This is a genomic window from Hephaestia mangrovi (assembly GCF_019880555.1).
In the GTDB taxonomy this organism is placed as follows: Bacteria; Pseudomonadota; Alphaproteobacteria; order Sphingomonadales; family Sphingomonadaceae; genus Sphingomonas; species Sphingomonas mangrovi.
In genome coordinates this window covers 240,001-352,908 of sequence record NZ_JAINVU010000003.1, presented here as the reverse complement: position 1 = coordinate 352,908, position 112,908 = coordinate 240,001, and the positions used below count along the sequence as shown (strand labels likewise).

The window sequence follows — 112,908 nt, the reverse complement described above, 5'->3', positions numbered from 1 at the left end:
GGGGTGGCTATCTGCCGCCGTTCGACTGGGCGCCGCTGTATTTCGTGCCCGGCATCATCTGGCTGCTCGCCAAGATGCTGTTCTTCTTCTTCGTGTTCTCGTGGGTGAAGGCCACGGTGCCGAGGTACCGCTACGACCAGCTGATGCGGCTGGGCTGGAAGGTGTTCCTGCCGCTGTCGCTGTTCTGGGTGTTCCTGGTGTCCGGCTTCCTGATGCTGACCCGCGTGGGAGTTCCGTCATGAGCGTTGCTCAATATGTCAAAGCCTTCACCCTGTGGGAGTTCATCGGCGCGCACCTGAAGACGCTGCGCTACTTCTTCAAGGCCAAGGCGACGATCAACTATCCGTACGAGAAGAACCCGATCTCGCCGCGGTTCCGGGGCGAGCATGCGCTGCGCCGCTATCCCAACGGCGAGGAGCGGTGTATCGCGTGCAAATTGTGCGAGGCGATCTGCCCGGCGCAGGCGATCACGATCGAGGCGGAACCGCGCGACGACGGCTCGCGCCGCACGACGCGCTACGACATCGACATGACCAAATGCATCTATTGCGGGCTGTGCGCCGAGGCGTGCCCGGTCGATGCCGTGGTCGAGGGGCCGAATTTCGAATTTTCGACCGAAACGCGCGAGGAGCTGATCTACGACAAGGCCAAGCTGCTCGATAACGGCGATCGCTGGGAGCGCGCGATCGCCGCGAACCTTGCCGCCGACGCACCCTACCGTTAAGCGCCAACCGACTTTCAGGGGCTCGCCGATTCCGTGATCCAAGCAATCGCCTTTTACATCTTCGCGGTCGTGATGATCGCGTCGGCTGCGTTGACGATATCGTCGCGCAACCCGGTCCACTCGGTGCTGTGGCTGATCCTCGCCTTCTTCAACGCGGCGGGGCTGATGGTGCTCGCGGGGGCCGAGTTCATCGCGATGCTGCTCGTCATCGTCTATGTCGGCGCGGTCGCGGTGCTGTTCCTGTTCGTCGTGATGATGCTCGATATCGATTTCAGTGAGCTGCGCGCCGGGTTCGTTCGCTACCTGCCGCTCGGCCTCGCGCTGGCGGTTGCCCTGCTGGCCGAGGTCATCATCGGCGTTGGGGCATGGTCGGTCGGCGGAGTGAACTTGTCGAAGCGCATCGCGCCGATTGCCGAGCAGACGCCGAATATCCAGGCGATCGGCGACCTGCTCTACACGCGCTATCTGTTCGTGTTCGAAGCGGCCGGGCTGGTGCTGCTGGTGGCGATGATCGGCGCGATCGTGCTGACGCACCGCAAGCGCGCCGGCGTTCGGCCGCAGATCATTTCGCGTCAGGTCGCTCGCCGGCCGCAGGACGCGACCCGCAACGTCAAGCCGGCCGTGGGCCAGGGGGTGGAGCTGTGATCGGCCTCACGCATTATATCGTCGTCGCGGCGATCCTGTTCGTAATGGGGGTGCTCGGCATCTTCCTCAACCGCAAGAACATCATCGTCATCCTGATGGCGATCGAGCTGATCCTGCTTGCGGTGAACCTCAACCTCGTCGCCTTCTCGGCGGCGCTGCACGATCTCGTCGGCCAGGTGTTCGCGATGTTCGTGTTGACGGTCGCGGCCGGCGAGGCGGCGATCGGTCTGGCGATCCTGGTGATTTATTTCCGTGGCCGCGGCACGATCGCGGTCGATGACGTCAACCGGATGAAGGGGTGATCGTTCGGTGACTTCCATTCTTTTCCTCGTTTTCCTGCCGCTGCTGGCGGCGGCAATCGCCGGGTTCGGCAACCGCATGATCGGCAATGTCGTCGCCAAATCGGTGACGACCGGCGCGCTGTTCATTTCCTGCGTGCTCGCCTGGCCGATCTTCATCGAATATCTCGCCGGCACGATGGGGCCGGTTGTCACGCCGGTGTTCGACTGGATCAATGTCGGCGGGATGCACGTCGAATGGGCGCTGCGGGTTGATTCGTTGACGGCGGTGATGCTCGTCGTCGTCACCAGCGTGTCGTTCCTCGTCCATCTGTATAGCTGGGGCTATATGGCCGAGGATCCGGATCAGCCGCGCTTCTTCGCCTATCTGTCGCTGTTCACCTTCGCGATGCTGATGCTGGTGACCGCCGACAATCTGGTCCAGATGTTCTTCGGCTGGGAAGGCGTCGGCCTCGCCAGCTACCTGCTGATCGGCTTCTGGTTCTACAAGCCCAGCGCCAATGCCGCGGCGATCAAGGCGTTCGTTGTCAACCGCGTCGGCGATCTCGGCTTCATGCTCGGTATCTTCGGGACGTATCTGGTGTTCCACACCATCTCGATCCCGGAGATTCTGGCCGCGGCGCCCTCGATGGCGCATTCGACGATCGGCTTCCTGTGGTTCCGCGCCGACACGATGACGGTGCTGTGCATCCTGTTGTTCATCGGCGCGATGGGCAAATCGGCGCAGCTTGGCCTGCACACCTGGTTGCCCGACGCGATGGAAGGCCCGACTCCGGTCTCGGCACTGATCCATGCGGCGACGATGGTGACGGCGGGCGTGTTCATGGTGTGCCGATTGTCGCCGATGTTCGAGACCAGCCCGACAGCGCTCGGCTTCGTCACCTTCATCGGGGCCGCGACCTGCCTGTTCGCCGCGACGATCGGCTGCGTGCAGACCGACATCAAGCGCGTCATCGCTTATTCGACCTGCTCGCAGCTCGGCTACATGTTCTTCGCCGCCGGCGTCGGTGCGTTCGGCGGGGCGATGTTCCACCTGTTCACGCACGCCTTCTTCAAGGCACTGCTGTTCCTGTGCGCCGGCTCGGTGATCCACGCGATGCACCACGAGCAGGACATGCGCTATTACGGCGGCCTGCGGAAGAAGATCCCGCTCACCTTCTGGGCGATGGTCGCCGGCACGCTGGCGATCACCGGCGTCGGCCTTCCCGGTATCGGGGGCTTGCCGCAGATCGGTTTCGCCGGCTTCCATTCGAAGGACGGCATCCTCGAGGCGGCCTATGCCTCGGGCGGCGGCGGCGAGATCGCCTGGTGGGTCGGCACGATCGCCGCGCTGCTCACCAGCTTCTATTCGTGGCGCCTGATCTTCATGACCTTTTTCGGCGCGCCGCGCTGGGCGGGCTCCGAGCATATCCAGCATGCCGTGCACGATGCGCATGGCCATCGGCACCATCAGGAGAGCGGGCACGAGGCGCATCCGGCGGGTGAGGATGCCGGCGACGAGCCGCACGTCCACGGCGCCGGCCAGCACGAGGTGCCGCACGGCACCGGCGGCTATCATCCGCACGAAAGCCCGCTCAACATGCTGATCCCGCTGATCCTGCTGTCGGTCGGCGCGGTCGCGGCGGGCTTCATCTTCCAGCACTTCTTCATCAGCCCCGAAGCCGGCGAAAACTATTGGCACGGCGCGGTGTGGTTCTCGCCGCACCTGATGGAGGCGATGGAGGCGATCCCGGTGTGGGTGAAGCTCGGGCCGACGGTGGTGATGCTGATCGGCCTCGCGGTCGCCTGGTATGCCTACATCCGCAAGACCGACGTCCCGGCGCGCGCCGCCAGCACGTTCGAGGTGCTGTACCGCTTCCTGCTCAACAAATGGTATTTTGACGAGCTCTACAATTTCATCTTCGTCCGCCCCGCTTTCGCGATCGGCCGGTTCTTCTGGCGTCGCGGTGACGAGAAGACGATCGACCGTTTCGGGCCGAACGGCGCGGCGTGGGTCGTGGCCGGCACCAGCCGCGTCGCCGGTCGCCTGCAGAGCGGATATATCTACACTTATGCCTTTGTGATGCTGATCGGGCTGACCGCCGCGGTCACCTGGGCGATGGCAAGCTGAGCGCGGGGGACATGAACGGCTTTCCTATCCTTTCGGTAATGCTCGCGATTCCCGCCGTGGCGGCGGTCGCGTGCCTGTTCCTCAGCGCCAATGCGGCGCGCTGGCTGGCGCTGATCGCGACGCTGGTCGATCTCGTGCTCGGCATCGTGCTGTGGGCGCATTTCGACATCGGCGGCGCGCAGTGGCAGTTCCAGGAGAACGTGCCGCTGTTCGGCAGCTTCGGCTGGGCGCTCGGTATCGACGGTTTCGCGCTCATGTTGATCATGCTCAGCGTATTCCTGATGCCGATCTGCATCGGCGCAAGCTGGCAGGCGATCCAGACGCGTGTGCCCGAATATATGTCGGCGTTCCTGTTCACCGAATTGCTGATGATCGGCACCTTCGCCGCGCAGGATCTGTTCCTGTTCTACATCTTCTTCGAAGGCGGCCTGATTCCGATGTTCCTGATCATCGGTATCTGGGGCGGGCCGAACCGGATTTACGCGAGCTACAAGTTCTTCCTCTACACGCTGCTCGGCTCGGTGCTGATGTTCATCGCCATGCTGTGGATGGCGATCCACGCCGGCACGACGAGCATCCCGGTGCTGCTCAATTACGATTTCCCGGTCCACGCGCAGATGTGGCTGTGGCTCGCTTTCTTCGCTTCGTTCGCGGTGAAGATGCCGATGTGGCCGGTCCATACCTGGTTGCCCGACGCGCACGTGCAGGCGCCGACCGCGGGGTCGGTGATCCTGGCGGGTGTGTTGCTGAAGCTCGGCGGATACGGCTTCCTGCGCTTCTCGCTGCCGATGTTCCCGGAGGCGAGCCACCAATTCATCTGGCTGGTGTTCGGGCTGTCGGCGGTGGCGGTGATCTACACGTCGCTGGTCGCGCTGGTGCAGCAGGACATGAAGAAGCTGATCGCTTATTCGTCGGTCGCGCACATGGCGATCGTGACGATCGGTCTGTTCGCGTTCAACGTCTACGGCATTCAGGGCGCGATGATCGTGATGCTGAGCCACGGCCTCGTCTCGGGCGCGCTGTTCCTGTGCGTCGGCGTGATCTACGATCGACTGCACACCCGCGAGATCAGCCGCTATGGCGGGGTCGCGTTCGTGATGCCCAAATATGCGGTGCTGTTCATGCTGTTCACGATGGCCTCGATCGGGCTGCCGGCGACCAGCGGGTTCGTCGGCGAATTCCTGTCGCTGATGGGCACTTATCAGGTCTCGACCTGGACGGCGCTGCTCTGCACGACCGGGATCATCCTCGGCGCGGCGTATATGCTCTATCTCTACTGGCGCATCTGCTTCGGTGAGGTGAAGCATGACGACGTCAAGCTGATGCCCGATCTCAGCTTGCGCGAAGTCGCGCTGCTCGCGCCGATTGCGGCGGTGGTGCTGTGGATGGGCGTCTATCCGGAGAGCTTCCTCGCGCCGATGCGCAAGGATGCCGATATCCTGATGGCGCGGATCGAGCGCGCCAAGCCGGCGGGCGACTCGCACCTGATGACGACCAAGGCGGCGCCCGCGCCTGCCACCCAGGCGGAGGCCGAATAATGGATTATCTGGCTTCCGTGCGCATGGCGCTGCCCGAAGACATTCTGTCGCTCGGCGCGCTGGTGCTGATGCTGGTCGCGGCGTGGGGCGGGCAGCGCTCGACCCGCGCGGTATCGTGGTGCTCGGTCGCGGTGCTGCTCGGTGCGGGAATCGCGTTGTTCGCGACGCCGCAGGGCGCGGCGTTCGACGGGCTGCTGCTGGTCGATGCGTTCGCGACCTTTGCCAAGGTGCTGATCTACGTTGCCGCCGCGATTGCGATCGTGATGGCGCCCAACTTCTTCCAGCGCACCTCGGGCGACGATCTGCGCCCCGAATATCCGGTGTTGATCCTGCTTTCGGCGGTCGGCATGGGGATCATGGTGTCGGCGGGCGATCTCCTCAGCCTCTACGTCGGGCTCGAGTTGCAGAGCTTGGCCGCCTATGTGCTGGCGAGCTTCATGCGCCGCGATACGCGTTCGGCCGAGGCGGGCCTGAAGTATTTCGTGCTCGGCGCGCTCGCTTCGGGCTTGCTGCTCTACGGCATCTCGCTGGTTTACGGGTTCAGCGGCACGACGTTGTTCAGCGCGATTGCGTCGAGCTACGGCTCGGGGCATTCGCTGGGGCTGATGTTCGGGCTGGTGTTCGTGTTCGCAGGCCTCGCGTTCAAGATGTCGGCGGTGCCGTTCCACATGTGGACGCCGGACGTCTACGAAGGCGCGCCGACCCCGGTCACCGCGTTCTTCGCGTCGGCGCCCAAGGTGGCCGCGCTTGGCCTTGCGGTGCGCGTCGCGGTCGATGCGATGGGCCCGGCGGTCGATCAATGGCGGCAGGTGGTGATCTTCGCCGCACTCGCCTCGATCATCCTCGGCGCGGTCGCGGCGATCGGGCAGCGCAACATCAAGCGGCTGCTCGCTTATTCGTCGATCAACAATATCGGCTTCGCGCTGATCGGCCTCGCCGCCGGCACGCAGGAAGGCGTCGCCTCGGTGCTGATGTACCTGACCATCTATCTGGCGATGACGCTCGGCTCGTTCCTCGTCGTCCTGCAGATGCGCGATGCCGACGGCCAGCCGGTCGAGACGATCGACAGCCTGTCGGGCATGTCGACGACGCGCCCCGGCCTCGCCTGGGCGCTGGCGACCTTCATGTTCAGCCTTGCCGGCATCCCGCCGCTGTTCGGCTTCTACGCCAAGTTCGCGGTGTTCCACGCCGCCGTCGCGGCCGGGCTGTTCCCGCTCGCCGTATTCGGTATCGCCGCCTCGGTAATCGGCGCTTATTATTACCTGCGCATCGTCAAGACGATGTTCTTCGATGAGGCGGCACCCGCCTTCCCGAAGAACGAAGGCGTGGTCGAGGGCGGGCTGATCGCGATCACCGCGTTGTTCGTCTCGCCGCTCGGCTATCTGCTGATCCCGCTGATCGGCGGCTGGTCGATGGTCGCCGCCAAGGCGCTGTTCTGACGGTCACGATCCGGACGGTCGCCGAAACCGGCTCGACCAACGCTGATGTGCTGGCGCTGGCTCGCGATGGCGCGGCCGGGGGCCTGTGGCTGCGCGCCGAGCGCCAGCTCGCCGGGCGGGGCCGGCAAGGCCGGGCATGGGTGTCGCCGACCGGCAATCTCTACGCGAGCACGATCGCACGGCTGCACCCCGCCGATCCGCCGGCGGCAACGCTGGCGCTGGTCGCAGCGGTAGCGCTGGAGGAGACGGTTCGCCAGTTCCTACGGTACCCTGCGCCGATCCTGAAATGGCCCAACGACCTGCTGCTCGATGGCGCCAAGCTCTCCGGCATCCTGCTCGAGCGCGCGGAGGATGCGGTGGTGATCGGCTTCGGCGTCAATCTGGCGCATTATCCGACCGATACCGATCGCGTCGCCACCAGCCTCTCGGCGCACGGCGTGGCGGTCGAGCCCGGCGCGTTTCTCGAGATTCTCGCCGAAACCTTCGCACGCTGGCTCTCGCGCTGGCGCAGCGAGGGCGTCGTCGTCGTCCGCGATCGCTGGGTCGAACGCGCGCACCCCGCGGGCACCGCGCTCACCGCGCGACTGCCCGACGGGAGCAGCATCGACGGCCTGTTCGAACGGCTCGATGCGGACGGTGCGCTGATCCTGCGCTTGGCGGACGGCACCAGGCGTGTCATTCACGCTGGCGACGTGTTCCTGATCTGAAGAGGATTGCCATGCTGCTCGCGCTCGATGTCGGCAATACCAACGTCGTGTTCGCGCTGGTGGAGGGCGAGGCGATCAAGGCGCGCTGGCGGATCGCCACCGATCCGCGCCGCACTGCCGATGAATATGCGGTGTGGCTCAACCAGCTCCTCCAACTCGAAGGTCATAGCCGTGACGACATCCAGGCTGTGATCATCTCCACCGTCGTCCCGCGTGCTCTCCACAACCTCGAAGTGCTCGCCGAGAAATATTTCGGCGTCACGCCGCTCGTCGCCGGACGCGCTCCGGTCGAATGGGGCATGGCGCTCGACGTCGACGAGCCGCAGAATCTCGGCGCCGATCGGGCGGTCAACGCGATTGCGGCGCACGCGCTGCATGAAGGGGATCTGATCATCATCGATTTCGGCACCGCGACGACTTTCGACGTGGTCGATTATCGCGGCGCGTACAAAGGCGGGATCATCGCACCGGGGATCAACCTGTCGCTTGACGCCTTGGTGTCGGCGGCGGCGCAATTGCCGCGCATCGCGATCGCGGCCCCGGAAAACAAGTCGGTGATCGGCCGCAACACCAAGGACCAGATGACCGTCGGCATCTACTGGGGCTATATCGCCATGATCGAGGGGCTGGCGGCGCGGTTGAAAGCGGAGATCGGACGCCCGGTGAAAGTGATCAGCACCGGCGGACTCGCGGTGTTGTTCGAGCGGCATACCGACGTGTTCGACGCCATCGAACCCGATCTCACCATTCAAGGGCTGGCGATGATGTACGCGCGGGCCCATATATCGTCCTGAACGACGCTCGCGCCGGTCTGGCCTGCGGGCGCTTCTCACGAATTTTCACGAAAGACTTGAATGACCCCCAATAACGAATTGCTCTTTTGCGCGCTCGGCGGCTCGGGCGAGATCGGCATGAACGTCAATCTCTACGGCTGCGACGGCCAGTGGATGATGGTCGATTGCGGCGTGACCTTCGCCGATCCCTATTATCCCGGCATCGACGTGATCCTGCCCGATCTCGGCTTCATCGAGGACCAGCTCGACGGCCTCACCGGGATCGTCCTGACCCATGGTCACGAGGATCATATCGGTGCGCTTCCCTATCTCGCGCTCGATCTCGGCGTGCCGCTCTATGCCTCAGCGTTCACCGCGGGGCTGATCCGCGGCAAGCTCGACGAGGAAGGCATTGCCGACAAGGTCGATCTGCGCATCGTCGAACCCGGCGAGCGTTTCGAGATGGGGCCGTTCGGCGTGACCTTCGTGCCCGTCTCGCACTCGATCCCCGAAGGCAATGCGATGCTGATCGAGACGCCTTATGGGCGCGTGCTCCACACCGGCGACTGGAAGCTCGACGATGCGCCGGTGCTCGGCGATCCGGCCAATGCCGAAACGCTGAGCGCGATCGGTGACCAGGGCGTGCTCGCGCTGGTGTGCGATTCGACCAACGTGTTCAACGCCGAAGCCTCGGGCTCCGAAGAGAGCGTCAAGGCGGGGCTGCACGAGGTCGTGGCGGCGGCGCGGGGCAGGGTGCTCGTCACCACTTTCGCATCGAATGCGTCGCGGCTGCACACGCTGGGCGAGGTCGCCAAGGCGACCGGGCGCAAGCTGTGCCTTGCCGGCCGCTCGCTCGATCGCATCCTGCGGGTGGCGCAGGCGACCGGCTACCTCAAGAAATTCCCCAAGCTGGTCGATTTCGATGCCGCGATGGCGCTGCCGCGCAATGAGGTGATGATCGTCGCCACTGGCGGCCAGGGCGAGGCGCGCGCCGCGCTGGCGCGGATCGCCGACGGCACGCATCCGATCAAGCTCGAGGAAGGCGACCGCGTCGTTTTCTCCTCGAAGCAGATCCCCGGCAACGAGCTGGCGATCGGGCGGATCATGAACCAGCTCGCCGCGCAGGGCGTCGAGACGATCACCGAGCGGCAGGCGCATATCCACGTTTCGGGGCACCCCGGGCGCCCGGAACTCGCACAGATGTACAAGTGGATCCGGCCGGAGCTGCTGGTGCCGGTCCATGGCGAGATGCGGCATCTGAAGGAACACGCACGCTTCGGCCTGGCGCAAGGCATCCCACAAGCGCTGGTGCAGACCGATGGCGACATCGTCCGCCTCGCACCCGGTATGCCGGAGAAGGTCGGACACGCCCCGATCGGGCGACTGGTGCTCGATGGCGACGTCATCCTGCCCGCCGACGGCTCGACGATCAACGAGCGGCGCAAGCTCGGCATGAACGGGCAGATCTCGGTCGCGGTGGCGTTGAGCAACGGCAAGCTGTTCGGCGAACCGCAAATCCGCCTGCAGGGGGTGCCGATCGAAGAGGATCGCGAGCCCTTCCTCGACGAGGCGATCGAGGCCGTCGAACGAGCGGTGCGCGAGGGCAAGCGCCCCGGTGAGGGATTGCGCGAGGGCGTTCGGCTGGCTGTTCGCCATGTCGCGACGCGCTGGACGGGCAAGAAGCCGATCGTCGACGTGTTGATCGTCGAGGGCTGAGCGCGGTGGGCGTCGTCGGGCTGATCTCGGTCTACGTCTCCTTGTGGATGCTGGCGCTGCTGCTGGTGCTGCCCTTTGCCTATAGCAGGGACGAGGATGAGCCGATCGTGCCGGGCCAGGCCGACAGCGCGCCGTCGCGCTTCGACGGCAAGGCGACGGTAATCCGCGCGACGCTGCTCGGCACCGCGATGTTCGCGCTGCTGCTGCTCGATCAGCATTTCGGCTGGATCACCTGGCAGATGCTGGACGTCACCGGCGGCGCGTAGAGTTTGCCTGAAAGCGGCGCTGGAACGGCGCCGCGTATCAGGTCCGCAGCCGCTCGATCGCCTGGGCCAGCGCGACGTAGAGCTTGCCCATGTCCGACGACAACAATGTCACGCCCAGCGGTGATCCGTCGCGTTCGGTCAGCACGCCGCGCAGCATCGCTTCGAAATCGTGGATGTAGCGATTGACCTGATCGCGGAAGCGCTCGTCCTCGTCATATCGCCCGGCGATGGCATGCGCGTCGCTATTGTCGAGCAGGCGAACCGCGCGACGCGTGAAGACGCCCCGATCGCCCTTGAGATAGGCTGCCCAGGCACTGTCGGTGACTTCCGCCGAGAAGCTCTTGGTGATGTCGATCGCGCCTGAATTGAGCGCTTCGATCAGCAGCGAGGCGCGGCGGGCGAAATTGTCGCGCTCGGCGTCTTCGCGTTCGCTGCGCGCGGTCTCGATGCGGGAGTCGATCGTCGCGGTCGCCGCCTCGATCGCCTGAAGCTGCGCGGAGAGGCGCTCCGACGCCCGGCCCGCGGCATCGACCGCGGATTGCGTCGCCTCGGTGATCGCGGCGACATGCTGGCCGACGCTGGCGTCGGTCGCGCGGCGCATCGCCTCGGCGCTGGCGGTTTCGAGCGACTTGGCCGCTTCCGGAATCACGGCGTCGAGCGTCTCACGGGCCCGGTCCGCCGCGTTGCTGGCGGTTTCGCGAACACGGATCAGCGCCTCGACCAGGCGCGGCGCGGCATCCTGTGCGAAATTCTGCGTGCGGCCGATCGTCTCGTCCATCATCTTGCCGAGCGCATCGGCCTTTTCGCGGCCCGAATCGAGCGTCGCGGCCATGGTCTGCGAAAGCTGGTCGAGCGTCGAACGCTGGCCGGCGATGACCTCGGCGATCGCTTCGATCGCGTCATGGGTGCTTTCCGCCGCGGTAACCAGCGAGAGCAATTCGGGCTTGGCGGCGCCGACCACCTCGCGGCTGGCGCCGATCCGCTGATCGAGCCGGGCAAGCGCGTCGGGCAAGGTTTCGTCGATCTCGCGCGCGGAAGCGTCGAGGGCAACGAGCAATTGCTCGGCCGTGGCGATCACCTCGCGCGCGACCGTGTCGCCCGCGCGCAGCGATTCGGTCATCGCGTCGGCCGATCCGCCCAGCGCGCTCAACGTCGCGGCAAGTTCCTGGATGCGCGTCGTGCCGTCGTGATGCAGCGTGCCGAGCCGCGTATCGATCTGCGTCACGCCCTGGTCGAGATCGGCGAACAGCGTGCTCGCCGCTTCATGTTGCTCGCCGAGCCGCCCGGACAAGCGATCGATCACTTGCTCGACCGCCGTGATCCGCTCCGCCAGCGCCTCGACCGAATCGCGCGTCGCCCGATCGAGCGCGGCCTGGTTGGTCTCGAGCATCGCCAGCATCGCTTCGCCCTGCGCGGTGATGCCCTTGCGCGCTTCGTCGACCGCGCCTGCAGTGCGATCGAGCAGCCCGTCGACCGCGGCGGACATTTCCCCCGTTACCGATTCGAGCCGCGCGCCGGCAGCGTCGCTGGTCGCTTCCATCCGCTGGATATGCGCGGCGAGCTTCTGCGCGGCGCCGCCCGCGACGGCATCGGCCTCGCGCCCGCGCTCGGCCAGCGCGACGAGCTGCGCGTCGAGCGCGGCGGCGTGCTCGCTGGCGGTGAGACCGGTCGAGGCCAGCGTCTTGGCCATCTCGGCCGTTTCGCTGTGCGCGCGCGGGAGCGACGACAGCAACACGCCGAGGCTCGATTGCGCGGCGTTGGTCGCGTCGGTCAGGCGGCGCGCCTGCATGTCGGCGCGCGCAACCTCGTCGGCCATCGATTCACGCACGGCGGCAAGCCGTTCGGCGGCGGTGTCGCCCATCGCCATCAGCGTCGTTGTCTGGTCGGCGAGCTTCTCGCGATTGTCGTCGAGATGCGTCGAAAGCACCGCGATGGTGCGCTCGAGACTGGCGGCTTCCGCCCGCATCGCCGCGGCGGTGCGGCCGAAACGATGTGCCTCGGCGGTGCTGGTCCTGAGCACAAGCAGCCAGACGATGCCGATCAGCACCGGCGGCACGCAGAGCGCCGCAATGAACTCGGCGAGCTGGATCGGCTCAACGCCGGCCTGAAGGCTGGGGGCCGCGAGCCACAGCATGGACCCGAGCCAGGCCAGGCAAACGACAGTCGCAAGAACGATCGGCCAGCGCGGTGAGCGACCCAGGTCGTCGCCCTCGTCCTCGTCGTTGAAGATCGGTTGCGGTGCCGGCTCCTCAGGGAGCGCGGCTTCCTCCTCGATCTCGATCGCGGGTTCGGCCGTATCGGCCGGCGGATCGACCGCGTCGCGGCTGGCGCGCAGGTCGTAGATGCGTGAGCCCCCAGTCATCCGCGAACTCTACCACGAAACCGCCACGGGCAAAGCAAATAGCTTAACGATGCTTTAACCTGTTCCAGATTAGCGTTGAACGCATGGCTTATGATCCCGGAGCGATCGATGCGACCCTGGCGGCAGCCGTCGGTGATGACCCGGCGCTGATCGCCGAATTGCGCGACGCGTTTCTCGACAGTGCGACGCGCGTCGTCGAAACACTCGAAGCGGCGGATGACGATGATGGCTGGCGCAGCGCCGCCTGGCGGCTCAAGGGGCTTGCCGCCAGCTTCGGCGCGGTGCGGCTGATGGGGCTGGCGACCGATGCCAGCCAGGCGCAGCCGGGTGACATCCTTACGATCAATCGCATCCGGCGCGCGATCGAACGGCTGTAAACCGCGATTGCCGCTTTGCCTTGTGCGGCATGACCGACTAACAGCCTGTGGATGCTTGCGGGGCTGCTGTTCGCCAATCATGACGCTGATGACCGTCCGAACCTTCTGGCGGCGACCTTGCCGTTCGCCGGCGGCACGCTGATCGAATATCAGGCGCGCTTGCTGATCGGCGCCGGCGCGGCGCAGATTCTGGTCGCCGTGACCCGTGCGACGCCCGAGCTGGTCGGCGCGGTCAATCGTATCCGCAAGGCCGGCGTCCCGGTCGATGTCGTGCGCACCGCCGCCGAAGCATTGGAAAAGACGCATCCGCTGGCGACGCTGATCGCCATCGCCGACGGTTTGATCGCCGGCGAAGAAACCGTCCGGCAGATGACCGACGGCGAAGGCGATGCTCTGCTGGTGGTCGAGGATTCAGCCGGCCTGCCGGGCTTGGAACGGCTCGATGCCACCTTGCTCTGGGCGGGCATCGCGCGGGCCGGGCCGCGACGACTGGCGGATGCGGCGCGCCTGCCCGAGGAATATGATCTGCAGTCGACGCTCCTGCGCGTCGTCGCGCAGGGGCAGCCCGAGGTCGTCGAGCTCGATCCCGCGGCGGTTCGCGCCGGGCATGGTATCGAGCGTGACTCGCGTGCGCTGGCGCAGCGTGGGCGGCGCGCGCTTGGTGCGCGGCTGGCGCAACGGCGCCCATGGATCGACCGGTTCGTGCTGACGCCGCTCGCCCGGCTCGTGCTGCCGCCGCTGGTCGATCGCGGCGTGGCCTGGCCCTGGGCGACGGGCGGCGGCGGGCTGCTTGGGCTGGTCGGCGCCGCGCTGATCGTCGCGCGCTGGCCAGGCGCCGGCATGGTGCTCGCCACGCTTGGCGCGGTTTTCCTGAGTTTCGGGCAGGGTATCGCCTGGCTCGGCGGTGTCGATCGCGCGGCGCGGCGGCACGATTGGGTGATCGGCGGGCTTGCTGCCGTGGCGGTGGTGCTGCTCGGCGGCGTACTCAGTCACGATAGCGGCACGGCGAGCGGCTGGCTGGCAGCGGCGGCGTTGCTCGTCGCCGGCGCGCTGACCGAGCGCGCGGCGCCCGATCGCGCGCGGCCGCATTGGTGGGGCAGCCCGATCGCCTATCTTGTTGTCGTCATGGTGTTGACGTTGTGCGGGCTGCCGCTGGCCGGGTTGATCGCCGGCGCCGGTTACGCCGCGGCCGGCCTCGCTGCGGCGATCGAGCGTCTGCGCGAGCGCGGCCGGCGCTCAACCGGCAACAGGTAACGCCACGCGGCCGTCTCGTTCTCGTTCCAGCGGGCCGTAAGCGATTACGGTTTCTAGCAGCAGCGGCCCGCCGTAGAGGTGCGGAAACAGCGCGCCGCCGCGCGATTCCTCCCACCGCACATCATCCTGCGCGGCGAGATCGACCGCGGCGACCCACAGGTCCGTTTGCCCGGCGAAATGCTTGTCGACCGTCTCGGTCAGCTGATCGGCGGTCGAGAGGTGGATATAGCCGTCCACCACGTCGATCGGCGCGCCGTTGAAGGAGCCGGTCTCGAGCTCCTTCATCTGGTCGTCGGTCAACACCTTGTAGGCGAGGTTGGGCGTCACGCCTCGTCCTCGTCGCCGCTCTCGTCGACCTGCTCGTCCATAGTCTGCGGGCCGGTGCCGTCATCGAGCTGGATGGCGTCCTTCGGCCCCTCGCCGGCGTGGCGCGCCCGATCCTCGGCGACCAGCGCTTCGGCCTCGTTCTCCGGCTCTTCCTCCTCGTCGATCTTGGCGGCAGACACGACGTGCTCGCCGTTCGCGACACGGAAGATCGTCACGCCCTGCGTGTTGCGGCCGGCGATGCGGATGTCGCCAACGGTGGTGCGAATCAGCTTAGCCTGATCGGTGACGAGCATGAGCTGCTCGCCGTTATGCGCCGGGAAGCTGGCGACGACCGGGCCGTTGCGATCGGACATCACGATGTTGGTGATGCCCTGGCCACCGCGGCCGGTGCGGCGATATTCATAAGCCGAGGTGCGCTTGCCATAGCCATTGGCGGTGACGGTGAGCAGAAATTCCTCGTCCGCCTCGAACTCCGCCATGCGCTCGGGGCTCAGTGTCACCTCGCGCTCGCCTTCCTTCCACGGTGCCGCGCGCAGGTAGGCGTCGCGTTCCTCAGTCGTCGCCTCGAAGCCGCGCAGGATCGATAGCGAAATCACCTGATCGCCGTCCTTCAGCGTGATGCCGCGCACACCCGTCGAGGTGCGGCTCTGGAATTCGCGCACCGCGGTCGCTTCGAAGCGGATCGCGCGACCCTGCCGGGTGGCCAGCAGCACGTCATCGGTTTCGGTCAGCAGCGCGACGCCGATCAGCCGATCGTCGCTGTCATCATCGAAGCGCATCGCGATCTTGCCGTTCGACGGCACGTTGGTGAACGCGTCCATCGAGTTGCGCCGCACGGTGCCGTTGGCGGTGGCGAACATGACGTGGAGCTTGCCCCATTCCGCCTCATCCTCGGGCAGCGGCAACACCGTCGAGATCGTCTCGCCAGCCGCAAGCGGTAGCAAATTGACCATCGGCCGTCCGCGCGTCGCGGGCCCGCCCTCGGGCAGCTTCCACACCTTCAGGCGATAGACCTTGCCGGCGGTGGAGAAGAACAAGACCGGCGTGTGCGTCGAGGTGACGAACAATTCGGTGACGACGTCCTCGTCCTTGGTCGCCATGCCAGCGCGGCCCTTGCCGCCGCGCTTCTGCGCGCGGAAGGTGTCGAGCGGGGTGCGCTTGATATACCCCTCCATGGTCACGGTGACGACCATGTCCTCGCGCTCGATCAGATCCTCGTCCTCGATGCCATCGGCGGCGGCGGCGATCTCGGTCCGCCTCGGCGTGGCGAATTCGTCGCGGATCGCGGTGAGCTCGCCGCGCATCACCTCGTACAGCTTCACGCGATTGGAGAGGATTTCGAGCAATTCGGTGATCGAATCGGCGAGTTGCTTGAGCTCGTCGCCGATTTCGTCGCGACCAAGTGCCGTCAGACGATGCAGGCGCAAGTCGAGGATCGCGCGGACTTGCGTTTCGGAGAGTTTGTAGGTGTCGCCCTCAATTTCGGTTTCGACGGCTTCGACCAGGCGGATATATTGCGCGATTTCGGCGATCGGCCATTCGCGGGCGAGCAATGCGGCACGCGCCTCGGCCGGCGAGGCGGACCCGCGGATGATCCGCACGACTTCGTCGAGATTGGTGACGGCGATGACGAGGCCGAGCAAGATGTGCGCCCGCTCGCGGGCCTTGAGCAGCTCGAACTTGGCGCGCCGCGTGATGACCTCTTCGCGGAACTTGACGAACGCCTCGATGATGTCGCGCAGGTTGAGCGTCTCGGGCCGGCCGCCGCGGATCGCCAGCATGTTGGCCGGGAAGCTGCCTTGCGCCGGCGTATGCCGCCACAATTGGTTGACCACCACCTCGGGCGTTGCGTCGCGCTTCAGGTCGATGACGATGCGCACGCCTTCGCGGTTCGATTCGTCGCGAATGTCGCTGACGCCCTCGATGCGCTTGTCCTTTACCGCCTCGGCGATCTTCTCGACCAGCGCGTTCTTGCCCTGCTGGTACGGGATTTCGGTGAGCACGATCGAGCGCCGGTCGCCGCGCCCTTCCTCGACCGTGTGCCGCGAGCGCACGATGATCGAGCCGCGCCCGGTCTGATAGGCCGAGCGTGCGCCCGACCGGCCGAGGATCAGCGCGCCGGTCGGGAAATCCGGCCCCGGCACGATCTCCATCAGTTCCTCGATGCTGATCGCACCATTGTCGATATACGCGAGGCACGCGTCGATCACTTCGCCAAGGTTATGCGGCGGAATGTTGGTCGCCATGCCGACCGCGATCCCGCCCGCGCCGTTGACCAGCAGGTTGGGGAAGGCCGCGGGGAGCACCTGCGGCTCACTTTCGCTGCCGTCGTAATTGGGCTGGAAGTCGACCGTATCCTTGTCGAGATCGGTCAACAGCGCGCCCGCCACCTTGGCGAGGCGCGCTTCGGTGTAGCGCATCGCCGCGGGCGGATCGGGGTCCATCGAGCCGAAATTGCCCTGGCCGTCGATCAACGGCACGCGCATCGACCAGTCCTGCGTCATCCGCGCCAATGCGTCGTAGATCGCGGTATCGCCGTGCGGGTGATATTTACCGATCACGTCACCGACGATGCGCGCCGATTTGCGGTAGGGCCGGTTGTAATAGAAGCCGCTTTCGCCCGCCGAGAACAGGATGCGGCGATGCACCGGCTTCAGGCCGTCACGCACGTCGGGCAAGGCGCGCGCCACGATCACGCTCATCGCGTAATCGAGGTAGGAGGTCTTCATTTCCTCGACGATGGAGATCGGGGTAATGTCCGAGGGGTCGGCGAGGATGGTCTCGTCGGTCAAGATTTCACGCTTTCGGATGTGTGTTTCAGTTGTATGGCGGTTCTAGCCGGTCCGACCGCTCATGTCCACGCGTGCGCGCGTACGCGCGCGAGGGGATCAGGGCTCGATCTTGCTGCCGTCCCAGGCAAACAATTTGCCGCTGTCGGCGGGTTTGAGGCCGTCGATCACGTCGAGCAATTGCATCGCCGCGCGATCGGGCGCGAGGAGCTGGCCGGGGCGGACATTGCCCTGGAACGGCTTCGACAAGGCGGTATCGACCGTGCCGGGATGCAGGCCGACGATGATCGAGCGCTCGTAATGCCGCCGCTGCTCGACCGCGAGCGTGGCGATCAACTGGTTGAGCGCCGCCTTGGCCGCGCGATAGCCATACCAGCCGCCCAGCCGATTGTCCGAAATGCTGCCGACCCGCGCCGACAGCGCAGCGAAGACGGGCGTGCCGGTCTTCGCCATGATCGGCAGGAAATGCTTGGCGACCAGCGCGGGGCCGACGGCGTTGATCGCGAACTGACGCGCGAGCCAAGCGGGATCGAGCTGGCGCATCGCTTTTTCAGGGCCGCGGCTTTCGTCGTGCAGCAGCCCGGTCGCGACGATCACCAGCGATGGGGATTCGACCGTCGCCACGCGCTCAGCCGCCGCCGCAATGCTCGCCTCGTCATCGAGATCGAGGCGATCGTCGCCAACAAACGAGCGAGCGAAACGCCAGACATGATCGTACGCACCCTCGTCCTCGATCGCGTCGGCCAGGGCACCGCCGATCCCGCCCGAGGCGCCGATGATCACGACGCTGGTCATGCCCGAGCGAACCGCCAGTGATCGGCGCTGCTCTCGTCGGCGTCGAAGGCATAGCCGGCGCTGTCGAAGCCCTTCATCGCCTCGATGTCGGTGATACGATGCTCGCACAGCCAGCGTGCCATCATCCCGCGCGCCTTCTTGGCGTGGAAGCTGACGAAGCGCGGGCCGTCGGGGCCGGGCTCGCGGAAATCGACCTCAACCATGCGAATGCCGCTGGGCAGCCGCCCGTCGACCGCATGCCAATATTCCTGGCTGGCGAGGTTGAGCACCACGCCCGACCCTTCCGCCGCCACGTCCTCGGCTAGCGCGTCGGCGATGCGATCGCCCCACCAGTCATACAGCGTCTTCTTCCGCGGGGCCCAGCGCGTGCCCATCTCGAGCCGATACGGCCGGATCGCGTCGAGCGGGCGGAGCAGGCCGTAGAGCCCGGAAAGCAGCCGCAAGTGATCCTGCGCGAAGTCGATCGCCGGCGCCTCGAGCGTGCGCGCCTCGAACCCGGTATAGACGTCGCCGGCGAAGGCGTAGAGCGCCGGCCGGGTCGGCTGCTCGGCGAAGGTCTTGAACCGCGTATCGTTGAGCGTGGCGAGCTTGTCGGAAATCCTCATCAGCCCGGCCAGGCGCTTGTTCCCGAGTTTCGCCGCAGCGGCGGCAAGGTTCGTCGCATCCGCGGCGAAGCGCGGCGATGTCGGCTGGACTGACGGGAACGGGCTTGCATAGTCGAGCGTCTTGGCAGGAGAGAGCACGGCGATCATGCGTCGTGCGCCTAACCGTCCGCCAGGCGCTGGTCAAAGCCGGAGAGGATATTTGCCCGTTCAAATCCGGTTCAGCGCTCCGGGTCCAATTCGTAAGGCCGCCGCCGCTTGAACCGCGCTGGCGCGCTCGGTAGAGCGAGCCTCGCTCGCGGCGACCGCCCGCAACAGGAGAGACTATCCGATGACGAAGATTTCGAAGGCTGCGCTGGCTGCGCTTCTGCTCGCTGGGTCGAGCGCGCTGGCAGCGTCGCCTGCTGTCGCCAAGGACAAGCAGGATCAGAAGCAGCAGCTGCAGCTCAGCAAGGAATTCCGTGCCGCCGCGGCGCCCGCTCAAAAAGCGTTGGAATCGGGCGATCTCGCTGCCGCTGAAACCGGCATCACGGCGACGGAAGCTGCCGCCAAGACCGATGATGAGAAATATATCGCTGCTGAGCTGCGCTTGCAGCTGCTCGCCAAGCAGAATGCCGCGGGGGCGACCGATGCGGCATCGATGGCCAAGGCCGACGCGGCGTACAAGGCGCCGCTCGATGAGCTGCTGAACAATCCCAAGACGCCCGCCGAACAGCGCGGCAAGCTTGCCAATGCCCGCGGCCAGATCGCCTTCAACGAGAAGGATTATGCTGGCGCGATCAAATATTACACGATGGCGCAGCAGGCCGGCTATGACAATCCCGACATGACGCTGGCCATCGCCAAGGCGAAAATGCAGACCGGCGACATCAACGGCGGCATCGCCGCGATCGATCAGGTCGTGAAGGCGGACGAGGCCAAGGGCCAGAAGCCGCCCGAAGACGTGTACAAATATGCTGTTGCCAATCTCTACAAGACCAACGATCGCGCCACGACGCTTGATTGGGTCAAGCGCTGGCTTGCCGCTTATCCGTCGACCGAGAATTGGCGCAACGCGATCATCGTGTTCGGCTTCCAGGGGCCGACCGCCGCGCAGCTCAAGAAGGCCGACAAGGTCGATCTCTACCGGCTGATGAGCGCGACCGGATCGCTGGCCGATCGCGGCGACTATATCGAATATGCGCAATATGCCAACGATCTCGGCCTGCCCGATGAAGCCAAGACGGTGATCGCCAAGGGCAAGGCGGCGGGCAAGATCCCGGCCAGCGACAGCGATGCGAATTCGATCAGTGCAACGGCCTCAAAGGGGATCGCCAACGAAGGTTCGTTGAGCTCGCTGGCGACCAAGGCCGCATCGTCGGCGAAGGGCGATCTCGCGCAGCAGACCGCCGACGCTTATCTCGGTCAGGGCAATTACGCCAAGGCGATCGAGCTCTACAAGCTGGCGCTGCAAAAGGGCGTGACCAACAAGGACGAGACCAACCTGCACCTCGGCATTGCCGAGGCGATGTCGGGCGACAAGGCGTCGGCGCAGACCAGCTTCGCCGCGGTGCAGAATGCTCCGGCGAAGGACGTTGCCAGCCTGTGGACAGCGTACGTTTCCGGTGCCGGCCAGGCTGCAGCCGCCCCGGCGGCAGCGGCGAACTGAGTCCACGCCGTTCCGACGACGAAGGGCGCTCCCGGCCGGGGCGCCCTTTTCGTTGGTGGGAAGGATGGGTTAGCTGGCGCCGACCGGAATGCCCGGTTGATGTTTCGACGTCCGGATCGTCAGCGACGTCTTGACGCTGGCGACGTTGGGCGCCGGCGTCAGGTGCGTGGTCAGGATTTCCTGGAACGACTTCAGATCGGCGGCGACGATCTTCAGGATGAAATCGATCTCGCCATTGAGCATGTGGCATTCGCGGATTTCGGGAATCGAGGCGACGTGGTGTTCGAAATCGGCAAGGTCGCGTTCGGCCTGGCTCTTGAGGCTGACCATCGCGAACACGGTGATCGGATAGCCGAGTGTCGCCGCGTCGAGTTCGGCGTGGTAACCCCGGATCGCGCCGGCCTCCTCGAGCGCGCGCACACGGCGCAGGCAGGGCGGCGCCGTCAGCCCGACGCGTTCGGCGAGTTCGACGTTGGTCATCCGCCCGTCTTCCTGGAGAAGGTCGAGAATCTGCCGGTCGATTCGGTCAAAAGTCATGCCACTCCCCAGAAATCCGACGTTTTCAAACGTCTTCGTCGCGGCGAACATAAGATAATTTCTTTGTAACGCAATTGTCCCACATTGCGACGTGGCAATTTCAGCAGTTCACGCCGCCGCCGCTAAGGTCTAGTGTTCACCATCGCCGGCATGGGGCCGGCCGCTCGGGAAGGTTCGCGTTGCGTTTCGACGACAGTCTCGACACGGTGCTGGCCGCCGACATCGATACGCCGCTCGGTGCCGAGGTGGCGTGGCGGCAGCTGGTCGATCTGGCTGGCCGCCGGCGCGTTCCCGTTGCTGCGGCGCTGCCCCGCCTCGATATGCTGCGCGGCAAGGTATCCGCGCAGATCCGCGCGTCGAGCGCGCGTACGCTCGAACATGCTACGCCACCGGCAGAGCTCGTCCGCTTCTTCGCTGCCGACGAGGCGGATATCGCGGCCCCCGTCTTGCGTGGCGCGCGCCTTTCGGATGACGAATGGGTCGCGCTGCTGCCCGCGCTGACGCCGCGCACGCGGGCGGTGTTGCGGCACCGGCGCGATCTCAGCGACACGGTGACGCGCGCGCTCGACGGGTTCGGCCGTGCCGATTTCGTGCTGGGCGGTGATGCGGCACAGGCGGCAGCGCCGGCACCACCACCCAATGCGCCGCTCGCGCCCGATTCGTTCGTTTCGCTCGGCGAAGCCGCGCGGCGCAGCCTGTCCGCCGCCGAACCCGAAGCGGCGCCGGCCACCAAGCCGTCAGGTCCGTTTCAGATTGCTGATCTGGTTGCGCGGATCGCCGCCTATCAGCAGAAGCGGGAGCATGAGCCCGTGGCGTCGCCGTCATCCTCGGTGCGCCACGGCTTCCATTTCGAGACCGACGCGGCGGGCGTCGTGCGCTGGGTGGAGGGCGTCAATCGCGGGCCGTTGATCGGCCTGTCGCTCGATCTCGCCTCGTCGCAGACCGGTTCCGGTTCGCGTGTAGACGGCGTCGCGGCCGGGGCATTCCGCCGCCGTGCCGCCTTTGCCAGCGCGAGGCTGATCGTCGAGAGCGATTCGGATGCGGGCGGCGACTGGCGGATCGACGGCTTCCCGATGTTCGACCCCGACAGCGGCCGCTTCATCGGCTATCGGGGCACGGCGCGGCGGCCGCGTAGCGACGAGCAGGCGGCGCCTGTGGAGCGCACCGGCATGCCGCCCGATGCGCTGCGTCAGCTGGTTCACGAGCTGCGCACGCCGACCAACGCGATCGCGGGCTTTGCCGAGATGATCGAGACGCAGCTGCTCGGCCCGGTCGCCTCGCCCTATCGCGCGCGCGCGGCGACGATTCGCGATCAGGCGCGCGAGCTGCTGGCGGCGATCGATGACCTCGATCTCGCAGCGCGGATCGAGAGCAAGGCCCTCGATCTGCGCGTGGGCCGGGTCGCGCTCGCACCGCTGCTCGATCGCGTCGCCGCCGATCTGGCGCCGCTGGCCGAATTGCGCGGCACGCGTGTGGCGCTCGATCGCGACGCGCCGACGCTGGAGATCGCGGGCGACGAGCGGGCGATCGAGCGGCTGATCGGCCGGTTGCTTGCCGCGTTGGTCGCCGCCGGCGGGCGCGACGAGGCGATCGGCGTCACCGCGTCGCGCGATCGGAGCGAAATCGTATGCGTCTTCGATCGCCCGGCAGCACTCGTGGTGCGCGGCGACGACGGCCTGTTGGCGATCGACGATGGCGAGGCGCATGGCGACGGCGCGCCGTTGCTCGGCACCGGCTTCGCGCTGCGGCTGGTCCGTAACCTTGCCGGCGAGCTTGGCGGCAACCTGACGATCGACGAGCGGCGCTTGACTTTGCGGCTGCCGGCAGCCGAGACAGCGACGATGGAGCAGGTTTCGATCAACTGACGTGCCGAGCGACGCGATCCCGAGGCCGTTCCGGCCCGCGCCGCCCACGTCTGCTGCGCTGATCGACTGGCCGGCGGACTTCGGACAGCGGTTCATCATCACCGTCGACACCGAAGAGGAATTCGACTGGCAGGCGCCGCTCGCGCGCGAAGGCCATGCCACGGCAACGATCGCGGCGCTGCCCGACGCCCATCGCCGCCTGCGCGAGGCCGGCGCCGAGCTTGCCTATATGGTCGATTGGCCGGTCGCGGCATCGGATGCCGCTGCCGAGACGCTGCGGGCGATGGCGGCCGATCAAGGGGCCGGTATCGGCACCCAGCTTCATCCCTGGGTCAATCCGCCATTCGACGAGCCCCTTTCAGAGGCGAACAGCTTTCCCGGCAACCTGCCCCCGGCGCTCGAGGCTGCCAAGCTCGATCGCCTGACCGCGCTGATCGCCGATCGCATCGGCGTCCGTCCGATGGCCTATCGCGCCGGGCGCTACGGCATCGGCCCGGCGACATTCGCCCTTCTTGCGTCGCGGGGGTATCGGCTCGATAGCTCGATGCGCGCGCGATATGATTACAGCAAGGCAGCAGGCCCCGATTTCACCGAGATCGGCAGCCATGCCTTCCGCGCCGGCCCCGACGGGGCGATCGTCGAATTGCCCCTGACGACGGTATTCACGGGCCGGGCGCGCCGCGCCGGCGCCGCGCTCGACCGTTGGCTTGCCAGGCTGCCCCATGGTCGCGGCGTGTTCGCGCGAAGCGGTCTGCTCGCCCGCGTCGCGCTGACGCCGGAGGACATGCCGGTGGCGGACGCGATGGAGGCCGTGCGCATCGCGCTTGGCGAAGGGGTGGCGATCCTCAATTTCGCATTCCATTCGCCGTCGGTCGCGCCTGGCCACACGCCTTACGTGCGCGATGCCGCCGATCTGCGCATCTTCTACGATTGGTGGGATCGCGTGCTCGGCTTGCTTGCGCAACGCGGCGCGCGGGCGATCATGCTCGATGGCATCGTGGCCGCGGCCGACGCGGTGCTTGCCTCGCGCGAAGCCGCCGCCTAACGCTGTCGCCCGCGTGGGCCTGTAGCTCAATGGTTAGAGCTGGCCGCTCATAACGGCTAGGTTGCGGGTTCGAGTCCTGCCGGGCCCACCATTTTCCCGCGCGGATCGAATCGTGCGTACTTGCATGGCACCGCGCCCGATCATAAGAAATCCTGCATGACAGATTCGATCTTGGGGGGCGTTCTGGATCGCACGACGATCGCCTATCTGCTGCTTGCCGGGTTGATCGGCGCGGGCGCGATAGCATGGGTGCGTAGCATCAAGGCCAGCCGTCTCGAAACGCGCCGCCGTGCCGGCGCAGGCCCGCGCTCGCAGTTCGAGAAGAAGCGCCGCCGGCGATAGCGGGGTGCATCGCGGCTGCTGGCGGTTGGCGCTGCCGTAATAGTCCGGTGCGCTATTGGCTATTGCCCTTTCGCCCGTCGCTATCATAAGGCCGTGGCCGGATCGGGGAGTAGCGCAGCCTGGTAGCGCATCTGCTTTGGGAGCAGAGGGTCGCAGGTTCGAATCCTGTCTCCCCGACCAATTTTCTTGCCCTGATCCTGTTATATCCACCGCCATACGCCCGCGGCCCACCCGGCCAGCGGGATGTGCGCCCAGGTTGCGGCCAGCCAGATGACGATCGCGCCGGCCCAATCGTGCGGCCGGAAGCCGCCCAAACGCGCCCGGCCGCCGGCGATCGCGGCGAATGGCCAGAAGCTCGTCTTCGCTTCCCAGTCCCGCCACGCCACGGGCTGCAGCCGTTCCTTCTTCCTGTCCTGCAATGCCGCGCCGGCGAGTGACAAAATGATGATGCCGGCGGCGACGACGATATTGGCCGCCATCGGGAAGATCGCGATGTGGCACACGCCCCATAAGGCGAACGCCCATAACATCGGATGCCGGGTGATCGCGAACACGCCGCGCGCTTCACCGGGCACCCTGGGTTTGCCGCCGGGATCGGGCAGCGCCGGATTGCCGATCAGCGATCCCATCAGCAGCAGGCTGGCGATCAGCATGACGATCGTCACGATCGCCCAGAGCACATCGCCGACCGGCCAGAGCAATGGTGTCGTCGGCGCCGCGCGATATGCCAGCACGATCCACGCCAGCGTCGCGATCGAAACGAGCGAATAGACGCCTGCGAAACCGCGCTCGCCGAGCGTCGATACCAGCGGCGCTCGCAGCGGATGCGACAGGATGAAATGCGTCCCCACGAAGGCGGCCGTTGCCACCACAACCATCGTCACCGTGCCCATGAAAAAGCTCCCCGGTCTTGCGGCCGGGGAGCTTGTATCACATCGCCGCTGCCGGCGGCAGGCTCAGGTGACGCCGTGCATCAGCTTCTTCAGCCACGGCGAAATCACCAGCAGCACCACGCCGGCGCCGATCGTCAGCTCGCCGCCAGTCATGAAGGTGTGCATATAGGTGTGCAGCGCCAGCTCGGGGTTGGTCACCTGGCCCCCCACCGTCTCGACCGAGGCGGCCTGCGCGGCGGCGCCGGCGAGATACTCGCCGACCGAGATCGACAGGAACCACACCCCCATCATCATGCCGACGACGCGCGCGATGGCGAGCTTGGTAATCATGCTCAGGCCCACCGGAGAGATGCACAATTCGGCGATCGAGTGGAGGAAATAGGTCAGCACCAGCCACCAAAGCGACACGCGGAACGCCTCGTTGGCGGTGGTGCCGGACCAGGACAGCACGACGAAACCCAGCCCGACCAGCATCAGCGCCAGCGCGAACTTGACCTGGATCGACGGTTCCCAGCCGCGCTTGGCCAGCCATAGCCACAGATAGCTCATCACCGGTGCGAACAGCACCACGACGATCGGGTTGAACTGCTGCGTCGTCGCGGCGTTCATCGAGAAGCCGAACAGCTCCAGCGTCGTGTTGCGGTCCGCGAACAGCGTCAGCGAGGAGGCGGCCTGTTCGAACAGCGCCCAGAAGGTGACGTTGAAGATGACGAGGATGATCGCCGCGAGCATCATCTGGAATTCGACGGTATCGCCGACCTTCCATGACCAGATCGGGATGCCGATCACCGCCGCCAGGAAGATCACCAGCAGCGCCTTGCCGAGCAGCGGGGTGGCGACGATATAGCCCCAGATGCCGCTACCCGCGGCCGCCTCTGGCGTGGTCATCACGTTGCGGAAGATCAGCCAGAACACGACCACCGAGACGATCGACAGCACGTAGATCAGAAGCGCCCGGTCCGGCCCCTCGTGCGTCGGCGGCTCGCCATAGCCGTCGAGCCGGCCGCCGTCGAAATGCGCGGTCGCCCAGCCCACCAGCAGCACCACCGAGACGCACAGGAAGCCGGCCCACCAGCCGAAATGGTTGGCCAGGAATGGGCAGGCGATCTGGCCGAGGATCGAGCCGATGTTGATCCCGGCGTAGAAGATCGTGAACCCGGCATCGCGGCGCTTGTCGCCGGGCGCGTAGAGCGCGCCGACAATGGTCGAGATATTGGGTTTGAAGAAGCCGTTGCCGATCACGATCAGGCCCAGCGCGAACAGCAGCAGCGTGGTGTTGAACGGCGAGCGATCGGCGCCGGCGACGAACTGGTCGGCGCTCAGCGTCCGCGTGACTTGTCCGTTCGGCGCGAGCAGCTCGACCGATCCGTCCGGTAGGCCATGAATGGTCAGCGTCTCGCCGTTGACGGCGATCGTCTGCGGCGCGGTGTTGGGGGTCAGCGTTGTTGCCGCGGGGGCCTGCGACACCTCATATCGGGTGCCGTCGATCGTCGCATAGGGCTTGGCTTGCTGGCCGCCGAAACACAGCATGAAATAGCCGATCGCCATGACGATCGCGCCCCATTTCACCGCGCGTTTCGAACCGAGATAGCGATCGGCGAGCAATCCGCCGACCACCGGGGTCAGATAGACGAGGCTGAGGTAGCCGCCGACCAGGCCGTTCGCTTCATGGTCCTGGAACAGGAAGTGCTTGGTCAGATAGAGCACCAGCAGCGCGCGCATGCCGTAGAAGCCGAACCGCTCCCACATCTCGATCGAGAACAGCCGCGCAAGCTGCTTCGGATGGCCCATCCAGGTCTTTTCGGACATCGGATTGACGTGGCTGATATCCGGCTCGGCCGGACTGTCGGCCGTCGGGGTTTCCACCATACAAGCACTCCCTGAAAGTCGTGTCGCCGTCGAATGCGGCGTGATGGCGCGCGAGACTAACGGCAAAAGGCGGGGTGTAAATCCCGCGGCACCGCGCCTATCTGCGCGGCCTATGTTCAATGACCGTTCGACCCCACTTGCCGCTCTCGCCACCCGCCGTTCGGGCAAGCCCCGCGATCTCGTCGCGCCGGGCCCCGATGCCGATCAGCTCCGCCAGATCCTCGATATCGCGATGCGGACTCCCGATCATGGCAAGATCGCGCCGTGGCGCTTCGTGGTGATCGACGATCGCGAGGCTTTCGCCGCGCTGCTCGGGCGGGCGTTCCGGGCGGAGCGGCCCGAAACCCGCGACGCCGATCTCACGGTGGTCGAGCAGTTCGCGCATCAGGCGCCGGTGCTGGTCGTCGCGATGTCGTCTCCCAAGAAGGACAGCCCGATTCCCCTGTGGGAGCAGGAACTGTCCGCCGGCGCCGCGTGCATGAACCTGCTCCACGCCACGCACGCGCTGGGCTTCGCCGGCGGCTGGCTGACCGGCTGGGCGGCCTATTCGGATGTCGTGCGCGATGCGCTGGGCACAGCGCCCGAGCGGATCGCCGGGTTCCTGTTCCTCGGCACGCCCGCCAACGCGCTCAGCGAGCGGCCGCGTCCCGATCCGGCGCAGATCGTGGCCCATTGGCCGGAATCGCGCTAAGGGGTTGATCCACTTGTGTGGAGAGGACCGGCGCCGAGCCGATTCAGCTACGCCGAATCCAACGCTAGCCAGAAGGCGTCAGGTGGTGTATTAAGTCGGCATGACGGTCCTTAGCGAAGACAGCCCGGTCTATCTCCGCCTGCGTGCGATCATCGCGGAGGCGATCCTGCGCGGTGATTATCGCGCTGGCGACCAGCTTCCCTCGGTGCGCGCTTTCGCTGCCGAGCATGGCGCCAATCCGCTGACCGTCGCCAAGGCGTATCAGAGCTTCCAGGACGACGGCTATGTCGAGGTCCGTCGCGGCGTCGGCATGTTCGTGCTGCCCGGCGCGGTCGAGCGCCTGAAAGTGGCCGAGCGCGATGATTTCGTCGCCAATGTCTGGCCACGGGTGAAGGCGCATATCGATCTGCTCGGGCTCGCCGCCGCCGACCTGCTCGAAGCCGAACGCGCCTGACGGCTCGGACATCCGCCGCACACCCTAAACGACGCGATATGGCACCACTGCGCGAATAGCCGGATCGACCTCGATCGCGCGGTCGGCGGGCGGGAAGGCGCGCTGGTCGCAATCGGCCCGTGGGCACAGCCGACAGGAAATGCCGATCGGCGTCGGTGGCGCGGCGCGATCGATCGCATCGGCATAAACGAAGTCGCCCGCCTGATCCGCTTCGCAGCCCAGCGCGACGGCATAACGGCGCGGATTGCGGGTGAAGCTGCCCGACGGCTTCACCAGCCCCTTCGCCATCGACACATAGCGGACGCCATCGGGCGTCTCGGCATGCTGAACGAGGATGCGGTCGGGGATCGCCACCGCCTCGTGCACCATCCACAGCGGGCAGGCGCCGCCGAAACGGGCGAATTGCAGGCGGGTGGCGGAATGGCGCTTGGTGATGTTGCCCGCCATGTCGACGCGGCAGAAATAGAAGGGCACGCCCTCGGCGCCCGGCCGTTGCAGCGTCGAGAGGCGATGGCATGCCTGCTCGAAGCTGACGCCGAAGCGGCGCGATAACCGGTCGATATCGTGGCGCAGCCCCCGCGCGGCGGCGCGAAAGCGGGCATAGGGCATCATCAGCGCGCCGGCCGCGTAATTGGCGAGGCCAATGCCGAGCAACGTCCGGCCGGCGTCGCCGCCCACCTCGGCGCCCGCGACGATCGCGGCGATGCGGCCAGCAAAGGCGGTCGCGGTCAATTGATGCGCGAGCAGGAAGCGACGGCTTTCGGGCGGCAACGCGCTGTTGATCGTCAGCAGCCCGCGCGCGGCATCGAAACGGCGCATCGGCGCGGCCTCGTCGGCGCTGTCGGCGATCGCGATGCCCTCTGCGGCGAGGCGGCGGATCAGCGCGGCGTCGCTTACCGCCACGTCGCCGGCGATCTCGCCCGCCAGCGCCTCGGCAGCGCGGTCCAGCGGATCGACGTAATTGCCCGCCGCGTGGAACCAGTCGCGCACCGCCTCCCACGGCATCCGCGCGCCGGTGCCGGAAACCAGCACCTCCTCCATCATCTGCAGCCGCGCGTCGGCGTCGCGCATCGCCTCGTGCAGCGCGATCACCCGGTCGGCAACGTCGGGGCGCTCGCCGGCAAGGCGCTGGATCGCGTCGGGATCGAGCGGCGCGGCGAGCACCGGATCGGTCAGCGCGTCGGCGAGCGCGCCCATCCGTTGCGCCGGGGCTTCGCCCTCGATCGCCGCCATCACCGCCGGATGGTGCCGCCGCAGCGTCGCGATCACCGTTGCCGTCAGCGGGCGGGTATCGGTTTCGATCTGCGAGAGATAGCTGATCGAGATGCCCAGTTGCTTCGCCATCGCCGCCTGGTTGAGCCCCAGTCCGTGGCGCAGCGCGCGCAGCCGGCGGCCGGCGTAGAGGCGGGTTTGCGGCATAAGCACATCATATTTCGCAACCGGCGCATTCGCAACTTCGCAAGTTCACATTTGCAATCGGCGCGGCGAGACGAAAGAGAGGGGCGGCCGCGCGAAGGAGAAATGGATGTCGTCGACGATGCAGGAACTCGAACGCCGCCGTGCCGATGCGCGCGCCGGCGGCGGCCAGCGCCGCGTCGACGCGCAGCATGCCAAGGGCAAGCTCACCGCGCGCGAGCGGCTCGACGTGCTGCTCGATGAAGGCAGTTTCGAAGAATACGACATGTTCGTCGAGCACAATTGCGTCGATTTCGGCATGGAGGAACAGGTCGTTCCCGGCGATGGCGTCGTCACCGGATCGGGCACGATCAACGGCCGGCTGGTGTTCGTGTTCAGCCAGGATTTCACCGTGTTCGGCGGCTCGCTGTCCGAACGCCACGCGGCCAAGATCTGCAAGATCATGGACATGGCGATGAAGGTCGGCGCGCCGGTGATCGGCCTCAACGATTCGGGCGGCGCCCGGATTCAGGAGGGCGTCGCCAGTCTCGGCGGCTATGCCGAAGTGTTTCAACGCAACGTGCTGGCCTCGGGCGTCGTGCCGCAATTGAGCCTCGTCATGGGGCCGTGCGCGGGCGGCGCGGTCTATTCGCCGGCCATGACCGACTTCATCTTCATGGTGAAGGATTCCAGTTACATGTTCGTCACCGGGCCCGATGTAGTGAAGACCGTTACCAACGAGATCGTCACGCAGGAGGATTTGGGCGGTGCGGTGACGCATACCACGAAGTCGGGGGTCGCCGACGTGGCCTTCGAGAACGATATCGAGGCGCTGCTCGCGGCCCGCGACTTCGTGGACCTGCTGCCCGCCTCGAACCGCGTCGAGGTGCCCGAGCGCCCGACCGCCGACCCGTGGGACCGCTTGGAGCCCAGCCTCGACACGCTGATCCCGCCCAACGCCAATCAGCCCTACGACATGCACGAGCTGATCCGGAAGACCGTCGACGAGGGCGATTTCTTCGAGCTGCAGCCTGCGCATGCCGGCAACATCATCACCGGCTTCGGCCGGATCGAGGGACGCACGGTGGGCGTGGTTGCCAACCAGCCGATGGTGCTCGCCGGCTGCCTCGATATCAACGCCTCGAAAAAGGCCGGGCGGTTCGTCCGTTTCTGCGACGCGTTCGACATTCCGATCGTCACCTTCGTCGACGTTCCCGGCTTCCTGCCGGGCGTCGGGCAGGAGCATTCGGGCATCATCAAGCACGGCGCCAAGCTGCTGTTCGCCTATGCCGAGGCAACCGTGCCCAAGATCACCGTCATCACCCGCAAGGCCTATGGCGGCGCCTATGACGTGATGGCCTCGAAGCATTTGCGCGGCGACCTCAACTACGCCTGGCCGACCGCCGAGATCGCGGTGATGGGCGCGAAGGGCGCGGTCGAGATCATCTTCCGCGGCAAGACGCCCGAAGAGATCGCCGAGCACACTGCCGAATACGAAGCCCGCTTCGCCAACCCGTTCATCGCCGCGAGCAAGGGTTTCATCGACGAGGTGATCCAGCCCCACTCGACGCGGCGCCGGATCGCGCTGGGCTTGCGGAAGCTCCGCGGCAAGGCGCTGGAGAATCCGTGGAAGAAGCATGACAACATTCCGCTCTAGTCTTCGTCATTGCGAGCGGAGCGAAGCAATCCAGAGCGTCCTGATGGATTGCTTCGTCGCCTCCGGCTCCTCGCAATGACGAAACGCGAGCGGCAGCCTGCGGTCTACATCATGGCCAACAAGCGGAACGGCACGATCTATACCGGCGTGACATCCAACCTTCCGCAACGGGCATGGCAGCATCGCACCGGCGCGGTCGAAGGGTTCACCAGGCGGTACGACTGCAAGCTGCTCGTGTGGTACGAAATGGCGCAGACGATGGAATCGGCGATCGTGCGCGAGAAGCAGATCAAGGCCGGCTCTCGGGCGAGGAAAGTCGCACTCATCGAGGCGTTCAACCCGCGATGGGACGATCTATACGAACGGATTGCACATGACTGAGGCTCCGCATCTGGATTGCTTCGCTCCGCTCGCAATGACGAAAGAGGACAAATGAAACTCGGCCCCCTCAACCACCTCGGCATCGCCACGCCGTCTATCCCAGACGCGGTGGCGCGGTATCGCGCGTTGCTCGGTGCGGAGAAGGTCGGCGAGGCGTTCGATCTGCCGGCGCAGAAGGTGCGCGTGTGCTTCGTCGATGCGCCCAACAGCCAGATCGAATTGCTCGAGCCGCTGGGCGACGACTCGCCGATCGCGAAGTTCCTCGAGAAGAACCCTGCCGGCGGGCAGCATCATGTCTGTTTCGAGGTGCCCGACATCCACGCCGCCAAGGCCGAGCTGGAGGCGAAGGGCGCGAAGGTGCTCGGCGAACCGCGCATCGGCGCGCACGGGACGTTGGTGCTGTTCGTCCACCCGAAGGACATGGGCGGCGTGCTCACCGAATTGATGGAAACGCCGAAGGGCGGGCATTGACCTCCTCTCCCGTCGAGGGAGAGGAAGAGAGGGAATATGGCGGTTTACGAAACCATCCTGACCGAGCGGCGGGGCGATGTGCTGGCGATCACGCTCAATCGGCCCGATCGGCTCAACGCCGCGCCGCCGTTGATGTTCGACGAGATCGGCGCGGTGCTTGCCGATCTCGACGGCGCGCGCGCGGTGCTGCTGGCGGGCGCGGGGCGGGCCTTCTGTTCGGGCGCGGATATCGCCGGCGGCGCGCTCGGCAGCGACAATCCGGGCGAGGCGACCTTCCTGGCGCTCACCGAACATTACAATCCGCTGATGGAGGCCATCGCCGCGCTGCCGGTGCCGGTTGTTTCCGCGGTGCGCGGGCCGGCGGCGGGGATCGGGTGCAGCCTGGCGCTCACGGCCGATTTCTGCGTCGCCAGCGAGAGCGCCTATTTCCTGCAGGCGTTCGTCAATATCGGCCTCGTCCCCGATGGCGGCGCGAGCTGGATGCTGCCGCGCCTGATCGGCCGCGCCCGCGCCACCGAGATGATGATGCTCGGCGAGCGGGTGCCGGCCGCCAAGGCGCTGGAGTGGGGGATGATCCACAAGATCGTGGCCGATGAGGCGCTCGATGCCGAGGCGATGGCGCTGGCGGAGCGGTTGGCGGCGGGGCCGACGGTCGCGCTCGGCTTGATCCGGCAGGGGCTGCAGCACGCTTTCGAATGTGACTATGCTGCGGCGATGCGCAATGAGGCCGAAAACCAGCGCCGCGCCCGCGGCTCGAAGGATTCGATGGAGGGCGGCATGGCCTTCCTGCAGAAGCGCAAACCCGAATTTCGTGGCGAATGACCCATCGCGCCGCACCCAGTGTTTGAAGTGACATGACCGACAAACCGACCCTCACCGACTGGCAGACCCTCGCCGACAAGGAAGTCAAAGGCGCGGATCTCACCTGGCACACGCCGGAGGGGATCGCCGTCAAGCCGCTCTACACCGCGGACGACGCCCCCGATCCGGGCCTGCCCGGCCTTGCTCCGTTCACCCGCGGGGTGAAGGCGACGATGTATGCCGGCCGCCCCTGGACGATCCGCCAGTACGCCGGCTTCTCGACCGCCGAGGAATCGAACGCCTTCTACCGGCGCAACCTCGCCGCCGGGCAGAAGGGCCTGTCGGTCGCGTTCGACCTCGCGACGCATCGCGGCTATGATTCGGATCATCCGCGCGTCACTGGCGATGTCGGCAAGGCGGGCGTCGCGATCGACACGATCGACGACATGAAGATCCTGTTCGACGGTATCCCGCTCGACAAGATGAGCGTCAGTATGACCATGAACGGCGCGGTGCTGCCATGCCTCGCCTTCTACATCGTCGCCGCGGAAGAACAGGGCGTCAGCCAGGATCAGCTTTCGGGCACGATCCAGAACGACATCCTCAAGGAGTTCATGGTCCGCAACACCTATATCTATCCGCCCGAGCCTTCGATGCGGATCGTTGCGGACATCATCGCTTACACGTCCGCGCACATGCCGCGCTTCAACTCGATCTCGATCAGCGGCTATCACATGCACGAGGCCGGGGCGACGGCGGTGCAGGAGCTCGCCTTCACGCTCGCCGACGGCATGGCGTACGTGCGCGCCGCGCTCGATCGCGGGCTCGATATCGACGCGTTCGCCGGGCGGCTCTCGTTCTTCTTCGGCATCGGCATGAACTTCTTCATGGAGGTCGCCAAGCTCCGCGCCGCGCGCACGCTCTGGTCGAAGATCATCGCTGGCTTCGGCGGCAATGCGCGCAGCCAGACCTTGCGGACGCATTGCCAGACGTCGGGCGTGTCGCTTACCGAGCAGGACCCGTACAACAACGTCGTGCGCACCACGATCGAGGCGATGGCGGCGACCTTCGGCGGCACGCAGTCGCTCCACACCAACAGCCTCGACGAGGCGGTCGCGCTGCCGACCGACTTCTCCGCGCGCATCGCCCGCAACACGCAGCTGATCCTCCAGGAAGAAACGGGCATGACGCACGTCGTCGATCCGCTCGGCGGCAGCTATTATGTCGAGGCATTGACCAAGGAGCTCGCCGACAAGGCCTGGGCGCTGATCGAGGAAGTCGAAGCCGCCGGCGGCATGACGCACGCGGTCGAAAAGGGCATCCCCAAGGAGCATATCGAACGCGCCGCCGCCGCCCGCCAGGCGCGGATCGATCGCGGTGAGGACGTGATCGTCGGCGTCAACAAATATCGTCTGAAGGACGAGGACGCGATCGACATCCTCGACATCGATAACGCCAAGGTCCGCGCCGACCAGATCCGCCGCATCGAGCGCGTCAAGGCCGAACGCGATCCCGCCAAAGCCGCCGCCGCGCTGGAGGCGCTGCGCAAGGGCGCCCTCCTCGATCCTCCCCGCGCGCAGCGGGGGGAGGGGGACCAGCCGCAGGCTGGTGGAGGGGCCTCAGCCACGACCGATTCCGCCAGCGGCATAGCCCCTCCACCACGCGGCGCCGCCGCGCGGTCCCCCTCCCCGAGCAAAGCTCAGGGAGGATCGGACACCAACCTTCTCGCGCTCTGCATCGAAGCCGCCCGCGCGCGCTGCACCTTGGGCGAAATGTCCGCCGCGATGGAGGCCGCGTTCGGCCGCCACGCGGTCGGTGTCACGCCGGTCACCGGCGTGTACGGCCCCGCGCATCAGGATGATGCCGGCTGGTCCCGCGCGGTCGACGGCATCGCCGCGGTCGGCAATCGCATGGGCCGCAAGCCCCGCATCCTGATCGCCAAAATGGGGCAGGACGGCCACGATCGCGGCGCCAACGTGGTCGCCAGCGCGTTCGCCGACATGGGGTTCGAGGTGATCTCCGGCCCGCTGTTCCAGACCCCCGCCGAGGCGCGTGACCTTGCGCTGGAAAAGGACGTGGACATCGTCGGCGCCTCCAGCCTGGCGGCCGGGCACAAGACGCTGATCCCCGAACTCATCGCGCTGTTGAAGGAAGCGGGCCGCGCCGACATCAAGGTCGTCGCCGGCGGGGTGATTCCGCCACAGGATTATGACTTTTTACGGCAGGCCGGTGTGCAGGCGATCTTCGGACCCGGCACCAACCTGGTCGACGCGGCGGGCGAAGTCCTGAAGCTGCTCGGCCACAACCTGCCCCCGATCGAGGAGGCTGCCGAGTGAGTTTGACTGAGACATGTGCTCCCGCGCAGGCGGGAGCCCAGAGCCCCGAAGGCGGTGCTTGCGACTCTGGACCCCCGCCTGCGCGGGGGAACAGCGAGGTGCGTACCGACTGGACCCGCGACGAGATCGCCGCGCTGTTCGATCTGCCCTTCACCGACCTCCTGTTCCGCGCCGCCACCGTCCACCGCGCCCACCACGCGCCCGACGAGGTGCAGCTCTGCACGTTGCTGTCGATCAAGACCGGCGGCTGCCCGGAGGATTGCGGCTATTGCTCGCAATCAGCCTCCGCCGACAGCGGGGTCGAGGCGACCAAGCTGATGGACGTGCGCGCTGTCCTCCAGGCCGCAGCGCAGGCGAAGGACGCCGGATCGCAGCGTTTCTGCATGGGGGCGGCGTGGCGCAATCCCAAGGACCGCGACATGCCGGCGATCGTTGAGATCGTCCAGGGCGTGCGCGCGATGGGGATGGAAACCTGCATGACGCTCGGCATGCTGACGCCGACCCAGGCGGCGCAGCTCAAGGACGCGGGCCTCGATTATTACAACCACAATATCGACACCGCGCCGGAGAATTACGAGAACGTGATCACCACGCGCAGCTTCGAGGAGCGGATCGACACGCTGGCGAACGTGCGGGAAGCCGGGATCAACGTCTGCTCGGGCGGGATCGTCGGCATGGGCGAGACGCGGGCGCACCGCGTCGGCTTCGTCCACGCGCTCGCCACGCTGCCGCGGCATCCCGAGAGCGTACCGGTCAACGCGCTGGTGCCGGTCAAGGGCACGCCGCTCGGCGACATGCTCGCCGACACGCCGATGGCCAAGATCGACGATATCGAGTTCGTGCGAACGGTGGCGGTCGCGCGGATCACCATGCCGCGCTCGATGGTGCGCTTGTCGGCGGGCCGCGAGAGCATGTCGGAGGCGACCCAGGCGTTGTGCTTCATGGCCGGCGCCAACTCGATCTTCACCGGCGACAAGCTCCTCACCGCCGCCAATGCCGGCGACGACAAGGACGCCGCGATGATGGCCAAGCTCGGGCTGAGTCCGATGCGCGGCGAAGAGCCGATGCGGGCGTGTGAGGCGGCGGAGTGATTTTCTGCCCCTCTCGTCACCCCGGCCTTGAGCCGGGGTCAGGCTTCTTCTTCGACGGTGGAAAAGGCAGCCTGATGCCGGGTCAAGCCCGGCATGACGAAGCGTTGGTTGAGGCCATGCGGAAGTGACTTGGAGGCGCAATCTTTATTTGCGTGTGCTCACCGCGATCGGTGTGACGGTCGTCTCGCTACCGGTCGCAATCGTATTGGCGCTAACTGCGATACAATTGCTGCCAAATTTCCCGCTAGTGGTTGCGCTCATTCCGTCGGCCGTTTTCTGGTTGATCATTACGCCGATCGCAGAGCGGCGAATCTATAGACGCCTCAAGGAGCGGTATTCTGGTGTTTAAGAAAATCCTGGTCGCTAATCGCGGCGAAATTGCCTGCCGTGTGATGCGCACCGCTAAGCGGATGGGGATCGCGACCGTCGCGGTCTATTCCGACGCCGACGCGCGCGCGCCGCATGTGCTGATGGCCGACGAGAGCGTCCGGCTCGGCCCTCCGCCGGCCGCCGAAAGCTATCTCAAGGCCGATCTGATCCTTGCCGCTGCGAAGGAAACCGGCGCCGACGCGATCCATCCCGGCTACGGCTTCCTGTCCGAGCGCGAGAGCTTCGCCAAGGCGTGCGCCGACGCCGGCATCGCCTTCATCGGGCCACCCCCGAAGGCCATCGCCGCAATGGGCGACAAGATCGAATCGAAGAAGCTTGCCAAGGAAGCGGGCGTCAATGTGGTGCCCGGCTATCTCGGCGAGATCGCCGATACCGACGAAGCGGTCAGGATCGCCAAGGACATCGGCTTCCCGGTGATGATGAAGGCGAGCGCGGGCGGCGGCGGCAAGGGGATGCGGCTCGCCTGGTCCGAGCAGGACGTGCGCGAGGGGTTCGAGGCGACCAAGCGCGAGGGACTCGCCAGCTTCGGCGACGACCGCGTGTTCATCGAGAAGTTCATCGAGAGCCCGCGCCACATCGAAATCCAGGTCCTCGGCGACCAGCACGGCAATGTCGTTTACTTGCACGAGCGCGAATGCTCGATCCAGCGCCGCCACCAGAAGGTGGTCGAGGAAGCGCCGTCGCCGTTCGTCACGCCCAAGATGCGCAAGGCGATGGGCGAGCAGGCGGTCGCGCTGGCCAAGGCGGTTGGCTATTACAGCGCGGGCACGGTCGAGCTGATCGTCTCGGGCGCCGACACCACCGGCGAGAGCTTCTACTTCCTCGAGATGAACACCCGGCTGCAGGTCGAGCATCCGGTGACCGAGGAGATCACCGGGCTCGATCTCGTCGAGCAGATGATCCGGGTGGCGGCGGGCGAGAAACTTGCCTTCACGCAGGATGACCTCACCATCAACGGCTGGGCGATCGAGACGCGCGTTTATGCCGAGGACCCGTATCGCGGCTTCCTGCCCAGCATCGGGCGGCTGGTGCGGTATAATCCGCCGGCTGCCGACAGGCGCCAACAGCCGTTCGCCCTGAGCGAAGTCGAAGGGCACGCGGATGGGTCGTCGCGTGCTTCGACTTCGCTCAGCACGAACGGCGGGGAGGGCGGCAGCGACGAGCATGAGCCGATCATCCGCGTCGACGACGGTGTTGCCGAGGGCGGCGAGGTCAGCATGTTCTACGATCCGATGATCGCCAAGCTGGTCACCTGGGCGCCGACCCGCGAGGCGGCCGCCGATGCGCAGGTCGCAGCCCTCGACGCGTTCGAGATCGAGGGGCCGGGGCACAATATCGACTTCCTGTCGGCGCTGATGCAACACCCCCGCTTCCGCTCGGGCGACCTCACCACCGGCTTCATTGCCGAGGAATATCCCGACGGTTTCCACGGCGCGCCGGCCTCGCCCGAGTTGCTCCGTCAGCTCGCCGCGATCGCCGCCTTCGCCGCCACCGCGCAGGCCGATCGCGCGCGCCGGATCGATGGCCAGCTCGGCCGCACATTGCCGCCGCCGGGCGACTGGATGGTGACGATCGACGGCACGGATCACCATGTCTCGGTCTCGACCGACGGCATCGTCGTCGACGGCGAAGAGCTGCCGCTGGCGATGGAATACACCCCCGGCGATCGCATGATCGACGCCGATCTGCTCGATGAGCAAGAGGATGCAGACGGTGAACGCGAGGTCATCTCGACGCTCACCGTGCGGATCGCGCCGGTCCGTTCGGGCTGGCGGCTCACCACGCGCGGCGCCAGCCACGTCGCGCGGGTGCTCCCGGCCCGCGTCGGCGTTTATGCCACCCACATGATCGAGAAAGTCCCGCCCGATCTCTCGAAATTCCTGCTGTGCCCGATGCCGGGCCTGCTCGTCCGGCTCGACGTTGGGGAGGGCGATGCGGTCGAGCCCGGCCAGCCGCTCGCGGTGGTCGAAGCGATGAAGATGGAGAATATCCTGCGCGCCGAAAAGGCCGGCACCATCGCCAAGGTCAACGCCCACCCCGGCGACAGCCTGGCGGTCGACGAGGTCATCCTCGAACTGGAATGACAGGTTCGAATTGTCGCGCCCCGACGGCAATTCGGCCGGGGTCGTTACAACTTGCGACACTATTTTGATGGACGCGCCGCGACCCGCAGGCCATTGATCGGCGCGATGAAAAGGTCGCGCTTCGCCTCGATCGCCGTGATGGCGCTGCCGTTGGCGGCATGCACCGTCGGCCCCGATTACAAGCCGGCGTCGCCTGGTGCACTGGGTGTCCCCGATCACTATTCGGTTCCTGCCGACGGCGCGACGCGGGGCGATTTCCGGCAATGGTGGACGCAGTTCGACGACCCGTTGTTGACCCGGCTGGTCGAGCAGGCGCGCAGTTCGAACCTCGATATCGCGCAGGCGGTCGCGCGGCTGCGCCAGGCGCACGAGGCGTTGATCCAGTCGCGCGCGCAGCTGTTTCCCAGCGTCGATGCCTCGGCGGGCTATTCGCGCAGTTTCAACGTCGCCGGCGGCACCAGCACGGTCACGCTGCCCGACGGCACCGTCACCTCGATCTCGCAGAGCCGGAACAGCTTTTCGGTTTCCGGCGACGTTTCCTATCAGGTCGGGCTGTTCGGCGAGATCCGCCGCACCGTCGAGGCGAGCAAAGCGCAATATCAGGGCGCCGGCTACGATTACGCCTCCGTCCTCACCTCGACCGAATCGGAGGTCGCGCGCAACTATATCCTCGCGCGCCTCTACCAGGTGCAACTGGCCAACGCCCGCGCGTCGCTGGCGATCGAGGACGACAATCTCCAGATCGCGGGATGGCGCGTCCAGGCCGGGCTGGTCTCGTCGCTCGACCAGGAATCGGCGCGCGCCGCCCGTGCGCAGACCGCCGCCTCGATCCCCAGCCTCGAGCAATCGTATAATCAGGCGGTGTCGCGCCTCGGCGTGCTGACCGGGCAGGCGCCCGGCGCGCTCAAGCAGGCGATGGCCAAGGTGGAGCCGATCCCGCAGGGCCCGGCGGATATCGCGGTCGGCATCCCCGCCGATACGTTGCGTCAGCGCCCCGACGTGATGAGCGCGGAACGCGGCCTCGCCGCCGCCACCGCCGAGATCGGCGTGGCCAAGGCGGCGCTCTATCCCGCGCTCAACATCACCGGCAACATCGCCACCTCGTCGAACGTGTTCGACGATCTGTTCAAGGTGATTACCGGCAGCGTGTTCGGCGGGATCAGCCAGGCGATCTTCAACGGCGGCCGCCTCAACGCGCAGGTGCGCTCCAACGAAGCGGCCGCGCAAGGCGCCTTCGCGCTCTACAAATCGACCGTGCTGACCGCGCTGGAAGATGTCGAGAACGCGATCGTCGCGCTCGATTCGGCACGCGAGCGTGAAAAGCAATATGCCATCGCGCTCGATGCCGCGAACAACAGCGCGATCCTGTCGCGCGAGCAATATCGCGCGGGGCTCACCGATTTCACCACGCTCAACACCGCGGAAAGTTCGCTGATCTCGGCGCGCAACGGCTTCACCCAGGCCAAGGCCGACGAGGCGACCGCGCTGGTTCAGCTCTATCTCGCGCTTGGCGGCGGCTGGGACAGTTCGGCCGTGCTGGTCGCGCCCGTTACGCCGCCCGTCATCCCGACCGCGACCAGCCCGTCCGAGGACCGATAAATGGCCGACCAGACCCTCACCGACACCGACGAGTTCCTCGGCGTCAAACCCGCGCCGGCATGGCAGCGCTGGGCGAAATGGGCGGCGATCGCGATCGGCGTGATCGTACTGTTGCTGCTCATCCGCCACTTCACGCAGCCGAGCGATGCCGCCGGCTATGCGACGCAACCGGTCAAGACCGGATCGCTCACCACCACCGTCTCGGCAACCGGCAAGCTCGCCCCGGTCAACCAGGTGACGGTGGGCTCGCAATTGTCCGGGCTGGTCACCGAGGTCGCGGTCGACGTCAACGATCACGTCACCAAGGGCCAGGCGCTGGCGCTGATCGATCCCGAGCAGATCGACGACCAGATCCGCCAGGCCAAGGCGCAGCTCGCGTCGAACCAGGCGGCGGTCAACGAAGCGAAGGCGACGCTCCAGCAATCGCAGGCGACGCTCGATCGCTATCGCGAGGTGAGCAAGCTGTCGGGCGGTCGCGTGCCCGCCAAGACCGAGATGGAAACCGCGATCGCCGATCGTGACCGCGCGGCGGGCGCGCTCAAGGTCGCGCAGGCCAATGTCCAGGCGGCCAACGCCTCGCTGTCGCAATATCAGACGCAGCGGTCGCGCGCGATCATCCGCTCGCCGGTGACGGGCGTGGTGCTCGCACGCCAGGTCGATCCGGGCCAGACGGTCGCGGCGTCGTTCAACACGCCGACCTTGTTCGTGATCGCCGAGGATCTGTCGCAGATGAAGCTCGAGGTGCAGGTCGACGAGGCCGATGTCGGGCAGATCAAGCGCGGGCAGAAGGCGAGCTTCACCGTCGATGCCTTTCCGGGCCGCACCTTTCCGGCCGAGATTACCCGAGTCGATCTCGGCTCCAATCTGACGGTGCAGGATGCGTCTTCCTCATCGTCCTCTTCGAGTTCGAGCAGCAGTTCGACCACCGGCCAGGTCGTCTCCTATGCCGCCGATCTCAGCGTCAGCAATCCGACGCTGGAGCTGCGGCCGGGCATGACGGCGACCGCTGACATCGTCACGTCGCAAGTCAACGGCGCGCTGCTGGTGCCCAATGCCGCGTTGCGCTTCGTGCCTGAGAAGGCCGGCGCGGCGGCGGCAAGCGGGGGCGGCGGTATCACCGGCGCGCTGGTGCCGCACCGCCGGCGGCACGGCGGCGATAATGGCAGCGACACCGCGGCGGCGGTGGAGAATGGCGGTCAGCACACCGTCTATGTGCTCGGCGACGACGGCAATCCGAAGCCGGTCAAGGTGACGACCGGGCAGACCAACGGTACGATGACAGCGATCACCGACGGCAATCTCAAGCCGGGGATGAAGGTCATCACCGGGCAGTTGTCCGGCAAGAAGGGCGTCTCGGGCGGCAAGGGCGCGGCGCCGGCGGGCGGCGGCAAATAAGGTGGCGAGCACTCCCGCCGCCGATCCGCTGATCAGCCTGCGCGGCGTCACCAAGGTCTATGGCACCGGGGCGACGGCGTTCCAGGCGTTGAAGGGCATCGATCTCGATATCGTCGCGAGCGATTTCGTCGCGGTGATGGGCGCGTCGGGCTCGGGCAAATCGACGACGATGAACATCCTCGGCTGTCTCGACGTGCCGACCGAGGGCGAATATCTCTTCCGCGGCCATCATATCGAGCTGCTCGATCGCGATCAGCGCGCGCTGCTGCGCCGCAAATATCTCGGCTTCGTCTTTCAGGGCTTCAACCTCCTGTCGCGCACCAGCGCGCTCGAGAATGTCGAGCTGCCCTTGCTTTATCGCGGCGAGCCCCGTGCAGAGCGCCGTGACCAGGCGATGGCCGCGCTCGATCAGGTCGGCCTCAAGGATTGGTGGGATCATACCCCGGCCGAGCTTTCCGGCGGCCAGCAGCAACGCGTCGCGATCGCCCGCGCGATCGTCACCCAGCCCGACGTGCTGCTCGCCGACGAGCCGACCGGTAACCTCGATTCGGAGCGGTCGCGCGAGATCATGGAGTTGCTGACTCGGCTCAACGAGGAAAGCGGCATCACTGTGCTGATGGTCACGCACGAGCCCGATATGGCGGCGTTCGCGCACACCATCGTCAACTTCAAGGACGGGCTGGTCGAGAGCATCGACGCCAGCCACAGGCCCGGCCAGCGGCCGGAGATGCACTGATGCTCGGCACCACGCTCGTCCTCGCGCTGCGCTCGATCCGGCGGCATCTGCTGCGCTCGTTCCTGACCATCCTCGGCATCGTCATCGGCGTCGCCGCGGTGGTGACGATGGTGACGTTGGGCAACGCGACCACCGCGGCGGTGCAGAAGCAGATCGCCAGCCTCGGCACCAACATGCTGATGGTGCGGCCCGGCCAGGGCTTTGGCCGCGGCGGCGGTGGCCCGCGCCCGGCCGATTTCAAGCCCGAGGATGTCGAGGCGGTCGCGCAGCAGGTCGCCGGCGTCACCGCGGTCGCGCCGCAAGCACAGACCAGCGTCACCGCGATCTATAACGGCCGCAACTGGTCGACCACGATCAACGGCACCACCGATGCCTATTTCGAGGTGCAGCCCTGGCCGCTCGAGGAAGGCCGTATCTTCACCCAGGCGGAGGAGGATGCCGGCAAGGCGGTGTGCATCATCGGCAGCACGGTCAAGACCAACCTGTTCGCCAGTGAAGACCCGATCGGCAAGCGCTTCCGCGCCGGTGACGTATCGTGCGATGTGATCGGATTGCTCACCACCAAAGGCTCGCAGGGGTTCGGCGGCGATCAGGATGATGTCATCATCATGCCGATCAAGACCGTCCAGCGCCGGTTCACCGGCTCGACCGATATCCGCATGATGCTGGTCGGCACCGATGCCGCCTATGACAGCGAGCAGGTCCAGGCCTCGCTGACCAGCCTGTTGCGCGAACGGCGCAAGGTCCAGCCGGGGCAGGACAATGATTTCAACATCTTCGATACCAAGCAGATTTCCGACACGCTGACCGGCACGACCACGCTGTTGACCAGCATCGTCACCGCGGTCGCCGGGATCAGCCTGGTGGTCGGCGGGATCGGCATCATGAACATCATGCTGGTGTCGGTCACTGAACGGACGCGTGAGATCGGCATCCGCCTCGCGATCGGCGCGGTCGCGCGCGAAGTGCTGATGCAGTTCCTGGTCGAGGCGGTGGCGTTGTCGTGCCTCGGCGGATTGATCGGGCTGGTCATCGCCCAGATCGCGGTCGCGGCGCTGGCACCGGTGATGAGGGTCGATTGGGTCTTCTATCCCGGCATCAACTTCATCGCTTTCGCGATTTCCGCGGCGATCGGCGTGGTGTTCGGCTATTTCCCCGCACGCCGCGCGGCCGCACTCAACCCGATCGACGCGCTGCGACACGAATAGTAGGGCGCGGTACCGCGCTCCTCAAACAAGCGCGCGCAGGCGATCGAGATCCTCGGGCGTGTCGATATCGATCAGTTCGTTGGCCACCGCGATCATATGATGCGCCTTGGCGATCATCTCGCGCGCGCCCTTGTCGCCGGTCAGGCTCAGCAGCCAGTCGAAATGATTGCGCCCGAACACGGCCGGGGGGCGCGGCCGCCGGCCGTCCGACGAGGCAAGGATGGTGTCGTCGCCATCGGCGTAATCAAGCAGGCGATAGATGTGCGCGGCGGTCACTCGCGGCATGTCCGCCAGCGCGACCAGCACCGCGCGCGGATCGCTCGCCCGCGCCGCCTCGACGCCGAGCCGTACCGAGCTCGACAGCCCCTCGCCCGGATGCTCGTTCCGGACCACCGCATAGTCCCGCGACGCGAAATCGAGCGCGGTTCCCGAAACGACTGCGATCCGGTTTGCGAACGGCACTGCTTCCAGCGCCGTCACGACATGGAACGCCAGCGGATTGCCGAGATATTCCTCCTGCAGCTTGTCACGCTCGCCGAACCGCTCGGATTTGCCGGCGGCGAGCAGGATCAGCGCGGTTTCGTCAGGCTTGATCATGGAACGTCCTCACCATTGCCGCGGCGATCGACAGGGCGATTTCCGCCGGGCCGATCGCGCCGATATCGAGCCCGACCGGCCCGTCGATGCGCCGTAGATTGTCCTCTGAAACCCCCGCCGCGGCAAGCCGCTCGAGCCGGGCAGCGTGGCTGCGGCGCGATCCCAGCGCGCCGACATAGCCGGTATCGGTAGCCAGCGCGGCAATCAGCGCCGGATCGTCGATCTTGATGTCGTGGGACAGCGTCACCACCGCGGTGGCCGGCCCCGGCGCGCGGGCGGCGATCGCCTCGTCGGGCCAGCGATCGTCGAGCGCCACGCCGGGGAAGCGCTCCTCGGTCAGGAAGCGGCCGCGCGGATCGATCACCGTGGTGGCGACCCCGATCTCCCGCGCCAGCCCGGCCAGCGCCTGCGCGATCTGCACCGCGCCGACGATCAGCAACTGTCGCGGCGGATCGTAGCGATTGACGAAGACCCGCGCCGTTTCCTGCGGCCGCAGGCTGCTTTGCCCGGTATCGAGGTCGGTGGTCACCGTCAGTGCCGCGCCACGGCCGCGCGCCTCGGCGATGCGGTCGAACAATTCGGGGTCGAAGCCTTGCGCCGATACCGGCTGCACCATCACCGCGATCTCGCCGCCGCACGGCAGCCCGACTTCCCATGCCGCCGCGTCGGCGACGCCATAATCCTTCACCACGAACGGCGCGCCGGCGATCACCTCGGCCGCCGTCGTCAGGATATCGCTCTCGACGCAGCCGCCCGACACCGATCCTTCGAACCGGCCGTCGGCGTGGACGATCATGTGGCTGCCCCTCGGCCGCGGCGCCGATCCCCAGGTGGAGACGACCGTCGCCAGCGCGATCGGCGCGCCGGCCCAGGCGCGCGCGGCGGCGATCACCGCGTCGTTATCGGCCATGCTGCCCGCGCGCCGGTTTGCCATCGTCATGTTTTTGCCTTGCCCGCTTCATACCGTGCCCCGTCTGGTCCGATCGAGGAACGCCCGTGGCCATGGAGGTTTCCCGCCGTCAAGCCGGTGCAGGCGCTTTCCTGCTGGCGTCGGGCTGCGCGACGCGGCAGAGTATCGCGATGCAGCCCCAGGAGCCGTCGCTCTCCGCCCCGATCGTCATCGCCCATCGCGGCGCCAGCGGGCTCCGCCCGGAACATACGCTGGCGAGCTACGAACTGGCGATCGAGCAGGGCGCGGACTTTATCGAGCCCGATCTCGTTCCGACCAGTGACGGCGCCCTCGTCGCGCGCCACGAGAACGACATTTCGGACACGACCGACGTCGCCGCGCATCCCGAGTTCGCCGATCGCCGCATGACCAAGACCATCGATGGCAAGAAGATCACCGGCTGGTTCACCGAGGATTTCACGCTCGACGAGCTCAAGACGCTGCGCGCGAAAGAACGCCTGCCGCTGCTGCGGCCCGACAATACCGCTTACGACGGCCGCTTCGAGATTCCGACGCTGGGCGAGATCATCGCGCTCGCCAAGCGCGAATCGATCGCGCGCGGCCGCACGATCGGCATCTATCCCGAAACCAAACACCCGACCTATTTCGCCGGGATCGGCCTTGCCACCGACGAGCCGCTGGTCGCCGAGCTTCATGCCGCCGGCTGGCGCACGGCCTCGGCACCGGTGTTCATCCAGTCTTTCGAGGTCGAGAATCTCCGCAAGCTCCATGGCCTGACCGGCATCCGCCTGATCCAGTTGCTCGACGATTCGGGCGCGCCGGCCGACGGCGCCCGCACCAGCTACGCCGACATGGCAAGCGCGGACGGGCTGAAGGCGATCGCGCATTATGCCTGGGGGATCGGCCCCAACAGGGGCATGGTAACCGACGGTCGGCTGGTCGGCGACGCCCATGCCGCCGGGCTGCGCGTCCACCCCTGGACCTTCCGCGCGGAGAATTATTTCCTCCCCTGGCGCTACCGCAAGGGCATCAACCCGCGCGGCCACGGCCATCTCGATCGCGAGATCGAGGCCGCGCTGGCGATGGGAATCGACGGATTTTTCACCGATTTTCCCGAAATCGGGGTAGAAGCGCGTGCGTCGTTCGATGGAACGCACGCCGAACCGGAGTGAGTATTATGCGTATCCTGCCGATCCTCGCCGCTGCGTCGCTGCCGCTGCTGGCCGGCGGTTGCCTGGCCAAGACCGCGTACAATGTCGCCACCGCGCCGATCAAGGCGGGCGGCCAGGTAGTCGACTGGACGACGACCAGCCAGGACGAGGCCGATCGCAATTACGGCCGCAAGATGCGCAAGCAGGAGGCCGCGGAAGGCCGCGAGCGCGAGAAGTGGGAAAAGAAGTGCCACAAGCATCCCGATGCGGACGGCTGCGACCAATATACCGGCTATCGCGCCGGCTACGACAACTGAGCCGGGTTACTCGCCGCCCAAGACGCCGGCGACCGCGCGCATCACCTCGGGCTTGAGCTGCACGCCCATGTGGCTGCTGTCGATGTGAATGCAGCGGCAGGTCGCGTCGTCCGGATCGTGACAGATCATGCCGTTGACGAAGCCGTCGCTGCGGCTCCAGATCGCGGTAGCCGGGACGGGCAGCGGCGCCGCGCATTCGGCGAGCAGCGCCTGCGCATCCGCGCTGTCGATCCGCTCGCCGGTCAGCCATTGATAGGTGCGCCACAAATTGGTCGCGCGCGGCGATCCCGCGAACGGCGCGCTCACCGTGATCACCTCGCGCACCAGATCGGGCCAGCGTTGCGCCGCGAACCGCGCCATCACCCCGCCGAGACTGACGCCGACCAGCGTTACCGCACCGCCGCCCGCCTGCTCGGACACCGCGATGATCCGCGCGCGCAGCCGCTCGCCGTCCGCCCCGATCGTGCGCAGCGAGAAATTATGACCGAGTTCCCAGCCGAACGCGCGATAGCCCAGGGTCTCGAGATAGCGCTTGAGCACCACGTTCGACGCGTCCGAGGTGAACAGGCCGGGCAACAGCAATACCGGCCGGCCGTCGCCCTTCGGCGCCTGCATCAGCATCGCGCGCGAGAAGGCGAGCGTCCCCAGCGTCCACGCCGCGCGTGGCAATTCCGCCGCCATCGCCAGCTTCGAAGGGGCCTCGTGGATCAAGTCTCGCGTCGCGGTCGCCATCAATACCATCCCATCACCGTCACCGCGAACGGCGTCCAGATTCCGACCCGGACACCGGCCGCGCGCAACGCCGCTCCGGTCCAGGCGTTGCATGTCATCAAAGCGTCATAACGCCCGAAACCTGAATAGAACGCATCGTAATTCGCATAGCCGGGAAAAATTTTCGGTCGCGTGCCCGGCGGCACGTGCGCGAAGCTTGCCCGGATGAACGCCGCGAGCCGCCGATATTCGTCGGGCCGCAGCACGATCGACCGCGCGTCGGGGCCGGTTTCCGGCGCCGGAATATGCTCGACATGCACCAATGTCCGGTCGCTGCCGATTGCGGCGCGCAGTACGGTGCCCGGCCGCACGTCGGCCCAGGTCGGCGTCTCGAGATAGAAGCGCGCTTCGCCCCAGCCGAAGGCGAGGTGATCGTAATCGGCGTAGCGCGGATCGGCGATATCGCCGGGGCGCACCAGATCGCGCCAGTCGATCCCTTCCGCCGCCACCGGCAGGACGAGATCGGTATGCACGCCGTTGGTCTCGACATAGATGGTCACGCCCCGGGCCGGCGGCCGCCACCCGGCATTGGCCGGGATCGCGCCGCCGATCAGCCCGGCCGTGCCGTAAGCGAGTGCCAGCACGACGAGCCCGAGTACGAGCCCGCCGATCCACCGTCCCGATTTCCTCCAGATTGCCGTCACCACGCGATTTCCCGGCGCCAAATCTCTGTGCTATCCTGATGTCATGGCAGAGGGAACACACGTATTGGACAAGCCGCCGCCCGGCGCCGCCGCCGACTGGACGATTCCGCAGAATTGGGCGCATTACACGCGCGAAGAGCATGAGACGTGGGACAAGCTGTTCGAACGGCAGGCGAAACTGCTGCCCGGCCGCGCGTCGGAAGCCTATCTGCGCGGGCTCGACGTGCTCAAGCTATCGAAGCCCGGCATTCCCGATTTCGAGGAATTGTCCGAACGGCTGATGAAGCTGACCGGGTGGCAGGTCGTCGCCGTGCCCGGCCTCGTTCCCGACGAGGTGTTCTTCGATCACATGGCCAATCGCCGCTTCGTCGCCGGCAATTTCATCCGCCGCCCCGATCAGCTCGATTATCTGCAGGAACCCGACGTCTTTCATGACGTGTTCGGCCATGTGCCGATGCTCGCCGATCCCGTGTTCGCCGATTATCTTGCCGCCTATGGCCGTGGCGGGCTCCGCGCGATGGAATATGACGCGCTCAAATATCTCGGCCGCCTCTATTGGTACACGGTCGAGTTCGGCCTGATCGAGGAAGCGGATGGCCTGCGCATCTATGGATCGGGCATCGTTTCGAGCTTCGCCGAAAGCCGCTTCGCGCTCGACGATCCCAGCCCCAACCGCATCCGCTTCGATCTCGCGCGGGTGATGCGCACGCAATATCGGATCGACGATTTCCAGCAGAATTATTTCGTGATCCCGAGTTTCGACGAACTGCTCCGGGTGACGGTGGAGACCGATTTTGCGCCGCTCTATCGCGCAATCGGCGGCAAGCCGGATATTCAGATAGGGCACATAATGCCCGATGATTCGGTGATTACCACCGGCACCCAGGAATATGCCCGCAGCCGCCGCGGCGAGCAGCAGGCGGTGCTCGCCTAGGAAGCGACCTCAGGGGCGGCAAACCTTCGCGTTGACCGCTTCCTGAGCCGCAGGATCGCCCAATCGCCGAGGTTTAGCCGTTCGGCGAGGCGATAGCCTTGCCGTCGATAGGCGCGCGCTACTGCTGCCGCCTGTGTCTGCAGCAAACCGGCCAGCACCAGCTGGCTGCGCGGCGCCGCGATCGCGGCCACGTCCGCCGCGAGGTCGATCAGCGGCCCGGCAAGGATGTTGGCGATGACGAGATCGTAAGGCGCGCGGCGCGCCACCAGCGCGTCGTCGGTGCCGTCGGCGACGGTCAGCGCCAGCCGGCCCATGCCGAGCCCCAGTGCCACGCCGTTCGCCTCGGCATTCTCCGCCGTCACGTCGATCGCAACCGGATCGATATCGGTCGCGGTCGCATAAGCGCGGGGCCAGAGGTGCACCCCGGCAAAGGCGAGCAGCCCGGTGCCGGTGCCGAGGTCGATCAGATTGTCGACACGCGCGCCGCGCCGCCGCATCGCGTCGAGCATCATCAGGCACCCGCTGGTGGTTTCGTGATGCCCGGTGCCGAAGGCCCGGCTCGCCTCGACCAGGAAATTGCGCACTCCCGGTTCGGACGATGGCGGATGAGTCGAGGTATGGACGAAGAAGCGCCCGGCGCGCACCGGTTCGAGGCCGGCCTGGCTCAGCGTCACCCAATCCATGTCGGCAATCCGCTCCGGCGTGGCCTTGGCGGCCGATCCGCTCGGCACCAGGTCGCGGATCGCGGTGATTGTCTTCTTGTCGGGCTTGCCCTCGAAATAGGCCTCCAGCCGCCAGTCCTCGGGATCGTCGGGCGTCGCCTCGCGCGTCATCAGCACCGGCGGCGGATCCAGCGCGGCAAGCGCCTCCATGTCGATCTCGATCGCCTCGGCCTCTGCCTTGGTGCAGGGCAAGGTCAGTTTCCAGCTATCGGACATAGCTCGCCCCGTTCACGTCGAGCACCGCGCCGGTCATCGAGGGCGGGGCCTGCAGCGCCAGATAGCGCGCCACGTTCGCCACTTCGTCCGGCGTTGCGACGCGGCCCAGCGGGATATCGGCGAGCAGCTTCTCGCCGCCGCGGCTTTCCAGATAATCCTCCGCCATGCCGGTCATCGTGAAGCCGGGGCAGATGGCGAATGCGAGTATGCCGATGGCGGCATAGCCGCGCGCGATCGTCTTGGTCATCGCCACCATGCCGGCCTTCGACGCCGCATAATGCCAGTGCGCCGGCGAATCGCCGCGATAGGCCGCGCGGCTGGCGATGTTGACGATCCGCCCTGCCGCGCCGCGTTCCTGCCAGTGCCGCACGGCCAGCCGGCACAGTTCGGCCGAGGCGGTCAGGTTGATCCGCATCGTGCGTTCCCAGTCGGCCAGCCACGCCTCGTGCGGCTGATCGAGCGGCGAGGCTTCGAACACCCCGGCATTGTTGATCAGCACGTCGATCCGCCCGTCGAACCTGTCGAGCGCCTTTTGCCACAGCAAGGATGCGGCGCCCGGCGCGCTGAAATCGGCGGCGAGGCCGCTGTTGGTGCCGTGCCCGGCCAGCACGACATCGTCGTCGCGGTCGAAGGCGGCGGCGATCGCCGCGCCGATGCCGCGGCTCGATCCGGTCAATAGAATATGCGTCGTCATGGCCTTCCTATCCGCGACCGGCGCGGCAAAGTCGAGCCACTGGCCAAGGCGGGCGCATCCATGTAACCGTTTCCACATGAAGAGGATGCTGATCGCCCTGGCCGCCGCCGCGCTCGCCATGCCCGCGCAGGCTCAATCACCCGCCGACGATGCCGCCGCGATGCACGCCAAGGTCGATGGCCTCATCGCGCGCATGACGCTTGAGGAGAAGATCGGCCAGCTCGAGGTGCTCGGCGACGATTACGGCAAGCTCGACGATCTCGCCAGGGCGGGCAAGCTGAGCGCCACCAACGGCGTGCTCAACGATCGCGATGTCGCCAAATACACCCGCCATCTCCAGGATATGGCGATGCAGTCGCGGCTCAAGATACCGCTGCTGTTCGAAGGCGATGTCGCGCATGGTTATTACACCATCATGCCGGTGCCGCTGGCGATGGCCGCGACCTGGGATACCGCCCTGACCACGCAGGTCCACCGCCAAGCCGCGCTCGAAGCGACGGCCTCCGGCGTGTCATGGACGTTCAGCCCGATGCTCGACATCGCGCGCGATCCGCGCTGGGGCCGGATCGTCGAGGGGGCGGGCGAGGATCCCTATCTCGGCGCGGCGATGGCGATCGCGCAGATGAAGGGGTTCCAGGGCGACGACCTCTCGCGCCCCGACACGATGATGGCGACCGCCAAGCATTTCGCCGGTTATGGCGCAGCGCAGGCCGGTCGCGACTATAATTCGGCCGATATCCCGCCGCGTCAGTTCCGCGATATCTATCTGCCGCCGTTCAAGGCGGTGGCAGATGCCGGGATCGGCGCGGTGATGGCCGCTTTCACCGCGATCGACGGCGTGCCCGCCACCGCCTCACGCAAACTCCTCACCGGCACGCTGCGCGACGATTGGCACTGGCCCGGCCTGCTTGTCTCCGATTACGACGCGATTCCCGAGCTCGTCACCCATGGTGTCGCCGCCACGCCGGCCGATGCAGCCGCGATGGCGCTCCACGCCGGTATCGAGATGGATCTGCATTCGGGCATCTATCTCGAACAGCTTCCCGCGCTGGTTCGCTCGGGCGCGGTGCCGATGGCCGAAATCGACGCCGCGGTGCGCCACGTTCTCGAAGCCAAATGGAAGCTCGGCCTGTTCGCCGATCCCTATCGCTACGGTGACGAGGCGAAGGAGCATGATCCGGCGCTTCGTGCGCAAAGCCGCGCGGTGGCGCGGCGCGCGGCGACCGAGTCGATGGTGCTGCTCCGCAACCAGGGCGTGCTGCCGCTCCGCAAGGCGGGGCGCATCGCCGTAATCGGCCCGATGGCGACCGCGACGCGAGACCTCGAAGGCCAGATGCCCGCTGCCGGCGATCCGGCCAGGGTGGTGACGATGCTCGCCGGCGTTCGTGAGGCGGTCGCGGGCAAGGCGCAGGTCAGCTATGCCAAAGGCGTCGACGTCACCGGCGACGATGTCTCGGGCATTGCCGACGCCGTATCGGCCGCCAAGGCGTCGGATGTCGCTATCCTCGTGCTCGGCGAGAGCGTCGGTATGATCGGCGAGGGCAACAGCCGCGCCGCGATCGACCTCCCCGGTCAGCAGCTCGCGCTCGCCAAGGCGGTAGTGGCGACCGGCACGCCCGTCGTCGCGGTGATCGTCAGCGGCCGGCCACTCGCCTTGCCGTGGCTCGCCGACCATGCTCAGGGCCTCGTCTATGCCTGGCTCGGCGGCGACGAGGCCGGTCACGCGCTCGGCGACCTGCTGTTCGGCGATGCCGATTTCTCGGGCCATCTGCCGGTGACGATGGCCCGCGCGCTGGGGCAGGTGCCGCTCAGCTACGATCACCTGCCGACCGGGCGCCCCGGCGATCAGCACAGCATCTACACCAGCCGCTATGTCGATCTGCCCAACACGCCGCTCTACCCGTTCGGCTATGGCCTTTCGTACACTAGCTTCCGCTATGGCGAGCCGCGGCTCGACAGCGCGACGCTCGGCCCCGGCGGCACGCTTCACGTCACCACCCGCGTCACCAACACCGGCACGCGCGCGGGCGCGGCGGTGGTGCAGCTTTACGTGCATGACGAGGTCGCGAGCGTCAGCCCGCCGGTGCGGCAGCTCAAGGGGTTCGAGCGGATCGCGCTCCAACCCGGCGAATCGCGCGACGTCGGCTTCACGCTCACGCCGGCCGACCTCGCTTTCACGCGTCGCGACATGAGCTGGGGCACCGAGCCCGGCCGCTACACGCTTTACGTCGGCGGTGATTCGACCGCGACCCGATCCGCCGCATTCACGCTCAGTCCAGCCCGTCGTTGAGGAACCGCTCCGCCATCGCGCAGTGCATCGCGACGCCGCGCGCCATCACGCTTTCCTCGATCGTCATCCGGGTGTTGTGGAGCGGCGGGTTGGTGCGGAAATCGCTGCCCTCGGGCGCGACGCCCAGGAACGCCATCGCCCCGGGCACCTCGCGCAGCACATAGGCGAAATCCTCCGCCCCCATCATCGGCGCGGGCATCGTCTGCCAGCCGGCCTCGCCGCCGAGCTGCTCGGCGCACGCCTTCATCAACACGCAGGCGCGATCGTCGTTCATCGTCACCGGATAGCCCTGTTCGACCTCGGCCTCGCCGATCGCGCCGTGCGCCGCAGCGATATGCTCGACGATCCGCACGAACGCCGCCTGCACCTTGGCCCGCGTTGCTTCGGAAAGCGTGCGCAGCGTGCCGATCATCGTCGCGTCGGCAGGAATGATGTTGTGCGCGCTCCCCGCGTTGATCTGCGCGATCGTCAGCACCGCCGGGTCCATCACGGGCACCTGCCGCGCGACGAAGGTCTGCAACGCCGTCACGATCTCGCATGCCACCGGCACGGGATCGAGGCAGTCGTGCGGCATCGCGCCATGCCCGCCCTTGCCCCGGATCGTTGCGCGCAGCGTATCGGCCGAGGCGAGCAGCGGTCCCGGCCGGCTCACCACCACGCCGGCGGCGATGTTGGGCGAAATGTGCAGCGCGAAGGCGGCTTCGGGCCGGGCCACGTCGAGCAGCCCGTCGTCGATCATGTAGCGCGCGCCGTGATAGCCCTCCTCGCCGGGCTGGAACATGAAGACGATGGTGCCCGGCAGCGTGTCTTTCCGCGCGCACAGCGCCCTGGCCGCGCCGACCAGCATCGCGGTGTGCGAATCATGCCCGCAGGCGTGCATCGCGCCGGGCACCCGCGAGGCGAAGGGCAGGCCGGTTTCCTCCTGCATCGGCAGCGCGTCATGGTCGCCGCGCAGCAACACGGTGCGCCCGTTGTCGCGCCCGCCGCGCAGGATCGCGACGAAGCCGGTGGTGCTGGTGCTGTCGTGGATTTCGAGCGGCAGCCCGTCCAGCGCCGCCTTGATCTTCTCGGTCGTGCGCGGGCAGTTGAGCCCGATCTCCGGATCCTGGTGAATGGCACGTCGCAGCGCCACGACCTCGTCGAACTCGGCCTCGCTGGCGGCGGTCCAGTCGGTGACGGCATCGAGGGTCATGAATAGATTCCTTCCGGGCTGATCGAGATCAACCTAGGTCGGAACAGGCACCAATGCCAGCCGTTGGCGGCGATGAAGGAGAATCGCCATGGCCGATACCGATACGATCGATCGCCCCGCCGCCACACCCAAAGACCCGACCGAGCGTTACGCCAAGCCGCCGTTCGAGCGTCAGCGCCAGCCATGGCCCGGTCTTGCCCGCGACATGAACCCAAAGCCCGATCATGGCGAGACGAGTTACCGCGGCTCGGGCCGTCTCGCCGGTCGCAAGGCGCTCATTACCGGCGGCGATTCGGGCATGGGCCGCGCCGCCGCGATCGCCTTCGCGCGAGAAGGCGCCGACGTTGCGATCAACTATCATCCCAACGAGCAACCCGATGCCGATGAGGTGGTCGAGTTGATCGAGGCCGAAGGACGCGTCTGCGCCGCGATCCCGGGCGATCTGCGCGACGAGGATTTCTGCAAGCGACTGGTCGCGGAAGCGGTGGCGAAGCTCGGCGGGCTCGACATCCTGGTCAACAATGCGGCGCGCCAGCAACAGGCGGACAGCATCGCCGACGTGACCAGCGAGGGTTTCGACGCGACGATCAAGACCAACATCTACGCGCCATTCTGGATCACGCGCGCGGCGATCGAGCATCTCGATGCCGGCGATGCGATCATCTTCACCACGTCGGAGCAGGCATATGATCCGTCGCCCGACATCATCGATTACGCGATGACCAAGGCGGCGATGATGAACCTGACCAAGAGCCTGGCCAAGCAGCTCGGGCCGAAGGGCATCCGCGTCAATGGCGTCGCCCCCGGCCCGATCTGGACGCCGCTCCAGGTTTCCGGCGGTGCGACGATGGAAAAGCTCGAGCAATTCGGCAGCCACACCCCGCTCGGCCGCCCCGGCCAGCCCGCGGAACTCGCGTCGATCTACGTCCAGCTCGCCGCGCGCGACGCCAGTTACGCGACCGGGCAGGTCTATGGCGCGGCCGGCGGCAGCGGCCAGCCGTAAGGGCGCGCTAGGCGGTTAGACCGACGCGCGCGCGGGCGGCGATGTTGGCGGCAACGCCCGCCATCGTCGCCAGCGCTTCCGCCTCGTCTCGGCTCGCGCCGCCGAAATTGACGATCGACACCATGCGCGAAAAGGCGAAACCGGGATTGGGCCGGTCGGCCAGCAATACCGGCGCGCCGGCCGCGATTCTGCCTTCGCGCACCACCCGATAATACCAGCCCGATCGGCCGGCCTTGACCATCGCCTTGCCGATACGCGGTTCCCCGAACGCCAGTGCCAGCTTGAAGCACGGCTGGCGCGGCTGGCAGACCTGCAGCAGCGCGTCGCCGATCGCGTGGACGTCGCCGACGCAGATGGCGTCCTCGTCGAGTCCGTCGATCGTCAGATTCTCGCCCATCGATCCGGCGCGGAAGCGATCGGCGAGCGCGGGAAATGCTGCGGCCCAACGCGGGTAATGCGCGGCGGCATAGCCATAGACCGCTTTGTCGGGGCCGCCGTGCACCGTCAGGTCGGCCTGTTCGTCGCCCGCCAGGCCGAGCGTGCCGACCGCCACGTCATGATCGACGCCGTGCTTGGCGAACCCGCTCGGCACGCCGTCGGGGCCGAGCGGCGCAATCCGCCCGACCTGGATCGAGGCGAGAACCGCGCCCACGCTCATCGTCCCTTGAACAGCCCGCCGAGCACGCCGCGGACCAGCCCGCCGACCAGCCCGCCCGAACTGCTCCGTCGCGACGACGAGCCGAAAATCTCGCGGCTGATCTCGTTAGCGACTTGGCGGCCGATCGCCGAAGAGGCCGAACGCGCGGCCGAGGTCGCCATCTTGTTCCACGGATTGTTCGCCGCTGCGCGGTTGGCGGCGATCCTGGCGCGCTCGGCTTCCTTGGCGGCGCGGGCATCGTCTTTGGCTTGCTGGGCGGCGGCCTTGTCGGCGGCGTTCTGCGCTTGTGCCTCGGCGGCGGCCGCGGCGGCTTCCTTGGCCTTGGCGGCGAGCAGTTCCTCGGCCGATTCGCGATCGACCAGCGTGTCGTATTTGGCGCCGATCGCGTCGGTCTGGATCAGCACCTTGCGCTCATCCGGTGTTACCGGGCCGACCCGGCTGCGCGGCGGTTTGATCAGCGTGCGCTCGACCGGTTCGGGCGCGCCGTCGGGCTGGAGCAACGAGACCAGCGCCTCGCCGACCTTGAGCTCGGTGATGACCGTCGCGACGTCGAGGCCGGGATTGGCGCGGAACGTGTCGGCGGCGGACTTCACCGCCTGCTGATCCTTCGGCGTGAAGGCGTGGAGCGCGTGCTGCACCCGGTTGCCGAGCTGCCCCGCGACGGTGTCGGGAATGTCGACCGGGTTCTGGGTGATGAAATAGATGCCCACGCCCTTCGATCGGATCAGCCGCACGACCTGCTCGATCTTCTCGAGCAGCGCCTTGGGGGCATTGTCGAACAACAGGTGCGCCTCGTCGAAGAAGAAGCACAGCACCGGCTTGTCGGGATCGCCGACCTCGGGAAGATGCTCGAACAGCTCGCTCATCAGCCACAGCAGGAAGGTGGAATAGAGCCGCGGCGATTGCATCAATTTGTCGGCGGCGAGCACGTTGACGATGCCGCGGCCCTTGTCGTCGCACTGGATGAAGTCGGCCATCGCCAGCGCCGGCTCGCCGAAGAAATGGTCGCCGCCCTGGCTGCGGAGCTGGAGCAACGCGCGCTGGATGCTGCCGATCGATTGCTTGGAGACGTTGCCGTAAGTCGTCGTCAGTTCGTCGGCGCGGTCGGCGCAATTGGCCAGCATCGCCTGCAGATCGTCGAGATCGAGCAGCAGCATTGATTCCTTGTCGGCGACAGTGAAGGCAATCGTCAGCACGCCTTCCTGCACGTCGTTCAGATCCATCAGCCGCGCGAGCAGCAGCGGCCCCATCTCGGAAACCGTCGTGCGGATCGGGTGGCCCTGCTCGCCGAACAGATCCCAGAATTGCACCGGATTGTCGGCATAGGACCAGTCATCATAGCCGATCTGCTTGGCGCGCGCGGAGAAGGCGTCGTTGGTCTTGGCGGTTGCCGATCCGGCCATCGCGATGCCCGACAGGTCGCCCTTCACGTCGGCGACGAAGCACGGCACGCCGCTGGTCGAGAATCCCTCGATGATGCCTTGCAGCGTTACCGTCTTGCCAGTGCCGGTGGCGCCGGCGATCAGCCCGTGGCGGTTGGCGCGCTTCAGTTCGAGCGACTGTCGCTTGGTTGTATCGTCCGAGCTTGCGCCGATGAAGATGCTGCCGTCCGCCATGCCTGCGCTCCCTCGCTGTTGCCATGGCACGCTACCGCGCGGATCGGCGCTGCGGAAGCCAAAACAAAAGCCGCCCGGCGCGAACCGGGCGGCTTTCGCTTTACCGGCCCGCGCCGGCTTATTTGTCGTCGTCGGACTTGATCTTCACCGCGACGAAGCGGTTCTGCCCGCGCGGCAACGCGATGTAGAGCAACACCTGATCGCGGCCCGCGCGCTTGGCGGCGGCGACCTGCTGGCCAAGCGCCTGCGGCGTCGTCACCGGCTGGCCATTGGCCGAAACGATCACCAGCCCGCGCTGCAGCTTCTGCCCGGCGTCGCTCGACGGATCGACCGAGGTGATCACCACGCCCTTGGTCGCGGGATCGACGCCGACCTGCTGCGCGATCGCCGGGGTCAGCGTGATCGTCGAGATGCCGATCGAATCGCTGGTCGCCTGCGCCTGCTGCTGCTCGTCGCCCTCGTCGGGCATCGCGTCGTCGTCATCGCCCTGGCCGTTGAAGCCGGCGAGTTCCTGCTCGGACGGCCGCGTGTCGAGCGTCGCGGTCAGCGTAATGTGCTTGCCGTTGCGCAGCACATCGAACGGCACGCGCGTGCCGGGCTGCAGCGCAGCGACGAGGTAGCTCAGCGATTGATCCGCAGTCACCGGTTGGCCGTTGACCTTGGTTACGACGTCGCCCGGCTGGAATCCTGCCTTCTTGGCGGGGCCGTCCGGCGTGACGCTGGCGATCAGGCCGCCGGTATTCTTGTCGATGCCCAGCGATGCGGCGATGTCGTCGCTCATCGGCTGGATCGCGACGCCTAGATAGCCGCGCTTGACCGATTCGCCCTTCATCAGCGTGTCGACCACGGGCTTGGCCTCTTCCGCCGGAATCGCGAAGCCGATGCCGACATTGCCGCCCGACGGTGACAGGATCTGCGAGTTGATGCCGATCACCTGGCCCTTCATGTCGAACATCGGGCCGCCCGAATTGCCGCGGTTGATCGAGGCGTCAGTCTGGATGAAGCGATCATAGCCGCCGAGGTCGGTGGTGCGATGCAGCGCCGAGATGATGCCCGCCGTCACCGACGAGCCGATCCCGAACGGGTTGCCGATCGCGATCACCCAGTCGCCGACCCGCGCGCCCTTCGAATCGCCGAACTTGACGAAGGGGAAGGGGCCGCCCTGGATCTTGAGCACGGCAAGGTCGGCGGTGTCGTCATGGCCGATCAGCTTGGCCTTGTATTCCTTGCCGTCGGTCATCGTCACGGTGATCTCGTCGACGGTCGCGCCCTTGGCACCGGCCGAGATGACGTGGTTGTTGGTGACGACATAGCCGTCGGGCGAGATGATGAAGCCCGATCCCAGCGATTCGGCTTCGCGCGTCGTGGTGCCGCCGCTACCGCCCAGCCCGTTCATCTGGCCGAACAGGTCGCCGAACGGCGTGCCGGCGAACGGGTTGTTGGGCACCTTGACGTGCTGCGTGGTCGAGATGTTGACCACCGCCGGCTGCAGCCTCGCGACCATGTCGGCGAAGCTCATCGGCGCGCCGGCCCGCGGCACGACCTGCTGGATCGCGCCGGGCTCGTTTTGCGCGGTCTGCGCGCCGGCGGTGGGCTGCAGGGTCATCGCGGCGGCGGCGCCGCCCAGCAACAGGGCACCGGTGATGCCGTAAGCATAACGCACTGGCAAAATTCCTCTTCTCTTTCAGTTCATCCCAGGAATGCGGCGGCTCATGGCCTATCCTTGCTGAACCTCGTTTGAATATGAACGAAACGACAGGTGGGCGGCGACGCTATTTGCCCTCGAACTGCTTCAAATACGCATTGTCGGGCGAAAGGATCACTTGCGTCGATCCGTGCGGCGTCGATGTGTCGCCATCGGCGTCGAAGGTATGGTCGTAAGACTGCATCGCGCGGTAGAAATCATAGAATTTCGGATCCTGGTTGAAGGCGTCGGCATAGATATGCGCGGCCTTGGCCTGGGCGTCGGCGCGGATGATCTGCGCCTGCTTGGCGCCCTCGGCTCGGATCGTGATCGCCTGCTGCTTGCGCGCCGATGCCATCGCCTGCAGCGCCGAAGTCAGCGGGCTGCCTTCGGGCAGATCGGCATGCTTGATCCGCACGTCGACGATCTCGACGCCATATTGGCTGGCGAGCCGCTGCAGCCCGGCCTGGATATTGTCCATCACCTGGTCGCGTTCGGGGCTGAGCAGCACAGCGAAGGGATGCTTGCCCAGCTCGTTGCGGATCGCGGTGCCGAGCAGCGGGCGCAGCGCGTCGGTCACCGCCGTTTCGCTGCCCGCGGTGATCGCCATCTTGAGCGGATCGACGACGCGGAACCGCGCATAGGCATCGACCTCGAGCCGCAGCTGATCCGACGACAGCACCTGCTGGTTGTCGTAATCGACATCGAGCACGCGCTTGTCGACCCACACCAGCCGGTCGACGAACGGGATGCGCGCGATCAGGCCAGCACCGGTGCGGCCGAACACTTGCCCCGGCCGCCATGCGTTGATCGTGCGGACCGGCTTTTCGAGCCGTAGCACGACGACCTGCTGCGTCTCGGGTACGATCGTGAAGGTGCTGGCGATCAGGATCACGGCGACCAGCGCCAGAATGCCGATCGTCACGGGATTGCGGAGCAGCCGGCCGTTCATTGCCCGCCTCCCGATGCCGGGGCACTGGTCTGGACGTCGGAATCGTCGCTTGGCGGTGGCGGCGGGGTGCGGCCCCCCTGCAGCTTCAGATAGGGCACCACTCCCGGCGTATCGACCACCACCTTGTCGGCGCGCGCCAGCACGTTCTCCATCGTCTCGTAATACATGCGCCGCTTGGTCACTTCGGGCGCCAGCTTGTATTGCTGATACAGCCGGTCGAACTGCGCCGCTTCGCCCTCGGCCTGGGCAACGACCTGCTGGGCATAGGCATTGGCATTGTTCTTGGCCGAAACGGCGTCGCGCTGTGCCGCCGTCACGTCCTTGAACGCGTCATTGACCTGCGCCGGCGGATCGGCCTGCTTGATCGCCACGCCCTGGATCAGCACGCCGGCATTGTAGCCGTCGAGGATCTGCTGCATCCGCTGCTGCACGCGTGCCTCGATCGTCGTCCGGCCCGGGCCCATCGCATCGTCGAGCGTCACGTTGGCGACCACCTCGCGCATCGCGCTCTCCGCGGTGGCGCGCACGGTCGATCGCGGATCGGCGATCTGGAACACGAAATCCTGCGCGTTGGCGACGTTCCAGCGCACCGAATAGGCAAGATCGATGATGTTCTGGTCGCCGGTCAGCATCAGATTCTCGCCGCCCTCCTGCGGGAAGTCCTCGTTGCGGATGTTCTGCACGTCGATCACCTTGACGCGGTTGATCGGTGCCGGCAGCGTCATGTGGAAGCCCGGCCCCAGCGCGCCCGAATAGCGGCCGAAGAAGGTAACGACGCCGCGCTGCTGCGGCCCGATCGGGTGAAAGCTGGTCACCGCGATCCAGACGACGAGCACCAGCCCGACGCCGATCAGCCACAGCGAGCGCCCGCCCGGCCCGCCGGGCAGCGAGAATTGCCCGCCGCCGCCATTGCCGCCGCCACCCGATCGCGCCCGCTTGATCCACTCGTCGAGCGCGGTTGGCCGCCCGCGCTTGCCGGCGGGCGGGATCGTCCAGGGATTGGGCGGGCCATCGTCCTTCTCGCCATCGCCATCGCCGCCCCACGGGCGCTTTGGTTTGTCGCTCATGAAGGATTTCAGCCCCTGACGCAGCCGTAACGGAATAAGCATAGAGGGCCTTTATAGGAGAGCGGGCGCGGAAAAACAGTGGCAAGCGCGCATCCCGGCCCTATGTCGCCGGCATGACCACCGATACCGCTTCGCTCGACGCTGCGCTCGCCGCCGTCGCCGGCACCCGCGCGACCGCCCGGATCGAGGGCGCGCGCGCCAGCATCATCCTCGACGTGACCGGGCTCGACGCCGCCCAGCGCGACGCGCTCGAAGCCGAAACGGCGCAGGCCGCGCGCGCCGTTTCCGGCATCGAGGACGTTCGCGTCGCACTGACCAGCCAGCGTGTCCAGCGCCGCCTGATCGCGGTCGCCTCGGGCAAGGGCGGGGTCGGCAAGTCGACCGTTTCGGCCAATCTCGCGATCGCGCTCAAGCAGGCCGGCCGCCGTGTCGGGCTGGTCGATGCCGATATCTACGGCCCGTCGCAGCCCAAGCTGCTCGGCGTCGAGGGCACGCGCCCGCAGGCGAAGGACAAGGTGCTGCAGCCGGTGCCGACGCCATTCGGCGTGCCGCTGTTGTCGATGGGCCAGCTCGTCGCGCCCGATCAGGCGATCGCCTGGCGCGGGCCGATGGCCTCGGGCGCGCTTGGCCAGCTGGTCGAGGCCGATTGGGGCGCCGCCGATACGCTGATCCTCGATCTGCCGCCGGGCACCGGCGACGTCCAGTTGACCATGATCCAGAAGCATCGCCCGGCCGGCGCGGTGATCGTCTCGACGCCGCAGGATCTCGCGCTGATCGACGCCCGCCGCGCGATCGATCTGTTCGGCAAGGCCGGCATCCCGGTGATCGGCGTGATCGAGAACATGGCGGGCTATGCCTGCCCGCATTGCGGCGAGATATCCGATCCGTTCGGCCGCGGCGGGGCGGAAGCCTCGGCGGCCGAACTCGGTGTGCCGTTTCTCGGCCGCGTGCCGCTCGATCTGGCGATCCGCACCGGCTCGGACGCCGGCGCCCCGCCGGTTGCCGGCAACGGCCCCGAAGCCGCCGCGTTCGTCGCGATCGCCGGCAAGGTCGACGCCTGGCTGCAGGCCGAAGGCAAAGGGAGCTGATATCCAGCGACCGGCCTGGCGTAGAGCCGGTGGGGCGCATCGGGTGAATGCGGACGGCAAGCGGTTTTTTGAGCCCGAGGGCCGGCCGCTTCGCGCAATCGACTCTCGTCCTTTGCGTCGTTATCGCCGGTCGTGAGTTGCGAGAGGGGATTTTATGACTACGGGTTGGGGATCACGTCCTAGTCGGCGTTCGGTGCTCGTCGGTGCAGCCGTGACGTTGGCGGTCCCGCAACTGGCGAAGGCAGCCTCGGTGCGGCGCTTGTCACCGCGCCTGGACCATATTCTGGCCCCCGATGCGGCGTGCGAAACGATTGCGACGGGAATCCAATGGGCGGAAGGGCCGCTCTGGGTGCCTTCTCAATCGGCCCTGTTCTTCTCCGATCCGCCCGCCAACCTCATCCGGCGATGGCGCCGCGACGAAGGCGCGATACCGTATCTCCATCCATCGGGCGCAGCGGGGACCGATCCCAAGCTGGTGCGCGAGCCCGGCGCGAACGGTCTGGCACTTGGCGCCGACGGGCGGCTGCGCATCGCCGACAGCGGGACGCGCGCGATCACCGCGCTCGATCTCGCGACCAAGGCCAAGACGGTGCTGGTCGACCGCTATCGCGGCAAGCGCTTCAACAGCCCCAACGACCTTCACATCGCGCGATCGGGCGCGATCTACTTCACCGATCCCCCTTACGGGCTGGCCGACGGCGACCAGTCGCCCCTCAAGGAGCTTGACCAGAACGGCGTCTATCGCTGGACGCCGGGCGGCGAGGCGGTGCTGCTTGATGGAACGCTGACCCGCCCCAACGGCATCGCGCTCTCGCCCGACGAACGCACGCTTTACGTGTCGGTGTCGGACAAGGATGCAGCGGGCGTCTACGCTTACGCGCTCGATGCAGCGGGCGATGTCGGCGGGCGCCGTCTGCTGTTCGACGCGCGGCCAATGCTGGCGAACGACGCCCCCGGCATCACCGATGGGATGAAGGTCGCTGCCGATGGCACGCTGTTCTGCTCTGCGCCCGGCGGGCTGCTGGTGATGACGCCCGAGGCCGAGCCGCTCGGGTTGATTTCGGACGGGCGCGCCATCGCCAATTGCTGTTTCGGCGAGGACGGACGGACGCTTTTCATGACGGCGTCCGATCGCGTGCTTCGTCTGCCGCTCCGGATCAACGGGTTGAAGGCGTGAGCGGTTTTGCCGATCGGTAGATAGAGGGGAACGCCACCGGAGCCATCGTCTTGGCGAACGCGTTTCAGCATCGATCGCGAATGCTTGAACGAGGAGGAAGAGATGCCGCTCACGCGTGACGAGGACATCAAGGCGCTGCTCGATCGCACCCGCACGATCGCGCTGGTCGGCGCGTCGGATCGTCCCGATCGTCCGTCCTATCGCGTCATGGCGGTGCTCCAGCGCCACGGCTATCGCGTCTTTCCGGTCAACCCGCAGATCACGGGCGAGCACGTTCACGGTGAATTCGTCTGGCGCGATCTTGCGCAGATCGGCGAGGCCATCGATCTGGTCGATATCTTTCGCCGTCCCGATGCCGCCGGCGAGGCGGTCGATCAGGCGATCGCCGCCGGGGCGCGGGCGGTATGGATGCAACTCGGCGTGATTAACGAGGCCGCCGCCGCGCGCGCCGAAGCGGCCGGCCTGGCGGTGGTGATGGATCGTTGTCCGGCGATCGAAATCCCGCGGCTGGGGGTTGCGCCGATCGGTTGACGCGGTTCCCATCGCCGCGGTTCTGCTTCATACTCGGGGCTATTTCTGACGCGGGGAGAGCCGAGGGGATGTCTGTGCCGGCGGCAATGGCGATCGCGCTGCTCATCCAGGCGCAAGCGCTGGAGACGGTCACCCCGCCAGCGCCGAAGCCGACCCCTGACGCCACCGCGATGGTGACGCATTATACCGAGCTGACTTCGGTCGATCCGCGCGCCGGCCATCGTTGTGACAGCGCCGCGCCGGGCGACATCGTCGTGTGCAGTGCGCGCCGGTCCGATCAGCGCCTGCCGCTCCCCGATGAGCGCGGCCCGCCCGTCGGGCCCTCCCCGGAACCGATCGGCACCGAAGCCAATTGCGTGGCCGCGACCGGCCGCGCCTGCCAAGTCTGCCCGCCCACCGGTTGCACCGGCGTCAACCTTCTCGCGGTTCCGTTGAAGCTGTTCCGGATCGTCCGAGCGGTGGTCGATCCGGAACATTGAGCATTCAACTGCCGTAGCGCGCGTGCCAGTCGGCATCGCGGCCGGCGGCGAGCATCCGCGCCTGTTCGCGCCATTCGTCGCGCGCCACCGTGCCGTCGCGCAGCGCCAGCCGCTTCTCGAGATCGGCGGCATCGGCGTCGCTCAGCCGCTCGATATCGCCATAGGAGGTGATCCCCGTCTCGTTGAGCTGCGTCGCCAGCGGCTCGTCGATGCCGCGGATGCGCGCCAGGTCATCGGGCCGGCCGGAGCCGAGCCACGCGCCGCGCGCCGGCGCCTCGGCCGAGAGGGGCGCTGCAGGTGTCGTGGCGCGGGCGTCGCGCAGATCGCGCTCGAGCGCGGTGTTGCGGCTTTCGAGCTCGGCAAGGCGCTCGGCATCGGCCTTGCGCTGCGCCTCGACCTCGCGGCGATAGGCGGCATGCGCCTCGCGTTCCTCTTCGTAGCGCGTCCGCCATTTGCGCCCGCCGGGATGGCTGGCGAGACCGAAGAACCAGCCGGCGACGAGCAGCAGCGCCAATACGGCATATTGGGTGGGGGTGTGGAAAAGCATGTCGATCCGCTCCCGAAAGGTTACGGGGCGTCAACGACCGGCAGGCGCCCGGCGTTCCGAGTCTTTGTTGTTTGGAGAACGGCACCAGCCAGTGTCGGACGCGCTGTTCAGGCCATGCCGGGCATGGCCGACCCGACACTCCCCCACCCGACCACTCACGGGATAATCGTAATGGATCGGGGGGGCGGACGAAAAAGCCATGCTTTGCAGCCCGCCATGGGCTCAATGCCCGCACACCTAGGGTCGGCGCTAGCTCTTGAACGCGTCGGCGATCGAACAGGCGGCCGGGCCGAGGATGACGACGAACAGCGTCGGCAGGATGAACAGGATCAGCGGCACCGTCATGATCGCCGGCAAGCGCGCGGCCTTTTCCTCGGCGCGCATCATGCGCTCGTTGCGGAATTCCGCCGACAGCACGCGTAGCGCCGACGCGAGCGGCGTGCCATATTTCTCGGTCTGGATCATCGTCGTGACGACGCCTTTCACCGCGTCGAGATCGACGCGATGGGCGAGATTCTCGAACGCCTGGCGCCGCTCCCCCAGGAAGCCCAACTCGATCGCGGTCAGCGCGAATTCGTCGCCCAGCTCGGGGTAAGCGCGGCCCAGCTCGCGCGCGACGCGATGGAAGGCGGCGTCGACCGTCAGGCCGGCCTCGGCACAGATCACCAGCAGGTCGAGCGCGTCGGGCAGGCCCTTGCGGATCGCCTGGCTGCGCTTGGTGATCTTGTTCTTGAGGTAGAGGTCCGGCGCCTTGTAAGCGAGGATGAAGGTGCCCGCGACGAGCATGTAGCGTTTGAACGGGCTCCAGGTGTCGAAGCCGTGCGTGGCATAGACCCAGAACACCATCAGCCCGCCGAACACGATCGGCAGCGCCAGCCGGCCGAAGATCACCGCGACGGCATATTCCTTCTTGCGGATGCCGGCCTGCATCAGCTTCTGCTGCGCGACCTTCACCTGGCTATCCTGCAGCACCTTGAGCGACGCCAGCAAGCTGCGGATGCGATCGGTCGTCTCGTTCTGGCGGACCAGCTTGGCGCGCCGCTTCGAGGTCGAGGCGGTGATACCTGCCTTCAATTGCTCGCGACGATCGTTCAGGGCCTTGACGCGCTTGGTCATCGGGTCGCGCGCCGTGGTCGCGACATAGATCGCGAACAGCACCGCGAACGCCGCCAGCCCGGACAGCAAGGTCGCCACCCAGATCACGTCTACGCCCAGAAGCGTCGGTCCGCCGGTATCACCCATGATTCCGCTCGCTCCTTCGTCAGATCTCGAAGCTGACCATCTTGGCCATGATGAAGGCGCCGATCCCCATCCACACCAGCCCACCGATGCCGGCGACCATCAGCCGCGGATCGATGAAGAAATTGCCCATATATGCCGGGCTGATCCACATGATCAGGCCGAACACGATGAACGGCAGCGAGCCGACGATATAGGCCGAGGCCTTCGATTCGGACGACATCGCCTTGATCTTGAGCTTCATCTGCATGCGCTGGCGCAGCACCGTCGCGAGATTGGCGAGCGTCTCGGCGAGGTTGCCGCCGGTCTCGCGCTGGATCGCGATCGAGATGACGAAGAACTGGAATTCGGGCGTGCCGAGGCGGTCGGCGGTTTCCTGCAGCGCTGCGTCCATCGTCCGGCCGATCTTCATCTTGTCGGCCACTGTGCGGAATTCCTCGCCCACCGGCCCGGCGACCTCGTTGCCGACCACCGCCATCGTTTCGGAAATCGGCAAGCCGGATCGCAGGCCGCGCACCAGCAGCTCGATCGCATCGGGAAACTTGGCGTTGAACTTGTTGACGCGCCGCTTGATCAGGAAGCCGACCACCCAATGCGGCAGCCCGGCGCCGACGAACAGCCCGACGAACAGGCCGAGCAACAGCGGCATGCCCTTGAACCACAACAACAGCCCCACGATCACCATGATCGCCAGCGAGGCCGCGCCATATTGGCCGACCGTCCAGCTCTTGCCGGTCATCGCCAGCCGCTTCTTGAGCAGCGTCGGATTGGGCAGGAAGCGGCCGAACGCATCGTCCATCCTGGTGTCGCGATTGGCGGTGATGCGGCGCATCTTCGCCTCGACCGCGACCGCCGCCGATCCGCTGTGGCGCTCGCGCAATGCCGCCAGGCGGCGCGTGCCGGCCTTTTGCGGCGAAGGACCGGCAAAGGCGAAGGCGATCAGCGCGAGCATTACCAGCCCGCCGGCAGCCATGATCATGATCGGCGTCATCGCGCCATCGTCCTCCGCTTGTTGAACGGTGCCGCGCCGGAAAGGGGCGCGGCGCCGCTGTTACTGCTTCGCCCGCTTGGGCATCATCGCCTTGAGGTCGAACTTGCCCATCAGCGAGCCCTTCGGCTTCTTCTTGGGCTTGCCGTCCTCTTCGTCCTGGGCCGCCGCGGCATCGCCGGCGCCGATCACGCGTTCGGCGAGCTGGATCAGCGGCTGCACCGTCTTCGATCCCTTGCCCGCTTCGGCGAAGGTCTTGCCCAGCTTCGCTGCTTGCGCCGCGAGCTTCTGGTCATAGGGAACCACGAAATCGAGCTTGCGCTCGATCGAGCCCTCGAAGTCCTTGCGGGTGATCTCCAGCGTGCCGCCCGACGGCGCCTTGCAGGCGATCGTCAGCACCTGGCATTGCGGCGCGTTCGATTTGAGCCAGGAAAGGATGCGGATCGTGTCGCGCGCCGCCGCCAGCGTCAGCTCGGTGACGACCACGGCGACCTGAAGGTCGGCGGCGAGGTGCGGATATTGCACGATCATGCCGCGCGGCAGATCGACCACGGTGCATTCGAACGCCGCGCGCATCTCTTCCTGAAGCTGGTAGAAAGCGGTGCCGTCGGAAACCACCGGCGCGTTGATCGGCGCCTCGGCGGAGAGCACCGCCAGCTTCTCGCCGGCGCGCACCATCGCGCGTTCGATGAACAGCCCGTCGATGCGGCTCGGATTCTCGATCGCGTCGGTCAGCCCGCGGCCCGGCTCGAGGTCGAGCGCCAGCGCGCCGATGCCGAAATGCACGTCGAGATCGAGCAACGCGGTCGATCGGCCCGACTTCTCGCTGAGCAGCCAGGCCAGCGAGGTCGCCACCGTCGACGCGCCGACGCCACCGCGCGCGCCGATCACGCCGGCCGAGCAATGCGGCCGTTCGACCGCTGCTTCCACCTGCTTGGGCGCATTGAGCATCGCCTGCGCGTGCGTGAAGGCCTCGCGCAGCACGTCGGGGCCGAGCGGCTTGAGCAGGTAATCCTGCAGCCCGCTGGCGACCAGATCGCGATACAGCCGCACGTCGTTGACCTGCCCCGCGGCGATGACGACCGTTCCCGGCTCGCACACCTCGGCCAACGCGTTGATGTCGTTCAGCGGATCGCCCGATTCGGAGAGGTCGACGAACAGCACTTGCGGGCTGGCCGAGACCGACAGCGTCTGCACCGCATTGCGCAGGCCGCCCTTGTTGACCTTGCCCGCGTCCCAGCCGAGCTCCACCGCGACCGGGCGCAGCGCCTCGGCCGTGGTCTCGTCGCAGACGAAGGCCAGGAACGGTTCACGATTGGCGCTGCGCGCCGGATGCCAGGGTGCATTCATCGATCAGCCTCCCGTCACGGCTTTGGTTGTGCTCTGATCCTTGAGATCGCCCTTGCCGGTATTGGGCGCCTCGCGGAACGTCTGGATCGCCTTGGTGGCGACTGCCGAATCGGTCAGGCCATCGCCGCTGCGGCCGCGCACCAGGTCTTCCGGACGGGCGACCATCGCGGCCAGATTGCTGTTCACCGCGCAGCCGAAGTTCGAATCGGTGTTGCTCTCGAAATCGATCGTCGGAATCTTGCTGTGGTCGGGGCAGCCCGGCACATAGGCGCGCATCCGGCTGACGACGACGCGCATCGTTCCCGGCGTCACCGGCGTCGGCGTCACCGGCGCCCCGTCCGAGAGCAGCACGCCATAGCGCGCGACCTCGTGGCGGATCATCGCCCGCGCCGGCCCGCCATCGGCGGAGGCCGCGTCGATCGCAACGCGATCGCCATAGCCGACCCGTAGCGAGCTCAGCCAGCCGTCGAGCCGCTGCGCTTCGCCCGGCGCCAGGCCATTGGGCGTCACCGCGACGTCGAACGCGTAATCATTGTGATCGACGACCGGCTGGTGGACCGATTCGAGCCCCCGGTTCCGGGTGCCCTGGCATCCGGCGAGCGCGGCCATCGGCAGCAGGGCGGCGAGAAGAAAACCGTGCTTCATCATGCTTGTCTCCACCGGGCGCATCAGTTGAGGCTGAAACCGGGCGCCGCATCGCCGTCCTTGGCCGGAGCGGCGGTCGCGGGTGCGGCCTGTTGCTGATTGGGTTGCTTGGGCGTCGGGCCGGCCGGCAACGGCGCGCTGGCGCCGATCGCCGGCTCGGCCGCCGCCGGCGGTGCCATTGTCGGCACCGGACGCGGCGTCGAATCACCCGAAGACAGCTTGCCGAGCAGCACGCGGCCGAGATCGGTCGGTGCCTTGTAGCCGTCGGTCGGCAGCGAGATCTGCGCCAGCGAATCGACCGGCTTGACCAGATATGGCGTAATCACGATCACCAGCTCGGTCTCGTTGCGTTTGAACGCGTTCGACCGGAACAGCGTGCCGATCACCGGCAGGTCGCCGATACCAGGCGCTTTCTCCACCTGGTTGTCGTTTGAATTCTGCAACAGCCCGCCGATCATGAAGCTCTGGCCCGAGCCGAGCTCGACGGTGGTCTCCGCGCGCCGCGTAGTCAGCGCCGGGATGGTGAAATTGTCGAGTACCACCGCGCCGGCGTCCGACAGCTGCGATACCTCGGGTTTGACGCGCAGCGAGATGCGCCCGTCGGATAGCACCGTCGGCGTGTATGCCAGGCTGACGCCATATTGCTTGTATTCGACCGACACCGCGCCGAGCCCCTGATTGACCGGGATGGGGATTTCGCCGCCCGCTAGGAACGTCGCCGTTTCGCCCGAAAGCGCGGCCAGGTTGGTGTTCTCCAGCGTCGTCACCTGGCCATCGGTCTCGCCGAGGTCGAGCGCGCTGAGCAAATCGAGCCCAAGCAAGTGCCCGGCCATGCCGATCGTCGTGCGCTGCCCGCCCGGCTTGAGCGTCAGCCCGCCCTTCCCGCCATGGACATAGGTGCTGCCATTGGTGCTGCCCGAATCGATCCCGAATTGAAAGCCGCCGGTCGTGTCCTGTCCTGTCAGATTCACGCCGATGTTCTTGACGAACGAGCGGCTCACCTCGGCGACGCGGACCTGCAGCGATACCTGCAGCGGCGTCGCGGTCTTCAGCCGGGTCAGCACCTGCACGTCCTTGCCGACGAACGCCTGGGCGAGGCGCTCGGCCTCGGCGATGTCGTCGGGCTGGGCAACGGTGCCGGTCAGCAGGATCAGGCCGTTCATCGGCGTCACCACGATGTCCGCATCGGGCATCGCCAGCTTCAGCATGTCGCCCACCGAATTGACGTTCGGCGCCACCTGCACGGTGGCCGAGAACACCACGCCGCCTGCCTTGTTGGTGGCATAGACCGTGGTTTCGCCAGCGCCCTTGCCGAACAGATAGAGCTGGGTCGGCGAGCGGACGTCGACGTCGGCGGTCTTCGGATCGGCGACGAACACGTCACTCATCGCCCGGGGCAGCGTCACCAATTGGCCGCGACCGAGGTCGAGATGGATCGTGCGGGTCGGCTGCGGCGCCACCGTCTGCGCCACGCCGGGCGCGGTTGCCCCGCACACGGCGCCGGCGGCAAGCGCGGCCGCGAGCGGCCAGCCGATCGGCTTGTACTTGAAGCGCATGTTACTTTTCCCCCACCGGGACGATCGAGACGTCGTTGCCACGGGCAACGCGAACCACCGGTCCCACCGGCGCCAGTCCCGGGGCGCCACCGTCAGTTCCTGCATCGTTCGATGTCTTGCCCGGCACCGTGCTGCGCTGGAAACGCGACACGTCGGCGCCGGTCACATATGAAGTGCGACCATCCATCGGCGCGGTATCGGCCCGCGCCAGCATTGCCTTTTCGGCCTTGGGATCGTCCGAGACGTTGACCGAGCCCGAGGCGATCGCCTGTTCGAGCTGGCTCTGATCGTCGGCGAGGCTGCGCAGCGACAGCGACAGTTCGCCCACGGTCTGCGCCACCGCGATTTCCTCAGCGATCTTCGGCGTCGCTTCCAGCGTGACGTTCGAATAGGTCTTGACCACCGTCTTGCCGTCGTCGCCGACCTTGTTGTCGGTACGCTGGTCGGTGGCGAGCACGCGCAGGTTGCGCAGCACCGTCTCGGAAACCTTGAGCGGCGGGCCATCGCCGCCACCGGGAACCGATTGCGTCAGCACCAGGTCGACGTGGTCGCCCGGAAAGACGAACCCGGCCACCGCGCTGGCGCCCGAAACCGGCACCGTCACCGCGCGCATCCCCGGCCCCAGCGCCGCGGCCAGGAAACCACGATCGCCCGGCTTGACCAGCGATCCCTGCGTGACCGGCTGTCCGGCGGTGATCGGGTTGCGCACCACGGTGCCGACCAGCGACTGCAGATCGGTGTCCTTGCGGATATAATAAGCGTTATCCACCATCTCCTTCGGCCACGGCTGGAATTTCAGCGCGGTGGCGTCGAGGATGGTGCCGACCGGCAGCTCGCGCGTGGCGACGAGCACTTCGGGCCCATCGACCTTTTGCACCACCTGGGCTTGCGCCTTGGGTGCCGACGCGCCCTGCATCAGGCTGCGCGCCATGAAAGCAGTCAGCCCCGCTACGAAGAGCGCGCCGACCAGCAAAATCATCTTCCTACTATCCATGACGCATTTGGCCTTTCGAACAAGGGCCGGTTGATCCAGCGTTAATCATCACCCGAACCGGTTAAGAATCGGTTCGTGCAGCGCGAAGAGCGTGGCGGCGACGATCGCCACGCCGTACGGAACTTCGATCGGCGTCTCGATGCGGCGCCATTTGTGCTCGATGAGCAGCAGCACGGTCAGCACGCCGCCGATCAGCGACATCGCCACCAGCATCCAGACGAGCGCCTGGAACGGCAGCCACAAGGCGATCGCGCCGATCAGCTTGACGTCGCCGCCACCCATCTGGCCGAGCGCGAAGGCGCCGACGAAAATCGCGAAGACGACGGCCGCGACGCCGATCTGGATCGCGACATCGGGCCACAGCGGCATCGCGCACGACCACCACCACAACGGCGCCAGCAGCGCGATGGCCGCGTTCTTCCAGTTGGCGATCTCGCGCTTGCGCACGTCCTCGATGCCGGCTGAAACCAGCAGGAGCCCGCACGCGACGAGCAGCACGATTGAGAGAATCCCCCATCCCATCGCGCTATTCCCTAGACGACATGGCTTGCTAAAAAGTAACCACGCACCATGGCCTCTTTCGCCCGCTTTCGCCGTCAGCTTCCGCCCGGCGCTGCTTTCACCGATTGGCGGGCGCCCGATGGCTGGCTGATTCGCCGCTTCGATTGTCCGCCCGCGGGCGAGGGCAGGCGCGGCTCGATCCTGTTCCAGGGTGGCCGCGGCGACATGATCGAGAAATATATCGAGCTCGTCGCGCACTGGCAGGCGGCGGGCTGGGCGGTCACCTCGTTCGATTGGCGCGGGCAGGGCGGATCGGGCCGCTATGCGCCGAACCCGCGCGTCGGCGATATCGATAGCTTCGCCAGCTACAGCCGCGATTATCGCGCCTTCTATGCCGATTGGGCGGCCGCGACGCCGGGGCCGCATGTCGTCATCGGCCATTCGATGGGCGGCCATCTCGTGCTGCGCGCGCTGGTCGAGGGCGTGGAGCCCGATGCAGCGGTGCTCGTCGCGCCGATGCTCGGGCTGCACAGCCCGATCGGCGCGCGCGGCGGCGGTGCGCTCGCGGCGTTGATGGCGCGTCTCGGCGATCCCCAGCGCTTCGCGTGGAAGGTCAACGAGATTCCCGCGGCGCAGGCGAGCCGGCAGGCGCTGCTCACGCACGATGGCGAGCGCTATGCTGACGAGATCTGGTGGCGCGAGCACGATGCGACGCTCGACATGGGGCCGCCGAGCTGGCGCTGGGTGCGCGAGGCTTTCGCCTCAACCTGGGCGCTCAACCATGATCCGCGCCTCGCCGGCATGCGGGTGCCGACGCTGATGCTCGTTGCCGAGGCCGACAAGCTGGTTCGTGCCCGGACCGCGCTGGCCGTCGCCGCCGCGCTGCCCGATTGCACGGTGGTCCGCTTCGGCGCCGAATCGGCGCACGAGATTCTCCGCGAGGCCGATCCGGTCCGTGATCGTGCGATCGCCGCGATCGATTCGTTTCTCGACGAACGCGCACCAGCGGCGTGATCGCTGCTCAGGCCGCCTGTGCGATTTTGCCGATCCGCCTTCGACAAGCTCTGGGCGAACGCGATAGAGCGCGGCTGATGATTCGGAGCTGCCGTTGACGCATTACGATATCGCCATTGTCGGCGCGGGTATCGCCGGCGCCAGCCTCGCCGCCGAGCTTGCCCCGCACGCCCGCGTCGTGCTGCTGGAGGCCGAATCGCAGCCCGGCTATCACGCCACCGGCCGCTCGGCCGCTTTCTGGTCGGAAACCTATGGCGGCCCCGCGATCCAGCCGTTGACCACCGCGTCGGGGCCGTTGCTCGATGCCGCCGGGGTGCTCGCGCCGCTGGGCTCGCTCCATATCGGCCGCGCGTGCGATGATGCCGCGATCGATGCGTTCCTCGCCGCCTTCGAGGGCAGCGGCGTCGCGCTGGAGGAAGTCGATCCGCATGCGCTGATCCCGGGGCTGCGCGACGACTGGCATCGCGCCGTGCACGAGCCGAGCTGCACCTATATCGATGTCGCCGCGCTCCACGCCGGTTATCTCGCCCAGGCGCGCCGCGCCGGAGCCGAACTGCGCACTGATGCCGCGCTGGAAACCGCGATCCGCAAGAACGTCCGCTGGAACGTCCGCATCGCGTCGGGCGCGCTGACCGCCGATGTCGTGGTCAATGCCGCCGGCGCCTGGGCCGACGAGGTTGCCCGCCGCGCCGGCGTCGCGCCGATCGGTATCCAGCCCTATCGCCGCACGATGGTGCAGCTACGCACCGATCCCGCCCCGCCCGAACGCTTGCCTCACGTCGCGCACATCGGCGGCAGTTTCTATTTCAAGCCCGAGGCGGGCGGTCGCCTGTGGCTCAGCCCGCATGACGAGATCGCCAGCGATCCCTGCGACGCGCAGCCCGAGGAGCTCGATGTCGCGCTGGCGATCGATCGCTTCGAACATTGTGTCGATTGGCGCGTCACCGCGCTCGAGCACAAATGGGCGGGACTGCGCAGCTTCGCGTCCGATCGGCTGCCGGTCTATGGTTTCGCGCCTGATGCGTCCGGCTTTTTCTGGTGCGCGGGGCAGGGCGGCTTCGGCATCCAGACCGCGCCCGCCGCGGCCCGGCTCGCTGCCGCGCTGCTGCTCGATCGTCCGCTCGATCTTCCGCACGTAGATCCGGGTCGATACAGCCCCGCGCGCTTCGCGGGCCGTTGAGCCCGTTCATTTCTACCCGGCAGAGGGCGCGTTCGGGATCTTTCCTACACGCCGATGTTCTGTTAATGTTCTGGTCTGTTCTTTGACAATCGGATATGCGGTCACGCGTATGGGGGCGTGACCTTCCATGACCTTCGTTGGATTTCAGCGGCTCCAGCGCGCCCAGATCGCGGTCGGCAGCGCCAGCCCGCGCGCTTCCTCGCGCACTGCCAATTCGCCTGCTTCGATCGTCCCGCCAAGGTCGCCGAGCGCCTGATTGAGCAATTCGCCGATCGCCAGTGCCGACATCCTGACCGCGTAGACGGTGAGGAACAGGAAGCGCGATTCGGCGTCGAGCAGGTGCCGGCAATCGGCGATCAGGCCGGGCAGGCCTTCCTCCAGCTTCCACACCTCGCCGCCCGGTCCGCGGCCATATTTGGGCGGATCGAGCAGGATGCCGTCATAGCGCCGCCCCCGCCGTACCTCGCGCGCCGCGAATTTTGCGGCGTCGTCGATCATCCAGCGAATCGGCGCATCGGCCAGGCCAGACAGCAGCGCATTGCCCTTCGCCGCCTCGACCGACTTTTTCGACGCATCGACATGCACCATCTTCACGCCCTGCGACGCCATCGCGAGCGTGCCGACGCCGGTATAGCCGAACAGGTTGAGGCATTCCGCATCGGCCTTGTTCGCAACCCGCTCGCGCATCCACGTCCACACCGGCGCCATGTCGGGAAAGAAGCCCAGGTGGCGGAACGGCGTGGTCTGCGCGGTGAAGGTCACCGCATCCCAATGCAGCGGCCAGCCGTCGCGCGGCACCTGCCCGGTGTAATGCCAGCGGCCGCCGCCATCCTCATCGGCGCCGGGCACGAATTCGGCATCGGCCTTCCAGTCGTCCGATTGCGGCGCCCACATCGCCTGCGGCTCGGGCCGCACGAAGCGAAACCGGCCGTAGCGCTCCAGCTTCCGGCCATTGCCCGAATCGATCAGCCCGTAATCCGCCCAGGGCTCGCCGATCAGCGTGGTGAGCTTCATCCGCGCGGCGTCGCCCGTTCGGCAATGTATCCGGTCACCGCGTCGAAGGTCGCGGGCAGCGTCACATAACGCTCCTCGCGGTCGAACAGGTCGCCGACGCGGCCGGGCAGGGTGGGGCGCACCCCGGTGGAGCGTTCGACGGCATCGGTGAATTTGGCCGGATGCGCGGTCGCCAGCGTCACCACCGGCACCTCGCCGCAATCCACGCGCCGTGCTGCAGCCAGCCCGATCGCGGTGTGCGGGTCGATCACCTCGCCGGCATGTTCGCACGCCCAGCGCATCGTCATCGCCATGTCGTCGAGATCGACGCGATCGCTGGTGAACAGCGCCGCCGCGCCCTCGCGCTGCGCATTGGTCAGCCGCATCGCCTTGCTCGCTTCGAAGCCCGCCATCTGTTCCGCCATCGCCGGCCCGTTGCGGCCGCCGAGATCGAACAACAGCCGCTCGAAATTGCTCGAAACCTGGATATCCATCGACGGGCTCGGCGTCGGCGTCACCGTGCCGATCGAATAGTCGCCCGCCGACAGCGCCCGGTGCAGGATGTCGTTGACGTTGGTCGCCACGACCAGTTTCGCGATCGGCAAGCCCATCCGGGCGGCGACATAGCCGGCGAACACATCGCCGAAATTGCCCGTCGGCACCGAAAAGGCGATCGGCTTCCCAGGCGCGCCGAGCCGGACGGCGGCGTAGAAATAATAGACCACCTGCGCCATCAGCCGCGCCCAGTTGATCGAATTGACCGCGGAAAGGCGGAAGCGCCCGGCGAAATCGGGCGTGTTGAACATCGCCTTGACCAGTGCCTGGGCGTCGTCGAACGACCCTTCGATCGCGATGTTGTGGATGTTGGGCGCCAGCACCGTCGTCATCTGTCGCCGCTGCACGTCGGACACGCGGCCGGCAGGGTGCAGCATGAACACGTCGACATGGTCGCGCCCTGCCAGCGCATCGATCGCGGCCGATCCGGTATCGCCCGATGTCGCGCCGACGATCGTCAGATGCTCGGGGCTGTCGCTCAGAAACCGTTCGAACAGCAGGCCGAGGAACTGCAATGCGACGTCCTTGAACGCCAGCGTCGGGCCGTGGAACAGCTCGAGCAGCCATTGGTCGTGATCGAGCTGCTTGAGCGGGGTCACGGCATCGTGGGCGAAACGGCCGTATGCCTGTCCGGCGAGTTCCCGAAGCGCCGCCTTGTCGAGCACGCCGGCGGTGAACGGCGCCATCACCTCGACGGCGGTCTCGACGTACGATTTGCCCGCCAGCGCGGCGATCGCCTCTTGCGACAGCGTCGGCCAGGCTTCGGGCACATAGAGGCCGCCATCGGACGCAAGGCCGGCGAGCGTCACCTGTCTGAAGTCGAGCGACGGCGCGCTCCCGCGGGTGCTGATATAGCGCATGGTGCCGCGCGGGGTAGCCGCGCGCGCCGCCTTCGCCAACCCCAGAAAAGCTATCCCGTCCGCTAACGCTTCCTGAGCGCGAGCCCGTAGATCACCACGGCGACGAGCGCGAACAGGAACCATTGCACGGCATAAGCGAAGTGATTGTTGGGGATCGACGACAGATCCGGCCCGGCATTGGCGTCGAGCCCCGGCGGTGGCGTATCGGCGACCAGCATCAGCGGGGGCGATACGCCCTTGCCCAGCGCGACCTCGATCAACGGCCGGTGATCGGGGCCATGAGCAATGAACCCTGATACCTTGCCGCCCGGCCAATCGGGGTGATCGTCCGGGTTCTTCGCGATGCCGAGCTGGACCATGAAGCCCGGCCCCTCGGCGCCCGTCGCGCAATGCGCGATCTGCCGCCAGCCGACATGGCCCGCGGCGTCGCGGCCCGCCTCGCTCGACCAGCTGACGGGGCGTAGGCAGAAGGCGGTGGCGTGGCGGAACAGCAGCGCGTCGTCAGTGCGGCCGATCGGCAACGCGATCGTCGGCATGTGCTGATTGGCGGCATAACGCGCCAGCAGCGCTTCCTTCCAGTGCAGCCGGTGAATCTGCCAGACGCCGAGCCAGATCATCATCGCCACCGCCGCGGCGACCAGGATCGTCGGCACAAGGGGAATGCGACGCGTCACGGCTGGTCCTTGATCCGGCCCTCGCGCGCCGCATTGCGATATTCGAGCACGAGCAGCGCGGCCTTGGCGAGCCGCAGCGCGAACACCACCGCGATCGCCGTCACCGGGATCCAGATCACCAATTGCAGCCAGAACGGCGGATCGGCCGAAACCTGGAGCACCGCCGCGCCGGCGACGATGATCGCGCCCAGCACCAACGTCAGCAGCGCGGCGGGGCCGTCACCGACGTTGAAGCTCTGGAAATCGAGCCCGCACACGCGGCAGCGCTGGGCGAAGGCGACCGGCCCCGTGAACAGCGTGCGGGCGCCGCAGCGCGGGCACAGCCCCTTGATCGCCGCGGCGGCGGGCGTCGGTGCTCCGCCGCCATCGGCTTCCATCAGCCCGCTGCGACCGGCGCGCCCCATCCGCCCCATACGTAGATGGTGACGAACAGGAACAGCCACACGACATCGACGAAATGCCAATACCAGGCGGCGGCCTCGAAGCCGAAATGCTGACGTGGGGTGAAATCGCCCTTGTAGGCGCGGATCAAATTCACAGTCAGGAACAAGGTGCCGATGATGACGTGGAAGCCGTGGAAGCCGGTCGCCATGAAGAAGGCGGCGCCGTAGTTGATGCCTTTGAAGGCGAACGGCGCGTGCATGTATTCATATGCCTGGATCGAGGTGAAGCACACGCCCAGGATGATCGTCAGCCACAATCCCTTGAGCACGCCGTCGCGATTGCCCACGCCGAGCAACCCCCACAGCCCGGTCTTCTCGCCGCCGCGCTGATTGTGGATGAGCGCGTGGTGCGCCCAGGTGACGGTGGTGCCCGACATCAGCAGGATCATCGTATTGAGCAGCGGCAGCTTGAACGCGTCAATCACCTCGATGCCCTTCGGCGGCCATTGTCCGCCGACCACGTCGACCGTCGAGGGAAACAGCGCGAAATCGAAATAGGCCCAGAACCATCCGACGAAGAACATCACTTCGGATGCGATGAACAGGATCATCCCGTAGCGGAAATGAAGCTGGACGACGGGGGTGTGGTCGCCCTCGTGCGCCTCGCGGATCACGTCATGCCACCAGCTGTACATGGTGAACAGCACGCCGACGAGCCCGGCGAAGAACAGCCAGCCCATCCCGTTGGGCTTGCCGACATGCCCGCCGTGCATCCAGCCGATCCCGCCGGCCGCCATCGCCAGTGCCGAAAACGCGCCGATCAACGGCCAGATGCTGGGTGGCAGGATGTGATAGTCGTGCGTCTTGTGGCCGGCCATTTATCTGTTCCCCCGTTCAGGAGCCTCTCACGAAAAGGTGTAACGCGTGGATGTCGCCAAAGCTAGGGCGTCCCCGAGCGGATCTTGGCGATCGAAATCAGGAAGAACAGCACGACCAGCGCGCCGAGCAACAGCGCGGTGACGCGGGCGCGCGATCGCTGGCGGGCGCGGATCAGGTCCTCGTCGTCGGGCGACGGCGCGGTCATGCCAGGAACCGGTCGGCGACCAGCGCGCCGAAGATGACGAACAGATAGGCGATCGAATAAGCGAACAGCCGCTTTTCGGGGCGCATCCGGTCTTCCGCCTGCGTCCGCCGGGTCGCGACGCGGAAGGCGAGCAGCCCGAAGAAGGCGGATGCCAGCGTTGCAACGACGCCGTAAATCGCGTGAGTAAGCCCGAGCGGCCAGGGCGCGATCGCCACCGCCACCATCGGGACCGTATAGAGGCCGATCTGGGTGCGCGTCACCCGCTCGCCGGCGACCACCGGCAGCATCGGCACGCCGGCATTGGCGTAATCGGTCTTCACGAACAGCGCGAGCGCCCAGAAGTGCGGCGGCGTCCACAGGAAGACGAGCGCGAACATCATCAGCGGCAGCGCCGAGACATGCCCGGTTGCCGCCGCCCAGCCGATCACCGGCGGGAACGCACCGGCGGCCCCGCCGATGACGATGTTCTGTGGCGTGCGGCGTTTCAGCCACACGGTGTAGATGACGACGTAGAACAGGATCGATCCGGCCAGGATCGTCGCCGACAAGAGGTTGATCGCCAGCCCCATCAGGATCACGGCGAACGCGCCCAGCCCGACTCCGAAGTGCAGCGCCGACTGGCGGTCCATCCGCCCGGCCGGGAGCGGACGGCCGCGGGTGCGCTTCATCTTGGCGTCGAGATCGCTCTCATACCATTGGTTGAGCGCGCCGGCCGCACCGGCGGCGAGCGCGATGCAGAGAATCGCGGTAAAACCGAGGACGGGATCGACCGTCGCCGGCGCGGCGAGCAGCCCGCACAACCCGGTATAGACGACGAGCCGCATCACCCCGGGCTTGGTCAGCGCCAGGAAATCGCGCCAGTCGGCGGGAACGGGAAGCGGGCGGGTCATCGTGGTCATGCGATACTCTCCCCTCGCGCGTTGCGGGAGGGGGTAAGGGAGAGACGGCGCCATCTCTCCCGAAACGGTCAGTCGATCACCGGCAGGGTTTCGAACTGGTGATAAGGCGGCGGGCTCGACAATGTCCATTCCAGCGTCGTCGCGCCGTCGCCCCACGGATTGTCGCCCGCCTTGGGCCCGGCGAACATCGACCAGAACAGGTTGACGAAGAACACCACCATCGATGCGGCCATGATCATATAGCCGATCGAAGCAATGTGGTTCCAATGCTCATAGGCCGGCGTGTAGTCCGGAATACGCCGCGGCATGCCTTCGAGCCCGAGGAAGTGCATCGGGAAGAACAGCACGTTCACGCCGATGAAGAACACCGCGAAATGCACCTGGCCGAGCAGCTCATTGTACATCCGCCCGGTCATCTTCGGGAACCAGTAATAGAAGCCGGCGAACAGGCTGAACACCGCACCGAGGCTGAGCACGTAGTGGAAGTGCGCGACCACGTAATAGGTATCCTGCATGTAATCGTCGATGCCGCCATTGGCGAGCACGACGCCAGTGACGCCGCCGACGGTGAACATGAAGATGAAGCCGATCGCCCACATCATCGGCGTCTTGAAACTGATCGAACCGCCCCACATCGTCGCGATCCACGAGAAAATCTTGATGCCGGTCGGCACCGCGATCACCATCGTCGCCAGCGTGAAATACATCTTCACCGTGACCGGCAGCCCGGTGGTGAACATGTGGTGTGCCCAGACGACGAAGCCGACCACGCCGATCGCCACCATCGCATATGCCATGCCGAGATAGCCGAACACCGGCTTGCGGCTGAACGTCGCGATGATGTGACTGATCATGCCGAAGCCGGGCAGGATCATGATGTAGACCTCGGGGTGGCCGAAGAACCAGAACAGATGCTGGAACAGGATCGGATCGCCGCCGCCGGCTGGATCGAAGAAGGTGGTGCCGAAATTGCGGTCGGTCAGCAGCATGGTTATCGCCGCGGCCAGCACCGGCAGCGCCAGCAGCAGCAGGAAGGCGGTGACCAGGATCGACCAGACGAACAGCGGCATCTTGTGCAGCGTCATGCCCGGCGCGCGCATGTTGAAGATCGTCGTGATGAAGTTGATCGCGCCGAGGATCGAGCTCGCACCCGCAAGGTGGAGCGACAGGATCGCCATGTCCACCGCCGGGCCGGGCTGGCCGTAGGTCGAGAGCGGCGCGTAGAGCGTCCAGCCGGTGCCGACGCCGCCGAAGAACGGCGAGGCGAGCAGCAGGCAGAAGCTCGGCACCAGCAGCCAGAACGAGATGTTGTTCATCCGCGGGAAGGCCATGTCGGGCGCGCCGATCATAATCGGCACGAACCAGTTGCCGAACCCGCCGATCATCGCCGGCATCACCATGAAGAACACCATGATCAGCCCGTGCGCGGTGATCAACACGTTCCACAGGTCGCGCGCCTGATCGATCGTCGCCTGGCCGCCCCACAGCCAGCTCGCCCATTCCGGCAGATACTGGATGCCCGGGTTCATCAGTTCCATCCGCATCAGGCCGGAAACCGCGCCGCCGATCACGCCCGCGGTGATCGCGAAGATCAGATAGAGCGTGCCGATGTCCTTGTGATTGGTCGACATGAACCAACGCTGGAAGAAGGCGGGCTTGTGCTCGGCATCATGGTGATGCGCGTCGTCGTGATGCGCTTCGAAATGATGGGCGGATAGCGTTGTATCGGTCATGAGCTCAGATATCCGATTGGCTGGCGCCGGGGGCGTTGCTGGTGGCGGGCTGCGCGGTGGTCGGCGGCGTCGCCGTGCCGTTCTCCGCCGGCGGCAGATTCGGTGCCGGGGTGGAGGTCGCGTCGCTCACATCGGCGCCGGGCTGCGCCGGGGCGGCGGTCGAGGGCGCGCTGGCGTCACCCGGCATCTTGCCGCCCTTGGCCCGCACCCAGGCCGCGAACTCGGCCGGCGGCACCGCTTCGACGGCGATCGGCATGAAGCCATGATTGGCGCCGCACAGTTCCGAGCACTGGCCGAAATAGAGGCCCGGCTTGTCGATCTGGAAAGTCTTCTCGTTGAGGCGGCCGGGGACCGCGTCGAGCTTGATCCAGAACGCCGGCACCGCCCAGCTGTGGATCACGTCAGTGGCGGTGGTGATGAGGCGGATCGGCACGCCGACCGGCAGCACCACGCGATTGTCGACCGCGAGCAGCTTGGGCCCGTCGGCATCGGTGCGATATTGCTGGCCGGGCTGCACCTCGTCCTTTTCCTTGAGGATGTTCGAGGTGATCTGGATATCGCCGAGATCGGGATATTCGTACGTCCAGAACCATTGGTTGCCGGTTGCCTTCAGCGTCACTGCATTATCCGGCGCGGGGCGGAACTGCGCCTGCAGCAACCCGATCGAGGGGATCGCGATAATCACCAGGATCACCACCGGCGCCAGCGTCCAGAAAATTTCGAGCACGGTGTTGTGCGAGGTGCGCGACGGCACGGGGTTGGCGGCGCGGCGATAGCGGACCATGCACCACAGCAGCAACAGCAGCACCAGCACCGAAATAACCGTGATGATCGGCACCAGCAGGTGATCGTGCATCTTCTCGGCGCGCACGCCGGTCGGGCTGAATTGCGGTTGCAGGCCGATCTTGCCGTCGACCGGCTGGCCGGCGCCCGGCGTCACCGCCATCGGCGGGGCGCCGTCCTGCGACAGCAGCGGATTGGTCGGCTTGGTGTCTGCCGGGGCGGGAGTCGCCGGATTGGCGACGCTGGCAGGCGCCGGAGCGGCGGCCTGCTGGGCGATCGCCGGAGCCGCACCGGCCAGCGCGAGGCCGGCTGCGATGGCGATCGTCTTCAACCGAATCATCCGCATCGTCGTTAATCCATCCCCTCGTTATCGAAGCAGCCTTATCGGCGGCCGCAAGGACGGGAATACGCCCCTTTTGTCAGTGGCTATACGCGGAGGTCCAATTGTCCTCAAGCATCCACGCGCGTTTTTTGCCGCTCGCGTTGCGCGGGCGCCGATGCGACCCTATTGAGCGCGCAATTCACGGCAAGAAAGGCGCATGATGACCGAAGACGAGGTGTTGGCCGAATTCCGTGCGGCGGACGCGCTGCTCGAAGGCCATTTCATCCTGTCCTCGGGGCTGCACTCGCCGGTGTTCCTGCAGAAGATGCTGGTGTTCCAGGATCCCCAGCGCACCGAGCGCCTGTGCCGCGCGCTGGCCGAGGCGATTACGGCGCGGTTCGGCCAAGTCGATCTGATCGTCTCGCCCGCGGTCGGCGGCATCATTCCCGGCTACGAAACGGCGCGTGCGCTCGGCTGTCGCGCGGTGTTCGTCGAGCGCGAGGACGGCGAGTTCCGCTTGCGCCGCGGCTTCGAGATTCCAGCCGGCGCCCGCGTGGTCATGGTCGAGGATATCGTGACCACCGGCCTGTCGTCGCGCGAATGCCTGGCGGCGATCCGTCACCATCCGGGCGAGCTGCTTGGCGCGGCGTGCATCATCGATCGCTCGAACGGCAAGGCCGACGTCGGCGCGCCCCTGGTTTCGCTGTGCAAGCTCGACGTGCCGGCCTATCCGGCCGACGCGCTGCCGACTGAACTCGCCGCGATTCCCGCGACCAAGCCCGGCAGCCGGGGCCTCAAGAAGTGAACGAGTCGCTGCGCCTCGGGGTCAATATCGATCACGTGGCGACCGTGCGCAACGCGCGCGGCAGCGGCTATCCCGATCCGGTGCGCGCCGCGCTGCTGGCGGCCGAGGCCGGCGCCGACGGCATCACCGCGCACCTTCGCGAGGATCGCCGTCATATCACCGACGCCGACATCGCGCGTCTTTCGGCCGAGCTGCCGATCCCGCTCAATCTCGAAATGGCGGCGACCGAGGAGATGCTGGGCATCGCGTTGCGCCACACGCCGCATGCCGCCTGCATCGTGCCCGAGAAGCGTGAGGAACTGACCACCGAGGGCGGCCTCGATGCCGCCGGCCAGCACAACCGGCTGGCGCCGATGGTAGCCGAGCTGGCCAGCGTGAACGTCCGCGTCTCGCTGTTCATCGAGCCCGATCCGCGCCAGATCGAGGCGGCGATGCGCTTGGCCGTTCCGGTGATCGAACTGCACACCGGAAAATATGCCGAGCTTTCGGGCGCGGCGCAGGCCGAGGAGCTACGCCGCTTGTCCGATGCCGCCGCGCTCGCCGCCAAGAACGGCATCGAGGTCCATGCCGGCCATGGCCTGACGTATGATAATGTCGCGCCGATCGCGGCGATCCCGCAGGTTCGCGAATTGAATATCGGCCATTTCCTGATCGGCGAGGCGATCTTCGTCGGCCTCGCCGACAGCGTCCGCCGGATGCGTAACGCAATGGATGAGGCACGATGATCATCGGCCTCGGTTCGGATTTGTGCAATATCGAGCGCATTCAGGCCTCGCTCGACCGGTTCGGCGCGCGATTCGAGAATCGCGTGTTCACCGCAGTCGAGCAGGCTAAGGCCAATCGCCGCCCGTTCACCAAAGCGGGCACGCTGGCCAAGCGCTTCGCCGCCAAGGAGGCGTTCTCCAAGGCTGTGGGCACCGGGTTCAAGCGCGGCGTGTTTATGAAGGATATCGGCGTGGTCAACGCCCCCTCGGGCGCGCCGACGCTGGCGCTTGCCGGCGGTGCCAAGGCAAGGCTTGACGCGATGACGCCCGACGGCCACGTCGCGCTGGTGCATCTGACGCTGACCGACGATCATCCCTGGGCGCAGGCATTCGTCATCATCGAGGCGATGCCCAAGAACGAGATCGAGTAGGAGCGCGTGTTGGACGCCGAAGCGAGTAAATCCACCCCGGTGACGGACAAGAAGGCCGGCACCAATTGGTGGGCCGAGATCAAGGGCATATTGTGGCTGCTGCTCGCGGTCTTCGCCTTCCAGAGCTTCATCGCCAAGCCGTTCTACATCCCGTCCGAATCGATGCTGCCCGATCTGCTGGTCGGCGATCGGCTGCTGGTGACCAAATATCCCTATGGCTGGTCGTTCGTGTCGCCGATCTTCCATCCCCTGCCGCATCTCGCCGGGCGGCTGTTCGGCCATTTGCCCAAGCGCGGTGACGTCGTCATCGTCACGCCGCCGGGCAAGCGGGAGGATTATATCAAGCGCGTGATCGGGCTGCCCGGCGACACGATCGAATTGCGCCACGGCGTCGTCATCCTGAACGGCAAGCCGATCGCGCGGGGGCCGCTCCATTATCGCGACATTCCGGTCGACGACAATTCGACCTGCGACCCGAGCCAATATCCCGGCGCGCGTCAGCCCGGTCCGAACGGCAAGATGGTCTGCCACCTGCCGATCATCACCGAAACGCTGCCGAGCGGCCGCAGCTACGATACCGTCGATCTCGAGCCCGATAGCCAGGGCGACAATTACGGGCCGATCACGGTTCCGGCCAATGACGTTTTCCTGATGGGCGACAATCGCGACCGCAGCGCCGACAGCCGGTTCCCGCTGATCGAGGAAGGGCTCGGCGGGCCGGTGCCGTGGGAATATCTCGGCGGTCGTGCCGAGTTCACCACTTTCTCGCTGGACGGCAGCGCGACATGGAATCCGCTCACCTGGTTCACCGATTTCCGCGGCGGCCGGGTCGGGCTGTCGCTGCATCCGCATCAGGGCCCCAAGCCGTGAGTGACGAGGACGCGCAGATCGTTCCCCAGCCGGGGCCCAACGAGATGCGCGATCCGTTGATGCGCGCCGAATTGAAGCGCGCGATGATCTGGCTGGGCCTCGCCGCGGCGATGGCGTTGATCGTGCTGTTGATCCAGCCGTTGCTCATCATCTTCGCCGGGCTGGTGTTCGCGTCGATGCTCGACGGCGGCGTGCGGCTGCTCGGCAAGGTGCTGCCGATCCCGCGCGGCTGGCGGCTGCTGATCGTCGTCATCTGCGTCATCGCCTTCATCCTCGGCGTCTTTTATCTCACGGGCGTCCAGATCGCCGCGCAGTTCGAGCAATTGCGCTCGACACTCGAGGCGCAGGCCAATCGTGTCGCACATTGGGCGGCCGATCTCGGCTTGATGCCGGGCCGCGCCGACATTTCCGATCTGGCGAAACAGGCGCTCGGTTCCATCGGCCGCGTCACCTCGTTCGTCGGCACCGCGATCGGCGCGTTGTCCAGCCTGTTCGTCATCATGGTGATCGGGCTGTTCGTGGCGATGGAGCCCAGCATCTACAATCGCGGGCTGCAATGGATGGTGCCGATCGATCGCCGCGACCATTTCGCCCATACGATCGATGCGATGGGCATGACCTTGCGCAAGCTACTCGCCGGGCGCCTCCTCGGCATGGCGTTCGAGGGGTTTCTCACCTGGGCGATCCTCAGCATCGTCGGCGTGCCGATGGCGCTGGTGCTCGGGTTGATCGCGGCGATCCTGGCGTTCGTTCCCAACATCGGCGCGTTCATCACCGGCGTGTTGATGACCGCGGTCGGCTTCTCCGCTGGCGTCGACAAGGGGATCGCCGCGCTTGCCACCTATTTCGTCGTGCAGACCTTCGACGGCTATGTCGTCATCCCGATGGTGGCGCGGAAGACCGTCGATCTGCCGCCGGCGCTGACGCTCGCCGCGCAGATCCTGGCGAGCAGCCTGTTCGGTATCATCGGGCTGGCGCTCGCCGATCCGATGACGGCGATGATCAAGGTCGCGCTCGAGCAGAAGTCCGAACAGGATGCCGAGGACGCGGCATGACCATCATCCTCCACGATTACTGGCGTTCCTCGGCAAGCTATCGCGTGCGGATCGCGCTCAACCTCAAGCGCGTCGCTTATGAGCTGCGCCCGGTGAACCTGGTCGCGGGCGAGCAGCGCGCGCCTGAAAATCTCGCGCGCAATCCTCAAGGTCTGGTGCCGACGCTCGAGGCCGACGGTGTCGCGATCACGCAGAGCCTGGCGATCATCGACTGGCTCGATGCGACCTGGCCCGAGCCCAAGCTGCTGCCGGCCGATCCGCTGGCGCGGGCGGCGGCTTGGTCGCGGGCGCTCGTGGTGGCGTGCGACATCCATCCGGTCGACAATCTGCGCGTCCTCAAGCGCCTCGAATCGCAATTCGGCGCCGATCAGGCGGCAAAGGACGACTGGTATCGCCATTGGGTATCCGAAGGCCTGACTGCGCTCGAAGCCATGGCGGGCGCGGGTCCGTTTCTCGGCGGCGCGGCGCCCGACATCTCCGATGTCTGCCTCGTCCCGCAGCTCTACAACGCGCGCCGTTTCGATGTGCCGCTCGACGCGTTCCCCAGATTGAGGCGCGCCGATGCTGCGGCGGCGGCGCTCGATGCCTTCGCCGACGCCCACCCCGATCGCGTCAAGCCTTGACCCGAGCGGCGACGATGCGGTCGAACAGCGCGAGATAGTCCGCCGCGGCATTGCTGCCGGGCTCCGGTATCGGGGCGGGGCGTGGGCGGCCGGGCGCCAACCAGTGGTCGAGCGCCGCGACCAGCCCGATTGCGTCGTTCCGGGCGACGACCGTACCCACGGCCGGCGCGGCGACGATTTCGGTCACCGCCGCGCTCGCATCGGTCGCGATCACCGGCGTTCCCTGCGCCAGCGCCTCGCGCAGCACACCCGGCACTCCCTCATAGTCCGAGGTCAGCGCGACCACCGCGGCGCGCGCCAGCGCCGGCCGCGGGTCGAGCGCATGACCGGGCAGATGGACGCGATCCGCCACGCCCAGCGCGGCAATCCGTCGGCTCAGCGCGTCGCGCATCGCGCCGTCGCCGAGAATCACCAGATGCACCGCATCATCCTCGATCCGGGCGAACGCGTCGATCAGCCGATCCCAGCGTTTCTGCGGCTCGAGCCGCCCGATGCCGAGTACGAACCGCGCGTCGGGCAAAGCCGGAGGAGCCGGATCGGGTGCGTGAAGTGCGGGCGGATTGGCGATCACCGACACGCGGTCGCGCGGCAATCTCATGGCCGCGATCGCCTCGTCGGCCAGCGCCGGGCTCATCGCGACGAGATGGTCGACGAAGCGCGGGTGCAGGCGCAGCCAGGCGCGATAGGCGGCCGCGAAGATCGCGCCCTGATCATGGCGTGTCAGGGCATTGGAAGCCTTGGCGACGATCGGCGGGCATGTGGTGCCGAGCCGCAACCGGGTCCAGGCCGCGACGCTGGTATAATGGTTGCCCGCGCAGAAGATCACGTCGGGCGCCAGCCGGCGAATGTGCCGGGACGCCGCATAGAGCGCGCCATAGGATGCCGACCGCAGCGCGACGACCTCGATCCCGCGCGGTAGTTCCGCGGCGAGCGGCCCCTCGCCACAGCCGAGCAGCAGGGTCACGCGCCGCCCGGCCTCGATCCACGCGGCCGCGAGGCGTAGCTGCACGCGCTCGACGCCGCCGCCGTCCAGCGTCTGCGCGAAAGTCAGGATGTGCCGGGCCGGAGGTGCCATTGCCGGGCGCGATAGACCAACGCTGGCCGGAGCGAAACGATTTGCTCGGGCGGCGACGCAAGGTTAAGGGCCGCGCCGAAGGGGATATGCAGCGATTGCGAGCCGCCGAACGCCCATGACCAGCCCGACGATCGAACCGACGGTCGACCGCGCCAGCCTGGCCGGTCTCGAGCCGCTGCCGCCGCTCGGCCGTGGCTGGCCGATCGCGCTCGGCATCATCATCACCGTCGCGATGGTCGCCGGCGTCGGCCGCGAATTGCTCGCCTCGGGCCTGTCGGGGCTGGGCAGGGTCGTGCCCGCCAGCGGCCTGTTTTACCTGGTGTTCGCATTGTTCTATCTGTCGCCGGCGACCTTCGACTACATCGTGTTCCGCCGGCTGTGGAACATCCCCTTCGCGGGTTTCATGGCGCTGATCCGCAAGCGCATCGCCAACGATGTGCTGTTCGGTTATTCGGGCGACGCCTATTTCTACGCCTGGGCGCGAACCCATGCACGCTTCGTCTCGGCGCCGTTCGGCGCGGTCAAGGATTCGACGATCCTCTCGGCGGTGGCGGGCAATACGATCACGCTACTGATGCTGGCGATCGCACTGCCGGTCGGCTGGCATCTCATCACGCCGCCGCAACTGCACGATCTGCGCTGGTCGGTGCTCGTACTCATCGCGATCTCGCTGCCCTGGCTGATCTTCTCGAAGCGGGTTTTTTCGCTGCCGCGGCGGACCTTGTGGGAGGTTTTCGCGATCCATTGCACGCGGCTCGTCACCGGATCGTCCCTGCTCGCGCTGCTCTGGCACTGTGCGCTGCCCGCGGTTCCGCTGGGGATGTGGCTGCTGCTCGCCGCGGCGCGCCTGCTCGTCTCGCGGCTGCCGCTGGTGCCGAACAAGGATTTGCTGTTCGCCAATCTTGCGATCGTGCTGATCGGCGAGGGAGAGGCGGTGTCGCGGCTGGTCGCCTTCGTTGCGGCGCTGACGCTGCTCGTCCACGTCATTCTTCTCGTCGCGATGGGGATCCATGTGCTGGCCGAACGCATGGGACTGACATCAAGACGTAACGTGGAGATGGCCTGACGGGGGACGGTCCAAGCACAGCGGGGCGCCATGCGGATTGTCGACGTCAATGAATTCTATTCGCCGACCGGCGGCGGCGTGCGGACCTATCTCGAGCGCAAGATGGCGATCCTCGCCGCTTTGGGACACGAATTGATCGTTATCGCGCCCGGCCCTGCCGATCGCGAGGAGCGACGGTCCGAGGGCGGGCGGCTGATTACGGTCAAGGCGCCGCCCTTGCCGTTTGATCGTAATTACCACCTGTTCTGGGATGCGCCCCCGGTATGGCGCTGGCTCGATCGCCTCGCGCCCGACGTGGTCGAAACCTCGTCGCCGTGGAAGCCGGCCTGGTTCGTCGCCGATTGGCCGGGCGACGCGGCCAGAGTGTTCTTCATGCACAATGACAATATGGCGGCTTACCCCCAGCGCTGGTTCGAAGGCATCGCGTCGGTCGCGCAGGTCGAACGCGCGTTCGGCTGGTACAGCCGCTACATGAACCGCTTCCTCGCCCGGTTCGATGCCGTGGTGACCAATGGCCCGGCGCTGTTCAAGCGGCTCGCCCGGCGCGGCGTGCGCGTCGATGCGTCGATGCCGCTGGGGATCGAGCGCGCCCATTTCTCGCCGGCGCTGCGCGATGAGGGGCTGCGTGCGGACATGCTCGCGTCATGCCGCCTGCCGGCCGATGCGCGACTGTTGCTGGGGCTCGGCCGGCATCATCCCGAAAAGCGCTGGCCGATGGTGATCGATGCGGTCGAGCGCGCGGCGCGCGAGCGGCCGGTGGGGCTGATCCTGCTCGGCGACGGGGTCGAGCGTCAGGCGATCCAGCGCCGCATCGCCGGCAGCCCGCACATCCGTGCTTGTCGCCCGGTTTACCAGCGCGAGCGCTTTGCGCGCATCCTCGCCAGCGCCGACGCGCTGATCCACGGTTCCGAGGTCGAGCCGTTCGGGCTGGTGGCGTCGGAGGCGATGGCGGCGGGCCTGCCGCTCATCGTGCCTGACGAGGGCGGTTGCGCCGAGATCGCCGATCCGCGCTGTGCCGAGCTTTACGCGGCCCGCGATGCGGCAAGCGCGGCGGCGGCGATCGATCGCCTGTTCGGGCGCGATCCGCTGGCGCTGCGCCGCGCGGCCCTGAAGGCGGCTCGGCGCGTGCGCACCGATCGCGAGCACGCGGTCGATCTCATCGCTTATTATCAATCGGTACTCGATCAGCGACGGGCGCCCTGGGCGAGCGCGGCCTGACGAACAGGGTGAACGGCGTTCCCGTCACCGGCCGGGGCCGATAGCCGGCGCCGGTCGCGATCTGTACCATCGCGCGGTCCAGCCGCGCGTCGCCGCTGGTCCATTCGCCTTCGCCGCCGATCAGGATGGCAGCGGGCGGATCGGCGGCGAAAGCCGCCCCGGCGCGGGCGCGGCTCACCAGCTTGAACCGGGCCTCGTCCGCGAATGGAAGCAGGCCGCTGCTACGAAAGAAGAACGGCCCGGCCGCGAAGCGCGGGTCGAGCCGCCACCCCGTGGCAGCAACGAACTGCGGTGACAGCGTCGCGATCGCGCCTCGCACATCGTCGCGGTCCATCGCCCGCTTGAGCCGGCGCCCGTTTTCGATCGCCGTCGCCAGCGGGAATCCCTGCGCCACGGCAATCAGCGACGGGGCAATTCCGGCAATCACGAAAACCACGGTCGCGATCCGCATCGCGCGACCGGGCGGCCGCTCCTCCCAGAGCAGCGCCAGCCGCACGAACAGTGGCGGTAACGCAGGCAGCAGATATTGCCGCCATGTCGGTGCCGGCAGCAGCGCGGCGATCAGCCCGGCGACGATCAACAGGTCGAGCAGATGCGTCAGCGCGGTCCGCGCCGGGCGGTCGCGCCGCGGGGCGCGTACTACCACGATCAGCGCGAGCAGCGCCGGGCCGAGCGCCAGGAACTTGGTCACGTCCAGCGCCCGCGCCCACCATGCCAGCTTCCAGGCGCGGCCGGCGGCATAATATTGCTCGGGCGCGGCGGTGGGGAAGCGCAGCACGTCGAACGCGAAGGCGTCGGGCGCCGCATGCCAGGTATAAGCGACGAGCAACGCCGGCGGGATCGCGCCGGCTATCAGCCAGGCCGGCCGATAGCGGCGATCGATCAGCGCCAGCGCGCCGACCGCCAATGCGGGAATCGCGTAAGACAGCTTGGTGGCGGTCGCCGCCGAGAGCAGCAGGCCGATCGCCATCGCCGCCATCCGCCCGCCCTCGCCGCGCGCCTGCTTCACCAGCATCCACAAGGCCGCGGCGAGCAGCATCGCCGGCAGCATGTCGTTGCGCGCGATCGTCGCGCTGAACAAGAAGATATCGGTGCTCGCCAGCAGCAGGGCCGCGCGCAGCGCGGCGGCGGGCCGAGCGCCCGCGGCCCTGCTCGCGGCGAGGACGAACATCGCGGTGGTGGCCCCGAACAGCGCGTTGGCGAGCCGCAATGCCGGGAACGCCAGCGTCCCGGCCGCTGCCGCGAGCGGCGCCAGCAGGATCGGTTGCAGCGGCGTCTGCAGATAGGCGAAATCGCGATAGACGAGCGCGTGGCGTGCCAGCATCGTGGCCGCGACATACTGGCTCTCGTCGTGATCGAGCTGCCGCGCGAACGCCACCAGCGCCAGCAGCAAGGCGAGCCCGGCAAGGGTCGCTAGGGAAACGGAAAATTTCACCGCACGGCCATCGTCATGCCGAACTCGTTTCAACATCCATGGAGCAACGACAGCCGGCACATTCGACGGTGATGGAACAGCACGGCGCCCGAAACAAGTTGGCACTATCCTTTTCGGGCAAGTCACCGCCAAAATGGCCCTCGACAAGCCGGCGGGAGGCCGTCGGGTCGAATGTGTCCCGCGGCATTGAGTGTCACGAAGCCGCCATATCGCGGGCGCAGGCCGCGTTGCTGCAAGGGAGGATCACACGATGTCGCTGCTTATCGACCGCCGTTCGCTGCTGATGACGGGTACGTTGGGAATAGGCGCCTTCGCCATTCCCGGCTTCGCGCAGACGCTCTCCATCGCCGATGCGCGCGGCTTCACCCATTCGGTCGCTTCCGGCGAGCCGGCGGCTGATTCGATGCTGTTGTGGACGCGGTACGTGCCGGCGAACGGCGGCGCGGTCGAGCTTAAGGCCGAGATCGCCGAGACGCCCGATTTCGCGCGCGTGATATCCGGCGGTGCCCAGATCACCGGCCCGTGGCGCGACCACACTGCCAAGATCACCGTCGAGGGGCTGCGGCCGGGGCGCATCTATCATTACCGCTTCGTCGCGCCCGATGGCAGCTTCTCGCCGGTCGGCATGACCAAAACGCTGCCCGAGGGCGACATGGCGCGGCGGTTCCGCGCCGCGATCTTTTCCTGCTCGAACATGCCGTTTGGCTATTTCAATGCCTATGCCCATGCGGTCGAGCGCGGCGATATCGACTGCGCCGTCCACCTCGGCGATTATTTCTACGAATATGCCACCGGCAATTATCCGGCGCCGGCCGATGCGGTCGCCGGCCGCAACCCGCTACCCGCCAACGAGACGATCAGCCTCGCCGATTATCGCATCCGCTACGCCAGCTATCGTGCCGATCCGGATTTGCAGCGGCTCCATGCCGCGATGCCGATGATCGCGCAGTGGGACGATCACGAATCGGCGAACGACAGCTGGGAAGGCGGCGCTCAGAACCATCAGCCCGACGAAGGTCCGTGGCTTTCGCGCCGGGCGGCGGCGATCCAGGCGTATCGCGAATGGATGCCGGTCTCCGATGAGCCGTGGAAGGCCTATGACATCGGCGATCTGGCAACGCTGTTCCGCACCGAGACGCGCCTGCTCGCGCGCACCGAGCAGCCCGATATCGCGCCGTTGTTCAAACAGGCCGATCCGGTCGCGGCGCTCAAGGCGTTCCGCGACGGGCCATGGATGGATCCCGGCGCGACGATGCTCGGCACGCAGCAGGAAGACTGGCTGTTCCACGCGATGAAGGCGTCGGTGAAGGCGGGGCGGCGCTGGCAGGTCGTCGGCTTCGGCACAATCATGGGGCAGACCTATATGCCGCCCGCCGCCGAAAACTGGCTCGGCAGCGCGCCGTCGGCCCGGGCAAAGGGCTATGTCGAGGCTGGTATCGCGGCGGCGAAGGTCGGCTTGCCGTTCAATTACGACAATTGGGGCGGCTATCCGGCGGCGCGCGCCCGGTTCCTGCGCGCGGCGCAGGCGCTCGATTCGGATCTCGTCGTCATCTCGGGCGACAGCCACAATGCCTGGACCTACGATCTCGGTCAGGACGGCAAGGCTGCGGGCGTCGAATTCGCCGGGCAGAGCGTCACCTCGCCCGGCTATGAGCATAGCACCAGCGCCGATCCCAAGACGGTCGCCGCCGGCATGATCGCCGCCAGTCCCGAGCTCAAATGGTGCGATACCAGCCATCGCGGCTACATGGTGACGACGATCGAGCCCGATCGTGTGTCCAACGACTGGGTGCTGCTCGATACGATCCGGCAGCGCTCGCTCGCGGCGCGCGTCGGCCATAGTGCGCGGGTCGATCGCGGGCGCCATGTGCTTGCCTGACGTTGCCGAGCGGCGCCGGCGCGGCTAATCGGGAGGCCATGCCCGCGCACTTCCGCCGACCGTCGCGATGACGATCCGCCGCATTGGCCTGCTCGGCGGATCGTTCAACCCGGCGCATTCGGGGCATCGCGCGATCAGCCTCGCCGCCCTCCACGCACTCGGCCTCGGCGAGATATGGTGGCTGGTCTCGCCCGGTAATCCGCTCAAGGAAAAGACGGGAATGGCGCCGCTCGCCACCCGCTTGGCTTCGGCACGAGCGGTCGCGCGCCGTGCGCCGATCCGCCCGACCGACATCGAGGCCCGGCTCGGCACGGTCTATACCGTCGATACGATCGCCGCTCTCCAGCGACGCTTTCCAAATCACCGCTTTATCTGGCTGATGGGGGCGGACAATCTCGCCCAGTTCCACCGCTGGCGCGACTGGCGGCGGCTCGCGCGCGAGGTTCCGATTGCGGTGATCGCGCGTCCGGGGTATGATGGCCAGGCTCACGCGGCTGTCGCGATGGGCTGGCTGCGGCGCTTCGTCCGGCCCGCAGGCCAGGCGAAAAGTTGGACGACGTGGAGATTGCCGGCGCTCGTGCTGTTGCGCTTTCGCCCCGATCCTACTTCGGCGACCCGGTTGCGTGCCGCCGATCCCCATTGGCAGCGACGATTCCTGCCGCCCTCGGCGCGTGGCGCGCCATCATCCTAGGAGTTCCCTTGGCTTCATCCCCGCAAGTATCGCGCTCGTCCGACGCCGATGGCGCCGCGGCGTTGCACAGGCTTGTCCTGTCGTCGCTCGACGACGACCAGGCGGTCGATACGATCTCGATTCCGCTCGCCGGCAAGTCCTCGATCGCCGATCACATGGTGATCGCCAGCGGCCGTTCGACCCGGCAGGTCGCCTCGATGGCCTCGAAACTGGCCGAGAAGATCAAGGCCGAGTGCGGCCGGACGGCACGGATCGAAGGGCTGCCGACCGCCGATTGGGTGCTGATCGACGCCGGCGACGTGATCGTCCACCTGTTCCGGCCCGAGGTGCGCAGCTTCTACAATCTCGAGCGGATGTGGCAGTTCGGCGATGCCCCGGCGGGCGAAGCGTAAAGATCGTTGCTGCTCCACATCGTCGCGCGGGGCCGGATCGGGCGCGGGCCCGAGGCCGAGCTCGTCCAGCGTTATGCCAGGCGTCTGAGCTGGCCGTTCAAGGTGACCGAGCTGCCCGATACCGGCGGCAAGGTGCCTGCCCTCGAGCCGCAAACGCGGCTGGTGCTCCTCGATGAAACCGGTGACGTCCTGCCATCGCGCGAGATCGCGGCGTTGCTCGGCCGCTGGCGTGACGACGGCGTGCGTGAAGCGCGCTTCATGATCGGCGCGGCGGATGGTTTTGACGATGCCGCGCGCGGCGAGGCCGATCTGTTGTTGTCGTTCGGCCGGGCTACCTGGCCGCACCTCCTCGCCCGCGCCATGCTCGCCGAGCAATTGTGGCGCGCGACCTCGATCCTTGCCAACCACCCGTATCACCGCGAAGGATAGCGGGATGAAACGGGGATGGCTGGCGGCGGGTGGTTGCGTGGCGTTGATCGCCACTGGTGCCGCCTGGGCCGTCCCGTCATCCGATCCGCTTGCCGGCGAGCGGCAGCGCCTGACGGCCGCCAAGCAGGCGGCCGAAGCGGCGCAGGCGCGCGCCGACCGGCTCGACGCGCAGGCAGGCGCGGAACAGGATGCGGCGGCCAAGGCGCAGGTCGAGGAGCGGGCGGTTGCCGCGCGAATCGACAAGGCCGGCGCCGATGTCGCCGCCGCCCAATCGCGCGTCGCGCTGGTTCAGGCCGAGCTCGATGCCCAGCGTGGCGTGCTGGCCCGGCGGCAGGGGCCGATCGTGCGGTTGATCGCCGCGCTTGCCGGCCTGGCCCGCCGCCCGGCGATCGCATCGGTCGCCCAGCCGGGGTCGATCGACGATATGGTTCATGTGCGTGCCGTTCTCGGTGCCGTGGCCCCGGTCATCGCCCGGCGAACGGCAGGCGTGCGAGACGAATTGGCACGCACCCGCGCGCTCCGCGCCAACGCGGCGTTGGCGGCGCAAAGCCTCGCCGACAGCCGCGCCGCGCTCGACCGGCAACAGCTGCGCCTCGCCCGGCTCGAAATGACCCACCGGCGGCGCTCGGCCGCGTTGAATCGCGCGTCGCTGGCCGCATCGGATGAGGCGCTGGCGATGGGCGAGGCGGCGCAGGACGCGATCGACCGCATGGAGACGATCGGCGATCAGCGCGCGACCGCCGCCGCGCTGGGCGATTTGCCCGATCCGGCGCCGCGCCCGGCCTCGGGGTCGGCGCTGGCGAGCACGATCGACGGTGACGCGCCGTATCGATTGCCGGTCGGCGGCCGCCTGCTCATCGGCTTCGGCGAGGTTTCGAGCGCTGGTGTGCGGTCGCGCGGATTGACCTTCGCCGCCGGCGCCGATGCCACCGTAGTGGCGCCCGCGGCGGGCCGCGTCGCTTATGCGCGGCGGTTCGGCGATTACGGCATGGTGGTGATCATCGATCATGGCGACGGCTGGACGAGCTTGCTGACCGGATTGGGAGAAACCACCGTCTCGCGCGGCGCAACGGTGGCCAAGGGGACGGTGATCGGCCGCGCCGGCCGCGACGGTGACGTCACCGTCGAGCTCAGGCGGCGGGGAAGGCCGGTCGACATGGTTCCGCTGCTCGCGTGACGGTTTGTCGTCACGGAACGCTAGGAACCGCGCGCGTTTGGCGTTAGTGTCGCCGCCAGCACTGTCCTTCGTGAGATCGAGCGTCCATGCCCCGTAACCTGCTTCAGGCCACCGCAATCGTCGGCGCCCTGGCTCTTATTCCCCTTGGCACCAGCGCGATGGCGCAGGTCGATACCGACACCTATCGCGAGCTCGACAAGTTCATGGACGTCTATAATCGGGTGAAGGCCGATTATGTCGACAAGGTCGACGACAAGACGCTGGTCAAGGGCGCGATCGACGGGATGCTGGCGGCGCTCGATCCGCACAGCTCGTACGAAACCGGGCTCGATTATCAGAACCTGCAAATCCTCAACAACGGCAATTACGGGGGGCTTGGCCTCACCGTCACTGCCGATAGCGGCCTCATCAAGGTGATCGCGCCGCAGGAGGACACGCCCGCCGACAAGGCCGGGATCAAGGCCGGCGACTATATCACCCGGATCGACGGCAAGTCGGTCTATGACGAGCCGCTGGACGATTCGATCCAGCAGATGCGCGGCAAGCCGGGCACCAAGGTTACTCTCGAGTTGCTGCGCCCCGGCAAGGACAAGCCGATCGACGTCACGCTGACGCGCGAGATCATCGAGCAGAAGCCGGTAAAATGGTCGGTGATGGGCGACGTCGGCGTGCTCAACATCAACACCTTCTCCGATCATACCGGCGACGATACCCGCGCCGCGATGGTCTCGATCCAGAAGGCGCTCGGCCATCAGCCGCTAGGCTATGTCATCGATCTGCGCGACAATGGCGGCGGGCTTCTCACCGAGGCGATTTCGGTCTCCGATACCTTCCTGAACCATGGCGAGATCGTCTCGCAGCGCGGTCGCGAGAAGACCGATATCGAACGCTATTACGCCAAGCCGGGCGATGATGCCCATGGCCTGCCGGTGATCGTGCTGACCAATGCCGGCACCGCTTCGGCGTCGGAAATCGTCGCCGGCGCGCTGCAGGATCAGCATCGCGCGATCGTGATGGGCGAACGCACCTTCGGCAAGGGATCGGTGCAGACGCTGATCCAGCTCAGCCCGGATACCGCGCTGCGGCTGACTACGGCGCGCTATTTCACGCCGTCGGGCCGGTCGGTGCAGGAAGGCGGTATCAATCCCGACGTCGTCGTCCCCGATCTCAGCGATCCCGATTACAAGGATCGCCCGGTGTTCCGCGAAGACGATCTACGCCAGCACCTGATCAACGAGCTCAAGGCCGACGATGCGGCGATCGAGCAGGACGACAAGGACGATCCGATGTTCAGCGAAACCGCTGACCAGCTGAAGAAGCAGGGGATCGACGATTTCCAGCTCTATTATGCGGCCAAGACGATCGCGCGGCTCGGTGGCCCGGCCCAGGTCGCGGCGCTGATCAAGAAGCCCGCGCCCGATGCCGCGGCGAAGAAGCCCGCCGACAAGGCGCACTGACCGATGGGCAATAGATCGTCGACGCTGGCGCGGTGGATTGCCCTGCTGTTGCCCGCTTCCTTGCTCGCGGGTGCCTGGGGATCGCAGATTTTCGGCGGTCTCGTGCCTTGCGAGATGTGTCATTGGCAGCGCTGGCCGCATTATGCGGCGGTCGTCATCGCGGCGCTCGCTTTCGTGGCGCCGGGCATCGCCAGCCGGCGCGCGCTGGTGTGGCTCGCCGCCCTGGCGATCGCGATCTCGGGCGCGATCGGTGTCTATCATGCCGGTACCGAATATCATTGGTGGGCGGGCATGACCGCCTGCACCAGCGAGATTCCGTCGGGCGGCTCGACCAATGACATGCTCCAGGCGATCATGGCCGCGCCGATCGTGCGGTGCGATCAGCCGCAATGGACGCTCGCCGGCATTTCGCTCGCCGGGTTCAACGCGATCTTTTCGCTGGGTGGCGCGTTGATCGTCGCATGGCTGATGACTCGCAAGGACCGCGCGGCATGAGCGGCTGGAAACCCGGCGATCGCCCGACGGCACGCGCATCGATGATTCGGGTCGATCAGGCCGGGGAATATGGCGCGACGCGCATCTATGCCGGGCAGCTTGCGGTGATGGGCGACCGGTCACCGATGGCGCGCTCGATCGCCGGCATGGCGCGGCAGGAGGAGCGGCACCTCGCGTATTTCGACCGGATGATCGTGCGGAACAACGTGCGGCCGACGCTGCTGCAGCCGTTCTGGAGCGCTGCTGGCTTCGCGCTCGGCGCCGTCACCGCGGCGACCGGCCCCGAAGCCGCGATGGCCTGCACCGCGGCGGTGGAGACCGAGATCGACAAGCATTATGCCGATCAATTGACGGCGCTCGGCGACGATGATCCCGAGCTGAGCGAAGCGATCGCCGAGTTCCAGGCCGAGGAGCTCGAACATCGTGATACCGCGCTGGCGAGCGGCGCGGAGAACGCCCCGGCCTATCCGTTGATGGCAGCGGCGATCCGATTCGGCTGTCGCGCGGCGATCGCGCTGGCCAAGCGGATCTGATAGGAATGCTCATGGCACGTTCATCGCGGGCCGGGCGTTATGCGGAGCGAAGGAGCAGAGCTATGGCGATCTGGCGGGCCGCGGCGATGGCGGCGGGGATGACCATCGGCGGCATCATCGTTGCCGTGCCGGCATCGGCGCAGAACGCGGTCGAGAACGGCGTGCTTGTAATTTACGGCAACCAGAAATGCCCGACCGATTCGAGCGGGCGCGAGATCGTCGTGTGCAAGCGCCGTGACGCCGACGAGCAATTCCGCATTCCCAAGGAACTGCGCCAGCTGGAAATCACGCCGGAGAATGAAAGCTGGACGGCGCGTAGCCAGGATACGCTCAACGCGGGCACGTCGGGGATCGGCAGCTGCGGCGTCTCGGGCGCGGGGAGCGACACGGGTTGTTTCTCCAAACAGGCGCAGGCGTGGCGGCAGGAAAAGAAGCGCCGCGAGGCCGAGCAGGCCGACATTCCGTAGTTTTTCGTGGATAATGCCGAGATGATCGCACCGGGCGTCGCGCGGGCGCGAATCGCCGCCTTGCTGTTCGTGTTCGTCTGGCTGTCCGGCGCGTGGTTCGGATCGGACGAGCTCAATCCGAACAACGCGACGCGGATGTTCGCGGCGATCTCGCTGGTCGAGGATCATGACGCGACGATCGACGATTACGCCCCGCTGACGATCGACAAGGCGCGGTTCGGCGATCATTATTACATGGACAAGGCGCCGGGCATGACGCTGATGGCGGTGCCGGTGGTTGCGGCGGTAAACGCCGTCACCGGCACCAACGCGCGACAGGCGCGATTGCTGATTTGCGAAGTGGGGGCGAGCGGCATGATGCGCCCGCGAATCAGGCTCGCGGCGGCGCTGACCTCTGCGCTGATCACCGCGATCGCCACGGCGCTGCTGTTCGTCATGATAGCGGAGCTTACAGGCAGCATGGCTGCAGGCTTGTTCGCGAGCCTGAGCTATGCGTTGGGCACGCCGATCTGGGGCTGGTCGACGACGATCTTCGGCCATGCCTCGGCCGCGGGACTGTTGCTCATCGCCGCCATCGCGATCTGGCGCGGCACGCGCGACGCGGCGCCGAGCGGGGCGCAGGCGCTGCTCGCCGGGCTGGCGCTCGGCTGGGCGATCGTCGTCGAATATCAGGCGGCGCTGAGCGGCGTCGCGATCGGTGTGTGGGCATTGTGGCGGCTGTGGCGCTATCCCGCTTCGGCCCGCTGGCGGTCGATGGCGCTGGCGGCCGGCGGCGCGATTGTCGCGCTGGTGCCGCTGGCGATCTACAATCTCGTCGCGTTCGGCACGCTGCTCAAGCTCGGCTACGAAGGGGTGGTCGGCTTTTCGGGGATGCAGCAGGGCCTGTTCGGGCTGACCTATCCCAAGCCCGAGGTGATCGGTGAAATCCTGGCCGGCGCCGAAAAGGGATTGATCTGGGTCGCGCCGATCCTGCTCGTCGCGCCGATTGGGCTGGTGCAGATGATCCGGCAACGCGAGACGCGCGACCTTGGTATCATGGCGGTCGCGGTGGCGGCGATCGTGATCCTGATCAACGCGTCCTATGTCTATTGGGACGGCGGCTCGTCGACCGGTCCGCGCTTGTCGGTGCCGGCGATCGGTTTCCTCGCGCTTGGCCTCGGGCCGCTATGGACATGGTGCCGGCATCGCGCGGCGCGGGTGGCCCTCGCCGCGCTGCTGGCGGCGTCGATGGCGCTCAACCTGATTATCGCCGCGGTCGATATCACCGCGCCCGAGTTCATTCGCTGGCCGGTCGTGACCTGGATCATCGACAAGCGGCTCGCCTGGGGCGCGCTGCGCGATTTTCCCGCCGAGCATTGGGGATGGAGCCCGTGGTCGGGCCTGTGGCTCTACGGCGCGATCGCCACGCTCTTTCTTGCCGCCATGCTGTGGACCCTGCGCCGGCCGCAGATTCAGGCGGGCAGCGGCTCGGCGTTCGGCACGGCTTCTTCCTCGGCGGCCTGAAGAAGCCCGCCGAACACCAACTTGACCGCAGTGAAGACCAGCCCGGCGGCGATGATCGCAACCGCGTGCAAGCCCCAGAAGTGGAGCGGCGGCATCTGATCCAGCCAGGCGCCCACCCAGCCGACCAGCGTGTTCGCGCCGAACAGGAACAGATAATAGATGCCGAGCATGGTCGCCCCGATCGCGCGTGGCGATGCGCGCGAATAGAGCGCGAGGCTGACCGGGAAAACATTGGCGAACCCGATCGAGTTGATCGAGTGTACCGCCAGCGCGACCCACAGGCTGACCTTGGTGCCGGTCGCCGCCGCGTGAGCCGCGACGATCGCGAGGATGACGAAGGCGATCGACGAGATGAAGCAGCCCAGCGCGACCTTGGTGATCTCGTCGGGTTCGCGCCAATGCTTGCCGTACCAGCGCCAGAACGCGACCACCGCGACGAGGAAGGTTACGCTGACGGTGGCGTCGAGCGTCGCCAGGAAAGTGGTCGGCATGCGATGGCCGAACAGGTTGAAATCATAGCTGCGATCGGCCCAGAGCAGATAGGCGTTGTACAATTCCTGATTGCCGATCGACCCGATCGCGAGCACCGGAATCAGCAGCAGCAGCAGGATCAGCACTTGCCAGTCGCGCCGCGAAAGCGCGGCCCTGGGCGCGACGGCGGCCCCCTTGTCGAGCTTCGGATCGGGCGGGAGATAACGGCGCCCCGACAAATAGATGATCAGGCCGATCACCATGCCGACGCCGGCGGCGCCGAAGCCGTAATGCCAGCCGACATCCTCACCCAGATAGCCGCAGATCAGCGGCGCGATGATGACGCCCGCGTTGATGCCGATATAATAGACCTGGAAGCCGTCCGCCGCGCGATTGTCGCCCGCCGGATAGAGATAGCCGACCTGGCTGGCGAGATTGCCCTTGAGCAGCCCGACGCCGAGCACCAGCATGAGCAGCGCGACGAGAAACGAATAGTCGAACGCCATCAGGAAGTGGCCGACCGCCATCATCGATGCGCCGAGCACGATCGCGCGGGTCTTGCCGAGCCATTTGTCGGCCATCACGCCGCCCAGGATCGGGGTGAGATAGACCAGGCTCGTGTAGAGCCCGAAGATGTGCGACGAGAGCGCCTCGTTGGTCGGCGCCGCGCCGTAGATGTAGCTCAGCGCAACGCGGAACCCGTCGAACCCGGCGATCCGCCCGACATGCGGTTCGAGCAGGAGCTGCTTGACCATGTACAGCACCAGCAACACCTGCATGCCGTAATAGCTGAACCGCTCGAACGCCTCGGTGAAGGAGATGAAGTAGAGCCCGACGGGGTGGCCCATGAAATGGGGCTGGTCGTCGAGGCCCGCCGTCGCCGGCAGTGCCTCCATCTCCTCGATCGCCATTCTTGATCCCGTTGTGATGTACCGTTGCCGACAGGCTTAGCGCATTTTTCGGCGCGAGACAGGGTTTCGGATCATCCGACGCCGCCACGCCGATCGATTTCGCTTGGTGATCCCCTAAAGACGATATAAAGATGATATCATCTTTTACAGGGGTCACGATCATGTCTGAATCGGTTTCCATGTCTCCACGCCGCGCCGAACAGGCGCTCAATCGCTCCGAAGAACAGTCGGCGCAGAGCGCCAACGGCTATGCCATGCTCATCGTCCTGATGATGACGCTGGCGGTGGCGATCGCGGGCGGCGTGCTGATGCCGTCGCGTACTGCGGAGGGGGCGACGCTGCTTATCGTCGGCGTGGTGGGATTCATCTTCGTGCTGTCGGGCTTCTACATGGTTCAGCCCAACCAGGCGGTGGCGATCACCTTGTTCGGCGCCTATCGCGGCACCGACCGCGTCACCGGCCTGCGCTGGGTGCTGCCCTGGATGATGCGCAAGAAGCTGTCGGTGCGCGCCAACAACATCATCTCGGAGAAGATCAAGGTCAACGATCTGCGGGGCAACCCGATCGAGATGGCGGCGCAAGTGGTATGGCGCGTCACCGATACCGCCCAGGCGCTGTTCGATGTCGACGACTACAAGGCGTTCGTGACCGTCCAGATCGAGGCGGCGGTGCGGACGATCGGATCGCGCTATCCCTATGACGATTTCAGCCATCAGGAGGTGACGCTGCGCGGCAACCACGAGCAGGTCGGCCAGGAATTGCGCGCCGAGCTGATCGCGCGGCTGGTGGTGGCCGGGATCACCGTCGACGAATGCGGCTTTACCCATCTTGCTTACGCACCGGAGATCGCCGGCGCGATGCTGCGCCGCCAGCAAGCGCAGGCGGTGGTCGCGGCGCGAACCACGCTGGTCGAGGGCGCGGTGGGCATGGTCGAGCTGGCGCTTGGCCAGCTTTCCGCCAAGCAGGTGGTCGAGCTGGACGACGAGCGTCGCGCGGCGATGGTCTCGAACCTGATGGTCGTGCTGTGCGGCGATCGGGACGCGCAGCCGGTGGTCAATGCCGGCACGCTCTATCAATAGGGAAGATCGTTGGCAGCGCCCCCCAAGAAGGCCTTTGCATTGCGCCTCGATCCCGCGCTTCACGCGGCGGTCGAGCGCGCTGCCGCGGCCGACTTGCGCAGCGTCAATGCCGAAGTGGAATGCCTGTTGCGCGAAGCGCTGGCGCGGCGCGGGATCAAGCTGGCCGAACCGGTCCGCCCGCGCCGCGGCCGACCGCCCAAGACGGAGACGAATTCATGAGCCGAGACAATAAGCCGTCACCGCCGCGCGACGAGGATGACTGGTTCGTGCCCAAGCTGTTCGGCATCGGGGCGACGCCGGCGACATGGCAAGGCTGGGCGTTGACGCTCGGCACCATCGGCCTGGTCGTGCTCGACATGCGATTTGTCGAGCCGCGGCTGACCAGGCTGATCGTCGCGGCCGGCCTGATCCTCGCGCTGACCGCGATCAGCTGGCACAAGACCGCCGGCGGCTGGCGCTGGCGGTGGGGAACGCGAGACTAGGATGCGCGGTTTTCAGCCCATGGCGGGCTGCAAGGCATGGCATTTCGCCTCACCCTGAACTGAATTCCACGCACCCTGGAATTTGATCCGCGTGCGTTGGGCGTTCCCCTTTTAGGCCGCCTTGTCGTTCTTGGCGCGCTCGATCGCTTCGAGCAGCACCTGCTTGGCTTCCTCGGCATCGCCCCATTTGCCGATGCGCACCCACTTTTCGGACTCGAGATCCTTGTAGTGCGTAAAGAAGTGTTCGATCTGCTGGAAGATGATCGGCGGTAGATCGGCCTTCTCGCCGACATTGGCGTAATAAGGAAAGGTCGAATCTACCGGCACGCAGATCAGCTTCTCGTCGCCGCCATGCTCGTCCTCGAGGTTGAGCACCGCGATCGGGCGCGCGCGGACGACGCAGCCCGGCACGAACGGCGAACGCGCGACGACCAGCGCGTCGATCGGGTCGCCGTCAGGCGACAGGGTGTGCGGCACGAAGCCGTAATTGGCCGGATAGCGCATCGGCGTGTGCAGGATGCGATCGACGAACAGCGCGCCCGATTTCTTGTCGAACTCATATTTCACCGGCTCGCCGCCGACGGGCACTTCGATGATGACGTTGAGGCTTTCGGGCGGATTGTCGCCGACGGGCACCATGTCGATACGCATTCTTGCTTCCTTCGTCACTAGGCCACGCCGGCCCGCTGCCCCACCCGGCCTCCCAACGGCAGTATCTATGGGAGGTAGGGTGGGGAGCGGGCCGGTGCGGCTGCTCGACCGCGCGGCCGAGCCCCAATCAATATCCTGGCTCGACCGGGCTTATGGTCTCGGTTCGAGCAGCTTGTCGAGGCCGGTCTCTCCGGTGCCGACCTTCACGAGGTGCGGATAGCGCGGGCCGTCATGATAGTCGATGGCGACGTCACGGAAATCGCCGTCGCGCTTCACCGTGAAGTGGATCGGGTTCTTGTCGGTCTTCGCCGAGACGATCGCGTCCTTGAGCACGTCGCCCGAATAGGCCTTGCCGTTGATCGCGACGATCGTATCGCCGAGGTCGAGCCCGGCCTTGAACGCCGGGCTGTCCCAGATCACGCTGACGAGATCGCCGTCATTGCCCGCGGCGAGGCCGATCGAATAGCTGGCGTCGGTCTTCTTGCGGTTGGTTTCCGCTTGCTTGAAGACGGTGGATTCCTGGTCGGTATAGACGAGCTTGTAGCCGTTCTGCACGAACCCGTTGAGCGGCGCGTCCTTCGACAGACCCTGCAGACGCTCGGTCAGGAAACCGGCCCAGTCATAGGGCTGGATCGAGTTGAGCGTGTTGACCACGTCGTTGAATGTATAGGTCACTTCGCCCCAGTCGCCGTCGTTGATGCCGAAGAAGGCGCGGGCGAAATCGTCGATCGACTTGGTGCCATGCGATTGCTGGCGCAGGATCGAATCGACCTCCATCCAGACCATCAGGCCCTCGTTGTAATAATCCTCCGACCGCTGCCAGCTCGTCCAACCCTTGGGGCGGCGCTGCGAGATGATCGGATCGTTGGTGGTATCAAGCAGATCGCGCCACTGCCGCGCCGGCATGTGATCGTAATAAGCCGCGATCATGGCATATTCGTCGAGCGTGTCGGCCTTGCTGACCAGCCCCGATCGCGCCTGCAACACATAACCCCAGAACTGCGTCTGGCCTTCATAGACCCACAGCAGGCTGTCGCGCATCGGCACGTCGAAATTGGGCGTCCACAGGTCGGCGCCGCGGCGGAACTTGCCGTTCCAGCTATGGGTATATTCGTGCGGCAGCAGGTTGCGATCGTAGATCTGGTTGTTCCAGTCGGTGAAGTAATTTTCGACCGCGCCGTCTTCCGAGCTGCGATGATGCTCGAGCCCGATGCCGCCGAGTTGGTCGGACAGCGACAGCAGGAAATCATAATGATCGTAATGCTGGGCGCCGAAGGTCTTGACCGCCTGGTCGACGAGGCGCTTGTGCGCGTCGATCTGTTCAGGCGTCGCGGCAAGGTCGGCTGGCTTGTCGGCATAGACATCCAGATTGACCTTCGGCGACAGCACCCATTGCTTGTAATAGCGGCCGGCGAGCACCGGCGAATCGACCAGGATTTCGTAGTTCGTCTTCTGATAGCTGTAGATCGGGCCCTTCGCGGTGGAGGGCAGCGCCGAAGACGCGGTGAAGCCGGCCGGATAATGCACCGTCGCCTGCACGCCGATCCCGCGCGTGAAATAGCCGGCTGGATAGAGGCTCATCGAATTCCACTGCAGGCTGATCAGGTTCGGCGTCATCACGATGCGCCCCTGATTTCCCGCCGTCGCGGACGCGAACTGGAAGACCATGTTGAGCGTCTTCACGCCTTCGGGCACATCGATGTGATAGGCGTAGACGTCGACCGGATCGCGCGTCCAGCGGATCGGCTGGCCCTTGTCGCCGGTGATGACGAGGCCGGTCAGCTTGTCGAGCTGGCCGGTCGGCGAATGGTTGCCCGGAAGCCATTTCGGATAGAGCAGCACCATTGGGCCCGGTTGCGCGACCGGCAGCGCTTCCTTCACGCGGAAAATGCCCTGGCTGGTGTCTGACGCGTCGATGTCGAGCGTCATCGTGCCGGGATATTCGATGTCCTGCGGCGCCGGGATCGTGTTCTCGAACGGAATCGGCTGCGGCTTGGAATTGCCGTCCGGAACGAGCTGCGCGGCAGCGGCGGTCGAGGCGAGCAGAAGCGACGTGAAAGCAAGCGTGCGGAGCATCGGGGGCCTTTCGGCTGAAGGAAGGATGCGGCGGGATAAGGTCTGGAAGCGACGGAAGTCCAGCCCTCGGGACGCGGCGAGGCGATATTATAGCGCGCTGTGATGTTTTGCCGCCGCCGCCGACACGCGGCGTTCAGCTGCCGCCGAGCACGTTGATGGTGAAGGCAAGCACGCCGATGTTGAACACGAATGCCGCCAGGCAATGCCCGATCGCGACGCGCCGCATCCGCCCGTTGGTCATTTCGACGTCCGAGGTCTGAAACGTCATGCCGAGCGTGAAGGAGAAATAGACGAAGTCCCAATAATCGGGCTCGTCGCAGTTGGGAAAGCCCAGCCCGCCGCAATCCTTGCCGTCCTTGTCGCCCAGATAGAAGATGTGGGCATAGTGCAAGGCATAGACCATGTTCGAGAACAGCCACGCCAGCGCCAGCGTGCCGACGACCAATGCGATGGTGACGAGGTTGGTCTTGTTCCTGAGTTCACCGGCGACGGCGACCAGGATCACCAGCATCACCAATCCCGTAAGCAGCAACAGCCCGACGCGATTGGCATCATTGTCCCGCGCGTGGCGCCGCATCGCCGCGGCGTTGGCGTTTCGCAGCAACGGCAGCACGGCGAGCAGGAAAAGCATGCTCGCGGCGTCGAAAGCCGCGAGCGTGCCGCGCTCCGCGCCCAGCGGCGGGATCGCGATCGCCAGCCCCCCGGCCAATACGATGCAGAACAGCACGAAGCGCGGCGGCGCGATGTGGTTGCCAAGTCTCCAGCGCGCGCCTGCGGATGCCATGACGAAATGCTAGCGGTTTCGAATCGCGTCGCCTAGATACCCCGGCTCTTATGGCTCGTATTCAGACCCCCCAGCGCATCCGCGGCACGCAGGACATTTTCGGCGAGGAGCAGCGCCGCTTCGCGCACGTCCTCGAAACCTTCGAGCGCGTCCGCAAGCTCTATTGCTTCCAGCGCGTCGACATTCCGGTGTTCGAGGCGACCGAGGTGTTCGCCCGCTCGATCGGCGAAACCACCGATGTCGTCTCGAAGGAGATGTACACCTTCCCCGATCGCGGCGGCGATTCGCTGACGCTGCGGCCCGAGTTCACCGCCGGCTTGTGCCGCGCCTATCTGACCGAAGGCTGGCAGCAGCATGCGCCGCTCAAGCTCGCGACGTCGGGGCCGGTGTTCCGTTACGAACGCCCGCAAAAGGGCCGCTTCCGCCAGTTCCACCAGATCGATGCCGAGGTGATCGGCGCGGCCGAGCCCGCCGCCGACGTGGAGCTGCTCGCGCTCGCCGACCAGTTGCTCAAGGAGTTGGGGATTGACGATGGCGTGACGCTGCAGCTCAACACGCTCGGCGATTCGGAAACGCGCGAAGCGTGGCGCCAGGCGCTGGTAGCGCATTTCGAGGCGCATCGGAGCGAGCTTTCCGAGGACAGCCAGACGCGGCTCGAGAAGAACCCGCTGCGCATCCTCGACAGCAAGGATCCGCGCGATCGCCCGATCGCTGACGCCGCGCCGGATATCGACGCGCATCTGACCAGCGAGGCAGGCGCCTATTTCGAGGCAGTGACCAAGGGCCTCGACGCCGCCGGCGTGGCGTGGACGCGCAACAGCCGCCTCGTCCGCGGCCTCGATTACTACCGCCACACCGCCTTCGAGTTCGTCACCGATCGGCTGGGCGCGCAAGGCACCGTGCTCGGCGGTGGACGCTATGACGGATTGATGGAAAGCCTGGGCGGCCCGCATACGCCGGCGGTCGGCTGGGCGGCGGGCGTCGAGCGGCTGGCGATGTTGATCGAGGAGCCGGCGGTCCGCGGGGTCGATGCCGTCATCATTCCGCTTGGCGAGGCGGCCGAGAGCACGGCGCAAGGGGTGCTTGCTGACCTGCGTCGGAGCGGCATTACCGCCGACATGGCGTTCAAGGGTAATATGAAGAAACGTCTCGCCAAGGCCGATGCGCTTGGCGCGCGCTTTGCCGTCATTCTCGGCGATGACGAAATCGCCAAAAGTGTGGCGGCGGTCAAGAATCTGGGCGCAGGCACACAGGTCGAGGTCGCGCTCGCGGCTTTGGTAGGGGCGTTGAAGTGACCCTCGCCGCTGGGACAGCGCATAGGGTATTGGCGGGCGCATGACGACCATCTCTGCCGAACGGATCGCGCAGATCGAGGCGCGGCGGGATGAGTTGCAGGCGCTGATGGCGACTGGCGACCTGCCCGGCGAGCGCTTCGTTGCGGTATCGAAGGAATATGCCGAGCTCGAGCCCGTCGCGGCAGCGGCGGGCGACGTCCGGCGGCTGCGTGCCGAGGCGGTCAGCCTCAAGCACATGACCCACGAGGCCGATCCCGAATTGCGCGAGATGGCGGCCGAGGAGCTCGACGACAACCAGCAGAAGCTGGAAGCCGCCGAGCACAAGCTCGCGCTCGCGCTGTTGCCGCGCGATGCGGCCGACGAGCGCCCGGCGATGCTCGAAATCCGCGCCGGCACCGGCGGTGACGAGGCGGCGCTGTTCGCCGGCAACCTGATGCGGATGTATCAGCGGTACGCCGATCACCGCGGCTGGCGGGTCGAGCTAATCTCGGCGAGCCCGTCCGAAGCCGGCGGCTACAAGGAAGTCGTCGCCAGCGTGACGGGGCAGGGGGTGTTCGCTCGGCTGAAGTTCGAAAGCGGCGTCCACCGCGTGCAGCGCGTGCCGGTGACCGAATCGGGCGGGCGCATCCACACCTCGGCGGCGACCGTCGCCGTGCTGCCCGAGGCGGAAGAGGTCGACGTCCAGATCGACGACAAGGATCTGCGGATCGACGTCTATCGCTCGTCGGGGCCGGGCGGGCAGTCGGTCAACACCACCGATTCGGCGGTACGCATCACGCATATCCCGACCGGGCTGGTCGTCATCCAGCAGGACGAGAAATCTCAGCACAAGAACAAGGCCAAGGCGATGAAGGTGCTGCGCACGCGTCTTTACGAGGCGGAGCGCGAGCGGCTGGCGAGCGAGCGGGCGGGAACGCGCAAGTCGATGGTTGGCTCGGGCGATCGCTCGGAGCGGATTCGCACCTACAATTTTCCGCAGGGGCGCGTCACCGATCACCGCATCAATCTGACGCTGCATCGCCTGCCCGAAATCCTCGAAGGCGAGATGGAAGAGCTGATCGACGCGCTGATCGCCGAGGATCAGGCCGAACGCCTCGCCGCGATCGATGGCTGAGCGCGGGCTCAAGGTAAGGCAGGCCCTTGCCGCCGCAGCCGCCCGACTTGCCACGGTTTCCGAAACCCCCCGCCTCGACGCCGAGCTGCTGATGGCGCACGCGCTCGGCATGTCGCGCGACGATCTGCTGCTGCGCCGGCTCGACGATGTCGAGCCCCCCGCCTTCGCCGCGCTGCTCGACCGCCGCCTCGCGCACGAGCCGGTTGCCTATATCACCGGCATCCGCGCCTTCTGGACGATCGACATCGCGGTCGGCCCTGGCGCGTTGGTGCCGCGGGCGGACAGCGAGACGCTGATCGAGGCGGCGGTGGATCATTTCGCGGACCAGTCGCCGGTGACGATCCTCGATCTCGGAACCGGGCCGGGCACGCTGCTGCTCGCCGCGCTCGATCAATGGCGGCAGACGATCGGGCTCGGCGTCGATCGCTCGACCGAGGCGCTGGCGATGGCCCGCGCCAATGCGGATCGCCTGGGGCTGGGCGCGCGCGCCAAACTGCTCGAGGGCGATTGGGCGGCGGGCATCGAGTCGCAATTCGATCTGATCCTCGCCAACCCGCCGTATATCGGCCTCGATGAGGTGTTGCCGCCCGAAGTTCGCGAGCACGAGCCAGCGGACGCCTTGTTTGCCGGGGCCGACGGGCTCGACGCGTATCGCGCGATCGTTCCCGATCTGCCGCGCCTCATCGCCCCGGGCGGCGTGGCGATTCTCGAAATCGGACATATGCAGGCCGATGCCGTCGCCGCGCTGGTCGAGGCGGCCGGGCTTGCGCCGGCGCTGCGCCGCGATCTCGCCGGCCGGCCGCGCGCGATCGTGGTAACTTGAAAATGCTGCCCCGCACCCCACATTTCCTCTTGGATAATGTGCGCCGCCGGGCTAAGACCCCAATTGGGGCGGGCACCTTCAACCAAGTTGTTGAAAAGAGGCCCTGGGCCCAATCCCTCGTCATGAAGCCGCTGCAGTCCGGCGGCCGTGGCAGCCTGATCGCGCCGCTTCGGCGGTGTCTTTTGCGCAGGGGAAACGCGCTGAGTTCGCGAATTCGGTGTGGGGCCGGGTGATTTTCAAGGGACGAGGACAGACAGACTTTGATGAACAATCGTCAGGCCGGCCGCCGTCGCGGCCGTGGTGGTGGTGGGCAACGCTCGCAAGGCAATCCGAATTCGAACAGCCGGATCGACAATCGCCAGCGTGGCAACGCCAACCAGCTCTACGAGAAGTACAAGAATCTGGCGCGCGACGCGCAGATGGCGGGTGATCGCGTCAACACCGAATATTACCTGCAGTTCGCCGATCACTATTTCCGCGTGCTCAACGAGAACAAGTCGCGGTTCGAGGAAAATCGCCGGCAGCGCGAAGAGGCCGACGCCGATGACGAGACCGACGGCGAGGATGATGGCGACTATCGCCAGCAGAGCCAGCACAGGGCGCAGCGCCGCGATCGCGACGAGCCTCGTGCGAACGGTCGCGGCAACGGCCACGCCGACAATGGCGATGACGGCGAAGAAGCGCCGCGGGAGCATCGCGCCGAACGCAACGGCAAGAGCGCCGAGCGCAACGGCAAGAGCGAGACCGCCGAAGTCGAGGGCGAGCGCGCGACCGAAGGAGAGCCCGTTGCCGAAGTCGCGGCGCCTCGCCGTCGCGGCCGTCCGCGCAAGACGCCGGCGCCGGCTGAGCAGGCGGGTCTTGAAGCCGATCGCCTGCCGCCGTCGCTCGGCGCGACCGCCAATGACGACGAGAGCGAGGAAAAGCCGCGTCGCCGTCGTGGTCGCCCGCCCGCGAGCGAGGCTGCCGGTACGGTTGGCTGATCGTTCCTGCTGGAATTGATAAAGGGCCGGTGCCGCTCAGAAGCGGCGCCGGCCTTTTTGCGTCTTGGCGAAATCCTCGACCGCTTGATCGTGGCCGGTCCCGGCACTCATGAACACCAGGCCCATCAGGGCGGCGGCAAGCAGCATCGTCAGGCCGAAGCCGATCGCCGTGGCGATGATCGTCAACAGCGACAGTGGCCCGTAGAAATGGTCGATCGCGACGATCGCCGCGGCATCGATCGCCGCGATGGCCAGCGCCATCCAGCCGAGCACCCGGCGGAACCGCGCCCAGGCGTGGGCGGCGGCGGCGGGATCGTCGAGGCCGGTCGGGCGGTCGGTCATGCTTTGCCATATCGGGGCAAAGATGCGACACTCAAGCGGTTAGGGACTCGAATAATGTGCCGGCCGTGACGGGGCCGCGCGAATCGCGACGCCGCGCCGGCCCGATAACGGGAGAGGTGCCATGACGATTGCGGCGATCCTGAACGGCAAGGGGCATGACGTATTATCGATCTCGGCCGATAGCCGGGTGAGCGAGGCCGTCGCCTTGCTTGCCGAACGGCGCATCGGCGCATTGCCGGTGATCGACGGCGATACGGTGACCGGCGTGTTCTCCGAACGAGACGTCATCTACGCGCTGGCGCAAAATGGCGCCGCTGCGCTCGATCGCACGGTTGGCGATGTGATGACTGCGCCGCCCGTCACCGTCGCGCCCAAGGATGCGGTGCTGGGGGCTTTGTCGTTGATGACGCGCCGGCGCATCCGCCACCTGCCGGTGATCCAGGATGGCAGCATGATCGGGCTGGTCTCGATCGGCGACCTCGTCAAATATCGGATCGAGCGGATCGAGGCCGACGCGGCGGCGATGCGCGACTATATTCAGTCGGCCTGAATCGGCGCGAGCGGCCGGCGGCGGACGATGGCGACGAGCTCGCGTGCGGCGCTGCGCGCGAACAGCGCCAGCCACGCGCCATAAGCCGCCGCGCCGGTTACTACCAGCGCGGCCAGGCGCGCGGGCGGCATCAGCGGCGGCAGCAGATGATCGACCAGCCGGACGGCCAATGCCATCGCGACGGCCGCGCAGACCGGCGGCAGGATTTCGCGAATCAGCGCGGTTGCCTTCAGTCCGATCGCCGGAAGCGATTGCGTCGCCGATACGATCAGGAACAGCGGGTAGGCGCCGATCCAGGCCCAGGCGAGGCCTTCCGGCCCGAATCGCACGCCGATCAGGAAGCCGGCGGTGAGGATCACCGCGCCATAAGCCGAGTTGCGAATCGGGATGCCGGGCCGGCCCCGCGCCTCGCAGGCCGGCGCGAACAAGACCTGCAGCGTC

113 protein-coding genes and 2 tRNA genes (2 of these 115 cut by a window edge) are annotated in these 112,908 nt (G+C 66.8%); 69 read left to right on the top strand and 46 right to left on the bottom strand.

What is annotated here, in order from left to right:
• The 11 genes in view from nuoH to K7G81_RS09035 are tightly spaced (at most 60 nt apart) and all read left to right on the top strand, a layout consistent with a single transcriptional unit that may run on beyond the window.
• Positions 1-242 carry the 3' portion of an NADH-quinone oxidoreductase subunit NuoH gene (nuoH, locus tag K7G81_RS09085; RefSeq protein WP_223030433.1) on the top strand. 808 nt of this gene lie to the left of the window's left edge, so 242 of the gene's 1,050 nt are visible here — the last part of the coding sequence; its start codon lies beyond the left edge, outside the window; its stop codon occupies positions 240-242.
• Positions 239-724: an NADH-quinone oxidoreductase subunit NuoI gene (gene nuoI, locus K7G81_RS09080; protein ID WP_223030432.1), complete on the top strand. Its 486-nt coding sequence runs from the start codon at positions 239-241 to the stop codon at positions 722-724. The genes nuoH and nuoI overlap by 4 nt, the downstream gene beginning before the upstream one ends.
• A gap of 33 nt (positions 725-757) precedes the next feature.
• Positions 758-1,369, top strand: coding sequence for an NADH-quinone oxidoreductase subunit J (locus tag K7G81_RS09075; protein WP_223030431.1), 612 nt, complete (start codon positions 758-760; stop codon positions 1,367-1,369).
• Entirely contained in the window at positions 1,366-1,671 is a 306-nt protein-coding gene (nuoK, locus tag K7G81_RS09070; RefSeq protein ID WP_223030430.1) for an NADH-quinone oxidoreductase subunit NuoK, read from the top strand. The genes K7G81_RS09075 and nuoK overlap by 4 nt, the downstream gene beginning before the upstream one ends.
• Positions 1,672-1,678: 7 nt before the next feature.
• On the top strand, positions 1,679-3,778 hold the full coding sequence (gene nuoL / locus K7G81_RS09065) for an NADH-quinone oxidoreductase subunit L (RefSeq protein ID WP_223030429.1): 2,100 nt from the start codon (positions 1,679-1,681) through the stop codon (positions 3,776-3,778).
• 11 nt (positions 3,779-3,789) lie between these two features.
• The gene (locus K7G81_RS09060) at positions 3,790-5,316 is read left to right on the top strand and encodes an NADH-quinone oxidoreductase subunit M (protein ID WP_223030428.1); all 1,527 of its coding nucleotides are present in this window, start codon (positions 3,790-3,792) and stop codon (positions 5,314-5,316) included.
• Entirely contained in the window at positions 5,316-6,755 is a 1,440-nt protein-coding gene (gene nuoN / locus K7G81_RS09055) for an NADH-quinone oxidoreductase subunit NuoN (RefSeq protein WP_223030427.1), read from the top strand. The genes K7G81_RS09060 and nuoN overlap by 1 nt, the downstream gene beginning before the upstream one ends.
• 8 nt (positions 6,756-6,763) lie before the next feature.
• Positions 6,764-7,462 carry a biotin--[acetyl-CoA-carboxylase] ligase gene (locus tag K7G81_RS09050; RefSeq protein WP_223030708.1) on the top strand — a complete coding sequence of 233 codons (699 nt, stop codon included), beginning with the start codon at positions 6,764-6,766 and terminating at the stop codon, positions 7,460-7,462.
• An 11-nt stretch (positions 7,463-7,473) separates the two neighbouring features.
• Positions 7,474-8,256 carry a type III pantothenate kinase gene (locus tag K7G81_RS09045; RefSeq protein WP_223030426.1) on the top strand — a complete coding sequence of 261 codons (783 nt, stop codon included), beginning with the start codon at positions 7,474-7,476 and terminating at the stop codon, positions 8,254-8,256.
• Between the two features lie 60 nt (positions 8,257-8,316).
• Positions 8,317-9,951: a ribonuclease J gene (locus K7G81_RS09040; protein WP_223030425.1), complete on the top strand. Its 1,635-nt coding sequence runs from the start codon at positions 8,317-8,319 to the stop codon at positions 9,949-9,951.
• 5 nt (positions 9,952-9,956) lie between these two features.
• Positions 9,957-10,217 carry a DUF1467 family protein gene (locus K7G81_RS09035; protein WP_223030424.1) on the top strand — a complete coding sequence of 87 codons (261 nt, stop codon included), beginning with the start codon at positions 9,957-9,959 and terminating at the stop codon, positions 10,215-10,217.
• Between the two features lie 37 nt (positions 10,218-10,254).
• On the opposite strand, the gene K7G81_RS09030 is transcribed toward K7G81_RS09035, so the two are convergent.
• Complete coding sequence (locus tag K7G81_RS09030; protein WP_223030423.1) at positions 10,255-12,579, bottom strand: coiled-coil domain-containing protein; 2,325 nt, start codon at positions 12,577-12,579, stop codon at positions 10,255-10,257.
• An 83-nt stretch (positions 12,580-12,662) separates the two neighbouring features.
• Here K7G81_RS09030 and K7G81_RS09025 point away from each other — a divergent pair, with 83 nt between their 5' ends.
• Together K7G81_RS09025 and K7G81_RS09020 are read left to right on the top strand one after the other, a co-directional pair.
• Positions 12,663-12,956, top strand: coding sequence for an Hpt domain-containing protein (locus K7G81_RS09025; RefSeq protein ID WP_223030422.1), 294 nt, complete (start codon positions 12,663-12,665; stop codon positions 12,954-12,956).
• A gap of 51 nt (positions 12,957-13,007) precedes the next feature.
• Positions 13,008-14,210 carry a hypothetical protein gene (locus K7G81_RS09020; protein ID WP_223030421.1) on the top strand — a complete coding sequence of 401 codons (1,203 nt, stop codon included), beginning with the start codon at positions 13,008-13,010 and terminating at the stop codon, positions 14,208-14,210.
• On the opposite strand, the gene K7G81_RS09015 is transcribed toward K7G81_RS09020, so the two are convergent.
• The 4 genes from K7G81_RS09015 to yaaA all read right to left on the bottom strand — a co-directional run bounded on the left by K7G81_RS09015 (position 14,193) and on the right by yaaA (position 18,873).
• The gene (locus K7G81_RS09015) at positions 14,193-14,495 is read right to left on the bottom strand and encodes a DUF952 domain-containing protein (protein ID WP_223030707.1); all 303 of its coding nucleotides are present in this window, start codon (positions 14,493-14,495) and stop codon (positions 14,193-14,195) included. The two genes, K7G81_RS09020 and K7G81_RS09015, sit on opposite strands and share 18 nt — an antisense overlap.
• A gap of 38 nt (positions 14,496-14,533) precedes the next feature.
• Positions 14,534-17,329, bottom strand: coding sequence for a DNA gyrase subunit A (gene gyrA / locus K7G81_RS09010; RefSeq protein WP_223030420.1), 2,796 nt, complete (start codon positions 17,327-17,329; stop codon positions 14,534-14,536).
• Positions 17,330-17,425: 96 nt separating this feature from the next.
• Positions 17,426-18,121: an SDR family NAD(P)-dependent oxidoreductase gene (locus K7G81_RS09005; RefSeq protein ID WP_223030419.1), complete on the bottom strand. Its 696-nt coding sequence runs from the start codon at positions 18,119-18,121 to the stop codon at positions 17,426-17,428.
• Complete coding sequence (gene yaaA / locus K7G81_RS09000; protein ID WP_223030418.1) at positions 18,118-18,873, bottom strand: peroxide stress protein YaaA; 756 nt, start codon at positions 18,871-18,873, stop codon at positions 18,118-18,120. The genes K7G81_RS09005 and yaaA overlap by 4 nt, the downstream gene beginning before the upstream one ends.
• A gap of 181 nt (positions 18,874-19,054) precedes the next feature.
• Between yaaA and K7G81_RS08995 the strand changes: the two genes are divergently transcribed.
• Complete coding sequence (locus tag K7G81_RS08995) at positions 19,055-20,371, top strand: tetratricopeptide repeat protein (RefSeq protein ID WP_223030417.1); 1,317 nt, start codon at positions 19,055-19,057, stop codon at positions 20,369-20,371.
• A 69-nt stretch (positions 20,372-20,440) separates the two neighbouring features.
• On the opposite strand, the gene K7G81_RS08990 is transcribed toward K7G81_RS08995, so the two are convergent.
• Entirely contained in the window at positions 20,441-20,908 is a 468-nt protein-coding gene (locus K7G81_RS08990; protein WP_223030416.1) for an Lrp/AsnC family transcriptional regulator, read from the bottom strand.
• 179 nt (positions 20,909-21,087) lie between these two features.
• On the opposite strand from K7G81_RS08990, the gene K7G81_RS08985 reads away from it, so the two are divergent.
• The 5 genes from K7G81_RS08985 (at position 21,088) to K7G81_RS08965 (ending at position 24,340) form a co-directional block, all read left to right on the top strand.
• Positions 21,088-22,773 (top strand): sensor histidine kinase, encoded by a 1,686-nt coding sequence (locus tag K7G81_RS08985; protein WP_223030415.1) that lies wholly within the window; start codon positions 21,088-21,090, stop codon positions 22,771-22,773.
• Position 22,774: 1 nt separating this feature from the next.
• Complete coding sequence (locus K7G81_RS08980; protein ID WP_369412070.1) at positions 22,775-23,818, top strand: polysaccharide deacetylase family protein; 1,044 nt, start codon at positions 22,775-22,777, stop codon at positions 23,816-23,818.
• Between the two features lie 15 nt (positions 23,819-23,833).
• Positions 23,834-23,909, top strand: a tRNA-Ile gene (locus K7G81_RS08975).
• A gap of 65 nt (positions 23,910-23,974) precedes the next feature.
• Complete coding sequence (locus tag K7G81_RS08970) at positions 23,975-24,160, top strand: hypothetical protein (RefSeq protein WP_223030414.1); 186 nt, start codon at positions 23,975-23,977, stop codon at positions 24,158-24,160.
• A gap of 103 nt (positions 24,161-24,263) precedes the next feature.
• Positions 24,264-24,340: transfer RNA gene (locus tag K7G81_RS08965), tRNA-Pro, on the top strand.
• Between the two features lie 20 nt (positions 24,341-24,360).
• On the opposite strand, the gene K7G81_RS08960 is transcribed toward K7G81_RS08965, so the two are convergent.
• Both K7G81_RS08960 and K7G81_RS08955 read right to left on the bottom strand, forming a co-directional pair.
• Positions 24,361-25,053, bottom strand: coding sequence for an NnrU family protein (locus K7G81_RS08960; protein ID WP_255586814.1), 693 nt, complete (start codon positions 25,051-25,053; stop codon positions 24,361-24,363).
• A 63-nt stretch (positions 25,054-25,116) separates the two neighbouring features.
• On the bottom strand, positions 25,117-26,922 hold the full coding sequence (locus K7G81_RS08955; protein WP_223030413.1) for a peptide MFS transporter: 1,806 nt from the start codon (positions 26,920-26,922) through the stop codon (positions 25,117-25,119).
• Between the two features lie 112 nt (positions 26,923-27,034).
• On the opposite strand from K7G81_RS08955, the gene K7G81_RS08950 reads away from it, so the two are divergent.
• On the top strand, positions 27,035-27,613 hold the full coding sequence (locus K7G81_RS08950; protein ID WP_223030412.1) for a nitroreductase family protein: 579 nt from the start codon (positions 27,035-27,037) through the stop codon (positions 27,611-27,613).
• A gap of 100 nt (positions 27,614-27,713) precedes the next feature.
• The gene (locus tag K7G81_RS08945; protein ID WP_223030411.1) at positions 27,714-28,067 is read left to right on the top strand and encodes a GntR family transcriptional regulator; all 354 of its coding nucleotides are present in this window, start codon (positions 27,714-27,716) and stop codon (positions 28,065-28,067) included.
• Between the two features lie 24 nt (positions 28,068-28,091).
• On the opposite strand, the gene K7G81_RS08940 is transcribed toward K7G81_RS08945, so the two are convergent.
• Entirely contained in the window at positions 28,092-29,486 is a 1,395-nt protein-coding gene (locus K7G81_RS08940) for a helix-turn-helix domain-containing protein (RefSeq protein ID WP_223030410.1), read from the bottom strand.
• A 106-nt stretch (positions 29,487-29,592) separates the two neighbouring features.
• On the opposite strand from K7G81_RS08940, the gene K7G81_RS08935 reads away from it, so the two are divergent.
• The 11 genes from K7G81_RS08935 (at position 29,593) to K7G81_RS08885 (ending at position 43,611) form a co-directional block, all read left to right on the top strand.
• Positions 29,593-31,119, top strand: coding sequence for an acyl-CoA carboxylase subunit beta (locus tag K7G81_RS08935; protein WP_223030409.1), 1,527 nt, complete (start codon positions 29,593-29,595; stop codon positions 31,117-31,119).
• A 75-nt stretch (positions 31,120-31,194) separates the two neighbouring features.
• Complete coding sequence (locus K7G81_RS08930) at positions 31,195-31,500, top strand: GIY-YIG nuclease family protein (RefSeq protein WP_223030408.1); 306 nt, start codon at positions 31,195-31,197, stop codon at positions 31,498-31,500.
• A 51-nt stretch (positions 31,501-31,551) separates the two neighbouring features.
• The gene (gene mce / locus K7G81_RS08925) at positions 31,552-31,971 is read left to right on the top strand and encodes a methylmalonyl-CoA epimerase (protein ID WP_223030407.1); all 420 of its coding nucleotides are present in this window, start codon (positions 31,552-31,554) and stop codon (positions 31,969-31,971) included.
• A gap of 36 nt (positions 31,972-32,007) precedes the next feature.
• Positions 32,008-32,793 (top strand): enoyl-CoA hydratase-related protein, encoded by a 786-nt coding sequence (locus K7G81_RS08920; protein ID WP_223030406.1) that lies wholly within the window; start codon positions 32,008-32,010, stop codon positions 32,791-32,793.
• Between the two features lie 32 nt (positions 32,794-32,825).
• Positions 32,826-35,108: a methylmalonyl-CoA mutase gene (gene scpA / locus K7G81_RS08915; RefSeq protein ID WP_223030405.1), complete on the top strand. Its 2,283-nt coding sequence runs from the start codon at positions 32,826-32,828 to the stop codon at positions 35,106-35,108.
• Between the two features lie 98 nt (positions 35,109-35,206).
• Positions 35,207-36,199 (top strand): biotin synthase BioB, encoded by a 993-nt coding sequence (gene bioB / locus K7G81_RS08910; protein ID WP_223030404.1) that lies wholly within the window; start codon positions 35,207-35,209, stop codon positions 36,197-36,199.
• Positions 36,200-36,537: 338 nt separating this feature from the next.
• Complete coding sequence (locus K7G81_RS08905) at positions 36,538-38,673, top strand: acetyl-CoA carboxylase biotin carboxylase subunit (protein ID WP_223030704.1); 2,136 nt, start codon at positions 36,538-36,540, stop codon at positions 38,671-38,673.
• A 105-nt stretch (positions 38,674-38,778) separates the two neighbouring features.
• Positions 38,779-40,272 carry an efflux transporter outer membrane subunit gene (locus tag K7G81_RS08900; RefSeq protein WP_223030403.1) on the top strand — a complete coding sequence of 498 codons (1,494 nt, stop codon included), beginning with the start codon at positions 38,779-38,781 and terminating at the stop codon, positions 40,270-40,272.
• Positions 40,273-41,667 carry an efflux RND transporter periplasmic adaptor subunit gene (locus K7G81_RS08895; RefSeq protein WP_223030402.1) on the top strand — a complete coding sequence of 465 codons (1,395 nt, stop codon included), beginning with the start codon at positions 40,273-40,275 and terminating at the stop codon, positions 41,665-41,667. It begins immediately after the preceding gene.
• A gap of 1 nt (position 41,668) precedes the next feature.
• Positions 41,669-42,403 carry an ABC transporter ATP-binding protein gene (locus tag K7G81_RS08890; RefSeq protein WP_223030401.1) on the top strand — a complete coding sequence of 245 codons (735 nt, stop codon included), beginning with the start codon at positions 41,669-41,671 and terminating at the stop codon, positions 42,401-42,403.
• Positions 42,403-43,611, top strand: coding sequence for an ABC transporter permease (locus K7G81_RS08885; RefSeq protein ID WP_223030400.1), 1,209 nt, complete (start codon positions 42,403-42,405; stop codon positions 43,609-43,611). Before K7G81_RS08890 ends, K7G81_RS08885 begins: the two co-directional genes overlap by 1 nt.
• Before the next feature lie 21 nt (positions 43,612-43,632).
• On the opposite strand, the gene K7G81_RS08880 is transcribed toward K7G81_RS08885, so the two are convergent.
• Together K7G81_RS08880 and K7G81_RS08875 are read right to left on the bottom strand one after the other, a co-directional pair.
• Positions 43,633-44,208 (bottom strand): nucleotidyltransferase family protein, encoded by a 576-nt coding sequence (locus K7G81_RS08880; protein ID WP_223030399.1) that lies wholly within the window; start codon positions 44,206-44,208, stop codon positions 43,633-43,635.
• Complete coding sequence (locus tag K7G81_RS08875; RefSeq protein WP_223030703.1) at positions 44,195-45,118, bottom strand: XdhC family protein; 924 nt, start codon at positions 45,116-45,118, stop codon at positions 44,195-44,197. The genes K7G81_RS08880 and K7G81_RS08875 overlap by 14 nt, the downstream gene beginning before the upstream one ends.
• A 92-nt stretch (positions 45,119-45,210) precedes the next feature.
• Here K7G81_RS08875 and K7G81_RS08870 point away from each other — a divergent pair, with 92 nt between their 5' ends.
• Positions 45,211-46,290 carry a glycerophosphodiester phosphodiesterase gene (locus K7G81_RS08870; RefSeq protein WP_439649540.1) on the top strand — a complete coding sequence of 360 codons (1,080 nt, stop codon included), beginning with the start codon at positions 45,211-45,213 and terminating at the stop codon, positions 46,288-46,290.
• Between the two features lie 5 nt (positions 46,291-46,295).
• Complete coding sequence (locus tag K7G81_RS08865; RefSeq protein WP_223030398.1) at positions 46,296-46,586, top strand: hypothetical protein; 291 nt, start codon at positions 46,296-46,298, stop codon at positions 46,584-46,586.
• A gap of 6 nt (positions 46,587-46,592) precedes the next feature.
• Here K7G81_RS08865 and K7G81_RS08860 read toward each other — a convergent pair whose 3' ends face one another.
• Both K7G81_RS08860 and K7G81_RS08855 read right to left on the bottom strand, forming a co-directional pair.
• A complete protein-coding gene (locus K7G81_RS08860) occupies positions 46,593-47,318 on the bottom strand; it encodes an esterase/lipase family protein (protein WP_223030397.1) in 726 nt (241 codons plus the stop codon).
• On the bottom strand, positions 47,318-48,001 hold the full coding sequence (locus tag K7G81_RS08855) for a TIGR02117 family protein (RefSeq protein ID WP_369412069.1): 684 nt from the start codon (positions 47,999-48,001) through the stop codon (positions 47,318-47,320). The genes K7G81_RS08860 and K7G81_RS08855 overlap by 1 nt, the downstream gene beginning before the upstream one ends.
• A 43-nt stretch (positions 48,002-48,044) precedes the next feature.
• Between K7G81_RS08855 and phhA the strand changes: the two genes are divergently transcribed.
• Positions 48,045-48,935: a phenylalanine 4-monooxygenase gene (phhA, locus tag K7G81_RS08850; protein ID WP_223030396.1), complete on the top strand. Its 891-nt coding sequence runs from the start codon at positions 48,045-48,047 to the stop codon at positions 48,933-48,935.
• Here phhA and K7G81_RS08845 read toward each other — a convergent pair.
• Both K7G81_RS08845 and K7G81_RS08840 read right to left on the bottom strand, forming a co-directional pair.
• Positions 48,932-49,873 (bottom strand): 50S ribosomal protein L11 methyltransferase, encoded by a 942-nt coding sequence (locus K7G81_RS08845; RefSeq protein WP_223030395.1) that lies wholly within the window; start codon positions 49,871-49,873, stop codon positions 48,932-48,934. The two genes, phhA and K7G81_RS08845, sit on opposite strands and share 4 nt — an antisense overlap.
• Positions 49,863-50,567: an SDR family NAD(P)-dependent oxidoreductase gene (locus K7G81_RS08840; protein WP_223030394.1), complete on the bottom strand. Its 705-nt coding sequence runs from the start codon at positions 50,565-50,567 to the stop codon at positions 49,863-49,865. The genes K7G81_RS08845 and K7G81_RS08840 overlap by 11 nt, the downstream gene beginning before the upstream one ends.
• 76 nt (positions 50,568-50,643) lie before the next feature.
• On the opposite strand from K7G81_RS08840, the gene K7G81_RS08835 reads away from it, so the two are divergent.
• Complete coding sequence (locus tag K7G81_RS08835) at positions 50,644-52,857, top strand: glycoside hydrolase family 3 N-terminal domain-containing protein (protein WP_223030393.1); 2,214 nt, start codon at positions 50,644-50,646, stop codon at positions 52,855-52,857.
• On the opposite strand, the gene K7G81_RS08830 is transcribed toward K7G81_RS08835, so the two are convergent.
• A complete protein-coding gene (locus K7G81_RS08830) occupies positions 52,838-54,049 on the bottom strand; it encodes a M20 metallopeptidase family protein (protein WP_223030392.1) in 1,212 nt (403 codons plus the stop codon). The two genes, K7G81_RS08835 and K7G81_RS08830, sit on opposite strands and share 20 nt — an antisense overlap.
• 88 nt (positions 54,050-54,137) lie before the next feature.
• On the opposite strand from K7G81_RS08830, the gene K7G81_RS08825 reads away from it, so the two are divergent.
• Positions 54,138-55,052 (top strand): SDR family oxidoreductase, encoded by a 915-nt coding sequence (locus K7G81_RS08825; protein WP_223030391.1) that lies wholly within the window; start codon positions 54,138-54,140, stop codon positions 55,050-55,052.
• A gap of 7 nt (positions 55,053-55,059) precedes the next feature.
• Here the strand turns inward: K7G81_RS08825 and K7G81_RS08820 are convergent, their stop codons facing one another.
• The 5 genes from K7G81_RS08820 to hflK form a co-directional block, all read right to left on the bottom strand.
• The gene (locus K7G81_RS08820; protein WP_223030390.1) at positions 55,060-55,704 is read right to left on the bottom strand and encodes an MOSC domain-containing protein; all 645 of its coding nucleotides are present in this window, start codon (positions 55,702-55,704) and stop codon (positions 55,060-55,062) included.
• Positions 55,705-55,706: 2 nt separating this feature from the next.
• A complete protein-coding gene (locus tag K7G81_RS08815) occupies positions 55,707-57,326 on the bottom strand; it encodes a helicase HerA-like domain-containing protein (RefSeq protein WP_223030389.1) in 1,620 nt (539 codons plus the stop codon).
• A gap of 118 nt (positions 57,327-57,444) precedes the next feature.
• The gene (locus K7G81_RS08810; RefSeq protein ID WP_223030388.1) at positions 57,445-58,989 is read right to left on the bottom strand and encodes a Do family serine endopeptidase; all 1,545 of its coding nucleotides are present in this window, start codon (positions 58,987-58,989) and stop codon (positions 57,445-57,447) included.
• Positions 58,990-59,098: 109 nt separating this feature from the next.
• The gene (gene hflC, locus K7G81_RS08805) at positions 59,099-59,962 is read right to left on the bottom strand and encodes a protease modulator HflC (RefSeq protein ID WP_223030387.1); all 864 of its coding nucleotides are present in this window, start codon (positions 59,960-59,962) and stop codon (positions 59,099-59,101) included.
• Positions 59,959-61,029 (bottom strand): protease modulator HflK, encoded by a 1,071-nt coding sequence (gene hflK / locus K7G81_RS08800; protein ID WP_255586811.1) that lies wholly within the window; start codon positions 61,027-61,029, stop codon positions 59,959-59,961. The genes hflC and hflK overlap by 4 nt, the downstream gene beginning before the upstream one ends.
• A 113-nt stretch (positions 61,030-61,142) precedes the next feature.
• Between hflK and K7G81_RS08795 the strand changes: the two genes are divergently transcribed.
• From K7G81_RS08795 to K7G81_RS08780, 4 genes are all read left to right on the top strand, one after another.
• Positions 61,143-62,117: an Mrp/NBP35 family ATP-binding protein gene (locus K7G81_RS08795; protein ID WP_223030385.1), complete on the top strand. Its 975-nt coding sequence runs from the start codon at positions 61,143-61,145 to the stop codon at positions 62,115-62,117.
• A 211-nt stretch (positions 62,118-62,328) separates the two neighbouring features.
• On the top strand, positions 62,329-63,294 hold the full coding sequence (locus K7G81_RS08790) for an SMP-30/gluconolactonase/LRE family protein (RefSeq protein ID WP_369412068.1): 966 nt from the start codon (positions 62,329-62,331) through the stop codon (positions 63,292-63,294).
• A 102-nt stretch (positions 63,295-63,396) separates the two neighbouring features.
• The gene (locus K7G81_RS08785; protein WP_223030383.1) at positions 63,397-63,825 is read left to right on the top strand and encodes a CoA-binding protein; all 429 of its coding nucleotides are present in this window, start codon (positions 63,397-63,399) and stop codon (positions 63,823-63,825) included.
• Between the two features lie 68 nt (positions 63,826-63,893).
• Positions 63,894-64,304 (top strand): hypothetical protein, encoded by a 411-nt coding sequence (locus K7G81_RS08780; protein ID WP_223030382.1) that lies wholly within the window; start codon positions 63,894-63,896, stop codon positions 64,302-64,304.
• Positions 64,305-64,308: 4 nt separating this feature from the next.
• Here the strand turns inward: K7G81_RS08780 and K7G81_RS08775 are convergent, their stop codons facing one another.
• The 8 genes from K7G81_RS08775 to K7G81_RS08740 all read right to left on the bottom strand — a co-directional run bounded on the left by K7G81_RS08775 (position 64,309) and on the right by K7G81_RS08740 (position 72,145).
• The gene (locus K7G81_RS08775) at positions 64,309-64,851 is read right to left on the bottom strand and encodes a helix-hairpin-helix domain-containing protein (RefSeq protein ID WP_223030381.1); all 543 of its coding nucleotides are present in this window, start codon (positions 64,849-64,851) and stop codon (positions 64,309-64,311) included.
• Between the two features lie 249 nt (positions 64,852-65,100).
• Positions 65,101-66,093, bottom strand: a complete 993-nt coding sequence (locus K7G81_RS08770; protein WP_223030380.1) for a type II secretion system F family protein — start codon at positions 66,091-66,093, stop codon at positions 65,101-65,103.
• A gap of 19 nt (positions 66,094-66,112) precedes the next feature.
• Complete coding sequence (locus K7G81_RS08765; RefSeq protein WP_223030379.1) at positions 66,113-67,081, bottom strand: type II secretion system F family protein; 969 nt, start codon at positions 67,079-67,081, stop codon at positions 66,113-66,115.
• A gap of 60 nt (positions 67,082-67,141) precedes the next feature.
• Entirely contained in the window at positions 67,142-68,428 is a 1,287-nt protein-coding gene (locus tag K7G81_RS08760; protein WP_223030378.1) for a CpaE/TadZ family protein, read from the bottom strand.
• A gap of 3 nt (positions 68,429-68,431) precedes the next feature.
• Complete coding sequence (locus tag K7G81_RS08755; protein WP_223030377.1) at positions 68,432-69,076, bottom strand: CpaD family pilus assembly protein; 645 nt, start codon at positions 69,074-69,076, stop codon at positions 68,432-68,434.
• Positions 69,077-69,096: 20 nt separating this feature from the next.
• Positions 69,097-70,629, bottom strand: coding sequence for a type II and III secretion system protein family protein (locus K7G81_RS08750; protein ID WP_223030376.1), 1,533 nt, complete (start codon positions 70,627-70,629; stop codon positions 69,097-69,099).
• 1 nt (position 70,630) lies between these two features.
• Entirely contained in the window at positions 70,631-71,623 is a 993-nt protein-coding gene (gene cpaB / locus K7G81_RS08745) for a Flp pilus assembly protein CpaB (RefSeq protein WP_223030375.1), read from the bottom strand.
• A 48-nt stretch (positions 71,624-71,671) separates the two neighbouring features.
• On the bottom strand, positions 71,672-72,145 hold the full coding sequence (locus K7G81_RS08740) for an A24 family peptidase (RefSeq protein ID WP_223030374.1): 474 nt from the start codon (positions 72,143-72,145) through the stop codon (positions 71,672-71,674).
• A 48-nt stretch (positions 72,146-72,193) separates the two neighbouring features.
• Between K7G81_RS08740 and K7G81_RS08735 the strand changes: the two genes are divergently transcribed.
• Positions 72,194-73,138, top strand: coding sequence for an alpha/beta fold hydrolase (locus K7G81_RS08735; protein ID WP_223030373.1), 945 nt, complete (start codon positions 72,194-72,196; stop codon positions 73,136-73,138).
• 94 nt (positions 73,139-73,232) lie between these two features.
• On the top strand, positions 73,233-74,318 hold the full coding sequence (locus tag K7G81_RS08730; RefSeq protein ID WP_223030372.1) for an NAD(P)/FAD-dependent oxidoreductase: 1,086 nt from the start codon (positions 73,233-73,235) through the stop codon (positions 74,316-74,318).
• Between the two features lie 144 nt (positions 74,319-74,462).
• Here K7G81_RS08730 and K7G81_RS08725 read toward each other — a convergent pair whose 3' ends face one another.
• From K7G81_RS08725 to coxB, 9 genes are all read right to left on the bottom strand, one after another.
• Positions 74,463-75,332, bottom strand: a complete 870-nt coding sequence (locus tag K7G81_RS08725) for a class I SAM-dependent rRNA methyltransferase (RefSeq protein ID WP_223030371.1) — start codon at positions 75,330-75,332, stop codon at positions 74,463-74,465.
• On the bottom strand, positions 75,329-76,726 hold the full coding sequence (gene thrC, locus K7G81_RS08720; RefSeq protein WP_223030370.1) for a threonine synthase: 1,398 nt from the start codon (positions 76,724-76,726) through the stop codon (positions 75,329-75,331). The genes K7G81_RS08725 and thrC overlap by 4 nt, the downstream gene beginning before the upstream one ends.
• 62 nt (positions 76,727-76,788) lie before the next feature.
• A complete protein-coding gene (locus K7G81_RS08715) occupies positions 76,789-77,400 on the bottom strand; it encodes an SURF1 family protein (protein WP_369412067.1) in 612 nt (203 codons plus the stop codon).
• Positions 77,397-77,804 carry a DUF983 domain-containing protein gene (locus tag K7G81_RS08710; protein WP_439649539.1) on the bottom strand — a complete coding sequence of 136 codons (408 nt, stop codon included), beginning with the start codon at positions 77,802-77,804 and terminating at the stop codon, positions 77,397-77,399. Before K7G81_RS08710 ends, K7G81_RS08715 begins: the two co-directional genes overlap by 4 nt.
• Positions 77,777-78,661, bottom strand: coding sequence for a cytochrome c oxidase subunit 3 (locus K7G81_RS08705; protein ID WP_223030369.1), 885 nt, complete (start codon positions 78,659-78,661; stop codon positions 77,777-77,779). Before K7G81_RS08705 ends, K7G81_RS08710 begins: the two co-directional genes overlap by 28 nt.
• A gap of 62 nt (positions 78,662-78,723) precedes the next feature.
• Positions 78,724-78,867, bottom strand: a complete 144-nt coding sequence (locus K7G81_RS08700) for a cytochrome c oxidase system small membrane protein (RefSeq protein WP_223030368.1) — start codon at positions 78,865-78,867, stop codon at positions 78,724-78,726.
• Positions 78,864-79,766 carry a heme o synthase gene (locus K7G81_RS08695; RefSeq protein ID WP_223030367.1) on the bottom strand — a complete coding sequence of 301 codons (903 nt, stop codon included), beginning with the start codon at positions 79,764-79,766 and terminating at the stop codon, positions 78,864-78,866. The genes K7G81_RS08700 and K7G81_RS08695 overlap by 4 nt, the downstream gene beginning before the upstream one ends.
• 68 nt (positions 79,767-79,834) lie before the next feature.
• Positions 79,835-81,499 (bottom strand): cytochrome c oxidase subunit I, encoded by a 1,665-nt coding sequence (gene ctaD / locus K7G81_RS08690; protein WP_223030366.1) that lies wholly within the window; start codon positions 81,497-81,499, stop codon positions 79,835-79,837.
• A 4-nt stretch (positions 81,500-81,503) separates the two neighbouring features.
• The gene (gene coxB, locus K7G81_RS08685; RefSeq protein WP_255586810.1) at positions 81,504-82,628 is read right to left on the bottom strand and encodes a cytochrome c oxidase subunit II; all 1,125 of its coding nucleotides are present in this window, start codon (positions 82,626-82,628) and stop codon (positions 81,504-81,506) included.
• A gap of 196 nt (positions 82,629-82,824) precedes the next feature.
• On the opposite strand from coxB, the gene pyrE reads away from it, so the two are divergent.
• From pyrE to maiA, 6 genes are read left to right on the top strand one after another with little or no spacing between them, the layout of a single operon-like run.
• On the top strand, positions 82,825-83,409 hold the full coding sequence (pyrE, locus tag K7G81_RS08680) for an orotate phosphoribosyltransferase (protein ID WP_223030697.1): 585 nt from the start codon (positions 82,825-82,827) through the stop codon (positions 83,407-83,409).
• Positions 83,406-84,134: a pyridoxine 5'-phosphate synthase gene (locus K7G81_RS08675; protein ID WP_223030365.1), complete on the top strand. Its 729-nt coding sequence runs from the start codon at positions 83,406-83,408 to the stop codon at positions 84,132-84,134. The genes pyrE and K7G81_RS08675 overlap by 4 nt, the downstream gene beginning before the upstream one ends.
• Entirely contained in the window at positions 84,131-84,544 is a 414-nt protein-coding gene (acpS, locus tag K7G81_RS08670; RefSeq protein WP_223030364.1) for a holo-ACP synthase, read from the top strand. The genes K7G81_RS08675 and acpS overlap by 4 nt, the downstream gene beginning before the upstream one ends.
• Before the next feature lie 6 nt (positions 84,545-84,550).
• On the top strand, positions 84,551-85,414 hold the full coding sequence (gene lepB, locus K7G81_RS08665; RefSeq protein WP_223030363.1) for a signal peptidase I: 864 nt from the start codon (positions 84,551-84,553) through the stop codon (positions 85,412-85,414).
• Positions 85,415-85,458: 44 nt separating this feature from the next.
• On the top strand, positions 85,459-86,469 hold the full coding sequence (locus tag K7G81_RS08660; RefSeq protein WP_255586870.1) for an AI-2E family transporter: 1,011 nt from the start codon (positions 85,459-85,461) through the stop codon (positions 86,467-86,469).
• Positions 86,466-87,092, top strand: a complete 627-nt coding sequence (gene maiA / locus K7G81_RS08655) for a maleylacetoacetate isomerase (protein WP_223030361.1) — start codon at positions 86,466-86,468, stop codon at positions 87,090-87,092. Before K7G81_RS08660 ends, maiA begins: the two co-directional genes overlap by 4 nt.
• On the opposite strand, the gene K7G81_RS08650 is transcribed toward maiA, so the two are convergent.
• Complete coding sequence (locus K7G81_RS08650; protein ID WP_223030360.1) at positions 87,082-88,167, bottom strand: glycosyltransferase; 1,086 nt, start codon at positions 88,165-88,167, stop codon at positions 87,082-87,084. The genes maiA and K7G81_RS08650 overlap by 11 nt on opposite strands.
• Positions 88,168-88,282: 115 nt before the next feature.
• On the opposite strand from K7G81_RS08650, the gene K7G81_RS08645 reads away from it, so the two are divergent.
• Both K7G81_RS08645 and K7G81_RS08640 read left to right on the top strand, forming a co-directional pair.
• Complete coding sequence (locus tag K7G81_RS08645; RefSeq protein WP_223030359.1) at positions 88,283-89,233, top strand: hypothetical protein; 951 nt, start codon at positions 88,283-88,285, stop codon at positions 89,231-89,233.
• Between the two features lie 30 nt (positions 89,234-89,263).
• Positions 89,264-90,451 (top strand): glycosyltransferase, encoded by a 1,188-nt coding sequence (locus K7G81_RS08640; protein WP_223030358.1) that lies wholly within the window; start codon positions 89,264-89,266, stop codon positions 90,449-90,451.
• On the opposite strand, the gene K7G81_RS08635 is transcribed toward K7G81_RS08640, so the two are convergent.
• A complete protein-coding gene (locus K7G81_RS08635; protein WP_223030357.1) occupies positions 90,390-91,886 on the bottom strand; it encodes a phospholipid carrier-dependent glycosyltransferase in 1,497 nt (498 codons plus the stop codon). The two genes, K7G81_RS08640 and K7G81_RS08635, sit on opposite strands and share 62 nt — an antisense overlap.
• A 250-nt stretch (positions 91,887-92,136) precedes the next feature.
• On the opposite strand from K7G81_RS08635, the gene K7G81_RS08630 reads away from it, so the two are divergent.
• The 10 genes from K7G81_RS08630 to K7G81_RS08585 all read left to right on the top strand — a co-directional run bounded on the left by K7G81_RS08630 (position 92,137) and on the right by K7G81_RS08585 (position 100,909).
• Positions 92,137-93,765, top strand: coding sequence for an alkaline phosphatase D family protein (locus K7G81_RS08630; RefSeq protein ID WP_223030356.1), 1,629 nt, complete (start codon positions 92,137-92,139; stop codon positions 93,763-93,765).
• Positions 93,766-93,838: 73 nt separating this feature from the next.
• The gene (locus tag K7G81_RS08625) at positions 93,839-94,456 is read left to right on the top strand and encodes a nicotinate-nucleotide adenylyltransferase (protein ID WP_223030696.1); all 618 of its coding nucleotides are present in this window, start codon (positions 93,839-93,841) and stop codon (positions 94,454-94,456) included.
• Positions 94,457-94,464: 8 nt separating this feature from the next.
• Positions 94,465-94,848 (top strand): ribosome silencing factor, encoded by a 384-nt coding sequence (rsfS, locus tag K7G81_RS08620; RefSeq protein WP_223030355.1) that lies wholly within the window; start codon positions 94,465-94,467, stop codon positions 94,846-94,848.
• A gap of 6 nt (positions 94,849-94,854) precedes the next feature.
• A complete protein-coding gene (locus K7G81_RS08615; RefSeq protein ID WP_223030354.1) occupies positions 94,855-95,277 on the top strand; it encodes a 23S rRNA (pseudouridine(1915)-N(3))-methyltransferase RlmH in 423 nt (140 codons plus the stop codon).
• A gap of 4 nt (positions 95,278-95,281) precedes the next feature.
• Entirely contained in the window at positions 95,282-96,454 is a 1,173-nt protein-coding gene (locus K7G81_RS08610) for a murein hydrolase activator EnvC family protein (protein ID WP_223030353.1), read from the top strand.
• Positions 96,455-96,540: 86 nt separating this feature from the next.
• Positions 96,541-97,911 (top strand): S41 family peptidase, encoded by a 1,371-nt coding sequence (locus tag K7G81_RS08605; protein ID WP_223030352.1) that lies wholly within the window; start codon positions 96,541-96,543, stop codon positions 97,909-97,911.
• Positions 97,912-97,914: 3 nt separating this feature from the next.
• Entirely contained in the window at positions 97,915-98,406 is a 492-nt protein-coding gene (locus K7G81_RS08600) for a disulfide bond formation protein B (RefSeq protein ID WP_223030351.1), read from the top strand.
• Complete coding sequence (locus K7G81_RS08595) at positions 98,403-98,939, top strand: demethoxyubiquinone hydroxylase family protein (protein ID WP_223030350.1); 537 nt, start codon at positions 98,403-98,405, stop codon at positions 98,937-98,939. Before K7G81_RS08600 ends, K7G81_RS08595 begins: the two co-directional genes overlap by 4 nt.
• 62 nt (positions 98,940-99,001) lie before the next feature.
• Positions 99,002-99,406 carry a hypothetical protein gene (locus tag K7G81_RS08590; protein ID WP_255586806.1) on the top strand — a complete coding sequence of 135 codons (405 nt, stop codon included), beginning with the start codon at positions 99,002-99,004 and terminating at the stop codon, positions 99,404-99,406.
• A 21-nt stretch (positions 99,407-99,427) separates the two neighbouring features.
• Positions 99,428-100,909, top strand: a complete 1,482-nt coding sequence (locus K7G81_RS08585; RefSeq protein ID WP_223030349.1) for a hypothetical protein — start codon at positions 99,428-99,430, stop codon at positions 100,907-100,909.
• On the opposite strand, the gene K7G81_RS08580 is transcribed toward K7G81_RS08585, so the two are convergent.
• Positions 100,858-102,291: a peptide MFS transporter gene (locus K7G81_RS08580; protein ID WP_255586805.1), complete on the bottom strand. Its 1,434-nt coding sequence runs from the start codon at positions 102,289-102,291 to the stop codon at positions 100,858-100,860. The genes K7G81_RS08585 and K7G81_RS08580 overlap by 52 nt on opposite strands.
• A gap of 308 nt (positions 102,292-102,599) precedes the next feature.
• Between K7G81_RS08580 and K7G81_RS08575 the strand changes: the two genes are divergently transcribed.
• From K7G81_RS08575 to K7G81_RS08565, 3 genes are read left to right on the top strand one after another with little or no spacing between them, the layout of a single operon-like run.
• Positions 102,600-103,370: an SPFH domain-containing protein gene (locus tag K7G81_RS08575; protein ID WP_439649541.1), complete on the top strand. Its 771-nt coding sequence runs from the start codon at positions 102,600-102,602 to the stop codon at positions 103,368-103,370.
• A 9-nt stretch (positions 103,371-103,379) separates the two neighbouring features.
• Positions 103,380-103,589, top strand: a complete 210-nt coding sequence (locus tag K7G81_RS08570) for a type II toxin-antitoxin system antitoxin (protein ID WP_223030347.1) — start codon at positions 103,380-103,382, stop codon at positions 103,587-103,589.
• Positions 103,586-103,852, top strand: coding sequence for a hypothetical protein (locus K7G81_RS08565; protein WP_223030346.1), 267 nt, complete (start codon positions 103,586-103,588; stop codon positions 103,850-103,852). Before K7G81_RS08570 ends, K7G81_RS08565 begins: the two co-directional genes overlap by 4 nt.
• Before the next feature lie 111 nt (positions 103,853-103,963).
• Here K7G81_RS08565 and ppa read toward each other — a convergent pair whose 3' ends face one another.
• The 3 genes from ppa to K7G81_RS08550 form a co-directional block, all read right to left on the bottom strand.
• Positions 103,964-104,503, bottom strand: coding sequence for an inorganic diphosphatase (gene ppa / locus K7G81_RS08560; protein WP_223030345.1), 540 nt, complete (start codon positions 104,501-104,503; stop codon positions 103,964-103,966).
• A 150-nt stretch (positions 104,504-104,653) separates the two neighbouring features.
• A complete protein-coding gene (locus K7G81_RS08555) occupies positions 104,654-106,579 on the bottom strand; it encodes a M61 family metallopeptidase (protein ID WP_223030344.1) in 1,926 nt (641 codons plus the stop codon).
• Positions 106,580-106,712: 133 nt separating this feature from the next.
• Positions 106,713-107,363, bottom strand: a complete 651-nt coding sequence (locus K7G81_RS08550; protein ID WP_223030343.1) for a DUF1345 domain-containing protein — start codon at positions 107,361-107,363, stop codon at positions 106,713-106,715.
• Between the two features lie 50 nt (positions 107,364-107,413).
• On the opposite strand from K7G81_RS08550, the gene hisS reads away from it, so the two are divergent.
• The 4 genes from hisS to K7G81_RS08530 all read left to right on the top strand — a co-directional run bounded on the left by hisS (position 107,414) and on the right by K7G81_RS08530 (position 111,575).
• Entirely contained in the window at positions 107,414-108,658 is a 1,245-nt protein-coding gene (hisS, locus tag K7G81_RS08545) for a histidine--tRNA ligase (RefSeq protein ID WP_223030342.1), read from the top strand.
• A 40-nt stretch (positions 108,659-108,698) separates the two neighbouring features.
• The gene (prfA, locus tag K7G81_RS08540; RefSeq protein ID WP_223030341.1) at positions 108,699-109,772 is read left to right on the top strand and encodes a peptide chain release factor 1; all 1,074 of its coding nucleotides are present in this window, start codon (positions 108,699-108,701) and stop codon (positions 109,770-109,772) included.
• A complete protein-coding gene (prmC, locus tag K7G81_RS08535; protein ID WP_223030340.1) occupies positions 109,765-110,595 on the top strand; it encodes a peptide chain release factor N(5)-glutamine methyltransferase in 831 nt (276 codons plus the stop codon). The genes prfA and prmC overlap by 8 nt, the downstream gene beginning before the upstream one ends.
• A 263-nt stretch (positions 110,596-110,858) precedes the next feature.
• Positions 110,859-111,575: a DUF4167 domain-containing protein gene (locus tag K7G81_RS08530; protein WP_439649538.1), complete on the top strand. Its 717-nt coding sequence runs from the start codon at positions 110,859-110,861 to the stop codon at positions 111,573-111,575.
• 36 nt (positions 111,576-111,611) lie between these two features.
• Here the strand turns inward: K7G81_RS08530 and K7G81_RS08525 are convergent, their stop codons facing one another.
• The gene (locus K7G81_RS08525; protein WP_223030338.1) at positions 111,612-111,917 is read right to left on the bottom strand and encodes a hypothetical protein; all 306 of its coding nucleotides are present in this window, start codon (positions 111,915-111,917) and stop codon (positions 111,612-111,614) included.
• A 121-nt stretch (positions 111,918-112,038) separates the two neighbouring features.
• On the opposite strand from K7G81_RS08525, the gene K7G81_RS08520 reads away from it, so the two are divergent.
• Positions 112,039-112,467, top strand: a complete 429-nt coding sequence (locus K7G81_RS08520; RefSeq protein WP_223030337.1) for a CBS domain-containing protein — start codon at positions 112,039-112,041, stop codon at positions 112,465-112,467.
• On the opposite strand, the gene K7G81_RS08515 is transcribed toward K7G81_RS08520, so the two are convergent.
• Positions 112,455-112,908, bottom strand: the final stretch of a protein-coding gene (locus K7G81_RS08515; RefSeq protein WP_223030336.1) for a lipopolysaccharide biosynthesis protein. The gene runs 1,040 nt beyond the window's last position; 454 of the gene's 1,494 nt are visible here — the last part of the coding sequence; its start codon lies beyond the right edge, outside the window; it ends in the stop codon at positions 112,455-112,457. The two genes, K7G81_RS08520 and K7G81_RS08515, sit on opposite strands and share 13 nt — an antisense overlap.

Bases quoted from the DNA above. Each gene is read 5' to 3' on its own strand.
- nuoI (WP_223030432.1), top strand. From the start codon at position 239: ATGAGCGTTGCTCAATATGTCAAAGCCTTCACCCTGTGGGAGTTCATC.
- K7G81_RS09060 (WP_223030428.1), top strand. From the start codon at position 3,790: ATGAACGGCTTTCCTATCCTTTCGGTAATGCTCGCGATTCCCGCCGTG.
- nuoN (WP_223030427.1), top strand. From the start codon at position 5,316: ATGGATTATCTGGCTTCCGTGCGCATGGCGCTGCCCGAAGACATTCTG.
- K7G81_RS09045 (WP_223030426.1), top strand. From the start codon at position 7,474: ATGCTGCTCGCGCTCGATGTCGGCAATACCAACGTCGTGTTCGCGCTG.
- K7G81_RS09040 (WP_223030425.1), top strand. From the start codon at position 8,317: ATGACCCCCAATAACGAATTGCTCTTTTGCGCGCTCGGCGGCTCGGGC.
- K7G81_RS09030 (WP_223030423.1), bottom strand. From the start codon at position 12,579: ATGACTGGGGGCTCACGCATCTACGACCTGCGCGCCAGCCGCGACGCG.
- K7G81_RS09025 (WP_223030422.1), top strand. From the start codon at position 12,663: ATGGCTTATGATCCCGGAGCGATCGATGCGACCCTGGCGGCAGCCGTC.
- K7G81_RS09020 (WP_223030421.1), top strand. From the start codon at position 13,008: ATGCTTGCGGGGCTGCTGTTCGCCAATCATGACGCTGATGACCGTCCG.
- K7G81_RS09015 (WP_223030707.1), bottom strand. From the start codon at position 14,495: ATGAAGGAGCTCGAGACCGGCTCCTTCAACGGCGCGCCGATCGACGTG.
- K7G81_RS09005 (WP_223030419.1), bottom strand. From the start codon at position 18,121: ATGACCAGCGTCGTGATCATCGGCGCCTCGGGCGGGATCGGCGGTGCC.
- yaaA (WP_223030418.1), bottom strand. From the start codon at position 18,873: ATGATCGCCGTGCTCTCTCCTGCCAAGACGCTCGACTATGCAAGCCCG.
- K7G81_RS08995 (WP_223030417.1), top strand. From the start codon at position 19,055: ATGACGAAGATTTCGAAGGCTGCGCTGGCTGCGCTTCTGCTCGCTGGG.
- K7G81_RS08990 (WP_223030416.1), bottom strand. From the start codon at position 20,908: ATGACTTTTGACCGAATCGACCGGCAGATTCTCGACCTTCTCCAGGAA.
- K7G81_RS08970 (WP_223030414.1), top strand. From the start codon at position 23,975: ATGACAGATTCGATCTTGGGGGGCGTTCTGGATCGCACGACGATCGCC.
- K7G81_RS08960 (WP_255586814.1), bottom strand. From the start codon at position 25,053: ATGGGCACGGTGACGATGGTTGTGGTGGCAACGGCCGCCTTCGTGGGG.
- K7G81_RS08955 (WP_223030413.1), bottom strand. From the start codon at position 26,922: ATGGTGGAAACCCCGACGGCCGACAGTCCGGCCGAGCCGGATATCAGC.
- K7G81_RS08950 (WP_223030412.1), top strand. From the start codon at position 27,035: ATGTTCAATGACCGTTCGACCCCACTTGCCGCTCTCGCCACCCGCCGT.
- K7G81_RS08945 (WP_223030411.1), top strand. From the start codon at position 27,714: ATGACGGTCCTTAGCGAAGACAGCCCGGTCTATCTCCGCCTGCGTGCG.
- K7G81_RS08940 (WP_223030410.1), bottom strand. From the start codon at position 29,486: ATGCCGCAAACCCGCCTCTACGCCGGCCGCCGGCTGCGCGCGCTGCGC.
- K7G81_RS08935 (WP_223030409.1), top strand. From the start codon at position 29,593: ATGTCGTCGACGATGCAGGAACTCGAACGCCGCCGTGCCGATGCGCGC.
- K7G81_RS08930 (WP_223030408.1), top strand. From the start codon at position 31,195: ATGACGAAACGCGAGCGGCAGCCTGCGGTCTACATCATGGCCAACAAG.
- mce (WP_223030407.1), top strand. From the start codon at position 31,552: ATGAAACTCGGCCCCCTCAACCACCTCGGCATCGCCACGCCGTCTATC.
- K7G81_RS08920 (WP_223030406.1), top strand. From the start codon at position 32,008: ATGGCGGTTTACGAAACCATCCTGACCGAGCGGCGGGGCGATGTGCTG.
- scpA (WP_223030405.1), top strand. From the start codon at position 32,826: ATGACCGACAAACCGACCCTCACCGACTGGCAGACCCTCGCCGACAAG.
- K7G81_RS08900 (WP_223030403.1), top strand. From the start codon at position 38,779: ATGAAAAGGTCGCGCTTCGCCTCGATCGCCGTGATGGCGCTGCCGTTG.
- K7G81_RS08895 (WP_223030402.1), top strand. From the start codon at position 40,273: ATGGCCGACCAGACCCTCACCGACACCGACGAGTTCCTCGGCGTCAAA.
- K7G81_RS08885 (WP_223030400.1), top strand. From the start codon at position 42,403: ATGCTCGGCACCACGCTCGTCCTCGCGCTGCGCTCGATCCGGCGGCAT.
- K7G81_RS08880 (WP_223030399.1), bottom strand. From the start codon at position 44,208: ATGATCAAGCCTGACGAAACCGCGCTGATCCTGCTCGCCGCCGGCAAA.
- K7G81_RS08875 (WP_223030703.1), bottom strand. From the start codon at position 45,118: ATGGCCGATAACGACGCGGTGATCGCCGCCGCGCGCGCCTGGGCCGGC.
- K7G81_RS08870 (WP_439649540.1), top strand. From the start codon at position 45,211: ATGGAGGTTTCCCGCCGTCAAGCCGGTGCAGGCGCTTTCCTGCTGGCG.
- K7G81_RS08865 (WP_223030398.1), top strand. From the start codon at position 46,296: ATGCGTATCCTGCCGATCCTCGCCGCTGCGTCGCTGCCGCTGCTGGCC.
- K7G81_RS08860 (WP_223030397.1), bottom strand. From the start codon at position 47,318: ATGGCGACCGCGACGCGAGACTTGATCCACGAGGCCCCTTCGAAGCTG.
- phhA (WP_223030396.1), top strand. From the start codon at position 48,045: ATGGCAGAGGGAACACACGTATTGGACAAGCCGCCGCCCGGCGCCGCC.
- K7G81_RS08845 (WP_223030395.1), bottom strand. From the start codon at position 49,873: ATGTCCGATAGCTGGAAACTGACCTTGCCCTGCACCAAGGCAGAGGCC.
- K7G81_RS08840 (WP_223030394.1), bottom strand. From the start codon at position 50,567: ATGACGACGCATATTCTATTGACCGGATCGAGCCGCGGCATCGGCGCG.
- K7G81_RS08835 (WP_223030393.1), top strand. From the start codon at position 50,644: ATGAAGAGGATGCTGATCGCCCTGGCCGCCGCCGCGCTCGCCATGCCC.
- K7G81_RS08830 (WP_223030392.1), bottom strand. From the start codon at position 54,049: ATGACCCTCGATGCCGTCACCGACTGGACCGCCGCCAGCGAGGCCGAG.
- K7G81_RS08825 (WP_223030391.1), top strand. From the start codon at position 54,138: ATGGCCGATACCGATACGATCGATCGCCCCGCCGCCACACCCAAAGAC.
- K7G81_RS08815 (WP_223030389.1), bottom strand. From the start codon at position 57,326: ATGGCGGACGGCAGCATCTTCATCGGCGCAAGCTCGGACGATACAACC.
- hflC (WP_223030387.1), bottom strand. From the start codon at position 59,962: ATGAACGGCCGGCTGCTCCGCAATCCCGTGACGATCGGCATTCTGGCG.
- hflK (WP_255586811.1), bottom strand. From the start codon at position 61,029: ATGAGCGACAAACCAAAGCGCCCGTGGGGCGGCGATGGCGATGGCGAG.
- K7G81_RS08795 (WP_223030385.1), top strand. From the start codon at position 61,143: ATGACCACCGATACCGCTTCGCTCGACGCTGCGCTCGCCGCCGTCGCC.
- K7G81_RS08785 (WP_223030383.1), top strand. From the start codon at position 63,397: ATGCCGCTCACGCGTGACGAGGACATCAAGGCGCTGCTCGATCGCACC.
- K7G81_RS08780 (WP_223030382.1), top strand. From the start codon at position 63,894: ATGTCTGTGCCGGCGGCAATGGCGATCGCGCTGCTCATCCAGGCGCAA.
- K7G81_RS08775 (WP_223030381.1), bottom strand. From the start codon at position 64,851: ATGCTTTTCCACACCCCCACCCAATATGCCGTATTGGCGCTGCTGCTC.
- K7G81_RS08770 (WP_223030380.1), bottom strand. From the start codon at position 66,093: ATGGGTGATACCGGCGGACCGACGCTTCTGGGCGTAGACGTGATCTGG.
- K7G81_RS08765 (WP_223030379.1), bottom strand. From the start codon at position 67,081: ATGACGCCGATCATGATCATGGCTGCCGGCGGGCTGGTAATGCTCGCG.
- K7G81_RS08760 (WP_223030378.1), bottom strand. From the start codon at position 68,428: ATGAATGCACCCTGGCATCCGGCGCGCAGCGCCAATCGTGAACCGTTC.
- K7G81_RS08755 (WP_223030377.1), bottom strand. From the start codon at position 69,076: ATGATGAAGCACGGTTTTCTTCTCGCCGCCCTGCTGCCGATGGCCGCG.
- K7G81_RS08750 (WP_223030376.1), bottom strand. From the start codon at position 70,629: ATGCGCTTCAAGTACAAGCCGATCGGCTGGCCGCTCGCGGCCGCGCTT.
- cpaB (WP_223030375.1), bottom strand. From the start codon at position 71,623: ATGGATAGTAGGAAGATGATTTTGCTGGTCGGCGCGCTCTTCGTAGCG.
- K7G81_RS08740 (WP_223030374.1), bottom strand. From the start codon at position 72,145: ATGGGATGGGGGATTCTCTCAATCGTGCTGCTCGTCGCGTGCGGGCTC.
- K7G81_RS08735 (WP_223030373.1), top strand. From the start codon at position 72,194: ATGGCCTCTTTCGCCCGCTTTCGCCGTCAGCTTCCGCCCGGCGCTGCT.
- K7G81_RS08725 (WP_223030371.1), bottom strand. From the start codon at position 75,332: ATGAAGCTCACCACGCTGATCGGCGAGCCCTGGGCGGATTACGGGCTG.
- thrC (WP_223030370.1), bottom strand. From the start codon at position 76,726: ATGCGCTATATCAGCACCCGCGGGAGCGCGCCGTCGCTCGACTTCAGA.
- K7G81_RS08710 (WP_439649539.1), bottom strand. From the start codon at position 77,804: ATGGGGCGCGCCGGTCGCAGCGGGCTGATGGAAGCCGATGGCGGCGGA.
- K7G81_RS08705 (WP_223030369.1), bottom strand. From the start codon at position 78,661: ATGGCCGGCCACAAGACGCACGACTATCACATCCTGCCACCCAGCATC.
- K7G81_RS08700 (WP_223030368.1), bottom strand. From the start codon at position 78,867: ATGACCGCGCCGTCGCCCGACGACGAGGACCTGATCCGCGCCCGCCAG.
- K7G81_RS08695 (WP_223030367.1), bottom strand. From the start codon at position 79,766: ATGACCACGATGACCCGCCCGCTTCCCGTTCCCGCCGACTGGCGCGAT.
- ctaD (WP_223030366.1), bottom strand. From the start codon at position 81,499: ATGACCGATACAACGCTATCCGCCCATCATTTCGAAGCGCATCACGAC.
- coxB (WP_255586810.1), bottom strand. From the start codon at position 82,628: ATGCGGATGATTCGGTTGAAGACGATCGCCATCGCAGCCGGCCTCGCG.
- pyrE (WP_223030697.1), top strand. From the start codon at position 82,825: ATGACCGAAGACGAGGTGTTGGCCGAATTCCGTGCGGCGGACGCGCTG.
- acpS (WP_223030364.1), top strand. From the start codon at position 84,131: ATGATCATCGGCCTCGGTTCGGATTTGTGCAATATCGAGCGCATTCAG.
- K7G81_RS08660 (WP_255586870.1), top strand. From the start codon at position 85,459: ATGCGCGATCCGTTGATGCGCGCCGAATTGAAGCGCGCGATGATCTGG.
- maiA (WP_223030361.1), top strand. From the start codon at position 86,466: ATGACCATCATCCTCCACGATTACTGGCGTTCCTCGGCAAGCTATCGC.
- K7G81_RS08650 (WP_223030360.1), bottom strand. From the start codon at position 88,167: ATGGCACCTCCGGCCCGGCACATCCTGACTTTCGCGCAGACGCTGGAC.
- K7G81_RS08645 (WP_223030359.1), top strand. From the start codon at position 88,283: ATGACCAGCCCGACGATCGAACCGACGGTCGACCGCGCCAGCCTGGCC.
- K7G81_RS08640 (WP_223030358.1), top strand. From the start codon at position 89,264: ATGCGGATTGTCGACGTCAATGAATTCTATTCGCCGACCGGCGGCGGC.
- K7G81_RS08630 (WP_223030356.1), top strand. From the start codon at position 92,137: ATGTCGCTGCTTATCGACCGCCGTTCGCTGCTGATGACGGGTACGTTG.
- K7G81_RS08610 (WP_223030353.1), top strand. From the start codon at position 95,282: ATGAAACGGGGATGGCTGGCGGCGGGTGGTTGCGTGGCGTTGATCGCC.
- K7G81_RS08605 (WP_223030352.1), top strand. From the start codon at position 96,541: ATGCCCCGTAACCTGCTTCAGGCCACCGCAATCGTCGGCGCCCTGGCT.
- K7G81_RS08600 (WP_223030351.1), top strand. From the start codon at position 97,915: ATGGGCAATAGATCGTCGACGCTGGCGCGGTGGATTGCCCTGCTGTTG.
- K7G81_RS08595 (WP_223030350.1), top strand. From the start codon at position 98,403: ATGAGCGGCTGGAAACCCGGCGATCGCCCGACGGCACGCGCATCGATG.
- K7G81_RS08590 (WP_255586806.1), top strand. From the start codon at position 99,002: ATGGCGATCTGGCGGGCCGCGGCGATGGCGGCGGGGATGACCATCGGC.
- K7G81_RS08585 (WP_223030349.1), top strand. From the start codon at position 99,428: ATGATCGCACCGGGCGTCGCGCGGGCGCGAATCGCCGCCTTGCTGTTC.
- K7G81_RS08580 (WP_255586805.1), bottom strand. From the start codon at position 102,291: ATGGCGATCGAGGAGATGGAGGCACTGCCGGCGACGGCGGGCCTCGAC.
- K7G81_RS08575 (WP_439649541.1), top strand. From the start codon at position 102,600: ATGCCGTCGCGTACTGCGGAGGGGGCGACGCTGCTTATCGTCGGCGTG.
- K7G81_RS08565 (WP_223030346.1), top strand. From the start codon at position 103,586: ATGAGCCGAGACAATAAGCCGTCACCGCCGCGCGACGAGGATGACTGG.
- ppa (WP_223030345.1), bottom strand. From the start codon at position 104,503: ATGCGTATCGACATGGTGCCCGTCGGCGACAATCCGCCCGAAAGCCTC.
- K7G81_RS08555 (WP_223030344.1), bottom strand. From the start codon at position 106,579: ATGCTCCGCACGCTTGCTTTCACGTCGCTTCTGCTCGCCTCGACCGCC.
- K7G81_RS08550 (WP_223030343.1), bottom strand. From the start codon at position 107,363: ATGGCATCCGCAGGCGCGCGCTGGAGACTTGGCAACCACATCGCGCCG.
- hisS (WP_223030342.1), top strand. From the start codon at position 107,414: ATGGCTCGTATTCAGACCCCCCAGCGCATCCGCGGCACGCAGGACATT.
- prfA (WP_223030341.1), top strand. From the start codon at position 108,699: ATGACGACCATCTCTGCCGAACGGATCGCGCAGATCGAGGCGCGGCGG.
- prmC (WP_223030340.1), top strand. From the start codon at position 109,765: ATGGCTGAGCGCGGGCTCAAGGTAAGGCAGGCCCTTGCCGCCGCAGCC.
- K7G81_RS08530 (WP_439649538.1), top strand. From the start codon at position 110,859: ATGAACAATCGTCAGGCCGGCCGCCGTCGCGGCCGTGGTGGTGGTGGG.
- K7G81_RS08525 (WP_223030338.1), bottom strand. From the start codon at position 111,917: ATGACCGACCGCCCGACCGGCCTCGACGATCCCGCCGCCGCCGCCCAC.
- K7G81_RS08520 (WP_223030337.1), top strand. From the start codon at position 112,039: ATGACGATTGCGGCGATCCTGAACGGCAAGGGGCATGACGTATTATCG.